The following is a 114,701-nucleotide window of genomic DNA, read 5'->3' on the forward strand; positions in this document are numbered from 1 at the left end:
CCCCTGGAGCTTCCTGAGCCCGAAGGGCTGCTCAGGGCGTTCTACGATGCCGTTGCCGACACCCTGCCGCGCACCCCGGCCGCTCCGCACGCGGCCGGGACCGCCTACGCCGCCCGCGCACCGCAGCGGCTGCCGGGGCTGCGCGAGTGGGCGGCCGAGGTGGCGGCCGGGGCGGACGCTGGCGTACAGGTCTCGCTCCGGCTCGACCTCTCCGGTTACGAGCTGTTCGACCGGGCCGACGACGTGGCCGCTCCTGCGGACAGTTCCCCTGCGGACCGTGCCCCAGCGGACAGTTCCCGTGCGGACGGCGCCGTCGGTGACACCGGAGCGGCCGGTCATGCCGCGGCACAGGAGCGGCGGGCCGCTGCGGCTGTCGTCCAGGTGCACAGCCTCGCCGACCCGACGCTGGTGGCCGACGCGGGACGGCTCTGGGCCGGTGACGGCGACGAGCACTTCGGGCCCCGGGTGCGGATCGACACCGTACTGGCGCTGCGGCGCGCGGCGCGGGTCTGGCCCCCGCTGGCCGGGCTCCTCGAGCGGCCCGTGCCCGACGTACTGCCGCTGTCCGAGGACGAGTTGTACGAGCTGCTCGGCCCGGCGGCCGCACGGCTCGCCGCGGCGGGCGTGGCCGTGCACTGGCCGCGTGACCTGGTCCGGTCGCTGTCCGCGGCGGCGGTCGTCAGACCGGCGCCCGGCTCGGCCACGGACGGCACTTCGTTCTTCGACGCGGAGCAGCTCTTCTCCTTCAGCTGGCAGCTGGCCATCGGTGACGACCGGCTGACCGAGTCGGAGATGGACATCCTGGCCGAGGCGCACCGCCCGATCGTGCGGCTGCGCGATCAGTGGGTCGTCATCGACCCGGCCCTCGTGCGGAAGGCACGCAAACGCGAACTGGGGATCCTCGCACCGGTGGACGCGCTGTCGGTGGCGCTGACCGGCAGCGCCGAGGTGGACGGCGAGCCGGTCGACGCGGTCCCGGTCGGCTCGCTCGCGGCCCTGCACTCCAGGCTCACATCGGACACGGCGCCGCTGCCGCAGCCCGCGGGCCTTGAGGCCACGCTCCGCGACTACCAGCTGCGCGGTCTCGGCTGGCTCGATCTGATGACCTCGCTCGGCCTCGGCGGCTGCCTCGCCGACGACATGGGCCTCGGTAAGACGATCACGCTCATCGCCCTCCATCTGCACCGCGCCCGGCCCGAACCCACGCTGGTGGTCTGCCCCGCCTCGCTGCTCGGCAACTGGCAGCGCGAGATCAACCGCTTCGCCCCGGGCGTGCCCGTCCGCCGCTTCCACGGCACGGAGCGCTCACTGACCGGCACCGGGGGCGGCTTCGTCCTGACGACGTACGGCACGATGCGCACCAGCGCCGCCGAACTGGCCGCGCACCCCTGGGGCATGGTCGTCGCCGACGAGGCACAGCACATCAAGAACCCCCACGCGGCGACGGCCAGGGCTCTGCGTACCATCCCGGCCCCGGCGCGGGTCGCACTCACCGGCACACCCGTGGAGAACAACCTCTCCGAACTGTGGGCGCTCCTCGACTGGACGACCCCCGGGCTCCTCGGCCCGCTCAAGACGTTCCGCGCCCGTCACGCGAGGATCGTCGAGAACGGCGAGGAGGACGGCGCGGTCGAACGGCTCGCCCGGCTCGTCAGGCCGTTCCTCCTGCGCCGTAAGAAGTCCGACCCCGGCATCGCCCCCGAGCTGCCGCCCAAGACGGAGACCGACCACCCCGTCCCGCTCACCAGGGAGCAGGCATCGCTCTACCAGGCGGTCGTCCGCGAGTCGATGGCGGTCATCGAAGCGGGCGAGGGCCTCGGCCGGCGCGCCCAGATCATGAAGCTGCTCACCGCGCTCAAGCAGATCTGCAATCACCCGGCGCAGTATCTGAAGGAGGGCCCGTCCCGCCTCGCCGGACGCTCGGGCAAGCTCGCCCTCCTCGACGAACTCCTGGACACCATCCTCGCGGAGGGCGGCTCCGGCGGTGCCGTCCTGGTCTTCACCCAGTACGTGGCGATGGCCCGGCTGCTCTCCGAACATCTCACCGCGCGCGGCATCCCCTCGCAACTCCTGCACGGCGCAACGCCCGTGGCGCGGCGCGAGGAGATGGTGGACCGCTTCCAGGCCGGCGAGTGCCCGGTCTTCCTGCTCTCCCTCAAGGCGGCCGGGACCGGGCTCAACCTCACCAGAGCCGGTCATGTCATCCACTACGACCGCTGGTGGAACCCGGCCGTCGAGGAACAGGCGACCGACCGCGCGTACCGCATCGGCCAGACCCAGCCCGTGCAGGTCCACCGGCTGATCACGGAAGGCACCGTGGAGGACCGGATCGCCGAGATGCTGACGGCCAAGCGCGCGCTGGCCGACGCGGTGCTCGGCTCCGGTGAGAGCGCCCTGACCGAGCTGGGCGACGCGGAACTCGCCGACCTGGTGTCCTTGCGGAGGCACTCATGAGCAGCTGGTGGGGGAATGCCTGGGTGGCCGCCCTGGAGGCGCTGTCGCTCGACGCGGGACGCCTCGAACGGGGCAGGAGCTATGCGGACGGTGGCCATGTCGCAGCGGTGAACGTCGCACCGGGCCGCATCCTCGCCTACGTGCACGGGAGCCGCCCGCGCCCCTACCGGGCGGAACTGCGGCTGCGTACGCTCTCCGGCGCCGACTGGGATCACTTCCTGGAAGCGGCCGCGGCCCAGCCGGGCCATATCGCCGCGCTGCTCGACAAGGACATGCCCCACTCGCTGGTCGACGCGGCGGCCGAGGCTGGTGTCGCCCTGCTCCCGGCGCCGGGCGATCTCGTTCCGTCCTGCACCTGCCCGGACAGCGGCCGCCCCTGCAAGCACGCCGCCGCCCTCTGCTACGAGACGGCGCGGCTCCTCGACGCCGACCCGTTCGTCCTGCTCCTGATGCGCGGCAGGGGCGAGCGCGAGCTCCTCGACGAACTGGCCCGGCGCAGCGCGGCCCACTCCGCACGGGAGCAGCCCCCCGCGCCACCCGCCCCCGGAGTCCCCGCGCGGGAGGCCCTCACCCCGCGGTTCCTGCCGCCCCTGCCGCCGCCGCTGCCCGTCGGGCCGTATCCCGGCCGTCCGCCTGCCTACCCCGAGGCACCCGGGGCTCCCGACCCGTCGGCCCTCGACGACCTCGCCACCGACGCCGCGGCGCGCGCCCACACGCTGCTCACCACCGGGGCCGACCCGGTCAGCGGCCTCACCCCCTGGCAGGACGCGGTCCGGCTGGCAGCGGCCCGCCCCACCGCCGGACTGACCGCCACCACTCGCACGCTCTACCGCGGGCTCGCGTCGGCCACCGGCCGTACCCCCACCGACCTGGCGCGGGCGGTGGCCGCCTGGCGGCAGGGCGGCGCCGAAGGCCTGGCCGTACTCGAAACGCCGTGGGACCCGCCCGCCGGCCCCTTCGACCGGGCCCGCCCCGCCCTGGCCGCCGCCGGGCTGCCGCGCTTCCAGCCCTCGCGCAACCGGCTGACCGTGCCCGGCGGCGCCCTCCAGCTGCGCTTCGGCCGGGACAGCCGCTGGTACGCGTACGAATCCGACCCGGGCCGGGACGACTGGTGGCCCCGCGACACCCCGCACCCCGACCCGGTGGAGGCGCTCCGCCGCTAATCTGGAGGAGCGGTACGCGAACAGGACGCACGATCCGACTCACAGGATCCGACTCACTGGATCCGAATCGCACGATCCGACTCACACGTTCCGAATCGCACGATCCGACTCAAGGGGGCACGGTGGACGCGGAGTTGACGGCGTTGGTGACGGCGGGGGCGACCACACTCGTACAGCAGATGGCGACCGACGCATGGGCGCGCACGCGTGACCGGGTGGCTGCGTTCCTGGCCCGCCGGAGCAGTGCGGATCCCGACGCGGTCGCCGCCGAACTGGACGCGGCCCGTGCGGAACTGGCGACGGCCCGGCAGGACGGCGACGAGCAGACCGCCGCTGATGTGCAGGGGGCATGGCGGCTGCGGATGCGCCGCGCCCTGCAGGACGACCCGGAAGCGGCAGCGGAACTGCGCACTCTGCTGGACGAGTTGGCACCGCAGGAGCCCGCCTGGCACATCGGGACGGTCAACAACAGCGTGACCGGCGGGTCCAGCCACGTGGTGATCCAGGCCGGGACGATCGGAAAGCAGAGCATCGGCCGGCAGGACTGAGAAGCCCCGTGCGCAGCGGCACCGGCGGGGACGGAGCCCCCGCCGGGCCCGGCCGTCAGCGCAGTTCGAGCACCTCGACCCCGTACGGCTCCAGAGTGACCTCCGGCGACTCCGTCCCGGTGCCGAGTCCGAAGAGCCTGCCCCCGCGCGGCCGGACGGTCAGCGTGTCCTGCGACTGGCTGACCAGCCAGACGAAACGCCGGCCGTCCTCGTGGACCAGCACATCGGCACTGACGTACGGGGTGTCCACCGTCACCGGGCGCGCCACCCCGGCGACCTCCGCCAGCGCCTCGTACAGCCGGTGCGTCTGCTCGGGGTTGACGCGCGCGGTGCGGGCGGCCATGTGCTCCAGCGGATAGGTGGCCAGCACCGTCCGGCCCGCCCCCGTCCCGTTCACCAGCAGCGCAGGCCGGCCGTGCGCGTCGGTCGCCACCACGCGCGCGCTCACCGGCACGACGGGCAGGTACGCGATGCTGTCCTCGTTCCCCGCGACCGGGAAGCGCAGCGTCTCACCGGCCTTCAGCGGGCCGAAGTCCTCGGTGAAGGTCAGGTCGAGGACCGTGTCCTCGACCGGCTCGGCGACGCCGTACGACAGCTGGTGTTCCACCCCGAAGAGCCCGTCCAGGTCGTGGAACCACGGCCCGCGGGTCGCCGGGTGCTCGCCCGAGCAGAACGACAGATAGACGGTCGCCCCCTCGCGGGCCCGCCGCTCCAGGTCCCGCCGGGTCCGGGTCGTCAACTGGCGGGTCGAGGGCAGCAGATACAGCTGGACGTCCTCGGCGAGCCCGTCCGCCTCCCGTACGAAACCGACCGGCAGATCCGCGCCGTGCGCCGCGACATACCCCTGCTGGAGCGAGGAGAAGATCAGCGGGCGGTCCGCCGGCCTGCTGTACGGGTAGCCGCGCTCCAGGAACGCCGGGACCACCAGCGCGGCCCCCGCGTCCGCCCGCCGGCACCGGGCGAAGTCGACCTGGCCGAGCACCGTGGCGAAGGCGGCGAGTTCCCGCAGCGGCTCCTTCGCACGGCCCTCGCTGTCCGTGATGCCGAAGTGCATCTCGAAGGGGTGGTGGTCGTACGGCGACTGGTCCCACAGGCCGTCGTAGTCGGTGTTGTTCCAGGCCATCCAGCCCGTCGCGCCGCCCAGCAGCGAATTGTGCAGCGTCTGGCGGTAGTACACCCCCGCGTTGCGCGCCGACACGGTGTCCGTGGACAGGCCGAACTCCTCAAGCACCACCGGCTGCCCCGTCACCGACGCGAGTTCGCACTCGAAGGCCGCCCGGTAGTGCTGGCGGACCATGTCGGTGTCCGAGCGGTAGACGTGCGGGCCGACGAAGTCGACGTACTCGGCGGTCTCGCGCAGCGAGAAGCCGTTGTCGCGCCCGGTCACCTCCTGGCCCCAGGCGCCGTCGCCGAGCGAGACAGGCTGAGTGCCGCCCGCCGCCCGCACCGCGTTGCACATCGACTGCGCCCACGCCGTCACCACATCCGACGACGGCGGGTCGACCTGGTGGATCCGCCCGTACCCCGGCATCTCATTGGTGATCAGCCACCCCGTGACGGCGGCGTGGTCCTTGAAGCGCCGGGTCATCTCGCTCGCGAACCAGGCCTGCCGGCCGACCATCCACACGTCCTCGTAGAGGTCGCGTCCCGCACGCCAGACCGGGTCCCAGTTCTCACCGGACATATGGCCGACGATGAAGGTGGGGACCGTGCCCATCCCGTACTCGCTGTGCGCGTCCAGGAAGTCCCGGAAGCGGTCGCACAGTTCCTCGTCGATCCGGTGCGGTTCGGGGTGGAAGTCCGGCCAGTAGAAGAACGAGCGGGTCATGTTGAGCCCGTGCTCACGCAGCACGGCGAGCTCCTCGCGCACCACACGGGGGTCGTAGTTCCGCCACATCAGGGGGCCGCCGGTGCGGGACCAGAAGTTGGCGCCGAGCCAGGGCAGAACGGCCGGGTCGTGGGCGAGCTGGGCGCTGTGGCGCTGCATGTGTAGTGCTCCAGAGAATCAGACGGGACCGGTCGACTCGCGTACGACGAGCCGGGGTTGTCCGGTGAGGGGTTCAGGGGGTACGTCCTCGCCGCACCGCGCGAGCAGCGCCCGGGCGGCAGCCGCGCCGGCCTGCTGGACGTACTGGTCGACCGTGGTCAGCCGGGGGTGGATCCAGCTGCCGACCGGCAGGTTGTCGTAGCCGACGACGGACAGTTCCGCGGGCACGGAGAGCCCCGCGCGCTGCGCCGTGCCGATGCCGCACACCGCCATCGAGTCATTGGCGAAGACGATGGCGGTGGGCCGCGGATCCAGGGCGAGCAGCTGCTCGGTGGCGGAAGTGGCCGCCGCTTCGGTGAAGTCCGTGTGGAGCACCGCGACGGGGGCCAGGCCCGCCCCGGCCAGGGTCTCCTCGAAGACCTGCTGCCGGAAGCGGGTGTGGAGCAGCCCGGTCGGCCCGGTCACATAGGCGATGCGCCGGTGCCCCAGGTCCAGCAGATGGCGGACCGCCTCGCTGACCCCGCTGCCGTGCGCCGAGCCCAGCAGGACCGCGGGCAGCCCGAGCCGTTCCAGCAGCGGCGGCCGCGGGTCGTCGGCCCGGTGCTCCGTCAGCACGGCCCCGTCGACCCGGCCCTCGGCGGCGAGCCGCTCGTACAGAGCGGTCTCCTCGCGCACATCGCCGGCCAGATGCAGCAGCAGCCCGTACCCGCGCGGCGACAGTTCGCTCTCCAGACCGGTGATCAGCTCGGAGAAGTGCAGATCGGTGCCGAGGACGTCGGTGGGGCGGCGTACGACCATCGCGACCGTGCGGGTACGGGCCCTGCGCAGCGCGCTCGCCGACGCGCTCGGCGACCAGCCGAGCCGCCCGGCCGTCTCCAGGACGCGGCGCCGGGTGGGCTCGGAGATCCGGCCGGTGTTGTTGAAGACCTTGGACACGGCCGCCGTGGAGACCCCGGCCTGCGCGGCGACGTCCTTGATCGTGGGCCGGGGGCGGGCCGCCGTACCCCGGCTCACATCTTCACCGCGCCGCTGACCAGGGCCTGTTGCATCCGCTTCTGCAGCAGCGTGTACATGATCCAGACCGGGACGAGGGTGAGGATCGTACCGGCCGTGAGGACGCCGTAGTCGGTGCCGATCTGCGATTTCAGGGTGGGCAGAGCGACCTGGATGGTCCGCAGGTCCGGGTCCGGGCCGATGATGATCAGCGAGTACAGGTACTCGTTCCAGAAGGTCAGGAAGTTCAGCAGCAGCACCGTCGCGATACCCGGCATACACATCGGGGTGTAGATGTGCCGCAGCACGCCGAAGGTCGACGCGCCGTCGATCCGGGCGGCCTCCTCCATCTCGGGCGGGATGGTCCGCATGAACTGGATGAGGATCACCACCGACAGCGGCATCGCGGTGGCCGGCAGGAACAGCACCATGAACAGCCGGGTGTGGAAGAGCCCGGTGGCCGCGGAGAGCAGGAAGGTGGGGAAGAGGGCGGCGAACGTGGGAATGAGGAAGCCGAGCGAGAAGATCCGCTCGATGACGGCGCCGGTCCGGCCCCGCGCGCGGGCCAGCGAGAACGCCGCGGGGATGGCGAGCCCCAGCGTCAGCGCCAGCGAGAACACCGTCACGATCCCGGAGTTGAGGATCGCCATCCCCAGATCGGCGCTCTCGAACGCGGTACGGAAGTTGCCGAACCCGAACGACGTCGGCGGCGCGAGCGGGTGGGCGAAGATGGCCTCGTTGGACTTGAACGCCGACGCCAGGAAGTAGTACAGCGGGACGGCGAGCAGGACGGCGTACGCCCACACCAGAAGGTGCGCGGGGAGCCAGGACTTTCTGAACTTCATGGTGGCCATGGGGTCGGGCTCCGATCAGTAGCTCTGGCGGAAGACGCGGCGGATGGCGAGCAGCCCGGCAAGACCCGCGAGGAAGAGGACCACACCGACGGCCTGGCTGTAGCCGAGGTCGCTCTCCATGAAGGCCTTCTCGTAGACGAGGAAGGACAGCGTGGTCGAGGAGTTGGCGGGTCCGCCCTGGGTCAGCAGCAGCACCTGCTGCGCGGAGCCGAAGAGCGTCCAGAGGAACTGGAGCATCGTGACGACACCGACGTACTCCTTGATGACCGGGAAGTGGATACGCCACATGGCGCGCCAGTGCCCGGCGCCGTCCAGCTGCGCCGCCTCGCCGATCTCCTCGGGCACGCTGTCGAGCCGCGCGGCGAAGAGGACCGCGGTGAACCCGATTCCGGCCCAGACGTCCAGGGCGATCAGGCAGTAGAGGGCCGTGTCGGGGTTGGCGAGCCAGGCGTCGGTCACCGATCCGAGACCCACGGACTTCAGTGCGCCGTTGACCAGGCCGTCCGGGGACAGGGCGGCGTAGAAGACCATGGCCTTGGCCGGGGTGGAGATGAGCCCGGGGACGAACAGCAGATAGCGGATCACCCGGTGGCCGGGCGGCTTCCGGGCGACGTAGTACCCGACCATGTAGGCGCAGACGATCATCACCGGGAGCGCGATGGCCATCTGCAGACCGGTGTTGCGCACGGCCTGCCAGAAGACCGGATCGTCGAAGAGGGCCCGGAAGTTGCCGGCCCCGGCGAACGACGTCGGCTGGAGCATGCCGGGCCAGTGCAGGGCGGCGATCACGAAGATCGCGACCATCGGTCCGACCATGAAGACCAGGTACCAGACGAGGGCGGGCAGCGCGAGGACCGTGGTGCGCGGACCGCGCCGTTCGCGCTGTACGGCGGGTGGGACGGCCTGCCGGGAGGCGGGCCTGACGGACGAGGTCATCGTCATGGGGTTGCCTCCTCAGGCGTTGCGGTACGCGCCCTGGAGCGCGGAGAGGATACGGCGGGAGCTGACGCCCGGGGTGAAGGCGGTGCTGGTGGCCTGGATCATCGGCTGGACGGCCGACGGCGGTACGTAGAGGTCGGGCAGCACAACCTGGCTGACGGTGCTGCCGAGTTGCTGCGCCTTGGCGACCAGCGGGAACCGGTCGCTGAGGGTGTCCGTCCGTACCGCCATGTCCCGGCCGCCCTCCGAGACGAACCGGCTGACGACCTCCGGCCGGTACATGAAGCGGACGAACTTCTCGACGGTCCCGATCTTCCTGGTGCCGTTGGGGCTGACCCAGAAGCCGTTGACGGTGAAGGTCCGCAGGATGGTCGGCTTGTCGTGCACAGCGCCGGGCGGCAGCGGCCAGCCGCCGACGTCCGTATGGCTGGCAACGTTGTCAGGAACGCGGGCGAGCGCGGAGGACATCGCCGACTGCATGGCGGCGGCGCCGGTGTTGAACTGCGTGGTCATCGAGTCGGTGGTGAGCCCCTGGGCCTTGTCGGTGAAGACACCGGCGTCCCGCAGCTCGGCGAAGTACTCGATGCCTTCCCGCGCCCCCTTGATCCCGCTGAAGTCACCGGTGGCATAGAGCTTCTTGGCCTGGTCGGCGGTGAGGAAGGACTGGATGATCTGGGCGAGGAGCTTCTGCCCGGTCCAGTCGTTGCCGCCGATGGTGACCGGGGCGGTGCCCTTCGCGCGGAGCTTCCTGGCCGCGGCGATCAGGGCGTCCCCGGTGAGCGGAATGTCCTCGACGCCGGCTGCGCGCAGCAGACCGCGGTTGAAGGCGACGGGCCAGTTGCTCGCGATGTACGGGAGGGCGCGCAGCCTGCCCTTCTCGTCGGTCCACTCGGCGAGCGCGGCGGGCAGGATGCGCTTGCGCAGGTCCCAGTCGTCGAGATAGCCGTTGACGGTCACCGTGGCGCCGAGTTCGGTCCAGGAGACGGTCTTGTCATAGAGGTTGACCATGACGACGTCGGCCTCTTTGTGCGCCAGCCGCGAGGTCTCGTACACCTGCCCCAGTTCGTCCCCGTTGATCAGGCTCTTGACCTTGAGCCCCGGGTTCTCCTTGCGGAACATGTCGAGAACGGCCCGGTAGGTCGCGGAGCCGGGCGCGGTGCCGCCCAGCGAACTGTGGACGACCAGGGTGTCGGGGTCGGATTCGTCCCCTCCGAGCATCCCGCACCCGGAAAGACCGGGCACGGCGACACCGGCGGCGACGGCCGCACCCGCCGAGATGAACCCACGGCGATTCAGCATGGAACGCACGGCTTGCGGCCTCCTACGGGGGAGCAGGGGAGTGGGGGTACCCGTAGGTGGTTAATCGATACACCCGCGAGGTGGGAGCACCGTACGAGGCGGCGGGAGCGGGGTCAACCCCCCGTTGCACATGGTGAATTCGGGGGGGGGTGGGGACGGGCGGAATCGGGTGTTCCCCCGGCCGGCACAAGGGGCCGGGCCGGGGTCAGGGGCTGGTGAGGACGACCAGTTGCCGGGTCGCCCGGGTCATCGCCACATAGCGGTCGACCGCTCCCTCGATGCCGTCGCCGAACGTCTCCGGGTCGATCAGGACGACCAGGTCGAATTCGAGCCCCTTCGACAGCTCAGGGGTCAGCCACCGCACGCGGGACGTCGCCCGGAACGCGGGTCCGCCGATGACGCAGGCGATCCCTTCGGCATGTGCGGCGAGCCAGGTATCGAGGACCGCGCTCAGATCCGCGGCGGATCCGTGTACGACGGGGGCCCCGGTGCTGCGGATGGAGGCCGGCACGTTGGCGTCCGGGAGCGCGGCCCTGATGACCGGCTCGGCTTCCGCCATGATTTCCTCCGGCGTCCGGTAGTTGACGCTCAGGGAGGCGAGGGTGATCCGGTCGAACCCGACCCGCTCCAGCCGTTCCTGCCACGGCTCCGTGAATCCGTGCCTGGCCTGCGCGCGGTCACCGACGACGGTGAAGCTCCGGGACGGGCACCGGAGCAGCAGCATCTGCCACTCCGCGTCCGTCAGCTCCTGCGCCTCGTCCACGACGATGTGCGCGAACGGGCCGGCGAGCAGGTCCGGTTCGGTGCCGGGCCGTGCGCTCTCGTCGACCAGGCTGTCCTTGATGTCCTGTCCGCGCAGCATCGTCAGCACACCCTCACCGTCGTCGTCCGCCTCCAGCAGGGTGTCGACTACCATGGCCATCTGTTCGCGTTCGGCGGCGAGAGCGGCGTGGTGCCGGCGCTTGCGCCGTGACGCCTCCGGGTCGCCGAGCCGCTGCCGTGCCGCGTCCAGGAGCGGCAGGTCGGACACCGTCCAGGCCTGGGCCTCGGCGCGCTGCAGCCGCCGAACGTCGTCGGGCCCGAGCCAGGGGGCGCACATCCGCAGGTAGGCGGGTACCGACCACAGGTCTCCGACCAGGTCGGCCGCTTCCAGCAGCGGCCATGCGCGGTCGAAGGCCGCCAGCAGTTCCCGGTCCTGCAGCAGCGACTTGCGGAGCAGGCCGGCCGGGACACCGGCGTCGTGCTGGTCCACCTTGTCCATCAGGATCGTGAGCAGTTCCTCCCGGACCTGGTCGCGCGCCTCGTTGTGCGGAGTACCGGGTTCTGCCGCTTCGAACGCCGCGGCCCAGTCGTCGGCGCTCAGCCAGACGTCGGACCAGTGGGTTGTGACCGTCATGCCCTCGGCGGGCGGCTCCTCGTAGAACCTGACGGCCGTCTCGACTGCCCTCACCAGGTCGGCGGACGACTTCAGGAGGGCCACGCCCGGATCGGTCTCGGTCACTGCCGCGGCTCCCTCCGTGACGAGGTCCCGCAGAGTGCAGGTCTGCACGCCCTCCTCTCCGAGGCTGGGGAGGACGTCGGCGACGTACCCCAGGTACGGCTGGTGCGGACCGACGAACAGCACGCCGCCCCGGTGGTGACCGAGGTGGGGGTCGGAGTAGAGGAGGTAGGCGGAGCGGTGCAGAGCGACGACGGTCTTTCCGGTGCCCGGACCGCCGTCGACGACGAGGGCGCCGCGGGATCCCGCGCGGATGATGGCGTCCTGGTCGGCCTGGATGGTGCTGAGCACGTCCCGCATCCGTGGCGACCGGTTGGCGCCCAGACCGGCGATGAAGGCGGACTGGTCGTCGAGCGCGGCATGCCCGGCGAACCCGTCCGAGGCGAACACCTCGTCCCAGTAGTCGCTGATCAGGCCATCCGTCCAGCGATATCTGCGGCGGCTCGCCAGGCCCATCGGGTTGGCGTGGGTGGCTCCGAAGAACGGCTCGGCGGCCGGGGAGCGCCAGTCGAGCAGCAGGCGGCGGCCCGCACTGTCCTTGAGGCCGAGGCGTCCGACGTACACGGGCTCGGGGCTGTCCGCGCCGACCATGTGACCCAGGCAGAGGTCCAGGCCGAAACGGCGCAGCGTACGCAGGCGTGCGGTCAGCCGGTGGATCTCCATGTCCCGGTCCATCGCCTGCCGGCCGATGCCGCCGGGCGCCCTGCGCTCGGCGTCGAGGCGGGCGGAGAGCTCGGCGATCGACTGGTCGAGGCATTCCGCGATGGCCGCGAAGTGCCGCTCGTCGCCGCCGATCAGCGCGGGGTCGGCCTTGGGGGAAAGGCGGTCGGGAAGGTCGAACGCTCTGGTGGCCAGAGGGTTCACGTCATTGGTTCCGATCTGAGGTCTCCTTTGTGGTTCCAGCCGACACCCGCACTCCGCGCCGGTGGGCACGCGACCGCGCCGCGGGCCCCCACCAGGGCTCCACCAGAGGCCCGACGGCCCCGGGCGACCCGTACGCCGACAACAGCGCACGCATATTTCGGGACTCGCGTTTCCGTGGATTCCGGCGTCGGCCGATGATTCTGCGGTACGACCGGGGCCTTGCCGCAAGCCCCCCAGTGCGCTATAAGTTAAGAGTGGCAAGGAGCGCGTATTCTCCTTGCCTTTTGTTTTGCCCTTTGTTTTGCCTTTTGTTGTCCTCACGGGACGGCATAAGACCGCGGACGGACCACCGCGGACGGACCGCTGCGGACAGTCAGCTCTGGACGCTCAACCTCCCGAGCGGGGCCCGGCCCCCGGTGTCACAACGACTTCGACCAGTTGGCCAGGCAGGTGAAGTCCCGCTCCCGCAAGCCGTGTCGGGGTGCGATCCGCAGGAGGAGCGACGGCGCGTCATGGTGGGTCGTGACATGAGCCGTGTCCAGGTCCGTGATCATGTCGTCCACCCAGGCGAAGGGGCGGCCCGCCGCCCACTCCAGGAGCGGGCGGGTCTTCCAGTAGAGGCCGTCGGGGTCCTTGGCGAAGAGCTCGGGCCATTCGATGACCGGAAGGGCGCGCGGCAGGCCGATGGCCGGGGCGATCATCTCGTTCGCCTGGTGCATCCAGGTGGTCGCCCACACGAGTTCGAAGGGGAGGGCGGTGAGGCGGGCGCCGTGCCCCGGATGGAGCCGGACGCACAGGCCGCGGCGGTGGGCCCGGGAGCCCGGTGTCTGGCGCGCGAGCCAGTTCGCGGGGTGGAAGCGGTGGGCCGTGTAACCGCGCAGGCGGGCGAGCCGGGCGGCGTACGGGTTGAGGGGGCCATCCACGTCGATGAGGAGCAGCGGGCGATCCGTCATGGCACATTACTTCCCGTGGTGAAGGCCCCCAATGTCGGTGAAGCGCCCCAATGTCAGTGGCTCTGCATAGAGTTGACACGTGGTCGATGAGACGCGGAACAGCGTGAGCGGGCAGGCCAGAGTGGGGACGGTCGTCCAGGCCGGAAGCGTGGGGGAGGTCCACTTTCACGAGAGTGCCGATACAGGTCCTGAGATCATCGCGTTCCAGCTGCCGCCCGGCGCGGCGCACTTCGTCGACCGGGACGCCGAACAGGCCTCTGTGGCCAGGGCGGTTCAAGAACGCAGAGGAGCCGGCAGAGGCGCTGCGGAGCGTCCGCTCGTCGTAGCGGTCCACGGACTGCGCGGAGTTGGCAAGACGGCGCTGGGGGTGCGGCTCGCGCGGGGGCTGGCCGAGGAATTTCCTGATGCCCTGCGCTTCGTCGACCTCGACGACCACCGCCGGGACGGTGGCGTCGAGACGGCCGAGGTCCTGGGGGAGCTGCTCCGCTCGCTCGGAGTGCGGCCGGACTGGGTGGAGCCGGCGTACGCCGGGCGCCGTCGGCAGTACTGGGCCCGCACCCAGGGCAGACGCCTGGTCGTGGTGGTCGACAACGTCCGGTTCGGTGTTGAGCTGGAGCAGCTGATGCCCGCGTCGGCGGACTCCGTCGTGATCGCCATCGGCCAGAGCCGGCTGGACGACCTGAAGGGCGGCGCCGACCTGGAGATCCCGCTGGGCCCGCTCGGCGACGAGCACGCCGCGCAGCTGCTGCGCGCCATCGCCGACGATCCACGCTTCTCCACCGAACCCGCGGCGGCCGAGGCCCTGGCCCGGGCATGCGGCGGACTGCCCGCCGCGCTGGAGGTCGCGGGAGAGTGGCTGCGCAAGCACCGCAGGAGGACTCTGCTGCGGCTGGTCGCTCAGCTGACCGACGAGCTGACGGAGAGGGGCCTCCCCATGGTCGAAGCCGTCTGGGACGCGGCATACGGAGACCTCGGGCCGGATGCCGCCCGGCTGTACCGGCTGCTCGCGGTGCACCCCGGCCCGTATCTCGTACCGGAGGCTGTCACCGCACTGTTCGGCGAAGGCGCGGATGCCGCTGAGGACGCCCTGGAGGAGCTGGAGCGGGCCAGTCTGCTGCTGCCGGGGCGGGGCGGCCGTCCGGCGATGCACGATCTGCTCCGGGCCCATGCGGTGCGCTGTGCCCGGCGGGACGGCGGCGAATCCGAGGCCGCTGAGGCGCGCGGGCGGGTGATCCGCTGGTATCTGCGCCAGGCCCAGCGGGCGGACGCGCTGGCTGCCGGGCCGCGCATGAAGTTCGCCGACGCGACGCCCGCTGTCGAGGGGGCACCGGATGTGGAGTTCGGGTCGGACAAGCAGCATGCCCTGCGGTGGCTGGAGAGCGAGCACCTCGCACTGTACGGATGTGTCCGCGCGGCCTACGGGTACGGGATGGACACCGAGGCCTGGGCACTCTGCGAACCGTTGTGGACGCACTTTCTCGACCACGCGCACTACGGCGAGGTGACCGAGGCCTTCCGCACGGGCCGGGACGCCGCTCAGAGAGCGGGGCACATCGCCGCCCTGGTGCGGATGCGCTGCCAACTGGCCCGCCCGCTGTGGGAACAGGAGCGGTACGAGGAGGCGGAGACCGAGGTGGGGCTCGCGGTGGGCGGCGCCCGGCTGCTCGGTGGAGCCCCGGCGCACGACGAGCTGAAACTGTGGGCGTCCGCGCTGGAGTTCCGTGGCCGGGTCCGTTCCGAACAGGGGGACTGGGCGAGCGCCGTACCGGACTTCGAGGAGTCCCGGCAGATCCACACCCGGATCAACAACGCGTACGGGGTGCTGCTCCAGACCCACCTGCTGGGCCAGGCCGCCGCGGCCCTGGGTGAACAGGACCGGGCGGCAACGCTGTTGGCCCATGCCCACGAGATGGCCCGGGAGCAGCAGCGCGAACGGATGACCGCCAGGACCGGCTTCGAGCTGGGCCGGGTGCTGCACGGGCTCGCCCGCCGGGCGGAGGCCGCCGCGCTGTACACCGCCGCCCTGGACGCGGCCCGGGAGCGTGGCTCCGGGCGGGACGAGGTACGGATCCTGGAGGCGCTCGCCTCGCTGGCGGCGGACTGCGGTGACGAGGCGGTGTCCTCGGCGCACCGGGCGTCGGCCCGGGCGATCCGCGAACGGGAGGGCGGCCTTCCGGAGGGCGGCCTTCCGGAGGGCGGCCTTCCGGAGGGTGGTGCGGGCGGACCGTCCTGAGGGGGCTGCCCCTGCCCTGCCCAGGTGTGGCAGGGCAGGCCCTCCAGGACGGCCCGCTACGCCGGGGCTACAGCTCGAACGCCGCCTCGTCGTCGCCGGCGGGAGCCAGCTGCGTGCGGTACGTCCGGCCCGCCACCTCGCAGTGCAGGGTGACCGGAGTGCCGGGGTACGGATGTTCGGTGAGCCAGGCGTGCACACCGGAGAGAACCGCGGCCGGATCGGTCCGTACGACCGTTCCTCCGTCGGCGGATCCCTCGATGCGGACGGTGAGCAGCGGAGTCTGAGCCCTGCGGAGCAGCCAGCGGGAGTCGGAGAGTTCGACTGCTGCGGTACGGCGCCCCGGGTGGTCGGCGAGCGTACGCGCGGTCCAGCCGCCTGCCGTCCAGGTGACCGAGTGCGGCGCGGCCCGGTCCGGCCGGGTACGGCGGCGGAAGAGCAGCGCCGCGCTCTGGGACAGGGGGACGGCGGCGCGTTCCGGCTCGGCCGCGAGGTGATGCGCCGGGAGTTCGGTGGGGGCGGGACGGCGTTCGATACGGATCTCCGTACCGTGGACGTCCGTTTGCACGGCGAAGGCCGTCGGGGCACCCGGGGCAGGAGCGGGCGCCGGAAGGGGGCGAGCGCTGATCCCGGCCGTTGGGGGAGCGATGGCGAGCAGTGCGTAGAGCTCGGTACGCAGCCGGTCCAGTGCCCTGCCCTGTTCGGCGAAGGCCGGTGCGGCCAGGGCGCGGACTGCTTGCGGCGAGTGTGCTGCCAGCGCCGGTTCCAGGTCTGCTGCCGTGTCCAGGACGCCTACCCGGGAGAGGAGTTCGGCCATGGGCGTGCCGGGGATGAGCTCGCTGCCGCCGTCGCACGCCGCTGCCATCGGGATGCCAAGAGCCGCCGCGTACAGCGCCGTCGAGCCGTGGTCGGTGATGACGCCGTCGGCCGCCACGAGAACCGACGCCCACTCCTCGTACGGCCGTGGCAGGAGCAGCCCTGACGCGAGCGCGGGGGAGAGAGCCTGCCGCAGGTCGTACGCGCCTGTCCTGCTGTGCTCGTTCGGATGCACGATCAGTGCCAACTGGTAGGTGTCGCAGTCGAGATGGGCGGCCAGCTCGGCGGGCAGGTCCGGCCGCCGCTCCAGCAGGGACTCCGGTCCCCAGGTCGAGGTGAGGGCGATGAGTCTGCGCCCTCCGGTCCCCAGGGCGGCGCGGTAGGCGTCCCGGCAAGGCAGCGAGGCGAGCATACGGTCCAGTACGGGGTCTCCGACCACGGTCGCGCGGGCGGCGGCGGCCGGGCAGCAGGCTGCGAGCCGTGCGACCTGGCCGGGGTGGGCGAGCCCGTGCAGATCGGCAAGGGGCCGGCCGTCGCGCAGCAGCCAGGCTGGGTCGAGCCCGGAGGCCGAATCGGCGGAGCCTTCCCCGGCGAGCGACTTGTTGAAGCCCGCTCCGTGCGGGAGCAGGGCGAGCGGTCCGGTGAGCAGATCCAGATCGCCCTTGGGACTGGCGGCGACGATCACGTCGTACGGCTGACGCAGGGCCTCCGCCCAGGGGACGATGCGCGCACCCGCTGCCTCTATCGCGGCGAGTGCGTCGACCCCGAAGTCCGAGCCGGGGACCAGGGTGAACCGGCGGCGGCCGATCCGGTTGTCACCGGCGAAGACCGGCGCTATGTCGAGGAGCCGGTGCAGGGCGGTTGCCGAACGCGCCGCGAACAGGACCGACTTCTGAGAGTGGTCTCCCGATCCGTCCGCTGCCCGCTGCCCGCTGCCCGCTGCCCGCTGCCCGCTGCCCGCTGCCCGCTATTGGATTGTTCATCCTAGTCCGCGACGCACTGCCGGGTATGGCGTTTTTGCCATTCTCTGGTGTATGCGATGGCTTGGGCAGAGGCATGTCGGGATCCTACCGGGAGAGTGCCGCCGCCTTTCCTCTCCCCTGAGCTCCGGCAGCAATAATCCCTGGATCCTGGGGAGTTGTCGCTGATACGTTCCATCCGTGGCGAAACTCAATCAGATCATCGCAGTCGAAAAGGGAATCAAGTCAAAGTCCCACCAGGACCTCACCGCGGCCCAGCAGGGGCTGCAGAAGCCGGTCCTGCTGTCGGGAATTTCCCGCACCTACCAGCCGAAGGATGAGGAGGGCGAGCAGTTGCCGCCCGAGTCCACGCGGGTACAGGTGCAGGCCGAGGATGTGCTGCGGGACACCGCCGCCACCCTGACCAGGCTCTTTGATGTCACTGCCACCAAGGACTGGGCGAACTGCTCCGCCCGCGCCGATGTGAAGGTCGACGGACGCGTTCTGCTCACCGCTGTGCCGGTCTCGTATCTGCTTTTCCTGGAGAAACAGCTCACCGATCTCCATTCCTTCGCGCGGAAACTGCCGATTCTCGACGCATCCGAATTCTGGGTTCAGGACCCCTCGACCGACGCCTGGAAGACCGAGCCGGTGCGCACGGTCCGTACGAGGAAAGTGCCCCGCAACCACGTCAAGGCCGAGGCCACCGAAAACCATCCGGCGCAGGTCGAGGTGTATTACGAGGATGTGCCGGTCGGATACTGGACCACAGTGAAGTTCTCCGGTGCACTGCCTGCCCGCAGGGTCAATGAGCTGGTGGGCCGGATCGAGAAGCTGCAGCAGGCGGTGAAGTTCGCACGGGAGGACGCGAACAGCGCCGACGTCACCGACGAGCATGTGGGCGATGCGGTATTCGGCTACCTCTTCGGGGATGGACAGGGGTAGCGTCAAAGACTCCCCGGCCGCCTCAGTGCGGCCGGGGTGCGCGAGGAGCGCAAGCTGAAACTGAAGTTCGTCGTGATGCAGCGGCATGAGCCGCGTTCCATCTCAGACTCTCGCTCCAGACTCAGCATTCGCCGCTCATCGCCGGTCCGACCGGGCGCGGGCTTGGTCGTCGGTTGCCGGTTCGACCCCGGCCCGCCCCTCTCCCTGGGGCGGTAGCTCAATGGCAGAGCGCGACGACGTAACAGCTGACCTGTGCCCTCAAGGGGGCCGGCGTGTGCAGTGGGGCGGCATCATCAGGGCCCGGGGGTTGGACATACCTTCGGGCCCGCTCCATGCCAGCGCGCTGCCCCCTCTCCCTGCTCGTCTTCCTGTACTCCTCTTCCTGCTCCTCTTCCCCCTGCCCTTCGGTCTGGTTCCGATAGTCGATCATGAGCGAGTCCACCCCCGCCCGCACGTCCACCACTCCGCGGCGAACTTCTGCGCGAATTCCAGATCCATCCGGCCGATCGCAGAGGCCGGTTCGGTGATGATGAACGGGTGCGACTCGAAGCGATCTCCTGGGAACGGCTGACCGACGCTCTGGCCCGGAGCGCCGACGAACTGAAGGCCGCGGACGGCGGTCCCTGGCCCAAGATCGCGGTGGACGGTGCACCCGCCGCCCCCACCGAAGAGCTGGCGGCCGCTGTCGCCGAGGGGCTGCGGACCCGCGGCCGGTCCGTCCATGTGGTCAGTACGCAGGGCTTCCTGCGCCCGGCCTCACTGCGGTACGAGTACGGGAAGCGTGACCCCGACGCGTACTACAGCGGTTGGTTCGACACCGGCGCGCTCTGGCGCGAGGTCTTCGGCCCACTGGAGGCGGGCGGCAGCGGACGCGTGCTGCCCGACCTCTGGGACCCGGTGACCGACCGCGCCACACGCAGCCCGTATCAGCGGCTGCCGGACGGCGCGGTGCTCATCGTGCAGGGGCCGTTGCTGTTCGGACACTGGTTTCCCTTCGACTTGAGCGTCCATCTGCGGCTTTCGCCGGGTGCCCTCAGCCGCCGCACCGGTACGGACGAGCAGTGGATGCTGTCCGCCTTCCAGCGTTACGAGGAAGAGGTCGCCCCCGCGGAGACCGCTGACGTTGTCGTACGGGCGGACCACCCCGGCCATCTCGCCTGGAGCGGACCACCGGCCTGATCCGGAAAGCCTCACCGGGTACGGAAATCTCTGAACACGAGGTCCTGGCTACGGAGTCCCTGGCTACGGAGTTCCTGGACATGAAGGTCCCTGGACATGAAGGTCCCTGGACACGCAGGTCCCTAGACCAGGCGCTTTATCTCGCCCCGCACCCGGTAGAAGCCGCCCGACGAGGAGTGCAGGGCGTCCACCACATAGCGCGCACCCGGCTGCCGTATCCCCCGGGGGAACTGCACGTGCCAGGTCGGCTCATAGCCGTCCGACACCACCTGGACCCGCAGCCGGCCCCCGACCTGGACACACTCCACGACGATCCCGGCGCCCGGGGCAGGGAGTGCGCTCACCGTCGCCACGTCCGCCATCGGCGTGTAGGTGGGCAGCGCCGCGGCCTGCTTGACATCCACGGCGACCGGCAGACTTCCGCCCTGCGCCGCGGTGATCGCCGCCTCGCTCGCGTCGATGCAGGCCAGCGAGCCGTCGGTGGTGACGACATAGAGCTTCTCGTCGTGGTACTGCATGGAGAGCGCCGAACCGCCGCCCGTTCCCAGCTTCCACAGCCGGGTGCCGTCCGAGGCGAAGCAGTAGACGGACGAGGCCAGGTCACCCGCGAAGACATACTCACCGTCGGCGGATGTCGCACACGAGTACACGGCCGCGTCGCACTGGTACCGCGCTTCGTTCCGGCCGGTCGCCTTGGAGAGCCGCTCGACCACCTGACGGCCGGTGCCCGCGTACACCGAAGTCTCCTCCTGCCAGCCGAAGAGCACGCCGCCGAAGGTGTCCGTGTGCCACAACTCGCCGCTGCCGTCCGCCGCGTATGCCGTCACGCCGCGCGTGTGCCCGTGGTAGACCGCGTGGTCGTCGGCCCGCACCATCCAGGCGTTGTTGCCCCTGGAACGGCGCGACCACTGGAACTCGTCCTCGTGGTCGATGACCGTGAGACCGCCGTTGCGGTCCGACACGTTCAGCACGCCCTCGTGGATGTCCAGCCAGAAGATGTCCACGTCCTCCGCGATCTCGTAGGCGGCGAACGGCACCTTGGACGACAGGTCGTACACCTTGCCGTCGTCGCAGCCCGCGTAGATCCAGAAGTCGTCGGCGACCAGGCACTTGACCCCGTCGGGCAGCGAGAAGCGGGCCAGCACCTCGCCGTCGTGGCCCAGCGTGTACACATCGCCGCGCTGGTTGCCCACCCAGCAGTGGTCCTCGTCGATATGGATCCCGAACGCCGAGGTGCCGGTACGGAAGCGCCAGAGGACAGGCGCCGTGGCCCGGGCCGTCGAGGGGGCGGACGTCACCTGACGACGGGTCACCGCCCGTGCCGCCCGCTGCCCCTGCACCGCGGGCGCGTACCCCTTCCGGACCTTCTCGCCCACCTTCTTCGCCGCGGCGGCCTGTGCCTTGGCCGCGGTGGGGAAGGCCGAGACCTGGCGCTGGCCGTCCGCGCCGATCCGGCCGTACCGCACGGCCACCGTCGTCCCGCTCACGGTCACTTCGTAGAATTTGTGCGCTCCGGCGCCCTCCTGGGACAGCTCCAGATACGTCGTCTTTCCCGACCCGCCAGCAGCCACAGCACACCCCTCCCCCAAGGACCGGCCCTTCCGGCCGGTCCAACTGACTCCAAGCTAGAGGCCACCACTGACAATCGGCTTCGAGCAGGCCGAGGGCTTCACGGAGACCGGCCGGCACGATCCCGTGGACACCGGATTCTTCCCGCCCGTCCTGGTCGCTAAGGTTGCCCGCCATGACGACAAGTGATCAGACAGCCCCCTCCTTCGCCGTGCACATACCGGATGCCGAGCTGGAGCCCGAACCGCTCGACCCCGCGCAGATCGTGTCCGGAGACCCCGTGGTCACCGGGAAGGTCCTGTGGGAGTCCGCGGACGGCACGCAGCTGCGCGGTATCTGGCAGATCACGCCCGGAGTGGTGACCGACACCGAGGCCAACGAACTGTTCGTGGTCGTCAGCGGGCGGGCGACCGTCGAGGTCGAGGGCGGCGAGACCCTGCGGATCGGCCCCGGCGACGCGTGTGTGGTGCGGGAGGGCGACCGTACGACCTGGACGGTCCACGAGACGCTGCGCAAGGCGTACCACATCAGCCTCTGAGGCCCTGAAGTCTCTGGCCACGGCCCGCCGGCCCGCCGGCCGCCATGGCGCTCAGCGTGCCGGGGCCGCGCGGGCGGCAGACGAGGGTCACTCAGAACAGAGGATCGCTCAGAACGGGGAAACGCTCAGAACAGGGGCTGCGGCAGCACGCCCTCCAGTGCCAGGAGCTGCCGCTTCGTCTCCGTGCCGCCGCCGAATCCGCCCAGACCGCCATCGCTCTCCACCACCCGGTGGCAGGGCACCACGACAGGCAGTGGGTTCGACGCCATCGCGACGCCCACTGCCTGCGCGGCCCCCGGCCGGCCCACCCGGCGGGCGAGATCGCCGTACCCCACGACCGACCCGTACGGCACGCCGTCCGCCAGTTCACGCAGCACCTGGCGGTTGAACCCGGCGGCCAGCGTCCAGTCCAGCGGCAGGGTGAAGGTGCGCAGGTCACCGTCGAAGTAGGCAGCCAGCTGGCGTATCGGCTCGGCCAGCCGCGGCGATTCCGGCGCTTCGACCGGCGCGGCGGCGAACCGTGCGGTGAGCTGCTCCAGCGCCCTGCGGCGCACCGCGGGAACGGCATGGAACACGACGCTCACCAGCCCTTTGCTGCTCACGGCCAGCAGCAGCGGACCGATGCCGCTGCCCACCGTGGTCCACTCGATCTCCACCGCGACCCCGGCCTCGACGGCCTGCGCTCCGTTGTCCACGCCCCCACCGTACGGCGGCCCACCGACAGCGCGGCCGGACGGCGGACGGACCCCGGTTGTCAGTGGGTGGTCGTACGGTGGTTGCATGCGGCCCGTTTCCAAGATCGAACGCACGGTGGCGCCTTTCGAGGTCGTCAGTCCCTACCAGCCCAGCGGTGACCAGCCGACGGCCATCGCTGACCTCGAAAAGCGTATCCGTGCAGGTGAGAAGGATGTCGTCCTGCTCGGTGCGACCGGCACAGGCAAGTCGGCGACCACCGCCTGGATGATCGAGAAGCTTCAGCGCCCCACGCTTGTGATGGCGCCGAACAAGACGCTCGCCGCCCAGCTGGCGAACGAGTTCCGCGAGCTGCTCCCGAACAACGCCGTCGAGTACTTCGTCTCGTACTACGACTACTACCAGCCCGAGGCATACGTACCGCAGTCCGATACGTACATCGAGAAGGACTCCTCGATCAACGAGGAGGTCGAGCGCCTGCGCCACTCCGCGACGAACTCGCTGCTGACCCGCCGCGACGTGGTCGTGGTCGCCTCGGTCTCCTGCATCTACGGCCTTGGCACGCCGCAGGAGTACGTGGACCGGATGGTGTCCCTCAAGGTCGGCGAGGAGCTGGACCGGGACGAGCTGCTGCGCCGGTTCGTCGACATTCAGTACACGCGCAATGACGTGGCGTTCACCCGTGGCACCTTCCGGGTGCGTGGCGACACCATCGAGATCTTCCCGGTGTACGAGGAGCTCGCCGTACGGATCGAGATGTTCGGCGACGAGATCGAGGCGCTCTCGACGCTGCACCCGCTCACCGGCGAGATCATCAGCGAGGACGAGTCCCTCTACATCTTCCCGGCGACCCACTACGTGGCGGGCCCGGAGCGCATGGAGAAGGCGGTCAACGGCATCGAGAAGGAGCTGGAGGAGCGGCTCGCGGAGCTGGACAAGCAGGGCAAGATGCTGGAGTCCCAGCGGCTGCGCATGCGCACCACCTACGACCTGGAGATGCTGCGCCAGATCGGCAGCTGCTCGGGTGTGGAAAACTACTCGATGCACTTCGACGGCCGCGACCCCGGCACGGCGCCCAACACCCTCATCGACTACTTCCCGGAGGACTTCCTCCTCGTCCTGGACGAGTCGCATGTCACGGTTCCGCAGATCGGCGCGATGTACGAGGGCGACGCCTCCCGCAAGCGCACCCTGGTCGACCACGGCTTCCGGCTGCCGTCCGCCCTGGACAACAGGCCGCTGAAGTGGGAGGAGTTCCAGAAGCGCATCGGGCAGACCGTCTACCTCTCCGCCACACCGGGGAAGTACGAACTCTCCCGGGGCGACGGCTTCGTGGAGCAGATCATCCGCCCCACCGGGCTCGTCGACCCCGAGGTCGTCGTCAAGCCCACCGAGGGCCAGATCGACGACCTGGTTCACGAGATCCGTACGCGTACGGAGAAGGACGAGCGGGTCCTGGTCACCACGCTCACCAAGAAGATGGCCGAGGACCTGACCGACTACTTCCTCAACCTGGGCATCCAGGTGCGCTATCTGCACAGTGACGTGGACACGCTGCGGCGTATCGAGCTGCTGCGCGAGCTGCGGGCCGGGGAGTACGACGTGCTGGTCGGCATCAACCTGCTGCGTGAGGGGCTCGACCTCCCCGAGGTGTCGCTGGTCGCCATCCTCGACGCCGACAAGGAAGGCTTCCTCCGGTCGGGCACGTCGCTGATCCAGACGATCGGCCGTGCGGCGCGCAACGTCTCCGGGCAGGTCCATATGTACGCGGACCGGATCACCCCGGCGATGGAGAAGGCCATCGAGGAGACCAACCGCCGTCGCGAGAAGCAGGTCGCTTACAACAAGGAACGCGGGCTCGACCCGCAGCCGCTGCGCAAGAAGATCAACGACATCGTCGCGACGATCGCGCGCGAGGAGGTCGACACCGAGCAACTGCTCGGCACGGGCTACCGCAAGGCGAAGGACGGGAAGCAGCCGCAGGCCCCGGTGCCCGCACTGGGCGGCGCGGCCGCGAAGGGCGGCAAGAGCGCGAAGGGGGCGAGGAAGGTCCCAACCGACCGCCCCGCCGAGGAACTGGCCGGAATCATCGAGGAGATGACCGAGCGGATGCGCGCCGCCGCCGCGGACCTGCAGTTCGAGGTGGCCGCCCGGCTCCGTGACGAAGTCGGTGAGCTGAAGAAGGAGTTGCGCCAGATGAAGGAGGGCGGGCTGGCCTGACCCTGCTGCAGGAGTGGCTGTTGTGAGAGGGCTGCTGCCAGAACGCCTGTCACAAGAACGACTGTTGCAAGAACGACACAAAAGCGCCCCGGCCCTCCTGCGGTGTCCGCGTGACTGCGTAGGGTGCGGGGAAACGTGGGGAAACAGGAAGAAGGGACAGCGCGTGACGGCCAATTTTGCCAAGGGCCCTGGCGTCAATCTGACCAAGGGGCAGGCCATCAGCCTGCAGAAGAACGACGGGGGCACCCTGACGGCGGTGCGGATGGGACTCGGCTGGCAGGCGGCGCCGCGCCGTGGGCTGTTCGGTTCCCGCACCCGGGAGATCGACCTCGACGCATCGGCGGTGCTGTTCGCCGACAAGCAGCCCGTGGACGTGGTGTTCTTCCGCCACCTCGTCAGCGACGACGGCTCGGTGAAGCACACCGGTGACAACCTGGTCGGCGGCGCGGGCCAGGGCGGCGACGACGAGGCGATCCTCGTCGACCTCGCCCGGGTCCCCGTCCACATCGACCAGATCGTCTTCACGGTGAACTCGTTCACAGGTCAGACGTTCCAGGAGGTGCAGAACGCCTTCTGCCGCATCGTCGACGAGACCAACGGTGAAGAGCTCGCCCGCTACACGCTCGACGGCGGCGGCCAGTTCACGGCGCAGATCATGGCGAAGGTGCACCGCTCGGGCGGTGGCTGGCAGATGACGGCCATCGGCAACCCTGCCAACGGCCGCACGTTCCAGGACCTGATGCCGGCGATCCTGCCGCACCTGTAGTCACCACAACCCGGCTGGGCACCACCATCCGGCGCCCCCGACGAGTGCGCGAGCAGTTCCCGGCGGCACAAGGCTGCCGGGAACTGGCTGTTCCGGCCGACGGAACCGCGAACCGACGACCAAGTGCAACGCGACGAGGGGACATGCGCGATGACGGCCGAGCTGGTCAGGGGGCAGAACCACCCCCTGCCCGTGGCCCGACTGGAAATCCGGGTGTCGGCCGGGAAGCCGGTCCTGGCCGGTGCGACGCTCAGCGACGAGCGGGGGCGGGTCCGCGGCGCGGAGTGGGTCGCTCATCCCGGATCCCCGCAGCTGCCCGGCCTCGAAGTGTCCCGGCAGGCGGCGGCGGACCACCGGCTCGCGGTCGACCTGGAGGCACTGCCGGAGGCCGTGCACCGGTTGAGTGTCCTGCTGGCTCTGCCCATCGGCACCGGCGGGCCCAGCTCGTTCGCCTCCGTCGCCGCACCCTTCACCGCTGTCACCGGGCCGGCCGGTGCGGAGGTCGTCAGTTACACCATCACCGGGCTGGCTGCCGAGTCCGCAGTCGTCGCCCTGGAGCTGTACCGCAGACAGGGGGCCTGGAAGGTCCGTGCCGTCGGCCAGGGGTACGCCGGTGGCCTCGCCGACCTGCTCGGTGACCAGGGGCTGCAGGGCGCCCGGGACCTCGCGGACGAGATCCAGGCTGCAGTCGTCGGCGGCGCGGCCCGCTCGGTGGCGCCGGCCCCACCGCGTACCGCACCGGGCGCCCGGGTCCGTCCCGGCCCGGGCGGCGGCGGCCCGCACGACGACGGGGCCGCAGCGCACGTGCCGCCGTCTTCGCGGCCCGTGCCGGACGGCGGACCGAGCGGTTCCGGCGCCGGCGGGCGCCCCGAGGGCGGCCCGGTCGACTACACGCATCCGCGCCGGCAGCGCACCGCGCCTCCGACGCCGTCCCCGGCTGTGCCCGGCCCCCGGCCCGGCGAGCAGCCCCGGCCCGTCGCGGGCGACGCCACCGGCTGGTCCATGGAGGAGCGCCTGTACAACCAGGTCTGGGGCATGTTCGAGGATCTGGCCCGCACGGCAGCCGCGTACCGCAGCGCTGCCGATTTCGCCGACTCGCGTCTGGAACGCGAGATCGACAGTGCGCTCTCCGACCCGCGCAGCCGTACCGGCTCCGCGGGCACCGAAGCCCGGCGGCAGGCGCAGGAGAAACGGGACGGGCTGGTGGCTCAGGCGCGGGAGGTGCTCGACCGGGACCTCGGCCGGCTCATCGCCGAGTCCGAGGTGGTCGAGCCCGCTCTGGCCCCGGCCTTCGCCCGCTGGGACCACCCGGTCTGGCACGGCTACCGCGTTCCGGCGGAGGCCCCGCTGGCACTCCGCGTCGGTGATCTGCACCTTCCGGTCCGTCCCGAGCTGCGCATCCCGATGCTGGTGCGGCTGCCGCTCGAACGTGGCTTCTGGGTCGACAGCGGCCGTCCCGGGTCCGGGGCCGGGCTGGATTCCGCCGCGTTGCGCACCCGCGCCGTGGACACCGCCGTCGCCCATGCCGCCCGCCTGCTCGCCGTCCACCCGGCGGGGGAGTTCACCGTGCAGGTGATCGATCCGGCGGGATCGGGTGCGGGACCGCTGGCTCCGCTGACCGCCTCCGGAGTGCTCGACGCGCCACCGGCGACCGGCGTGCAAGGGGTGGCTGCCGTACTGGCACGGCTGGTGCGGCGGGTGGATCTCGTGCAGATGGCGGTGCGCGGAGGTGCGGCCGACTCCCTCCCGCCGGATCTGGACACGGCCGAACAGCTGCTGATCGTCAACGACTTCCCGCACGGTTTCGACGACCGTGCCCTCACACACCTGCGCTACCTGGCCGACGAGGGGCCCGCCGTCGGTGTCCATCTGCTGATGGTCGCCGACCGGGAGGACGCGCGGGAGTACGGTCCGGTGCTCGACCCGCTGTGGCGTTCGCTTCTGCGCATCACTCCCGTCCCGGACGACCACCTCGCCGACCCCTGGGTCGGCCATGCCTGGACGTACGAGCCGTCGCTGCCGCCACCGGGCAGCGACGTGCTGCGGAATGTGCTGGCTCAGGTCGCCGCAGCCCGCCGGGCCTGACCCTGCCCGTTTCCGTAGCCCTCCCAGCTCTTCCGGACCGCCGACGTCTCCGTACGTCGCTGCGCCCTTGACCTGCGGTCTTGGATTATTCTTTGCCAAGTCCTTTACCTTTTCTTGGTGTTCCCTGTACTGTTCTCAGCACGGAGGGGAGTACTCCCCAAGTGCGGCGCACCCGTCAGTACGGACCTGTCAGGGTCCCGGGGCGCCGGCCCGAGGAGCCGGTCCGTCCGGCGCGGGTGGAAGAGACCTCCGGCAGCGACGACGCTGATCAAGTAGCCGTAGCAATCGCCGGAGGAGTGATGGACGTTTCACTGACCCTGTGGGCCCTGACCATTCTTGGCCTGGGCGCCCTGATCGCGGTCGACTTCGTGATCGGACGCAAGCCGCATGACGTATCGGTCAAGGAGGCCGGTGTCTGGACCGTCGTCTGGATCGCCTTGGCCGCGCTCTTCGGTCTCGGACTGCTGCTCTTCGGCGGTGGTCAGGCGTCCGGCGAGTTCTTCGCGGGCTTCATCACCGAGAAGTCGCTGAGCGTCGACAACCTCTTCGTCTTCATCCTGATCATGGCGAAGTTCTCGGTGCCGTCCCACCTGCAGCAGCGGGTGCTGCTGTTCGGCGTCCTGATAGCCCTGGTGCTGCGTGCAGTCTTCATCGCGGCGGGCGCGGCGATCATCGCCGGCTTCTCGTGGGTCTTCTTCCTCTTCGGCGCGTTCCTGATCTACACCGCCTGGAAGCTCATCAAGGAAGCGCGTTCAGGCGACGAGGAAGAGGAGTTCGAGGAGAACCGCCTCCTCAAGTCGGTCGAGCGGCGTCTCGGCGTGGCCGACCGCTACCACGGCACCAAGCTCTTCATCCAGCGGAACGGCAAGCGGATCATGACGCCGCTGATGGTCGTGATGCTCGCCATCGGCACCACCGACGTGCTGTTCGCGATGGACTCGATCCCCGCGATCTTCGGCCTCACCAAGGACCCGTACATCGTCTTCACGGCCAACGCCTTCGCCCTCATGGGGCTGCGCCAGCTGTACTTCCTCATAGGCGGCCTGCTGAAGAAGCTGGTGCACCTCAGCTACGGGCTGTCGGTCATCCTCGGCTTCATCGGCGTCAAGCTGCTGCTGCACGCGCTGCACGAGTCCGGGGTGCCCGTCCCGGAGATCTCCATCCCCGTCTCGCTGGCGGTCATCTGCGGCGTGCTGATCGTCACCACGGTCACCAGCCTCCTCGCCAATAGGAAGCAGGAGGCCGCGGAGGCAGCCGGGGCGTCCAGCAAGGACAGTGTCGACGCCTGACGGCCCGGCCGGCCCAGGGGGGGGAGGTGTACGGGGACGGGCGCGGCTCACCAGCCGCGGGCGCGCCACTCCGCGAGGTGCGGGCGCTCGTCGCCCAGCGTGGTGTCGTGACCGTGCCCCGGGTAGACCCAGCTCTCGTCGGAGAGCCGGTCGAAGAGCTTCTCCTCGACGCCGTCGAGCAGGCTCGTGAACGCCTTCGGGTCGCCGAAGGTGTTTCCGACCCCGCCGGGGAAGAGGCAGTCGCCGGTGAAGACATGCGGGTGGCCGTGCGGGTCGTCGTAGATGAGCACGATCGAGCCCGGGGTGTGGCCGATCAGCCGGCGGGCGTTCAGCTCGACCCGGCCCACCCGGATCGTGTCACCGTCCTCCACGGGGACGTCGGTGGCGACCGGGATGCCCCCGACGTCGTACCGCCCCGCGTAGGTGCGGGCACCCGTGGCGTCCACCACGTCCTGCAGGGACTGCCAGTGGTCGCCGTGGCGGTGCGTGGTGACCACGGAGGCGATGGAGTCGTCACCGATCAGCTGCAGCAGCGTCGCGGTGTCGTTGGCCGCGTCGATCAGCAGCTGCTCCCCGGACTCCCGGCAGCGCAGCAGATACGCGTTGTTGTTCATCGGACCCACCGCGACCTTGGAGATCATCAGAGCTGTCAGCTCGTGTACGTCCGCCGCGCCGCCGACCTTCACCACTCCGCTGTACGTCATGCTGCCGAGTCTAGATCGGCAGTCCGGCCCCAGGGCCCGGGGGCGTTCGGCACGAAGCGGGGGGAAGCGAAGTACTGGAGGAAGTACTAGAGCGACGGCAGGGCCGGCAGTGCGCCGCCGCCGGGGACCGTCAGCCCCTTGCCGTCGCCGCGGCCCGACAGCCAGCCCAGCAGCGCCGTGGCGGGTCCGCTGACACCGGCCACCGCGGGATCGCCGGAAAAGCGGTCCCGCAGGAAGTCGGTCTCCCGCTCGGTGAACTCCGCGGGAAGATCCTCCAGCTCGTAGCCGATGCCGAGATCGACGTGGTGCAGCTCGATCTCGGCCCAGCGCCGGAAGGGGACGCGGGCGGCCGTGTCCGTGACTCCGTTGCGGAGGGTCACGGTGCGGGACCAGTCCGCGGGAAGTGCCGTGCGCTCACGGAACCGGGCCGCGCTCTCGCGCAGATCGGTCAGCTGTACGTCGAGCGGGCGGTGCGCGTCGCGCTCGATGTCGGCGTCGCGGGCCTCTGCGGAGGCGTACATCGGCAGTCCGGTGAGAACATTTCCGATCGCGTCGGCGTTACGTGAGAGATGGGCGAGTACATGGCCTCGGGACCAGCCGGGGAGCCGTGACGGTTCCGCGGCGGCGGCGTTGTCCAGTCCGGCAACCGCGGCCAGGAGCCGTTCGGTCGCCTCGTCCACGGATTCCAGGTCGCGCGCGTGATCGATCATGCAGCTGACGATAGGCCCCTCCACTCCTTCGGGTGAAGCTGTTTACCGATGGCCGTAATTCGAATGCACGTGCTATAGGCTCGTGAGAGACATCCAACAAGCCATCTTCAGACATCGCTGAGGCGCCCCCCATACCCTGGGGAGGGGGCTCCGCCCCTGCTTCTTCTCTCAGAAAGGTGCGGACCGGCGTGGCCGACCGTCTCATCGTTCGTGGCGCTCGCGAGCACAACCTCAAAAACGTCTCGATCGACCTCCCGCGTGACTCCCTGATCGTCTTCACCGGGCTCTCCGGATCGGGTAAGTCCTCCCTCGCGTTCGACACGATCTTCGCCGAGGGGCAGCGTCGCTATGTCGAGTCGCTCTCCTCGTACGCCCGGCAGTTCCTCGGGCAGATGGACAAGCCCGATGTGGACTTCATCGAGGGTCTGTCCCCCGCTGTCTCCATCGACCAGAAGTCGACCTCGCGCAACCCGCGCTCGACGGTCGGCACCATCACCGAGGTCTACGACTACCTGCGGCTGCTCTTCGCGCGCATCGGCAAGCCGCACTGCCCCCAGTGCGGCCGGCCCATCTCGCGCCAGTCCCCGCAGGCCATCGTCGACAAGGTCCTCGAACTGCCGGAGGGCAGCCGCTTCCAGGTGCTCTCGCCGCTCGTGCGGGAGCGCAAGGGCGAATTCGTCGACCTCTTCTCCGACCTCCAGACCAAGGGGTACAGCCGGGCCCGGGTGGACGGCGAGACGATCCAGCTCTCCGAGCCGCCCAAGCTGAAGAAGCAGGAGAAGCACACCATCGAGGTGGTCATCGACCGCCTCACGGTGAAGGACAGCGCCAAACGCCGCCTCACCGACTCGGTGGAGACCGCGCTCGGGCTGGCCGGCGGCATGGTCATCCTGGACTTCGTCGATCTGCCCGCCGACGACCCCGAGCGTGAGCGGATGTACTCCGAGCACCTCTACTGCGCGTACGACGACCTGTCCTTCGAGGAGCTGGAGCCGCGCTCCTTCTCGTTCAACTCGCCCTTCGGTGCCTGCCCCGACTGCACCGGTATCGGGACGCGGATGGAGGTCGACCCCGAGCTGCTCGTCCCGGACGAGGACAAGTCCCTCGACGAGGGTGCGATCTCTCCGTGGTCGCACGGCCACACCAAGGAGTACTTCGCCCGGCTGGTCGGCGCCCTCTCCGAAGAGCTCGGATTCCGGACGGACATCCCCTGGGCCGGGCTGCCGCAGCGCGCCAAGAAGGCCCTGCTGCACGGCCACAAGACCCAGATCGAGGTCCGCTACCGCAACAGGTACGGGCGGGAGCGCGCCTACACCACCTCCTTCGAGGGCGTGGTGCCCTTCGTCAAGCGGCGGCACTCGGAGGCCGAGAGCGACTCCAGCAGGGAGCGCTTCGAGGGTTATATGCGCGAGGTGCCCTGCCCGACCTGTGAGGGCACCCGGCTGAAGCCGATCGTCCTCGCGGTCACCGTGATGGAGAAGTCCATCGCCGAGGTCGCCGCGATGTCGATCAGCGAGTGCGCGGACTTCCTGGGCCGGCTCAAGCTCAACGCCCGCGACAAGAAGATCGCCGAGCGGGTGCTCAAGGAAGTCAACGAACGGCTGAAGTTCCTGGTCGACGTCGGTCTCGACTACCTCTCGCTCAACCGCGCGGCGGGCACGCTCTCCGGCGGCGAGGCGCAGCGCATCAGGCTCGCCACGCAGATCGGTTCCGGTCTGGTCGGTGTGCTGTACGTGCTGGACGAGCCGTCCATCGGCCTGCACCAGCGCGACAACCACCGCCTCATCGAGACGCTCATCCGGCTGCGCGACATGGGCAACACCCTGATCGTCGTCGAACACGACGAGGACACCATCAAGGTCGCCGACTGGGTCGTGGACATCGGCCCCGGCGCGGGTGAGCACGGCGGCAAGGTCGTGCACTCCGGGTCGCTGAAGGACCTGCTCACCAACAAGGATTCCCTGACAGGCCAGTACCTGGTGGGCAAGAAGGCCATCCCGATCCCGGAGCTGCGCAGGCCCGTGGACCCGGGGAGGCGGCTGACGGTGCACGGCGCCCGGGAGAACAACCTCCAGGACATCGACGTGCCCTTCCCGCTGGGGGTGCTGACCGCGGTCACCGGTGTCTCCGGATCCGGCAAGTCGACGCTGGTCAACGACATTCTCTACACGCATCTGGCGCGCGAGCTCAACGGCGCGCGTACGGTGCCCGGCCGGCACACCCGGGTCGACGGCGACGACCTGGTCGACAAGGTCGTGCACGTCGACCAGTCGCCCATCGGCCGCACTCCCCGGTCCAACCCGGCGACGTACACCGGGGTCTTCGACCATGTGCGCAGGCTCTTCGCCGAGACGATGGAGGCCAAGGTCCGGGGCTATCTGCCGGGGCGCTTCTCCTTCAACGTCAAGGGCGGCCGCTGCGAGAACTGCTCGGGCGACGGCACGATCAAGATCGAGATGAACTTCCTGCCGGATGTGTACGTCCCGTGCGAGGTCTGCCACGGCGCGCGCTACAACCGGGAGACCCTTGAGGTCCACTACAAGGGCAAGTCCATCGCCGAGGTCCTGGACATGCCGATCGAGGAGGGCCTGGACTTCTTCGAGGCCGTCCCGACCATCGCGCGCCATCTGCGCACGCTCAACGAGGTGGGCCTCGGCTACGTCAGGCTCGGGCAGTCCGCGCCGACGCTGTCGGGCGGTGAGGCGCAGCGGGTGAAGCTGGCGAGCGAGCTCCAGAAGCGCTCCACCGGCCGCACCGTCTATGTCCTGGACGAGCCGACGACGGGTCTCCACTTCGAGGACATCAGCAAGCTGATCAACGTGCTGTCGGGCCTGGTCGACAAGGGCAACACGGTGATCGTCATCGAGCACAACCTGGATGTCGTCAAGACCGCGGACTGGGTCATCGACATGGGGCCCGAAGGCGGCAACGGCGGCGGCCTGGTCATCGCCGAGGGCACTCCGGAGCAGGTCGCAGGGGTCCCGGCCAGCCACACCGGGAAGTTCCTCCGGGACATCCTGGACGCCGACCGGATCAGCGACGCGACTCCGGTCAGCAAGGCGCCGGCGAAGAAGGCCGCAGTGAAGAAGACAGCGGCCAAGAAGATGCCAGCGGAGAAGGCAGCGCCGAAGAAGGCAACCGCGAAGAAGGCAACTGCGAAGAAGGCGACGCGTACCCGCCGCGCTTCCTGACCGGGCTTCCGAGCTGTGCGCCACGGCCCCGCCACCGCCTGTGACTCCGGCGGTGACGGGGCCGTGGTGCGCTGACGGACCGGGGGCGTGGCGCCCCGACTTCGTCCGCGCGTTCCACCGGGGCCCGGGGGGTGAGTGAACGGGAACTCCGGCAGGCCCCGAAGCGAGCCCCTAAGCCAGCTCCCGCGCGTACGGCGGCTGGGCCCCCGTACGTGAGCAGGTCACCGCGGCCGCCCGCGCCGCGAAGCCCAGCACCTGGGCCCAGTCGTCGCCGGACAGCGCGCCCGTCGCCGCCCCCGACAGCGCGTCCCGCTCCGCGAGGCCGTGCAGCAGCGCCGCGTTGACCGTGTCACCCGCGCCGATCGTGTCCACCACGTCGACCGCCGCGCCGGGGACCGCGTACTCGCCGCCCGCCCTGGTCCGTACGGTCAGGCCGTCGCCGCCGTGTGTCACCACCACCGCCTGCGGCCCCGCGGCCAGCCACTCCTCCGGGGTGCCGCCGAGCCACCGGGCGTCCTCCTCCGACAGCTTCAGGAGGGTGACATCGGGCAGCCAGCCCCGGAACCGCTTCCGGTAGGCGTCCGCGTCCGGGATCAGCCCCGCCCTGATGTTCGGGTCGAGCAGGGTGAACACCCCGCGCGCCGATTCCCGCCGCAGCAGCGCCTCGTACGCACTCGCACCCGGTTCGAGGACCAGCGAACAGGTACCCAGCGACAACGCCCGCACCTCGGAAGGCAGTTGCTCCGGGAGTTCGAAGAGCCGGTCCGCGCTGCCCTCGGCGTAGAAGCCGTATCCGGCGGAACCGTCGTCGCTCAGCGCCGCCACCGCGAGCGTCGTCGGCTCCGGGCCGCGCTGCACCAGGGAGAGGTCCACCCCGGCCGCCCGCAGCCCGCCGAGCAGCGCCTCGCCGAAGCCGTCGGTGGACACCCGCGAGCAGAAGCCCACCCGGGCCCCGAGCCGCCCCAGGGCGACAGCCGTGTTGTACGGCCCGCCGCCCAGTCGCGGCAGCAGTGCGGGCAGCGGTTCACCGGGCGCGGCGGCGTTCTGCGGCACCAGGTCGATCAGGGACTCTCCGGCGACGGTGATCACAGATCCCGAACGTAGCCGAAGTTCCCGGGCCCGTAAACGCTGCAAACACCCCCTGCGATGGCGGAGATCTCCACCGGTATGGTCGGTTCCGTCGCTGATGCCTGTTGAACAGTGGAGCCTCCCATGACCGGTCTGCCCCCCGCCCGTCGTTCCGTCCTCATGGGAGCCGCCCTGGCGGGTGCGGCGGGGCTCGGGCTCACCGCCTGTTCCGGCGGGGGCGGTGGCACCTCGTCGGGGCCGGACAAGCCCGTCGACCTCGGCGCGGCGGACGCCGTACCGGTCGGCGGGGTCAAGTACTACCGGGACCAGTTCCTGATCGTGAGCCGGCCGAGCGCCGACGAGTACAAGGCGCTCTGGTCGCGGTGTACCCACCAGAACTGCCCCCTGCAGAAGATCGAGGGCAAGGTCGGCATCTGCCCCTGCCACGGCAGCCGCTTCGACGTCACCAGCGGCAAGGTGCTGCAGGGCCCCGCCGGCCGCCCGCTCGCGGACGTGCCGGTCAAGGTGGTGGGCGGGAAGCTGATCGCGGGCCCCGACAAGAAGGCCTGACGCCGCCCGCGGCGACTCCGCGCTGTCAGTCACCGCCAGTAGGGTGGGAGACATGGCAGACCCCTCCAGTTACCGCCCCAAGCCGGGACAGATCCCCGACTCCCCGGGGGTCTACAAATTCCGCGACGAGCACCACCGGGTGATCTACGTCGGGAAGGCGAAGAGCCTGCGCCCACGCCTGTCCTCGTACTTCCAGGACCTGGCCAATCTCCACCCGCGCACCCGCACGATGGTCACCACCGCCGCCTCCGTGGAGTGGACGGTGGTCTCCACCGAGGTCGAGGCGCTTCAGCTCGAATACTCCTGGATCAAGGAATTCGACCCCCGTTTCAACGTCAAGTACCGCGACGACAAGAGCTATCCGTCCCTCGCGGTGACGATGAACGAGGAGTTCCCCCGGGTGCAGGTGATGCGCGGTCCCAAGAAGAAGGGCGTGCGCTACTTCGGCCCCTACGGCCACGCCTGGGCCATCCGCGAGACCGTCGACCTGATGCTCCGCGTCTTCCCCGTACGCACCTGCTCCGCCGGGGTGTTCAAACGCTCCGCGCAGATCGGCCGCCCCTGCCTTCTCGGCTACATCGGCAAGTGCTCGGCGCCCTGCGTCGGCCGCGTCACCCCCGAGGAGCACCGCGAACTCGCCGAGGAGTTCTGCGACTTCATGGCCGGCCGTACCGGCACGTACATACGCCGTATCGAGCAGGAGATGCGGGACGCGGCCGAGGAGATGGAGTACGAGAAGGCGGCCAGGCTCCGCGACGACATAGAGGCGCTCAAGCGCGCCCTGGAGAAGAACGCGGTCGTGTTCAACGACGACACGGACGCCGACCTGATCGCGGTCGCCGAGGACGAGCTGGAGGCCGCCGTCCAGATCTTCCACGTCCGGGGCGGCCGGGTCCGCGGCCAGCGCGGCTGGGTGACCGACAAGGTCGAGGCCGTGGAGACCTCCGGCCTCGTCGGGCACGCGCTCCAGCAGCTGTACGGCGAGGAGAAGGGCGAGGGCGTGCCCAAGGAGGTGCTGGTACCGGCCCTCCCGGAGCAGCCCGACGCCGTCACCCAGTGGCTCGCGCACCGCCGCGGTTCGCATGTCTCGCTGCGTATCCCGCAGCGCGGCGACAAGAAGGACCTGATGGAGACCGTCCAGCGCAATGCCCAGCAGGCGCTGGTGCTGCACAAGACGAAGCGCGCCTCGGACCTCACCACCCGCTCCCGGGCCCTGGAGGAGATCGCCGCCGCGCTCGGTCTCGACAGCGCGCCGCTGCGGATCGAGTGCTACGACATCTCGCACCTCCAGGGCGACGACGTGGTGGCGTCGATGGTGGTCTTCGAGGACGGACTGGTCCGCAAGGGGGAGTACCGCCGCTTCCAGATCAAGGGGTTCGAGGGCCAGGACGACGTCCGGTCCATGCACGAGGTGATCACCCGGCGCTTCCGGCGGTACCTCCAGGAGAAGGAGCGGACGGGGGAGTGGACCGAGGAGCAGGCCGCCGGGGCCGTCGAGGAGGACGGCCGTCCCAAGCGGTTCGCGTACCCGCCCCAGCTGGTGGTGGTCGACGGCGGCCAGCCCCAGGTGGCGGCCGCGAAGCGCGCGCTCGACGAGCTGGGTATCGACGACGTCGCGGTCTGCGGTCTCGCCAAGCGGCTTGAGGAGGTCTGGCTGCCCGATGACGACGACCCGGTGGTCCTGCCCCGGTCCAGCGAGGGGCTCTACCTCCTCCAGCGGGTGCGTGACGAAGCCCACCGCTTCGCCATCACCTACCAGCGCGCCAAGCGGGCCAAGCGCTTCAAGGCGGGGCCGCTCGATTCCGTCGCCGGCCTGGGCGAAACCAGGAAACAGGCCCTGCTCAAGCACTTCGGCTCCGTCAAGAAGCTGAAACAGGCCACAATCGACCAGATCTGCGAAGTGCCCGGGATAGGCCGCAGGACGGCCGAGTCGGTGGCGGCGGCGCTCGCACAGGCGGCCCCGGCCGCCCCTGCCGTGAACACGGCAACAGGAGAGATCATTGAAGACGACGGGGAAGACGACGGGGGCGACACACATGAGTGACGAGCAGGAACGGGACGGAGCAGACGTGAGTACGGGCAGTGCGGGCACGGGCACACCGGCCGAGACCACGGAAGCAGCCATTCCGGAGCTGGTGATCATCTCCGGGATGTCCGGCGCCGGACGCTCCACCGCGGCGAAGTGCCTGGAGGACCTGGGCTGGTTCGTCGTCGACAACCTCCCGCCCGCGCTGATCCCCACCATGGTGGAGCTCGGCGCCCGCTCACAGGGCAATGTGGCCCGTATCGCCGTGGTCGTCGACGTACGCGGCCGCCGGTTCTTCGACAACCTGCGCCAGTCCCTCGCGGACCTGGCCGCCAAGCAGGTCACCCGGCGGATCGTCTTCCTGGAGTCGTCCGACGACGCGCTGGTGCGCCGGTTCGAATCGGTCCGCAGACCGCACCCGCTCCAGGGGGACGGCCGGATCACCGACGGCATCGCCGCCGAGCGCGACCTGCTGCGCGAGCTGCGCGGCGACGCCGACCTGGTGATCGACACCTCCAGCCTCAACGTGCACGAACTGCGGGCCAAGATGGACGCCCAGTTCGCCGGCGACGAGGAGCCCGAACTGCGGGCGACCGTGATGTCCTTCGGCTACAAGTACGGGCTCCCGGTCGACGCGGACCTCGTCGTCGACTGCCGGTTCCTGCCCAACCCGCACTGGGTCCCCGAGCTGCGCCCCTTCACCGGCCTCAACGAGGAGGTGTCCGCGTATGTCTTCAACCAGCCGGGCGCCAAGGAGTTCCTCAACCAGTACAGCGAGCTGCTCCAGATCATCGCCACCGGCTACCGGCGCGAGGGCAAGCGGTACGTGACCATCGCCGTCGGCTGTACCGGCGGCAAGCACCGCTCGGTGGCGATGTCCGAGAAGCTCGCAGCCCGGCTGGCGTCGGAAGGGATCGAGACGGTGCTCGTCCACCGAGACATGGGGCGCGAGTGACAGGCCGCAGTACCGCCAAGCTGCGGCGCGTACGACTGGTGCCGGGCCGGATCAGGCGCGGCACCCAGCCGAAGGTCGTCGCACTGGGCGGCGGAATGGGGCTCTCCGCCTCGCTCGCCGCGCTGCGCCGTATCACCGGGGACCTGACCGCCGTGGTCACCGTCGCCGACGACGGCGGCTCCAGCGGCCGGCTCCGCGAGGAGCTGGGCGTGCTGCCGCCCGGCGATCTGCGCAAGGCGCTCGCCGCGCTCTGCGGGGACGACGACTGGGGGCAGACCTGGGCCCGCGTGATCCAGCACCGCTTCCAGTCCAAGGGCGATCTGCACGAGCACGCGGTCGGCAATCTGCTGATCGTCGCCCTGTGGGAGCAGCTCGGCGACCATGTGCAGGCCCTGGACCTGGTCGGCAGGCTGCTCGGCGCACACGGCAGGGTGCTGCCGATGTCCGCGGTGCCGCTGGAGCTCCAGGCGCTGGTCCGCGGCCACGACCCGGCCCGCCCGGACGACGTCGACACGGTCCGTGGCCAGGCCACGGTGGCCCTCACTCCGGGCGAGGTGCAGTCCGTGCACCTGGTGCCGAACGACCCGCCGGCCGTCCCGGAGGCCGTCGCCGCGGTCCTCGACGCGGACTGGGTGGTGCTCGGCCCCGGCTCCTGGTTCTCCTCCGTGATCCCGCACCTGCTGGTGCCCGAACTGCTCGACGCACTGGTCGAGACGAAGGCCCGCAAGGTGCTCTCGCTCAATCTCGCGCCGCAACCCGGTGAAACCGATGGCTTCTCACCGCAGCGTCATTTGGAGGTTTTGGCCCGACACGCCCCTAAACTCGCCCTGGACGTGGTGCTTGCCGACGAGGCCGCCGTGCCCGACCGCGCGAGTCTCGCCGAAGCCGCCAAAGGGCTCGGCGCAGCGGTCGAGCTGGCACCCGTGGCCTCGCCCGACGGCTCCCCTACCCACGACAGGGAGCTGCTGGCCGCCGCGTACGACCGTATTTTTCGGATGCATGGAAGGATCGGCCCATGGCGATGACGGCAGCGGTGAAGGACGAAGTCTCCCGGCTCCCCGTCACCCGGACCTGCTGCAGGAAGGCGGAGGTTTCGGCGATTCTTCGGTTCGCCGGCGGGCTGCACCTGGTGAGCGGGCGGATTGTGATCGAGGCGGAGCTGGACACCGCCATGGCGGCGCGCAGGCTCAAGCGGGACATCCTGGAGATCTTCGGGCACAACTCCGAACTGATCGTGATGGCCCCCGGCGGGCTGCGCAGAGGCAGCCGCTACGTCGTACGGGTCGTGGCGGGCGGCGATCAGCTGGCACGCCAGACCGGCCTGGTGGACGGCCGCGGCCGCCCCATCCGCGGGCTGCCCCCGCAGGTGGTCTCCGGGGCCACCTGTGACGCCGAGGCGGCCTGGCGCGGCGCCTTCCTGGCGCACGGCTCACTCACCGAGCCCGGCCGCTCCTCCTCCCTCGAGGTGACCTGCCCCGGGCCCGAGGCGGCGCTGGCCCTGGTGGGCGCGGCGCGCAGGCTGCAGATCGCCTCCAAGGCCCGTGAGGTCCGCGGTGTGGACCGGGTCGTCGTCCGGGACGGGGACGCGATCGGCGCCCTGCTCACCCGGCTCGGCGCGCACGAGTCCGTCCTGGCGTGGGAGGAGCGGCGGATGCGCCGCGAGGTCCGCGCCACGGCCAACCGCCTCGCCAACTTCGACGACGCCAACCTCCGCCGCTCGGCACGGGCCGCGGTCGCCGCCGGGGCCCGGGTGGGCCGCGCGCTGGAGATCCTCGCCGACGAGGTGCCCGAGCACCTCGCGGCGGCCGGCCGGCTGCGGATGGAGCACAAGCAGGCGTCGCTGGAGGAGCTCGGCGCGCTCGCCGACCCGCCGCTGACCAAGGATGCGGTCGCGGGCCGGATCCGCCGGCTGCTCGCCATGGCCGACAAGCGGGCGCAGGATCTGGGCATTCCCGGTACGGAGTCCACGCTGTCCGAGGAGATGGACGACAGCCTGGTCGGCTGAACCGCCCGGCCCGGCGGAAGCTCCGCCGTATGCCCGCGCTCCGGAAGTGATTCCGGAAGCATCCGGTCCGAAGCGTCCGGCCCGCAGCGTCCGGTCCAGCGGCCGACCCCGTCGGTGCCGGTGCCCATATGGGTACCGGCACCGACGTATGAGCCGGTGAATGTACTGGTGGGTAGGGGTGTCGGTGCCAGATGTCAAATTCCGTACGGTCCTGTTCGATATGACCCTGGGGGCTTTCGAGAGGTAGGGTCGGAGGCGGTCGGGGACATCCCATACATCTCGCCGTGGCGTCGAAACCCGGCGTACCAACGAGGAGATCGAGTTCGTGACGATCCGCGTAGGCATCAACGGCTTTGGCCGCATCGGTCGTAACTACTTCCGCGCGCTGCTGGAGCAGGGTGCTGACATCGAGATCGTGGCTGTCAACGACCTGGGTGACACCGCGACCACCGCGCATCTGCTGAAGTACGACACGATTCTGGGCCGTCTCAAGGCCGAGGTCACGCACACCGCAGACACCATCACCGTTGACGGTCACACCATCAAGGTGCTGTCCGAGCGCAACCCGGCTGAGATCCCCTGGGGTCAGCTGGGCGTCGACATCGTGATCGAGTCGACCGGCTTCTTCACGAAGAAGGCCGACGCCGAGAAGCACATCGCCGGCGGCGCCAAGAAGGTCCTCATCTCGGCTCCGGCCAAGGGCGAGGACATCACCATCGTGATGGGCGTCAACCAGGACAAGTACGACGCGGCGAAGCACAACGTCATCTCCAACGCCTCCTGCACCACCAACTGTGTGGCGCCGATGGCCAAGGTTCTCCTGGAGAACTTCGGCATCGTCAAGGGCATGATGACGACGGTCCACGCGTACACCAATGACCAGCGCATCCTGGACTACCCGCACTCGGACCTGCGCCGCGCCCGCGCCGCAGCCGAGAACATCATTCCGACCACCACGGGTGCCGCCAAGGCCACCGCGCTGGTCATCCCGGAGCTCGAGGGCAAGCTCGACGGCATCGCGATGCGCGTCCCGGTCCCGACCGGCTCCGTGACCGACCTGGTCGTCGAGCTGGAGCGCGAGGTCACCAAGGACGAGGTCAACGCCGCGTTCCAGAAGGCCTCCGAGGGCCAGCTCAAGGGCCTCCTCGACTACACCGAGGACCCGATCGTCTCCTCGGACATCGTCAACTGGCCGGCGTCCTGCACCTTCGACTCCTCCCTGACCATGGTCCAGGGCAAGAGCGTCAAGGTCATCGGCTGGTACGACAACGAGTGGGGCTACTCCAACCGCCTGGTCGACCTGACCGTCTTTGTCGGCAACCAGCTCTGAGCACGGGCCGGTAGGCAACTCGATGTGAGCACGGGGCCCGGACTGCGCGACGTAGCGCGGTCCGGGCCCCGTGGCCTGTCCAGATCGTCCAAGGAGTCCAGGAACCCATGAAGACCATCGACGAACTTCTCGCCGAAGGGGTCGCGGGCAAGCGGGTATTCGTCCGTGCCGACCTCAATGTGCCGCTCTCCGGCACCACCATCACCGACGACGGCCGGATCCGTGCCGTCCAGCCGACGGTGGCCAAGCTCGCGGAGGCCGGCGCGCGCGTCGTCGTCGCCTCGCACCTGGGCCGCCCGAAGGGGGCTCCGGACCCGGCGTTCTCGCTCGCGCCCGCCGCGGCACGCCTCGGTGAACTCCTCGGCGCCGACGTCGCGTTCGCGACCGACACGGTCGGCGAGTCCGCCAGGGCCACGGTCGCCGCCCTCACCGACGGCCAGGTCGCCGTCATCGAGAACCTCCGCTTCAACGCCGGTGAGACCTCGAAGGACGACGCCGAGCGCGGCGCCTTCGCCGACCAACTCGCCGAGCTGGCCGATGTCTACGTCGGCGACGGCTTCGGCGCCGTGCACCGCAAGCACGCCTCGGTCTACGACCTCCCGGCCCGCCTGCCGCACGCCGCCGGCTATCTCATCGCCGCCGAGGTCGGCGTCCTGAAGAAGCTGACGTCCGACGTCAAGCGCCCGTACGCCGTGGTCCTCGGCGGCGCCAAGGTCTCCGACAAGCTCGGTGTCATCGACCACCTGCTGGAGCGGGCCGACCGCATCCTCATCGGCGGCGGCATGGCGTACACCTTCCTCAAGGCCCAGGGCCACGAGGTCGGCAGCTCTCTTCTCCAGGAGGACCAGATCCCGGTGGTCCGCGAATACCTGGAGCGCGCCAAGGCCAAGGGCGTGGAGTTCGTGCTCCCGGTCGACGTCGTGGTCTCCGCGGAGTTCCCCGACCTCAAGGCCAAGGCCCCGACGCACCCCGAGACGGTCCCCGCGGACGCGATCCCGGCCGGGCGGATGGGCCTGGACAACGGCCCCGAGACCAACAAGCTCTACGCATCGAAGCTCGCCGACGCGGCCACCGTCTTCTGGAACGGCCCGATGGGCGTCTTCGAGCACCCCGACTACGCCGACGGCACCCGCGCCGTCGCGCAGGCACTCCTCGACAGCTCGGCCTTCACGGTCGTCGGCGGCGGAGACTCCGCCGCCGCGGTCCGCATCCTGGGCTTCGACGAGAACAAGTTCGGACACATCTCGACCGGTGGCGGCGCCAGCCTCGAATACCTTGAGGGCAAGACGCTTCCCGGCCTCGCCGCACTGGAGAACTGACAAACCTCATGACAAATCTGAGCAGCCGCACCCCGCTGATGGCGGGCAACTGGAAGATGAACCTCAACCACCTCGAGGCCATCGCACACGTCCAGAAACTCTCCTTCGCGATCGCCGACAAGGACTACGACGCCGTCGAGGTGGCGGTCCTGCCGCCCTTCGTGGATCTGCGCTCCGTCCAGACTCTCGTCGACGGCGACAAGATGAAGATCAAGTACGGCGCCCAGGACATCTCGGCGCACGACTCCGGCGCGTACACCGGTGAGATCTCCGGGCCGATGCTGGCCAAGCTGAAGTGCTCCTACGTGGCCGTCGGGCACAGCGAGCGCCGCCAGTACCACGCCGAGACCGACGAGATCTGCAACGCCAAGGTCAAGGCCGCCTACAGGCACGGCATCACCCCGATCCTCTGCGTCGGCGAGGGCCTGGACGTCCGCAAGGCCGGCCAGCAGGTCGAGTACACGCTCAACCAGCTCGACGGCGGGCTCAAGGACATCCCCGCCGACGAGGCCGAGTCGATCGTGATCGCGTACGAGCCGGTCTGGGCCATCGGCACCGGCGAGGTCGCCACCCCCGAGGACGCCCAGGAGGTCTGCGGGGCGATCCGCGGCCGGCTGGCCGAGCTGTACTCGCAGGAGCTGGCCGACAAGGTCCGCATCCAGTACGGCGGCTCCGTCAAGTCCGGCAACGTGGCCGCGATCATGGCGCAGCCCGATGTGGACGGTGCGCTGATCGGCGGCGCCGCCCTCGACGCCGACGAGTTCGTCAAGATCGTCCGGTTCCGCGACCAGTGAGTATGCGCTAGCGCGGATCCGTCGTACCCTTGCGGGGCCGAGACGGCTGGCAGCAGCCGTCCGGCCCCTTCGTCCGTTTTGAGTTCCGAGGAAGTTGGTCCAGCCGTGATTCTGGGGTTCTCGATCGCCCTGATCGTCTTCAGCCTGCTGCTGATGCTGCTGGTGCTGATGCACAAGGGGAAGGGCGGCGGCCTCTCCGACATGTTCGGTGGCGGCATGCAGTCGTCCGTCGGCGGCTCCTCGGTCGCCGAGCGCAACCTCGACCGCATCACCGTCGTGCTCGCCCTGCTCTGGTTCGCGTGCATCGTCGTGCTCGGCCTGCTGATGAAGCTGAAGAACTGACCGTCGGTAAATCCGCGTTCTCTCCGCGTGTTGCCCGCTTCGGTGCGGGGGTGTAACTCCATTCACTGGACGCGCGTTGGGCCTTACGTAGACTGGGGCATCTTCGAGCACCATCACGCAGGGAGTTACGACCGTGGCAAGTGGCAACGCGATCCGGGGAAGCCGGGTCGGAGCGGGGCCGATGGGGGAGGCCGAGCGGGGCGAGTCCGCACCGCGCGCCCGCATCTCCTTCTGGTGCTCGAACGGGCACGAGACGCAGCCGAGCTTCGCCCACGACGCGCAGGTTCCGGAGACCTGGGACTGCCCGCGCTGTGGGTTCCCGGCCGGTCAGGACAGCGACAACCCCCCGGACCCACCGCGCACCGAGCCGTACAAGACGCACCTCGCCTACGTACGCGAGCGGCGCAGCGACGAGGACGGCGAAGCGATCCTCGCCGAGGCCCTCGCGAAACTGCGGGGCGAGATCTGACAGCGTGAATGCCGGCCGGAACCCACTCGGGTGTCCGGCCGGACTGCGTAGGAGCCGTCGTTGGGCCGTGGCGGGGGCGCTCCATGGGCCGGGAGCGATGGTCGCGGCGCTCGTGCGTCTGATCAATTAGGTTGGACGGAGCGGGGCAGGTACGCAGGTACGAGAAGAATGGACTGATGTCCGAGATGAACGCAGAAGGCCGTACCAGGCTCAACCAGATGCCCGAGTGGACAGCTCTGGGCAAGCACCGGGCGCAGCTGGGCGACACGCGTCTGCGGGAGCTGTTCGACAGGGATCCGGAGCGCGGGCGCACGTACACCCTCCGGGCGGGCGACCTGTATCTCGACTACTCCAAGCACCTGGTGACCGGCGAGACGCTCGGCCTGCTCCGTGAGCTGGCCGCCGCCGCCGGGGTGGCAGGGCTACGTGACGCGATGTTCCGTGGCGAGAAGATCAACACCACTGAGGACCGCGCGGTGCTGCACACCGCGCTCCGCGCCCCGCGCGGAGCGGTCGTCGAGGTGGACGGCGAGAACGTCGTGCCCGCCGTGCACGCCGTGCTCGACAAGATGGCCGCCTTCTCCGACAAGGTCAGGTCGGGGGAGTGGACCGGCCACACCGGCAAGCGCATCAGGACCGTCGTCAACATCGGCATCGGCGGCTCGGACCTGGGCCCGGCGATGGCGTACGAGGCGCTGCGCTCGTTCACCGACCGCGGGCTCCAGTTCCGCTTCGTCTCGAACGTCGACGGGGCGGATCTGCACGAGGCCGTAAGGGACTTGGACCCGGCGGAGACGCTTTTCATCATCGCCTCCAAGACCTTCACCACCATCGAGACCATCACCAACGCGACCTCCGCGCGCAACTGGCTGCAGACGAATCTGCGGGCCGGCCAGGACGCGGTGGCCAAGCACTTCGTGGCGCTGTCGACGAACGCGGAGAAGGTCGCGGACTTCGGCATCGACACGGCCAATATGTTCGAGTTCTGGGACTGGGTCGGCGGACGGTACTCCTACGACTCGGCGATCGGCCTCTCGCTGATGATCGCGATCGGCCCGGAGCGCTTCCGGGAGATGCTCGACGGTTTCCACCAGGTCGACGAGCACTTCCGCACCGCGCCGCCCGAGGAGAACATCCCGCTCCTGCTCGGCCTGCTGGGCGTCTGGTACGGCGCGTTCTTCGACGCCCAGTCGCACGCGGTCCTGCCGTACTCGCACTATCTCTCCAAGTTCACCGCGTACCTCCAGCAGCTGGACATGGAGTCCAACGGCAAGTCCGTGGACCGTGACGGCAATCCGGTCGACTGGCAGACGGGGCCCGTGGTCTGGGGGACGCCGGGCACCAACGGCCAGCACGCGTACTACCAGTTGCTGCACCAGGGCACCAAGGTCGTCCCGGCGGACTTCATCGGGTTCGCCAAGCCCGTCGATGACCTGACGGCGGGTCTGGCGGGCCAGCACGACCTCCTGATGGCGAACTTCTTCGCCCAGACCCAGGCCCTCGCGTTCGGCAAGACGCCCGAGGAGGTACGGGCCGAGGGCGTCGCCGATGAGCTGGTCCCGCACAAGACGTTCCGCGGCAACCACCCGACGTCCACGATCCTCGCCGACGCGCTCACCCCGTCCGTCCTGGGCCAGCTGATCGCGCTCTACGAGCACAAGGTCTTCGTCCAGGGCGCCATCTGGAACATCGACTCCTTCGACCAGTGGGGCGTCGAGCTGGGCAAGGTGCTCGCGAAGAAGGTCGAGTCCGTCATCACCGGCGGCAGGGGCGGCGCGGACCTGGACAGCTCCACCGCCACGCTGGTCGACACCTACCGCGCGCTGCGGGCCAAGGAGTAGCGGCACAGAGACAGAAGAGGACCGGCCCGCACTCCCTCGGCAGGGAGTGCGGGCCGGTCCTGTTCCGTACGGTGCCGGGCCGGTGTCAGGCGGTGGCCGGCGCGTAGAGCTGCGGCGGCAGCTGCGAAGCGGCCGCCGTGTCGAGCAGCCACAGCGTCCTGCTGCGGCCCCGGGCGCCCGCTGCCGGGGCCTGGACCTCGCCGGCCCCGGAGAGGGCGAGAGCCGCGGCCCCCGCCTTGTCCTCGCCCGCCGCGAGCAGCCACACCTCGCGTGCGGCCCGGATCGCGGGCAGGGTCAGCGACAGCCGGACGGGCGGTGGCTTGGGCGCACCGTGCACCCCGACGACGGTGCGTACGGACTCCCGTACGGCCGGCAGCTCGGGGAAGAGCGAGGCCACATGCGCGTCCGGGCCCACGCCCAGCATCAGCACGTCGAACGACGGCACATCGGCGTGGTCCTCGGGGCCCGCGGCGGCGGCCAGCTCCGCCGCGTATGCCGCGGCGGCCGCCTCCACGTCGCTCCCGTACGGGCCGTCCGAAGCGGCCATGGCGTGCACCCGCTCGGGGGCCACGCCCACCGAGTCGAGCAGCGCGGCCCGCGCCTGCGTGACGTTCCGCTCGGGATCGCCCTCCGGCAGGAAGCGCTCGTCGCCCCACCACAGGTCGATCCGCGACCAGTCCACGGCGTCCCGCGCGGGCGCCTCGGCGAGGGCCGCGAGCAGCCCGTTGCCGTTGCGCCCGCCGGTGAGCACCACCGATGCGGAGCCGCGGGCGGCCTGGGCGTCCACGATCTTCGTGATCAGCCGGGCCGCCGCGGCCTGGGCCATCAGCTCCTTGTCGCGGTGGACGACGAGCTGCGGCGCGCTCACTTCGACGCCGCCTTCTTTGCGGGTGCCTTCTTCGCGGCAGCGGCCTTCTCAGGCTTGTCCGAGCCCTCCGCCGCGTCCCCGGGTCCGCCGGCGGACCCGTTGCCCTCCTGCTTCTGCGCGGGTGTGACCAGCCGCTCCACGCCGTACTTCAGCGAGGCCGCGTAGGTGTCGTCCGGGTCCAGCCTGCGCAGCTCCTCGGCGAGCAGCTCCGAGGTCTCCCGGCGCTTCAGCGCCACCGCGCGGTCCGGCTGGCCCTCCATGCAGAGCGTGGCCAGCGAACCGTCGGGGCGGTCCAGGACGATGTCTCCGTGGTCCGTCTGCATCCGTACGGCCGTGAGACCGGGCCCCGACGAGATGGAACGGGTCACTGGTACGTCGAGCCGGTCGGCGAGCCACATCGCGAGCAGCTCACAGCTCGGATTGAACTCCTCGCCCTCCACCTCGGCGCCCTTCACCCGGCTCGGCACCTGGTCCAGCGCCGCGGCGAGCATCGAACGCCAGGGGGTGATGCGCGACCACGACAGATCGGTGTCGCCCGGGGTGTAGGCGGCGGCCCGGCCCGAGAGCTCCGCGATGGGCTGCTCGGCCGCGTACGAGTCGGTGACACGGCGCTGGCCCAGCGCACCGAGCGGGTCCTTCGCCGGGTCGAGCGGTGCGTTCACCGGCCACCAGACCACCACGGGGGCGTCCGGCAGCAGCAGCGGCAGCACCACCGACTGGGCGTGGTGCAGCACCTCGCCGTACATCCGCAGGACGACGGTCTCGCCGCTGCCCGCGTCCGTACCGACCCGGATCTCCGCGTCGAGCCGCGCCGCGGCCCGGTCGCGCGGGGAGCGGGAGACCCGCTTGACGACCACGAGGGTGCGCGAGGGGTGCTCGCGCGAGGCCTCGTTGGCCGCCTTGAGCGCGTCGTAGGCGTTCTCCTCGTCGGTCACGATGACGAGGGTCAGCACCATGCCGACCGCGGGGGTGCCGACGGCGCGGCGCCCCTCCACCAGTGCCTTGTTGACCTTGCTGGCTGTGGTTTCCGTCAGATCGATTTTCATGGCCGGCGCCAGCTCCGTCCTTCGCGTGCGAGCATTTCGTCCGCCTCGGCCGGTCCCCAGGTGCCCGACTCGTACTGCGCGGGCTTTCCGTGGGTGTCCCAGTACTGCTCGATCGGGTCGAGGATCCGCCAGGACTGCTCGACCTCCTCCAGGCGCGGGAAGAGGTTCGAGTCGCCGAGCAGCACATCGAGGATGAGCCGCTCGTACGCCTCCGGGCTGGACTCGGTGAAGGACTCGCCGTACGCGAAGTCCATCGACACGTCCCGGATCTCCATCGAGGTGCCGGGCACTTTGGAGCCGAAGCGCATGGTGATGCCCTCGTCGGGCTGGACGCGGATGACGATCGCGTTCTGGCCCAGCTCCTCGGTCGCCGTGTGGTCGAACGGGGAGTGCGGGGCGCGCTGGAAGACCACGGCGATCTCGGTGACGCGGCGGCCCAGGCGCTTGCCGGTGCGGAGGTAGAAGGGGACGCCCGCCCAGCGGCGGTTGTCGATCTCCAGCCGCACCGCGGCATAGGTGTCGGTCGTCGACTTGGGGTCGATGCCGTCTTCCTGGAGATAGCCGACGGCCTGCTCGCCGCCCTGCCAGCCCGCGGCGTACTGGCCGCGCACGGTCTCCTTGCCGAGGTCCTTCGGCAGCCTGACGGCGCCCAGCACCTTGGTCTTCTCTGCCACCAGCGCATGGGCGTCGAAGGAGGCGGGCTCCTCCATCGCGGTCAGCGCGAGCAGCTGGAGCAGGTGGTTCTGGATGACGTCACGGGCGGCGCCGATGCCGTCGTAGTACCCGGCCCGGCCGCCGATGCCGATGTCCTCGGCCATGGTGATCTGGATGTGGTCGACGTACGACCGGTTCCAGATCGGCTCGAAGAGGGTGTTGGCGAAGCGGAGCGCCAGGATGTTCTGGACGGTCTCCTTGCCGAGGTAGTGGTCGATCCGGAAGACCTCGTGCGGCGGGAAGACCTCGTGCACGACCTTGTTGAGCTCCTGTGCGCTCTCCAGGTCGTGGCCGAACGGCTTCTCGATGACGGCGCGGCGCCAGGAGCCGTTCCGCTGGTCGGCGAGCCCGTGCTTCTTGAGCTGCTGGACGACCTTGGGGAAGAACTTGGGCGGGACCGACAGGTAGAAGGCGAAGTTGCCTCCGGTGCCCTGCTGCTTGTCCAGCTCCTCGATCGTCGACTTGAGGGTGGCGAACGCCGCGTCGTCGTCGAAGTCGCCCTGGACGAAGCGCATCCCCTGGATGAGCTGCTGCCAGACCTCCTCACGGAACGGCGTCCTGGCGTGTTCCTTGACCGAGTCGTGGACCACCTGGGCGAAGTCCTCGTCCTCCCAGTCGCGGCGTGCGAACCCGATGAGCGAGAAGCCCGGCGGGAGCAGGCCGCGATTGGCCAGGTCGTAGACAGCGGGCATCAGCTTTTTACGGGACAAATCACCCGTGACGCCAAAAATGACCAGGCCCGACGGCCCCGCGATACGCGGGAGCCGTCGGTCCGCAGCGTCACGCAGCGGATTGCTGCTTGACAAGGTTTCAGCCCTTCGAAGGGGCGAGGCGCTGGAGCTCTGCCTCAGTGGACTTGAGCAGGTCGTTCCAGGAGGTCGCGAACTTCTCGACGCCCTCGTCCTCCAGGACCTGTACGACATCGTCGTACGAGATCCCGAGCTTCTCCACGGCATCGAGCTCGGCGCGGGCCTGCTCGTAGGTGCCGGAAACCGCGTTGCCGGTGATCTCGCCATGGTCGGCGGTGGCGTCGAGCGTCGCCTCCGGCATGGTGTTCACCGTGTTGGGCGCGACCAGGTCCACGACATACATCGTGTCGCGGTACGCCGGGTCCTTGACGCCGGTCGACGCCCACAGCGGACGCTGCTTGTTGGCGTGCGCCTTGTCGAGGGCGGCCCAGCGGTCGGAGGCGAAGACCTCCTCGTACGCCTGGTAGGCGAGCCGCGCGTTGGCCACGGCGGCTTTGCCCTTGAGGGCCTTGGCCTCGTCGGTGCCCAGGGCGTCCAGCCGCTTGTCGATCTCGGTGTCCACACGGGACACGAAGAAGGACGCGACCGAGTGGATCTTGGAGAGGTCCAGGCCGGCGGCCTTGGCCTTCTCCAGGCCCGCCAGGTAGGCGTCCATGACCGCGAGGTAGCGCTCCAGCGAGAAGATCAGCGTGACGTTGACGCTGATGCCCCGGCCGATGGTCTCGGTGATGGCCGGCAGGCCGGCCTTGGTCGCCGGGATCTTGATGAGCGTGTTGGGGCGGTCCACCAGCCAGGCGAGCTGCTTGGCCTCGGCGACCGTGGCCGTCGTGTGGTGGGCGAGACGCGGGTCGACCTCGATGGAGACCCGGCCGTCCTGGCCGTCCGTCGCGTCGAAGACCGGGCGCAGGATGTCGGCGGCGTCACGGACGTCCGCCGTCGTGATCATGCGGATGGCCTCCTCGACGGTGACCTTCCGGGCCGCGAGGTCGGTGAGCTGCTGGTCGTAGCCGTCGCCCTGCGAGATCGCCTTCTGGAAGATCGACGGGTTGGTGGTGACACCCACCACGTGCTGCTGGTCGATCAGCTCGGCGAGGTTGCCGGATGTGATGCGCTTGCGCGAAAGGTCGTCGAGCCAGATCGCGACGCCTTCGTCGGAGAGGCGCTTGAGTGCGTCTGTCATGGGAATTGCATCTCCTACTTGTTCGTATATAAGCGTCAGCGCGCTGCGGCTTCGAGCGATTCCCTGGCGGCGGCGGTGACGGCCTCGGGGGTGAAGCCGAACTCGCGGAAGAGGACCTTGCCGTCGGCGGACGCGCCGTAGTGCTCGAGCGACACGATCCGGCCCGCGTCACCGACGAAGCGGTGCCAGGTCAGACCGATACCGGCCTCGACGGCCACCCGCGCCTTGACGGCCGGCGGCAGCACCGAGTCGCGGTACGCCTGGTCCTGCTCCTCGAACCACTCGACGCACGGCATCGAGACCACCCGGGTCGGAACGCCCGCGGCCTGGAGCTGCTCACGCGCCTCCACGGCCAGCTGGACCTCGGAGCCGGTGCCGATCAGGACGACCTCGGGCGCACCGCCCTCGGCGTCGAACAGTACGTAGCCGCCCTTGGCCACGTCGTCGTTCGCCTCGTACACCGGCACACCCTGGCGGGTCAGCGCGAAGCCGTGCGGGGCTCCCTTGCCGAACACCTTGGTGTAGCGCTGCAGGACCTCACGCCAGGCGATGACCGTCTCGTTGGCGTCCGCCGGACGGATCAGGTTCAGGCCCGGGATGGCGCGCAGGGCGGCCAGGTGCTCCACCGGCTGGTGGGTCGGGCCGTCCTCGCCGACGCCGACCGAGTCATGCGTCCATACGTAGGTGACCGGCAGGTGCATCAGCGCGGAGAGCCGTACGGCGTTGCGCATGTAGTCGGAGAACACCAGGAAGGTGCCGCCGTAGATGCGGGTGTTGCCGTGCAGCGCGATGCCGTTCATCTCCGCGGCCATGGCGTGCTCGCGGATCCCGAAGTGGACCGTGCGGCCGTACGGGTCGGCGCCCGGCAGCGGGTTGCCCTCGGGCAGGAACGACGACGTCTTGTCGATCGTCGTGTTGTTCGACCCGGCGAGGTCGGCCGAGCCGCCCCACAGCTCCGGGATGACAGCGCCCAGCGCTTCGAGCGCCTTGCCGGAAGCGGCGCGGGTGGCGATGGAGGCGCCGGTCTCGAAGACGGGAAGTTCCTTCGTCCAGCCCTCGGGCAGCTCGCCCGCCCTGACCCGGTCGAAGCGGGCGGCGTGCTCCGGGTTGGCGGTGCGCCAGGCGGCGAAGCCCTTCTCCCAGACGGCCTTGGCCTCACGGCCGCGGTCCAGCAGGGCGCGGGTGTGCGCCAGGACCTCGTCCGACACCTCGAAGGACTTCTCGGGGTCGAAGCCGAGGATCTTCTTGGTCGCGGCGACCTCTTCGTCGCCGAGCGCCGAGCCGTGCGCGGCGCCGGTGTTCTGGGCGTGCGGGGCAGGCCAGGCGATGATCGAGCGCATCGCGATGAACGACGGGCGCCCGGTCTCGGCCTTGGCGGCCTGGAGCGCCGCGTACAGGGCGGCCGGGTCGAGGTCGCCGTTCGCCTTCGGCGCCACACGCTGGACGTGCCAGCCGTACGCCTCGTAGCGCGCGCAGGTGTCCTCGGAGACCGCGGTCTCGGTGTCGCCCTCGATCGAGATGTGGTTGTCGTCCCACAGCAGCACGAGGTTGCCGAGCTTCTGGTGGCCCGCGAGCGACGACGCCTCGGACGAGATGCCCTCCTGGAGGCAGCCGTCGCCGGCGATCGCGTAGATGAAGTGGTCGAACGGGGAGGTGCCGGGGGCCGCCTCCGGGTCGAAGAGACCGCGCTCGTAGCGGGCGGCCATGGCCATGCCCACCGCGTTGGCGACACCCTGGCCCAGCGGCCCTGTGGTGGTCTCGACGCCGGTGGTGTGCCCGTACTCCGGGTGACCCGGGGTCTTCGAGCCCCAGGTGCGGAACGCCTCCAGGTCTGCCAGCTCCAGGCCGAAGCCGGCCAGGTAGAGCTGGGTGTAGAGGGTCAGCGACGAGTGGCCGGCCGAGAGGACGAACCGGTCACGACCGGTCCAGTCCGGGTCCGCCGGGTCGTGGCGCATCACCTTCTGGAAGAGGGTGTACGCGGCCGGGGCCAGGCTCATGGCCGTACCGGGATGGCCGTTGCCGACCTTCTGTACGGCGTCCGCGGCCAGCACGCGGGCGGTGTCGACGGCCCGCTGGTCCAATTCGGTCCACGCGAGTTCAGTGGTGGTCGGCTTGGTACTCACCCTGGGTCAGGGCTCCTCTCCACATATGTAATCCCGGTTACGTTCGGTGCACCGGGCGTTGTCGAGCCTACCCCCGTGGCACCGCCCCTCTTTTCGAGTTCCCGCCGGTGGCAGACAGACACTTCCCAGGGTGCGTGCGCGGGTGCTGATTCGCGCGTCGAAGAGCGCCCCTCCGCTCGGAAGAGCCCGCCGTTCAGGCCGGAACCGTCCCGGAATGACGGGCCCAACACGACCGCACCCCCGGGGATGGCGACGTATGGGCAACGTCTAGAGTGGCGTGGTACGCGCAAGTCTTTACCGGCCCTTCACGGTCGGAACTTGCTGGGAAATTCTCTGTCAGGGGTGTACGTGACGGCCGTCGAGTCCCGACCCGCAGGGGTCGTCCTGACTCCCAGCCCGGGGGCCCATCGGCCATTCGGGGCCCGTGTCAAGGCTTTTGTGGCGCTGACCAAGCCGCGGATCATCGAACTGCTGCTGATCACCACCGTTCCGGTGATGTTCCTCGCCAAGCAGGGCGTGCCCAATCTGTGGCTGGTCCTGGCGACCTGCTTCGGCGGTTATCTCTCCGCCGGCGGCGCCAACGCGTTCAACATGTACATCGACCGCGACATCGACGCGCTGATGGACCGCACGTCGCAGCGTCCGCTGGTCACCGGCATGGTGTCGCCGCGAGAGTGCCTGGTCTTCGCCTTCGCGCTGGCCACGTTCTCCACCCTCTGGTTCGGGCTGCTCATCAACTGGTTCTCGGCGGCGCTCTCGCTGGGCGCGCTCCTCTTCTATGTCGTCGTCTACACGATGATCCTCAAGCGCCGTACCTCGCAGAACATCGTCTGGGGCGGCATCGCGGGCTGTATGCCGGTGCTCATCGGCTGGTCCTCGGTCACGGACTCCATGTCATGGGCCCCGGTCATCCTCTTCCTGGTGATGTTCTTCTGGACGCCGCCCCACTACTGGCCGCTGTCGATGCGGGTCAAGGACGACTACGCCCGCGTCGGGGTCCCGATGCTGCCGGTGATCGCCACCAACCAGGTCGTGGCCAGGCAGATCGTCATCTACAGCTGGGCGATGGTCGTTGTGTCGCTGCTGCTGACCCCGCTCGGTTACACGGGCTGGTTCTACACGGTGGTGGCGGTGCTGGCCGGCGCCTTCTGGCTGCGGGAGGCGCACGCGCTGCGGAGCCGGGCCAAGAACGGGGTGACGGGCCCCAAGCTCAAGGAGATGCGGCTCTTCCACTGGTCCATCACCTATGTGTCGCTGCTCTTCGTGGCGGTCGCGGTGGACCCCTTCCTGCGGTAGGGCCCGCATTCCCCTGCGGCTGGGCTCCCGTCCGGATCCGCGCCAGTACTTCCCGCCATGGGCAGGTGCAGTGGTTCACGCCACTGGGCCTGCCCATCGCGCGCTCCACTACCCGCTAGTAGCATAACGGCCATGGCAGACACGCAGGTTGACGAGAAGCGGGACGCCCGAGCCGACCGGAAGACGGCCAGGCTCGCCCGGCAGATCCAGGCCTTCGGCCGGGAGCACGGCGGCGCGGAGGCGCAGCTCGCGTACATCGGTGAGCGCGGCGCCCGCATCGTGCTGGTGGGCGAGGACGGCGGCTGGGGAGACCTGGTGGCACCGTCGTACGCCATGGCGCAGAGCGCGACCGAGCAGGCGGGGGTCACCGTCCACGAGTCCTTCGACGGCGATCTCGCGGCCAAGGTCCGCACCGGCCCGTACGAGTGGAAGCGGATGGCCGGTATCCAGCTCGGCGGCTCCCGGGCCGGTGCCGACGGCTGAGGGCAACACCTGGGGGCGGGTTTCCGCGTTAGGGAGGAGAACAGCCCGAAGCGGAGGCCCGGATGATCGAGACACCCTGCCTGGTGGACCAGTACTGCCACGGCGTGCTCCGCACCGAGCTCGGTCTCGGGACCTTCGAGGCGCATCTCGGCGGCACCCCCGGGCCGCCCGCCCCCGGCACCACCTTCTTCGACACCCAGACCGGCTTCGCCGTACGCCGCTGGTGTCCGCCGCTGCTCGGTCTGGAACCGCACTGCGCCCCCGCGCGCTACCTCGCCCGCCGCAGGGAACTCGGCGTGCCGGAGGTGGGCAGACGGCTGCTGCGCTCCAGCGGGATCACCACCTTCCTGGTGGACACCGGGCTGCCCGGCGACCTCACGGGCCCCACCGAGATGGCCTCGGCCGGTGACGCCGACGCCCACGAGATCGTCCGCCTCGAACTCCTCGCCGAGCAGGTCGCCGACACCTCGGGCACCGTCGACTCCTTCCTCGCGAACCTGGCCGAGGCGGTGCACGGAGCGGCCGGCTCCGCCGTGGCCTTCAGCTCGGTCGCCCCGGTACGGCACGGACTCGGCCTGGCGCCCGATCCGCCGGGCGCCGGCGAGGTGCGCGGCGCAGCGGGCCGCTGGCTCGCGGACCGCCAGGTCGGCGGCAGCCTGACCGATCCGGTGCTGCTGCGCCATGTGCTGTGGAACGCCGTCGCGTCCGGCCGCCCGCTCCAGCTGCACATCGGGGCGGGCGATCCGCTGCTGCTGACGGACTTCATCGCTGCCGCGACCGGACTCGGCACCGATCTGGTGCTGCTGCACGGCCATCCGTACCACCGGCAGGCCGCGCAGCTGGCGAGCGTCCACCCGCATGTGTACGCCGATCTGGGCCCGGCCCTGGCGCACACGGGGGCGCGGGCCGCCGTCGTGCTCGCGGAGATCCTGGAGCTGGCGCCGTTCGGGAAGCTGCTGTTCTCCAGCGGCGCCCGTGGGCTGCCCGAGCTGCATGTGGTGCGTGCGCGGGTGTTCCGCGAAGCGCTGGCCCGGACGCTGGGCGGCTGGGTCGAGGACGGCGCCTGGTCGCACACGGACGCGACGAGGGTCGCCGGAATGATCGCGGCAGGCAACGCCCGCCGCGTCTACGGCCTCGAAGGGGCGGGCAGCCAGTGAAGCGGCACTTTGACGACCGGCCCTAGACGGCGGTGAGTGCCGTGTCCTCCGACTGTGCGGGGATCTCCGCATCGGTCGTCGGGCGCTCGCGGAGCGAGAGCAGCACCCGCAGTACACCGATCCACATCAGTGACGCGCCGAGCATGTGCAGCCCGACCAGGATCTCGGGGGTGTGGGTGAAGTACTGGACGTAGCCGATCACGCCCTGGGCCATCAGGATCAGGAAGAGATCACGGGCCCGGTGCAGCGGTCCGGTGGGCGCGTCCACCGCCTTCAGCACGAACCAGAGCGCCGCGGTGAGCGCCACCACGACCCAGGCGAGGTCGGCGTGCAGCTGCGCGATCATCGTCCAGTCGACCGGGATGCGCTCCACCTCGCTGGTGTCGCCCGCGTGCCGGCCCGCTCCCGAGACGACCGTACCGACCGCGATCAGCCCGGCCGACGCCACGACGAGCAGCCAGGTCAGCTGGACGACCGCCTTGCCCACCAGGGGACGCGGCGCGCCGTCGCCCTCGCGGGTGCGCTGCCAGGTCAGTACGGCGACCGTGAGCAGCGCGGTGGCCAGCAGGAAGTGCAGGGCCACCGTGTACGGGTTCAGGCCCACCAGCACCACGATGCCGCCCAGCACGGCGTTGCCCATGACCACCCAGAACTGGGCCCAGCCGAGCCGGGTCACCGAGCGCCGCCACGGCTTCTCCGAGCGGGCGGCGATGATCGTCCAGCCGACCGCCGCGCACAGGACGTACGTCAGCATCCGGTTGGAGAACTCGATGGCGCCGTGGACGCCCATCGCGCTGGTCGTGGTGAGGCTCTGGTCGGTGCACTTGGGCCAGGTCGGGCAGCCGAGGCCGGAACCGGTGAGCCGCACTGCCCCGCCGGCGACGATGATGACCACAGCCAGTACGACGGCCGAGAGCGCCGCGCGCTGGACGGTCCGGGGGCCCGGAGTCCAGCGGTCGGCGATGAAGGCGAGTGGATTGCGCACGGCGCCAACGGCTTCGGCGCGGGTCAGTTTCGGCACGGGGACATCGTAGGCCGGGCGCTTGTGCGTACTTTCACGAGGGGGCGCTTTCCACCCCCATCGCGCTTTCTGCTCCCATCGGAAGTCTTTCTACTCCCATCGGAAGTACCGGGCGGCCGCGCCCAGTCCGAGCACCGCCCACACCGCGACGATCCCCAGATCGCCCCACGGCATCGAGGCGCCGTGCTGCAGGACGTCCCGCAGCCCGTCCGAGAGCGCCGAGACCGGCAGCAGCTCCAGTACGGACCTGACGCCGCCGGGGAACTTGTCCATCGGCACGATCACCCCGCCGCCGACGAGCAGCAGCAGGAAGACCAGGTTGGCCGCGGCCAGCGTGGCCTCCGCCTTGAGCGTCCCCGCCATCAGCAGGCCCAGGCCCGAGAAGGCGGCCGTACCGAGGACGAGCAGCAGCAGGACGGCGAACGGGTTGCCCTGCGGCGACCAGCCGAGCAGTAGCGCGATCACGGTCAGCAGGACGATCTGCAGGACCTCGGTGACGATCACGGCCAGGGTCTTGGAGGTCATCAGCGCCCAGCGGGGGAGCGGTGAGGCACCGAGCCGCTTGAGCACCCCGTACCGGCGCTCGAAGCCGGTGGCGATGGCCTGCCCGGTGAAGGCCGTGGACATCACGGCGAGCGCCAGGATGCCCGGGGCCAGGAAGTCCACCGACCTGCCCGCTCCGGTGTCGACGATGTCGACCGCGGAGAAGAGGACGAGCAGCAGCGAGGGGATGATCACGGTCAGCAGCAGCTGCTCACCGTTGCGCAGCAGCATCTTCGTCTCGAAGGCGGTCTGCGCGGCGATCATGCGGGACAGCGGGGCCGCCCCCGGCTGCGGGGTGTACGTACCGGCGCTCATGCGCGCAGCTCCTTGCCGGTCAGTTCCAGGAAGACGTCTTCGAGGGTGTGGCGCTCGACCGAGATGCGGTCGGGCAGCACCCCGTGCTGGGCGCACCAGGAGGTGACGGTGGCGAGCAGCTGGGGGTCGACCGTACCGGTGATCCGGTAGCTGCCCGGGGTCAGCTCGGTGGCCGCCGAGCCGTCCGGGAGCGCCTTCAGCAGCGAGCCGACATCGAGCCCGGGCCGGCCGCCGAAACGCAGGGTGTTCTCGGCGCCGCCGCGGCAGAGCTCCTCGGGGGTGCCGTGCGCGACGGCCCGGCCCGCGTCGATGATCGCCACCTCGTCGGCGAGCTGCTCGGCCTCGTCCATGAAGTGGGTGGTGAGTACCGTCGTCACCCCGTCCGCGCGCAGCTCCCGCACGAGATCCCAGGTGGACCTGCGGGCCTGCGGGTCCAGGCCGGCGGTCGGTTCGTCCAGGAAGACCAGCTCGGGGCGGCCCACGACGGCCATCGCGAGGGCGAGCCGCTGCTGCTGTCCGCCGGAGAGCCTGCGGTACGCGGTGCGGCCGCAGCTCTCCAGGCCGAGCCGCTCGATGAGGGTGTCGACATCGAGGGGGTGCGCGTGCAGTTTCGCCATGTGGCGGAGCATCTCGTCGGCGCGGGCGCCGGAGTAGACGCCGCCGGACTGGAGCATCACCCCGATCCGGGGGCGCAGCCGGGCCGCGTCGGCCACCGGGTCGAGACCCAGGACCCGGACGGTGCCGGCGTCGGCGCGGCGGTAGCCCTCGCAGGTCTCGACGGTGGTGGTCTTGCCTGCGCCGTTGGGCCCGAGTACGGCGGTGACGGTGCCCGCGCCGACCGTGAGGTCCAGGCCGTCCACAGCGGTCTTGGCGCCGTACCGCTTGACGAGGCCGCGGACCTCAACGGCGGGATCTGTACTCATACGGGGGAGTCTACGAAGCGGGCGGGGCGCGGATCGTACAGGGGGCGGAGGCCATGGGGGAACAGGCATCCCGCCCTGTTTAGGTAGCCCTAAGTGATCGAAGCCACCGCTTGAGTCCCCGATCTTCACTTGTCGCGCGCCGGGGAATTACGCAACAATGGCGTTGTGAAAAACGTCGGCGAGGCTCCAGTCGGTACGACTGCGCAGGAGGAACTCGCGACCGGTGAGCGGTCCACCCGCAACCGCGTCGCGCGCTCCATCCTGGACCACGGCCCGTCCACCGTCACCGAGCTCGCGGGACGTCTGGGGCTCACCCCGGCGGCGGTCCGCCGCCATCTCGATGCCCTGGTCACCGACGATGTGGTCGCCGCCCGCGAGCAGCGGGTGTACGGCGCCAGGACCCGGGGCCGTCCCGCCAAGGTCTTCGCGCTCACCGACTGCGGCCGCGACGCCTTCGACCAGTCCTACGACCAGCTCGCCGCCGACGCACTGCGCTGGATCGCCCAGCGCTCCGGTGACGACGAGGTCATGGCGTTCGCCCGCGACCGGCTCGAATCCCAGGCGGCGGCGTACCGCGAGGCCATCGACGCCGCGGCGCCGGAGAACCGCGCCGAGGCTCTGGCCAAGGCGTTGACCGCCGACGGGTACGCTGCCACGGCGCGAAACGCCCCGGTCGGCGAGCAGCTCTGCCAGCACCACTGCCCGGTGGCTCATGTCGCCGAGCAGTTCCCTCAGCTCTGCGAGGCGGAGACCGAGGTCTTCTCCCGCTTGCTCGGGACCCATGTGCAGCGTCTGGCCACCATCGCCCACGGTGACGGTGTGTGCACGACGTTCATTCCCAACACCGCCCATCAAGCAACTGATTCAGCATCCGCCAGCACGGCCGGGAGGAACCCCGCATGACTCTCCCCACGGAGACTGCCCACCCCGAACTCGAGGGCCTGGGTACGTACGAATTCGGCTGGGCCGACTCCGACGTGGCAGGTGCCGCAGCCAAGCGCGGCCTGTCCGAAGCTGTCGTCCGCGACATCTCGGCGAAGAAGAACGAGCCCGAGTGGATGCTGAAGCTGCGTCTCAAGGGCCTCAAGCTCTTCGGCAAGAAGCCCATGCCCAGCTGGGGCTCCGACCTCTCGGGCATCGACTTCGAGAACATCAAGTACTTCGTGCGGTCCACCGAGAAGCAGGCGGAGTCCTGGGAGGACCTGCCGGAGGACATCAAGAAGACGTACGACAAGCTCGGCATCCCGGAGGCGGAGAAGCAGCGCCTCGTCGCGGGTGTCGCCGCCCAGTACGAGTCCGAGGTCGTGTACCACCAGATCAACGAGGAGCTGGAGGCGCAGGGTGTCATCTTCATGGACACCGACACCGCGCTGAAGGAGCACCCGGAGCTCTTCCAGGAGTACTTCGGCACGGTGATCCCGGTCGGCGACAACAAGTTCGCCTCGCTGAACTCGGCCGTGTGGTCCGGTGGTTCCTTCATCTACGTGCCGAAGGGCGTGCACGTCGAGATCCCGCTGCAGGCCTACTTCCGTATCAACACGGAGAACATGGGCCAGTTCGAGCGGACGCTGATCATCGTCGACGAGGACGCCTACGTCCACTACGTCGAGGGCTGCACCGCCCCGATCTACTCCTCCGACTCGCTGCACAGCGCCGTCGTCGAGATCATCGTGAAGAAGGGCGGCCGCTGCCGCTACACGACGATCCAGAACTGGTCGAACAACGTCTACAACCTCGTCACCAAGCGTGCCGTGGCGTACGAGGGCGCGACCATGGAGTGGGTCGACGGCAACATCGGCTCCAAGGTGACCATGAAGTACCCGGCCGTCTACCTGATGGGCGAGCACGCCAAGGGCGAGACCCTGTCGATCGCCTTCGCGGGCGAGGGCCAGCACCAGGACGCCGGCGCCAAGATGGTCCACATGGCCCCGAACACCTCCTCCAACATCGTCTCCAAGTCGGTGGCGCGAGGCGGCGGCCGTACCTCCTACCGCGGTCTGATCGAGATCGGCGAGGGCGCCGAGGGCTCCAAGTCCAACGTCCTGTGCGACGCCCTGCTCGTCGACACGGTCTCCCGTTCGGACACATACCCCTATGTGGACGTCCGCGAGGACGACGTGTCCATGGGCCACGAGGCGACCGTCTCCAAGGTCTCCGACGACCAGCTCTTCTACCTGATGAGCCGCGGTATGACGGAGTTCGAGGCGATGGCCATGATCGTGCGCGGTTTCGTCGAGCCGATCGCCAAGGAGCTCCCCATGGAGTACGCCCTGGAGCTCAACCGGCTGATCGAGCTGCAGATGGAGGGTTCAGTCGGCTAGCAGCCGCCCGCCCCGCTCATCGCCCGACCCCGACGTATCCATCAGAAAGCGAGCACGACGACAGCCATGGCTGAGGCTCAAAATATTCCAGCGGGTTCCACCACTGCCGGGTCCATCGCGGTGGCTGCCGAGTCCACCGTCGCCACCCGTATGAGCGCGCCGCCGTCCTTCGACGTGGCGGACTTCCCGGTCCCGCACGGCCGTGAGGAGGAGTGGCGGTTCACTCCGCTGGAGCGGCTCAAGGGGCTGCACGACGGCACCGCCGTCGCGACCGGCGCCGGTATCGAGGTCGAGGTGTCCGCCCCCGAGGGCGTCCACGTCGAGACCGTCGGCCGCGACGACGCCCGCATCGGGCGGGCCGGCACCCCGGTGGACCGGGTCGCCGCCCAGGCGTACACCTCCTTCGAGAAGGCCTCGGTCGTCTCGGTGCCCAAGGAGACCGTGCTCAGCGAGCCGATCCGGATCGCCGTGCGCGGCGTCGGCGGCGTCGCCTACGGCCACCAGGTCATCGAGCTGGGCGCCTTCGCCGAAGCCCTCGTGGTCATCGACCACACCGGTGACGCGGTGCTCGCCGCCAACGTCGACTACATCCTGGGCGACGGCGCGAAGCTGACCGTCGTCTCCGTCCAGGACTGGGAGCCCGGCGCCGTCCACGTGGCGCAGCACAACGCGCTGGTGGGCAGGGACGCCTCGCTCAAGTCGGTCGTGGTCACCTTCGGCGGCGACGTCGTACGCCTTCACCCGCGCGTGCAGTACGCGGGCCCCGGCGGCGACGCCGAGCTCCTCGGGCTCTACTTCACCGACCACGGCCAGCACCAGGAGCACCGCCTCCTCGTCGACCACAACGCGCCGCACTGCCGGTCGAACGTGGCCTACAAGGGTGCGCTCCAGGGCCAGGACGCGCACGCGGTCTGGATCGGCGACGTCCTGATCAGGGCCGCGGCCGAGGGCACCGACTCGTACGAGCTGAACCGCAACCTCGTCCTCACCGACGGCGCGCGGGTCGACTCGGTCCCGAACCTGGAGATCGAGACCGGCGAGATCGCCGGAGCGGGCCACGCCTCGGCCACCGGCCGCTTCGACGACTCGCAGCTCTTCTACCTCCAGTCCCGGGGCATCCCGGAGGCCGAGGCCCGCCGTCTGGTGGTCCGCGGCTTCTTCGCCGAACTGGTCCAGCAGATCGGTCTGCCGGACGTCGAGGAGCGCCTGCTCGACAAGATCGACGCCGAGCTGCAGGCAGCCGTCTGATGGCCGCCTTCGTCAGGGCCTGCGCGCTGAGCGAGCTGGAGGACGACACCCCGAAGCGGGTGGAGCTCGACGGCACGCCGGTGTCCGTGGTCCGCACGGAAGGGGAGGTGTTCGCGATCAACGACATCTGCTCGCACGCGAACGTCTCCCTCTCCGAGGGGGAGGTCGAGAACTGCACCATCGAGTGCTGGCTGCACGGTTCCAGTTTCGACCTCCGCACCGGCAAGCCGTCCGGCCTTCCCGCGACGCGCCCCGTCCCCGTTTACCCCGTAAAGATCGAAGGGGACGATGTGCTCGTCTCCGTATCCCAGGAGTCCTGAGTCACCCATGGCAACGCTTGAAATCCGCGACCTGCACGTCTCCGTCGAAACCGAGAACGGTACGAAGGAGATCCTCAAGGGCGTCGACCTGACCGTGAAGCAGGGCGAGACCCACGCCATCATGGGCCCGAACGGCTCCGGCAAGTCGACGCTGGCGTACTCCCTCGCGGGGCACCCCAAGTACACGATCACCAGCGGCACCGTCACCCTCGACGGGGAGGACGTGCTGGAGATGACCGTCGACGAGCGGGCCCGCGCCGGCGTCTTCCTCGCCATGCAGTACCCGGTCGAGGTCCCCGGCGTCTCCGTCTCCAACTTCCTGCGTACGTCGGCCACCGCCATCCGCGGCGAGGCGCCGAAGCTCCGTACCTGGGTGAAGGAGGTCAAGACGGCCATGGAGACCCTCCAGATGGACCCGGCCTTCGCCGAGCGCAACGTCAACGAGGGCTTCTCCGGCGGTGAGAAGAAGCGCCACGAGATCCTCCAGCTGGAGCTGCTCAAGCCGAAGATCGCGATCCTCGACGAGACGGACTCCGGTCTGGACGTCGACGCGCTGCGCCAGGTCTCCGACGGCGTCAACCGCGTCCGTGAGGGCGGCGAGGTCGGCACCCTGCTGATCACCCACTACACGCGCATCCTGCGCTACATCAAGCCCGACTTCGTGCACGTCTTCGCGAACGGCCGGATCGCCGAGTCCGGCGGCCCCGAGCTCGCGGACAAGCTGGAGAACGAGGGCTACGAGGCATACACGAAGGGTGCCCCCGTGAGCGGAGCGAACCCGGAGGAGGACGTCGCGTGACACAGCTGCCGGGCCTCCTGGACACCGACGCGATCCGCAAGGACTTCCCCCTGCTGGATCGTGTGGTCCACGACGGGAAGAAGATCGTTTACCTGGACAACGCGGCGACCTCGCAGAAGCCGCGCCAGGTACTCGACGCGCTGAACGAGTACTACGAGCAGCACAACGCCAACGTCCACCGTGGCGTGCACGTGCTCGCGGAGGAGGCCACGGCGCTGTACGAGGGCGCCCGCGACAAGGTCGCCGCCTTCATCAACGCGCCGAGCCGCGACGAGGTGATCTTCACCAAGAACGCCTCCGAGTCGCTCAACCTCGTGGCCAACATGCTCGGCTGGGCCGACGAGCCGTACCGCGTCGACCACGAGACCGAGATCGTCATCACGGAGATGGAGCACCACTCCAACATCGTGCCGTGGCAGCTGCTCTCGCAGCGCACCGGCGCGAAGCTGAAGTGGTTCGGCCTCACCGACGACGGCCGCCTCGACCTGTCCAACGTCGAGGAGATCATCACCGAGAAGACGAAGATCGTCTCCTTCACGCTGGTCTCCAACCTGATGGGCACGGTCAACCCGGTCGAGGCGATCATCCGGCGCGCCCAGGAGGTCGGTGCGCTCGTCTGCATCGACGCTTCCCAGGCCGCACCGCACATGGTGCTCGACGTGCAGGCGCTGCAGGCCGACTTCGTGGCCTTCACCGGCCACAAGATGGTCGGCCCGACCGGGATCGGCGTCCTCTGGGGCCGTCAGGAGCTCCTTGAGGACCTCCCGCCGTTCCTCGGTGGCGGCGAGATGATCGAGACAGTGTCGATGCACTCCTCGACCTACGCCCCCGCGCCGCACAAGTTCGAGGCGGGTACGCCCCCGATCGCCCAGGCCGTCGGCCTGGGAGCGGCCGTGGACTATCTTTCGTCGATCGGCATGGACAAGATCGCCGCGCATGAGCACGCGCTCACCGAGTACGCGATGAAGCGTCTCGGCGAAATCCCGGACCTGCGGTTCATCGGACCGTCCACGGCCCTGGACCGCGGCGCGACGATCTCCTTCACGCTCGGCGACATCCACCCGCACGACGTGGGCCAGGTCCTCGACGAGCAGGGCATCGCGGTCCGGGTCGGCCACCACTGCGCACGGCCGGTCTGCCTGCGGTACGGAATTCCTGCGACCACGCGAGCGTCGTTCTATCTGTACTCCACGCCCGATGAGGTCGACGCGCTGGCGGACGGGCTGGAGCACGTACGGAACTTCTTCGGCTAGACGGACGACGACACCGGGTAGGGACTGGATCGTGAAGCTGGATTCGATGTACCAGGAAGTGATCCTGGACCACTACAAGCACCCGCACGGGCGCGGTCTCCGTGACGGCGACGCCGAGGTGCACCACGTCAATCCGACGTGCGGTGACGAGATCACACTGCGTGTGCGGTACGAGGGCGACCGCATCGCGGACGTCTCGTACGAGGGCCAGGGCTGCTCCATCAGCCAGGCCAGCGCGTCCGTGATGAACGAACTGCTGGTCGGCAAGGAGCTGGGCGACGCCCAGAAGATCCAGTCGACCTTCCTGGAGCTGATGCAGTCCAGGGGGCAGATCGAGCCGGACGACGCGATGGAGGAGGTGCTGGAGGACGCCGTCGCGTTCGCCGGTGTCTCGAAGTACCCGGCGCGCGTCAAGTGCGCGCTGCTGAGCTGGATGGCGTGGAAGGACGCGACGGCGCAGGCGCTGTCCGAAGGGAAGACCGCATGAGCGAGAACGAGACCGCCACGATGAAGCCGGCCTCCGAGGAGGAGGTCCGCGAGGCGCTGTACGACGTCGTCGACCCCGAGCTGGGGATCGACGTGGTCAACCTGGGCCTGATCTACGGCATCCACGTGGACGACGCCAACATCGCCACACTGGACATGACACTGACGTCCGCGGCCTGCCCGCTGACCGATGTCATCGAGGACCAGGCGAAGTCGGCCACCGAGGGCATCGTCAACGAGCTGAAGATCAACTGGGTGTGGATGCCGCCGTGGGGCCCGGACAAGATCACTGACGACGGCCGCGAGCAGCTGCGCGCGCTCGGCTTCAACGTCTGACGGTCCCGCCGCCGCCCAACTGCCCTCCCCGTACTGCCGATACGGCCCCGGTGCTCCGCGCACCGGGGCCGTATTGTGCTGTTCGCCTTCCGTACGTACGGTGTGCGCGCCCCGTTGGCGCGGAGACCGGAGCCTTCTCGTCGACGACACCCCACCGCCATCCCCCACGACGAGAGGGTTCCCGTGCAGATCTCTGCCACCCCGTTCCGCCGCTCCTTCCGTCCGAGGACCGGTATAGCCGTCGCCGCAGCGAGCGGACTGTTCTCCCTGGTGCTCACCGGCGCCAACGCCCCCGCGCACGCGGCGGGTTACGGAACGCCCACGGTCTCCCTCTCGGCCGCCTACCTCTCCGGCGCGGTCGGCGCCACCGGTGACCCCGCCGTCACCGTCACCGTGGGGCAGAGCGGTGCGGACGCCTCGGCGCTCACCGTGGCCGCGTCGGCCAGTTCCAAGTCCTCCGTCGCCGGGACCGGCGACGTCTCCGTCACGGGCAGCGGCGCCACCCGCCGGGTCACGGTCGGCGCCCGCGCACAGGGCTACACCGACCTCACCCTCAAGGTCACCGGTCTCGGCGGCAAGACCGCCACCAAGACCCTGCACTACGCCGCGTCCGCCGCGGTCCAGCACAGCGCGGACACCCGCTACTTCACCGGATCCTCCGACGCCTCTGCCGCCGTCTCCGTCGGCGGTGGCTATGTGGTGGTGGCCGACGACGAGTCCAACACCCTGCGGCTCTACGACGGTTCGGTCTCCGGGGCGCCGGTGCGGACCTGGGACTTCAGCGACGAGCTCGGTGTCAGCAAGGAGGTCGACATCGAGGCCGCGGCCCGGGTCGGCGACACGGTCTACTGGACGGGCTCGCTGGGCAACAACAAGGACGGCGAGTACAAGCCCGACCGCAACCGGATCTTCACCACGAAGGTCACCGGCTCGGGCGCCGACACCCAGCTGTCCTTCGGCGGCTCGTACGCCAAGCTCCGTGACGACCTGGTCGCCTGGGACAAGGCCAACGGCGACCGCTACGGATTCGCCGCGGGCACCGCGGACGGCCAGGTCCCCAAGCAGATCGACGGATTCAACGTCGAGGGGCTGGAGTTCGCGCCCGGTTCGTCCACCACGGCCTACGTCGGCTTCCGCGCCCCGCTGGTGCCGCCGGAGAACGGCGGAAAGGCGCTCATCGTGCCGGTCACCAACATCGACAAGGTGGTCACCGGCAAGAAGGCCGTCTTCGGCACACCGATCGAGCTGGACCTCGGAGGGCTCGCCATCCGGGACATCCGCAAGAACGCGGCCGGCCAGTATCTGATCGTCGCCGGTTCATGGGCCGCCGACGACAACTCGGACCCGTACGCCCTCTACTCCTGGGACGGTGTCGCCGGGCACGCCCCCGTGAAGCGGGCCGATCTGCCGACCAGCGACCCGGGCGGCTGGGAGGCCGTGGTGGACGTACCCGACCTGAACGCGGCCGGGGCGCGCGCCCAGCTGATCACCGACGACGGTTCGGCCGACCTCTACGGGGACGGCACGGAGGCGAAGGACCTCACCCACGACGAGTGGAAGAAGTCCCGCGCCACCTGGTTCACCGTGGGGAAGTGACGTTCGGCGGGTGCTGCCCGGCGGGCTCTCCGGCCGCCGCCTCGATGAGCACCGGTCCCAGTTCCTCCCGGCGTATCCGGTGGTCGACGTAGAGCAGTCCCGTCACCAGCTGCGGGAAGGTCACCGACACGATCCGGCTGAGCGTCTGGCCCAGCAGGGTGACCGCCAGATAGCTGGTGACACCCGCCAGCACCTGGGCCGCGCTCGGGTCGGACGCGGTGTCCAGGGGGAGCCGCAGGCTGTGGAACATCCCCAGCATGGTGAAGGGGAGCTGGACGAAGGAGCCGGCCGTGGTGCCGAGTACCAGGGCCAGGAGCGAGATGCCGCAGACCCGCCACCAGGCGCCCCGCACCAGCCGGGCCGACCGGCGCAGTGCGCCGACCGGCCCCTGGCGCTCGAACACCGCGGCGGCCGGGGCCAGGCTGAAGAGCACCCAGAGCCATGCGGCCAGCGGCAGCAGGACCAGCCCGCCGAGCCCGCCCACCACCAGCGCCACGGCGCCGCTGTGCATGGTGACCGCCGCGACGACGACAGCGACCGTCGCCCCCGCGATCAGCAGCAGCGGCACCATGATGATCAGCCCGCTCAGCAGTACGGTGCCGGTCACCGGAAGCACCCGTGACCAGGCCCGCCGCCAGACGGCCCGGAAGGACGTCGGCCGGCCGAGCACCGCCTCCTGCAGCACGGTCGCGCAGGTCGCGTAGACCATGGCCGAGCAGACCATGTTCAGCAGTACGGCGCCGATCAGCACCCCGGAGAACCCCAGCACCACGGGACCGGCCTGGCTCCAGGTGATGTTGGACGTCTCGGGTGCGTGGACGATGCCGTGGATCCGGCCGGAGAGCGACGCGTAGAGGACCGCGAGCGCCGCGGCGATGACCGCGGCGGCGCCGACGTACACCACAGCCGCCACGCCGAGCAGTTGCTTCCAGTACCGGCCCACCGTGGATATCGCGCCGTTGAGGATGTCGCTGAGCTGGAGCGGCTGCAGGGGTATCACGCCCGGCTTGGCCGCCTGGGGAGGCAGCGGGGCGCCCCATCCCGGCGGGCCCCACCCCGCAGGCCCCCCGTGCGGCGTACTTCCGTACGCTCCTGCCCACCCCGAGTCCTGTGCCACTGCCCGCTCCGTTCCTCGTGCGTCGTCCGTCCGGATTTCCGTACCGGATTCCTGTCGGACGGCATACCGTAGCCCGTGACTGATGTGTACGGTCGTACGCATGCCCTATGTACTGCTTGCCGCGGCCATCGCCGCAGAGGTCGGCGGGACCACCGCCATGAAGTACAGCGACGGATTCAGCCGGCTGTGGCCCTCGCTGGCGACGGCGGCCGGCTATGTGCTCGCCTTCGTCCTGCTCGCCCAGGTGCTCAAGTCCCTTTCGGTGGGGACCGCTTACGCGATCTGGGCCGGCACCGGCACCGCCGCCATCGCGGCCATCGGCATGGTCTTCCTGGGGGAGTCGCTGAGCGTGGCGAAGCTCGCCGGTATCGCCCTGGTCATCGGTGGGGTCGTCCTGCTCAATCTGGGCGGCTCGCACTGATGGCCCGGCGCTACGACCCGGACCGCCGGGACCGGATCATCGACGCCGCGATCCGGGTCGTCGGCGACCAGGGCATCGCAGGGCTGAGCCACCGCTCGGTCGCGGCGGAGGCCGATGTGCCGCTCGGCTCGACGACGTACCACTTCGCCACGCTCGACGAACTGCTGGTCGCCGCGTTGCGGAAGGTCAGTGACGAGCCGCGGACGGGCGTCGAGGGGTGGGCGCGGGCGCTCGCCGAACCGGGCGAAGGGCTGGCCGGCCGGCTCACCGCGCTGCTCGGGCGGCTCGTCAGCGGGGACCGGAGCCGGGTGCGGCTGGAGTACGAGCTGTATCTCGCCGCACTGCGCCGTGAGGCCCTGCGGCCCGTCGCTGCGGAGTGGCTGGACGCCTCCGTGGAGGTCGTCCGGGCCCATGTCGGCGGTGACGCCGCCACGGCCCGTGCAGTGGTGGCTCTGGTCGACGGGCTGCTGATCCAACTCCTGGTGACAGGGCGGGCGTTCGATCCGGACGAGGTGCGGGAGGCGCTGGTCCGGATCATCGGGGGCCGGGATGATCCGGCCTCCGGTGACGCAGGCCCCGCAGCGCCCGCAGGCCCCGCAGCGCCCGGGCCCCCCGCGGATCCCACCCTCAGCGGCTGACCGCGGCGAGCGCCGCCCGCACGCTGTCCTCGATGTCCGTGACCGGGTACAGCGCCTCGCGGACGGTCCGGTCCCGGTCCACCACCAGGGTCAGCCGCTTCAGCCTGCTGACCCCCGCCGTGCGGAAGGTCGGCAGCCGCAGTGCGGCCGCCAGCTCCAGGTCCGCGTCGGAGAACAGCGGGAAGCGCAGCTTCTCCTTCTCGGCGAACGCCCGCTGCTCGTCCGGGCGCTGGGTGGAGACCCCGTGCACGGCCGCCCCGGCGGCGGTGAACTCCGCCAGCCGGTCGCGGTACGTGCACGACTCCAGGGTGCAGCCGGAGGCCCCCGGAATCCCGGCCCAGCCGGGCGGGTAGGAGGCCCGGTCGGCGTACGCGGCGGGGAAGCAGTACAGGACGGTGTGCGCGGCGGCCGGGTCGACCGGGTCCAGCGGGCGCCCGTCCGGGCCGGTGAGCCGCAGCTCGGGGACGCGCGTGCCGATCAGGCCGCGCACCCGCTCGGCCTCCTTCGATGTCTCACCGGCCGTCGCCATCGTCGCTCCCTCTCCCAGGATCCAGGTGTCCCCCCAGTCTTGGAGGGCGATCAGCACCGGAAGCAGCGCGCTGCCCCGCGGGGTGAGCAGGTACTCGTACCTGACCGGACGGTCCTGGTACGGCTCGCGCCTCAGCACCCCCGCGTCCACCAGTAGACGCAGCCGCTCCGTCAGTACCTTGCGGGACATCCCCAGTTCCCGCTGGAGCGCGTCGAAGCGGTGCACCCCGCGCGCGGTGTCCCGCACGATCAGCAGCGTCCACCAGTCGCCCACGACATCGAGGGCCTGGGCGATCGCGCAGTCGGCGTCGTCCAGGCGAGTGCGCTGAGTCATGGCCGCTCCGTCCCGGTCCCGTCGTCCCGGTACCCGGTTGTCCGTCCCCGTTCGTGCCCCCTGTGCGGGCTCATGGTGCCACAGTGAGTTCCCGGCGGGAACTCGGTGGATACGGCCGACCGCTGAGACCGGTTCGCCCGTGCGGCGCCCGGCCGGTTAGGTTTTGGTCATGACCGACACGCTCTCGCAGACCCCTGCCCGCTCCACCGGCGCCGTGGCCGCCGGACTTGCCACGATCGCCGCCGACGGCACTGTTCTCGACACCTGGTTCCCCGCGCCCGGACTCGCCGCCGAGCCCGGCCCCGCGGGCACCGAGCGGCTCTCCGCCGAGCGCGCGGCGGAGCTGCTGGGCGAGGCCGCCCCGAAGGCCGTGGGCCCCGACCCGCGCCGCGGCGTCGAGGTCGTCGCCGTCCGTACGGTCATCGCCTCGCTCGACGACAAGCCGCTGGACACGCACGACTTGTATCTTCGGCTGCACCTGCTCTCGCACCGGCTGGTCCAGCCGCACGGCCAGAGCCTGGACGGGATGTTCGGCCTGCTCGCCAACGTCGCCTGGACCTCGCTCGGCCCGGTCGCCGTGGACGACATCGAGAAGGTGCGGCTGAACGCCCGCGCCGAGGGCCTGCACCTCCAGGTCACCTCGGTCGACAAGTTCCCGCGGATGACGGACTACGTGGCGCCCAAGGGCGTCCGGATCGCCGACGCCGACCGGGTCCGCCTCGGCGCGCACCTCGCCGAGGGCACGACCGTCATGCACGAGGGCTTCGTCAACTTCAACGCGGGCACGCTCGGCACCTCCATGGTCGAGGGCCGGATCTCCGCGGGCGTCGTGGTCGGCAACGGCTCCGACGTCGGCGGCGGCGCCTCCACCATGGGCACCCTCTCCGGGGGTGGCAACGTCCGGATCACCATCGGAGAGCGCTGCCTGGTCGGCGCGGAGGCGGGCGTCGGGATCGCGCTCGGCGACGAGTGCGTCGTCGAGGCCGGGCTCTACGTCACCGCGGGGACCCGGATCACGATGCCCGACGGGCAGGTCGTCAAGGCCCGTGAGCTGTCCGGCGCCTCGAACATCCTCTTCCGCCGCAACTCGGTCACCGGCACGGTGGAGGCCCGCCCGAACAACGCGGTCTGGGGCGGCCTCAACGAGATCCTGCACAGCCACAACTGAGGCTGTCCCCGCCGCCGTCCGGTGCCGGTCTCATCCGGCGGCGGGCAGCTCCGCGTACGCCCTGCGCAGCCCGTCGACCGCATCGCGGCCGGCGGGCTGCAGTGGTTCACGTACCGGTCCGGCCGGCAGCCCGGCCGTGCCGAGCAGGGTCTTCGCGGTCACCGTGCCCGGCAGGCCGGACGCCATCATCAGTTCCACCAGCGGGGTGTTGAGCCGGTTGAGCCGTGCGGCCTCGGCGGGGTCCGGCTCGTCGTACGCGTCGAGCACCGCCCGCAGCTGTCGCGGGGCCACGTTCGCGACCGTACTGACGAAGCCCGATCCGCCCACCGCGTACAGCGGGAGGTTCAGCTCCTCGCAGCCGGAGTAGTAGGCAAGACCGGTACGGGAGATGACCTTGGTGGAGCCCAGCAGGTCGTACGCGCAGTCCTTCACCGCCGCGATGCGCGGGTGCCCGGACAGCCTCAGCAGCGCCCCGGTCCCGATCCGGGTACCGGTGCGGCCGGGGATGTCGTAGAGCATCACCGGCAGGCCGGTGGCGTCGGCGACCGTGCGGAAGTGGGCTTCGACGGCGTCCTGCGGAGGGCGGCTGTAGTACGGCGTCACCACCAGCAGGCCGTCCGCGCCCGCGCCCTCGGCCGACCGCGCCAGCTCGACGGTGTGCCGGGTCGAGGCGCTGCCCACTCCCGCCACGATGTGCGCCCGGTCGCCGACGGCCTCGGCGACCGCCCGTACCAGCGCGGTCTTCTCGGCATCGGTTGTGGTCGGGGACTCTCCGGTGGTGCCGCTGAGGACGAGCCCGTCACACCCCGCACCGACCAGATGCGCGGCGAGCCGCTGCGCGCCCTCCAGGTCGAGCTCACCGGCAGCGGTGAACGGCGTGATCATTGCGCAGAGTGCACGCCCGAAGGGCTGCGAAGGGGTCATGACGGCAGTCTCGCCTCAGCGGAGAGTGAAGGTCCACTTAGTTCTGCTTCGAGTGAGCGCGAAGCAGAACTGAACAGTGGTGGCGGTGCCCGAGCCTGCGCACCGGATCGTGCGCGGGATCAGCGGCGGATCAGTAGCCCGAGCCGCTGCTGGCGCTGCTCGACGGGCTGGCGCTGCTCGAAGGCGAGCTGCTGGACTTCGCCTGGGTGGTGATCTTCTTGCCGTCGGGGCCGATGACGAACCACTTGGCGCCGAACTGGGTGAGGCCCTGGCCGTTCATCTGGCCGGGCGTGCGGTCGCCCAGGAAGGTGTAGAGCGGGTGGCCCTTGTAGGTGACCTGCTTGCCGCCCCCGCTCCGGACCGAGGTGCTGAGCAGCTTGTCCTGCACCCCGCTCGCCGCGGTCGGCTTGTTGGTGACCAGCAGCGGCGGCCACGCCTTGGCGCAGGAACCCGAGCAGGTCGACGTGCTGGTCTTGTCCGCCTCGAAGACGTAGAGCGTCCGGCCCTTCCCGGTGACGAGGATCTTGCCCAGCGAGGTGTCCTTGACCATGATCGTCCGCAGCCCGGTCGAGGTCGTCGGGCTGCTCGACGCCGTCATGCTGCTGGTCGGCGAGGATCCGGCCCCGGGGTCCTGGGACTTCGATCCGCTCGGGCTGGAACAACCGCTCACCGCCGCGGCGAAAAGGCCAACCGCAGCTACGGCGGCCGCTGTACTGATGCTGCTCCTCATTGGAGGCTCCTCCGGTCGGCCGCCGGGCGGCGGCGCTGGTGGCCGGCCCCGAGCGGGCCGCCGGATCCACTCGACCGCGAGTCCCGGCGGCGGGCCACCTGGACAGAGCCGTCCGGAGTACAGAGCCGGAATGCGAGGCGGCCGCCGCCGACCCCTACGAGGCGTCCGGAGCGCCCGCCCGGCGGGTCTGCTGCGGGGCGCGCCTGCGCCTGCGCCAGAGCACCAGCGGCACGGCGCCCAGCAGGCCGGCCGCCGCGGGGGCCGAGGTCGCGGCGGCGCTGAGGCCCGACTGGCCGAAGGTGGCGGGGACCGGCAGATTGTTCAGCCGGTTGAGCGGCCAGGCGATGACCTCGGCGCGCCCCACGACGTCCTTCACCGGGACGGAGCCGCCGCCCTTCTTGTCCTGGTGGTAGCGGGAGTCGGCCGAGTACTGCCGGTGGTCGCCCATGACCCAGATGTGGTCCTTGGGCACCTTGATCTTGAACTGGCCCTGCGGGTCCGTACTGCACGCGGTGTTGCCTGGGAAGACGTACGGCTCCTTCAGAGCCTTGCCGTTCACCTTCACCGGGCCCGTGCCCTTGCACTCCACGGTGTCGCCGCCGACCCCGATGACCCGCTTGATCAGATCCTTCTCGTTGGCGGACGGCATCAGCCCGATGTAGCTCAGCCCCTTCTGGACCGGGTTGGGCTTGCTGACCGGCTCGTCCGCCAGCCAGCCGTCCGGGTCGTGGAAGACGACGACCTCGCCGCGGTGCGGCTCCGCGCCGAACCACGGGGTCAGCTTGTCCACCAGCACGCGGTCGCCGGTCTGCAGCGTGTTCTGCATGGAGTCCGACGGGATGGAGAACGCCTGCAGCAGGAACGTCTTGATCAGCAGCGCGAGCACCAGCGCGATGACGACGAGCAGCGGCAGCTCCTTCCAGAAGGAACGCTGCGTGCTCCTGGTGGTCCTGCCGCGCCCCGAGTCCCGCGCGTCCGACGCGTCGCTCTCCTGGCCTGACTCCGTGCCGACCGTCACATCCCCCACCCTCACTGCGTCCGGGAGCTGGATAATTCCACCCAGATCTTCGCACGCATCCCGTTCCACCCGGCTCACGTCCTTATCCCGGGCACATCCAGGACCGGCGGGCGGGGCGGCCCGGAACAGAGCCGGGGCTCCGGGCGGAGGTGGGGTACGGCACCCCCCCGGAGCCCCGGCCGGTCGCGCTACGGACGGAAGCGCAGCACGCTCGGGTCGTGGTCGCTGTTCTGGTCGGCGAACTCGGCGTTGATGTGGACGATGTCCAGCTGGTACTTCCGTACCGACGGGCTCACCAGGATCTGGTCGAGGATCTGCGAGTTGCCCTCGTACACATAGGAGTACCGCTCGTTCGCGGGCAGCGAGTACGCGGTCGCCGACAGCGCCTTCCCGTCGGTGAGGATCTTCGCGGTGTCGGAGAACTCGAAGTCGTTGAGGTCGCCGAGCACCACGACCTCGGCGTCCGGCTGCACCGAACGGATCTTCTTCACGAACGTGTTCACGGCCTTGGCCTGTTCGTGCCGGGCCGTCTCCGAGCTGCGCGCCGGGGGCTGGTACTGCGAGTCGATGGCCTGGTCGCCGCCCTTCGACGCGAAGTGGTTGGCGACCAGGAAGACCTTCCGACCGCGGAACGTGAACTCCCCGGCGAGCGGCTTGCGGCTGTTCTTCCAGGCGGGGTTGGCCGGGTCGACGCGGCCGGGGGAGTAGGTCAGCGTGGCCTTGCCGCCCTGGGACACGACAACGGTGGCGCTGGTGGCCGTACCGCCCGCGCGGTCGGTGAAGCCGACGCGGTCCGGGTTGTAGAGGAAGCCCTGGCGGATGTTGCCGCCGGGCTCGCCGCCGTCCGCCAGGTCCACCGGATCGATGGAGCGCCACTGGTAGCGCGGGCCGCCCGCCGCGACGATCGCGTCGATGAACTTGCCGACCGTGACATCGGATGCCACCACGCCGTCGTTCTTGGCGCCGTCGTTGTCCTGGATCTCCTCGATGGCCACGATGTCGGGCGACGAGAGATGGTCCACGACCCCGGCCGCCAGCTTGTCGAACTTGCTCTGCGGGTCCGTCGGGTCCAGGTTCTCCACGTTGTACGTGGCGACGGCCAGCTCGTCCTTCTTCTGCTTGCGGGTGACCTCCGGCTTGGTCCGGCCCGCTCTGACGGTGCCGAGCTGCCGGGCGGCCACGGTGTACGTACCGGCGAACTGGTTGTAGTCCAGCGGGCCTTCGGTCGTACCGGTCAGCGAGTCACCGACATTCGCCACCGGGAACGCCCCGGCGGTGGCGGGGGCCAGTGACTGGACCATCAGCCGTCCGGTGTTCTGCGAGGTGTATCCGTTGTAGAGGGTGCCGCCGCGCGGGGTCGGGCGCTCGCCCGGCTTCACGGTGACCCACAGCTCCCGGTAGGCGTCGGTCGCGCCGGTGACCCGTGAGGTGCCGATCCGGACGTTCATGCCCTCCAGGGACTCGTAGCGGTCGAGGGCGTACTTGTCCGGACGCAGGGTGAGGCCGTTGATGCTGCCGCCGGCCGCCTTGTCGCCCGCCGGGGCGAAAGTGCCGGGCACGTCATGGGAGTTGATGACGGTCGCGGCGGGCAGCGGGTTGCCCGAGGAGACGACGGTCACGGCCGGCTTGCCTATCTCGGTGACCGACTGGTTCCCGGAGGACGCGCCGCCGGGTATGTACTCGTCGACCGTGCCGGAGACCGTGACCGCGTCGCCCACGGCGACGGTCGGCGCGGAGCCGGTGAAGACGAAGACGCCCTCGCTGGTCGCGGGGTCGGCGTCCGGGTGCGGGTCCTGGAACCAGAAGCCCCTGGAACCGGACGTCCGCACACCGGTCACGATTCCGGGCACATCGGTGACCGCCTTCCCGGCCAGCGGGGAGAGGCGGGTGCTGCCCTGGATGTCGTGGATCCTGACCCCGGCCGCACCGGCCGACGCGGGGGTGACGGCGAGCAGACCGGCGGCCAGCGCGGCCGTGACCACGGCGGTGACGGCGGCCGGCTTTGCGAGCGGGAAAGCGGGAAGAGCGCGCATCTACAGAACTCCGGAGGTGAGGGTGGAGTGGACCGTGGGGCTACGTTCTGCGTTCTACGCGCGTCAATCTCTTGTGTGGGACGGGGAGTTGTCAAGGGTCCACTGGTGGACGGAGGCTGACGGGTACATGAACCAGGTTGCATGCGTCGAAATGCGTCTACGCTGGGTCGCTCGAACCGTATGCCCGAAGACCGTGCCCTCTCGCCGGCCGGTTTCAGCCCCGAGGAGAACCACCGATGTCCGGAGACCGCCCCACCCTGCCGCCGGTGCGGCTGAACTCCGAAGCGGAACTCGCACGTGACGCGCTGGCCGCACCCCTCCTCACCCGGGCGGTCCGGCTGGCGCGCTGGGCCGGGCCCGATACGCGCGTCGGCGCGGGCGGCGAGCTGGTCGACGAGCAGCTGCCCGCGGCCGCCGCGGAGCTGGGGCTCGGCGCGGACGAGGACGGCGCGGCCCTCGCGAGCGAGGCGTGGCGGCTCGCCGTCGACACCGGGCTCGTCGACGTCATGGATGCCGAGGACGCAGAGGACGGAGAGGGCAGCGAGGACGGCGAGGACGCCGAGGGCACGGCGGCCCCCGGCGAGAACCTGGCGCTGATCACCTCGGGCAGCCCCCAGGAGATCCTGGCGCTCTGGCTGGACGGTCTGGAGACCGTGCATGCCGACGCCATCGCCCCGCAGTTCGACGACTTCGCCGACCTGGTGGGCGACGACGGCGAGATCGACTTCGGGAAGCTGGAGTGGGACCCCGAGGCGGAGGCCGAGTTCCTCGACGGCGTGCTGGGCAACCTCTATCTGCTCACCGTGACGGAGACCGGGGCCCAGGACGCCCCGGTGCCGCTCCCCGCGCTGGCCGCCTCGATGATCGTCCCCGACGACATGGGCGAGCCGACGGACGACGTACTGGAGCAGGTGTCGGAGGCGATGATGCGCCTGGACGACCAGTTCAGCCTGCTCGAACCGATCGGCCTGGTCGAGTACCACCCGGTCGACGAGGCCCTGATGGCCGAAGAGGCGGAGTACGCGGAGGGGCAGGGAGGCCCGGAGCGGCCGGTGGACGACGAGGACGTCTCCCGGTACGGCATGGTGCGGCTCACCCCGCTCGGTCTGTACGGGATCCGGGCCCGGATGCTGGACGCGGGCATCGACGCGCCCGCCGTCGGCGAGCTCGCGGACAAGGACGCGGGCGCCCTGCTCGACGCCCTCGTGAACTACCCGGAGGGAGCCGCCCGCGCCGAGACCGTGCTCTGGCTCAACGGCCGCGAACCGGCCGCCGCATCGAAGGAGTTGCTGTCCGCCGCACGGGGCGTGGACCGGGGCGCGCCGCTGCGCAGGCTGCACTGCCAGCAGGCGCTCTCGCTGGTGGCCGACGACGCGGCGGAGCACGAGGTCCGCGAGGTGCTCGACGACGCGCAGCTCGGTGGGCTCGCCCGGGTCTGGCTCGCCGAGCGGGGCGCGGCGGACGTGCCCGCGCCTCCGGAGTCGATGATCTTCTGGCTGGCGATCGACACGCTGGCCGCGCAGCTGGACGCGGACGGCGAGGTCGAGGAGCTGCAGGGGCTCGTGGAGGGGCTGACCGGACAGCACAGCGGCTTCTTCGATGCGGCCTGGCGCGTGGAGCACCCGGCGACGGCCGAGGTGCTGGAGGCGATGGGGCGGCTGCACCCCGACCGCAAGGCGGCGAAGGACGCCCGCAAGGCGGCTTTCAAGGCCAGGTCGCGGGCCTGAGCCCCGGCTTCGACCGGCCGGCCGGCCGCCTAAGTCCGCAGGTACGATGCCCCGTTGAGGTCGAGCACCGTACCCGACGACCACTCCGCGGCCGGTGAGGCCAGCCACAGCACCGCGGCCGCGATCTCGTCGGGCGACGCCACCCGGCCGAACGGCGACTGTGCCCGGATCGCCTCGCCCTCGGCGCCGCTCAGCCGGTCCGCCACCCGCTCCGTCTCGAAGAAACCGGGGGCGACCGACGCGACCCCGATTCCGTACGGGGCGAGCGAGACGGCCAGCGACTGGCCGAGCGCGTGTACGGCCGCCTTGGTCGCGCCGTACGCCGGGTGGTCGGGCTCGCCGCGGAACGCCCCCCGCGAGCCGATGTTGACGATTCGGCCGCCGTTCCCCGCGTCGATCATGCGGCGTCCGGCGAGATGGCTGACCTGCGCGGTGGCGAGCAGATTGACGGCGACATGCTGCTGCCAGACGGCCACCCACTCCTCGTACGGAGTCCCGGGCAGCGAGTGGGGGCCGCGCATCACGGCGGCGTTGTTCACCAGTACGTCGATGCCGCCGAGCCCGTCGGCCGCGCGCCCGGTGACTTCCGCGGCCACCGCCGGGTCCGACAGGTCGCCGCCGACCAGGACATGGCCGGAGCCCGGAAGCGCCGCGAGCGTGTGCCGGGCGTCGTCCTCCCTGGTCCCGTAGTGCACCGCCACCCGGTCCCCGTTGGCGGCGAAAGCGTGGGCGGCGGCGCGGCCGAGGCCGCGTGAGGCACCGGTGATGAGCACACGACGGCCGGTTGCTGGGAATTCCATCCCCTGATCATCGCAGGCAAAATCCTTGCGCGGAATCCGTGCCCCAGGGCCGTGCGGCGGGACAGACATGGCGTGAGGAGGTCTCGCGGGCGCATACTGAAGGCAATGACTAAGTCAGCCGGATCCCGGCGCCACCTGCCCTCCAGTCCCTTCAACCGCCCGGCCCAAGCCGCCGCACCCATCGAGATCTTCGATGTCGGCGACCGTGTTTCGCATGATCAGTTCGGGCTCGGAAGAGTCATCGGAATCGAGGGCGACAATGACGCTGTGCTCATCGACTTCTCCGGGCGTCAGGGGAGGATTCTCAGCCCTTACGCCAAGCTGACCAAGCTCTGAGTCCGGCGAGGACAGGTCAGCCAGGTCGGTCAGGGAACGGCCGCCGGCCCCCGGGTACGAGGGCGGCGTGAGGTGACCCGGTGAGATGCCGGGTCACCGTTCCGTATGGGGCCACCGGGACGGAGCGCTCCGGTGTGGCGGGCGACATTGACGCCGGTCCCGGCGATCGCGACCATGAAGCAGGCAGTGGCGATCGCAAGGAGCATCTGATGCCGAAGCCGATGCGGGCCGATGCGCGCCGCAATTACGAACGTCTCCTGAAGGAGGCGGCCCTGGCTTTCGCCGAGCGCGGGGTGGACGCATCGCTGGACGACATCGCGAAGCGCGCGGGCGTCGGCTCGGGCACGCTCTACCGCCACTTCCCCACACGGCAGGACCTCCTCGAAGGGGTCTATGTCGACAGCATCGACGAACTCGCGGAACAAGCGGTCGAGTTCGGCGCGTCGGCGCGAGCGCCGGGCGAGGCGCTGGCCGACTGGCTGCAGAAGCTGGCGGAGCAGATGATCCACCTTCGCGGCCTCAAGACGCTGCTCGGTGCGGCGATGGCCGACGGCAGTACGCCGGTGATCTCGGACTGCAGCGGCCGGCTCATGGACGCGGCGGCCGACCTGCTCACGGCCGCGCAGAAGGCCGGTGCGGCGCGCGCCGACCTGGAGACCGCGGAGATGCTGCGGCTCACGCACGCGGTGGCCACGGCGGCCGAGCTCGGTGCGGGCGGACCGCCCGATGTGCGCCGCTATCTGTCGCTGATGATCGAGGGGATCGGCGGCGGGGACCCGCGGGTGATGTCCCGGTGAGCCGGATCGGCCCCATGGGCGGGGAAGCGCCCGGGGCGCCGCCGGAACTGCCCGGGGTCACGGACGGAGCGGGTGAGGGGCCGGGGACGGCGGACGGGGCCGGATCGGAGGGCCGGACAGTGCTGTGCCGGATGTGCGGCAGGCCACTGACGGGTCTGGCCTCACGGCGCACCGGGCTCGGTCCGGCCTGTGACGCGAAACTGCATCCGGCGGGGCCGGACATCCGGACCCGTCGGCACGGGGTCGATCAGGATCCGATTCCAGGCCTGGACCGGGGCACCGGTCTGTCCGCCTGAGTGGCTGGACCTGAGTCGTTGGACCTGAGTCGTTGGGCCTGGGGGAGGCTGGACCAGCGGCTCTAGGCCGCGGGCTCGATGCCGCCCTGTATCGCGGCGGCCCACTCCAGCAGCAGGACCTCGTAGTCCTCCGAAGGCCACTCGCCGTCCGTCTTCTGGGCATCGACGAACCTGCGGATGGCGTCGTTGGCCTGGGAGGCAGAAGGGGTGGTGGGCATACGAACAAGGCTACGGCCTGCCACTGACAGTTAACCCTCATCTGCGCGTGGTATCGGTCACGTGTTCCGGGAAAGGGCGTGTTGTCCGTCACTGGTACCGGCCAGTAGGGTGTTCGGCGGCCTTAACGCGCCTTTATGGGGACGGAGTTCGGACCTGCGGGGTTGCCTCCTGGTGGTGCGACGCGGGTCACTTCTGGGCCTCCGCGGGCGCCCCGGCCGGTGCCCCGTGCGGCGCGCCGTGCAGTGTTCCGTGTTGCGCTCCGTGCGGCAGGGTTTCGAGCTGCGCGCGGCCGTCCCGGATCGCGTGGCCGAGCGGGAGGCTGCCGTCGGCGACGGCGATACAGGTATCGGCGTCCAGGGTGAGCCGGGCATCGGGGCGCTCGGCGGGGCCGTCGCCGTAGAGCGGCTCGCCGCCGTCGGTGCGGACGTGGAAGACACCCTCGTCCATCCGGACCTCGACCACGCCGGGGCCGAGCCCCGCCAGGTGCCGGGCCAGCGGAATGGCGAACCAGTGCGCGCGCAGGGCGTCCGTCGGCCGCCGCTCGGCCAGCGCGGGGATGCCCCAGTCGGCCAGCGCGGTGAGAACGGGCAGCAGCGCGGCCCCCCGCGCGGTGAGCTCGTACACGGACGCGGGTGCGGGCGGCGGCAGCCTGCGCCGGGTCGCCAGTCCCTCGCGCTCCATGTCCTTGAGCCGTGAGGCGAGCACGTCGGTGCTGACGCCCGGCAGGTCGGCGTGAAGGTCGGTGTAGCGGCGCGGGCCCGCCAGGAGTTCGCGGACGATCAGCAGGGTCCAGCGGTCTCCGACGGCGTCGAGCGCGCGGGCGGCGGCGCAGTACTGGTCGTAACTTCGGCGTGGCATGCACCGCAGTCTAGACAGAAAGTTGGACTTTCCAAGCTGCTACTTGGTAAAACCAAGTGAAGCAAGTGAGACCTGGGAGGGCCACGGCATGGAGTTCCGCCAGTCGAACAAGTTGAGTGAGGTCTGCTACGAGATCCGGGGCCCGGTGATCGACCAGGCCAACGCGCTGGAGGAGGCCGGGCACAGTGTGCTGCGCCTGAACACCGGTAACCCGGCGCTCTTCGGTTTCGAGGCGCCCGAGGAGATCGTCCAGGACATGATCAGGATGCTGCCCCGGGCGCACGGCTACACGGACTCGCGCGGCATCCTCTCCGCGCGGCGCGCCGTGGCCCAGCGCTACCAGGCACTCGGGCTGCCGGATGTCACCGTCGACGACGTCTTCCTCGGCAACGGGGTCTCCGAACTCATCTCGATGGCGGTCCAGGCACTCCTGGAGGACGGGGACGAGATCCTCATCCCGGCGCCCGACTTCCCGCTCTGGACGGCCGTCACCACGCTGGCCGGCGGGCGGGCGGTGCACTATCTGTGCGACGAGTCGGCGGACTGGTACCCGGACCTCGACGACATGGCCTCGAAGATCACCGACCGCACCAAGGCCGTGGTGATCATCAACCCCAACAACCCCACCGGCGCGGTGTATCCGCGCGAGCTCGTCGAGGGCATCCTCGATCTCGCCCGCCGCCACGGCCTGATGGTCTTCGCCGACGAGATCTACGACCAGATCGTCTACGACGACGCCGTCCACCACACGGCCGCCGCCCTCGCACCCGACCTGGTCGTCCTCACCTTCAGTGGTCTGTCCAAGTCGTACCGCGTCGCGGGCTTCCGGTCCGGCTGGCTGGTCGTCACCGGGCCCAAACAGCACGCGAAGAGCTATCTGGAGGGGCTGATGATGCTCGCCTCCATGCGGCTGTGCGCCAATGCCCCCGCCCAGTACGCCATCCAGGCCGCACTGGGCGGCCGCCAGTCCATCAGGGATCTGACGGCGCCGGGCGGCCGCCTGCACGAGCAGCGCGACAGGGCGTGGGAGAAGCTCAACGAGATCCCGGGCGTCTCCTGTGTGAAGCCGAAGGGCGCGCTCTACGCGTTCCCCCGGCTCGACCCGAAGGTCCACCGGATCCACGACGACGAGAAGTTCGTCCTTGACCTGCTGCTCCGCGAGAAGATCCAGGTGGTGCAGGGCACCGGCTTCAACTGGCCGCGTCCCGACCACTTCCGGATCCTGACGCTGCCGCACGCCGACGACCTGGACGCGGCGATCAGCCGGATCGGCCGCTTCCTGGCCGGATACCGCCAGTGACGACAGGCCTCACAGGGCCTTGGCCGCCGGCTTGACCATGCCCCGGACGGTACGGGACTTCACGAAGTCGCCCACCGCCGTCATCTCCCACTCGCCCGAGAACTGCCTGATCAGCTTGGCCATCAGCACCCCGGTCTGCGGCTCGGCGCCGGTCAGGTCGAACCGCACCAGTTCCTCCCCGCTCGCCGCGTCGATCAGCCGGCAGTACGCCTTGGCCACCTCGGTGAACTTCTGGCCGGTGAAGGAGTTGACCGTGAAGAACAGGGCGGTGGCCTCGGCGGGGATCCGGCCGAGGTCGACCACGATCACCTCGTCGTCGCCCGCGCCCTCGCCCGTGAGGTTGTCGCCGGAGTGCTTGACCGCGCCGTCGAGGATCGAGAGCTTGCCGAAGTAGCAGCTGTCGATGTGGTTGCGCTGCGGGCCGAAGGCCATGACCGAGGCGTCGAGGTCGATGTCCTTGCCACGGAAGGCGGGCTCCCAGCCGAGGCCCATCTTCACCCGGGACAGCAGCGGCTTGCCGCCCTTGACCAGCGAGACCGTCTGGTTCTTCTGGAGGCTGACCCGGCCCTTGTCCAGGTTGATCCGTCCGGTGCCGACGGGCGGGGCGGCGGGCGGGGCCGGCGGTGCGGCGGGGGGCGCCGCGGGAGCCGCGACGGCGACCCGGGGGTCCACCGGCGGCGCGGCCGGCATCGGCGGGGCCGCCACCGGGGCTGCGGCGGGGACAGTCGCGGCCGCGGGTGCGGCCGGCTCCTCGACCGACACGCCGAAGTCCGTCGCGATACCGGCCAGGCCGTTCGCGTACCCCTGGCCCACGGCACGCACCTTCCACGCGCCGTTGCGGAGGTAGATCTCCACGATCACCAGCGCGGTCTCGGTGCCGAGCCGGGGCGGGGTGAAGGACGCCAGCACGCTGCCGTCGTCCGTGGAGCGGACGGTGGCCGTCGGCTCGATGCCCTGGAACGTCTGGCCCGCCGCGTCCGGGCTCGCGGTGATCACGATCTTCTCGATGCCCGCGGGGACGGCGGCCGTGTTCACCACGATCGCGTCCGGCGCCGAGCCCCCGCCGGAGCGGTGGCTGACGCCGGGGCCCGACGGCTGGTTGTAGAAGATGAAGTCGTCGTCCGAGCGCACCTTGCCGCCGGCGGTGAGCAGCAGGCCCGACACGTCGAGCCGCACCGGAGCTGACACGTCCACCGCGACGCGGGAGATCGGAAGCGGGATATTCGAGCCTGGGGTCATTGCGGTCATGTCCGGAGGAACGAGCGGCAGGGCTTTACGGTTCCTTGAATCTTTTCCCGGCTCCTCACAGGTTCTCCGCCGGCCTTCCCCGGCTCCCGGACGCCCCTCCGGCCGGTCCCGCCACTCCCTTATGCTGCTGCTTCCCCGGGCGCCGAGTCACTTCCCCGGCAGCACCACGATCTTCCGGCCGATGCCCGCCTTGAAGCGGTCCAGCGCCGCCGGATAGCTCTCCAGCGGGAGCCGGTCGCTGATGAAGACAGACGGGTCGAGCGCCCCGGCGGCGAACAGCTCGGCCGCCCGCTCGTAGCTGTGCAGCACCGCCATCGAACCGGTGATCGTGATCTCCTGGTTGTAGATCCGGTACGGGTCGATCGTCGCCCGGGTCGCGTAGTCGGCGACACCGAACTGCAGATACGTCCCGGCCTTCGCCACCCGCCCCAGACCGTCCTGGATCGCGGCCGCGTTGCCGGTCGCGTCGATGACCACGTCCCAGCCCCGCCCGGCCCGGTCCAGCTCGTCCGCACCGCCGGCCGCGGCCGAGCAGCCCAGAGCGCGGGCGGTGGTGAGCCGTTCCTCGTTGATGTCGACCATGTCCACGCTGGCCGCGCCGGTCCGCTTGGCGAGCTCCAGCATCATCAGCCCCATCGTCCCCGAGCCGTAGATCAGCACATGCGAGCCGAGCCGGCTGTTCAGCACGTCGTAGCCGCGTACCGCGCAGGACAGCGGTTCGATCAGGGCCGCGTCCTCGGTCCGTACCTGGTCGGGCAGCTTCACGCAGTTGGCGGCGGGCGCCACCGCGTACTCGGCGGCGCCGCCCGCGGTGGTCACCCCGATCGCGGCCCACTTCTCGCACATGTTGTTGTGGCCGAGACGGCAGTAGCGGCACTCGAAGCAGTACAGGGACGGGTCGACGGCCACCCGGTCGCCCGCGGCCAGCGAGGTGACATCGGAGCCCAGCGCCACGACCGTGCCCGCGAACTCATGGCCTGGCACCACCGGAAGGGTGGGCGCGAACTCGCCCTGGAGGATGTGCAGATCGGTGCCGCACAGCCCGCACGCGGCCACTTCGACGATCACGTCGCGGGGCCCGGGGGTGGGGTCCGGCACCTCCCCGTACCCGACCTTGCCGACGGCTTCGATGATGGCGGCCTTCATTTCACGGCTCCCAGCGAAAGGCCCTGGACCAGCTTGTCCTGGGCGGCGAACCCCGCGGCGAGCACCGGCAGGGAGACGACGAGCGACGCGGCGCACACCTTCGCCAGGAACAGGCCCTGGCTGGTGATGAAGCCGGTCAGGAAGACGGGCGCGGTCTCGGCGACGACACCCGTGAGCACCCGGGCGAAGAGCAGTTCGTTCCAGCTGAAGATGAAGCAGATCAGCGCGGTGGCGGCGATTCCGGGCGCGGAGATCGGGGCGACGATCCGGGTGAGGATCACCGGCAGCCTGGCGCCGTCCACCCGCGCCGCCTCGATGACCGCCACCGGTACCTCGGCCAGGAAGGACTGCATCATCCACACCGCGATCGGCAGGTTCATCGAGGTGTAGAGGATGACCAGCATCCAGATGTTGTCGAGCATCCCGGTGTTCTTGGCGAACAGATAGACCGGCAGCAGCCCGGCGACCACCGGGAGCATCTTCGTGGAGAGGAAGAAGAACAGGACGTCCGTCCACTTCTTCACCGGCCGGATGGAGAGCGCGTACGCGGCGGGCAGCGCCAGCACCAGCACACACAGCGTCGAGACGACCGATGCCACGGCCGAGTTGGCGAGCGCGGGCCAGGGGCTCGCACCGCCGCCCGCACCGAAGAAGTCGCGGTAGCCGTCCAGGGTGAGCGAGGCGGCGAGCGACGGCGGGTTGGTGGCCGCGTCGGTCTCCGCGTGGAAGGAGGTAAGCGCCATCCACGCGATCGGCAGGAAGAAGAGGATCCCGGCCAGCCAGGCCGTCAGGCCGAGCAGCGCACCCCCGGTACGGGCGGCGCTCCGGGGCGCCGCCGTGTCCGCGGACTTCGTGAATACGGACTTCATGCGCGTGATGCCTCCTCGCTGAAGAGGGACGAGACCACGCGGAGCGCGAAGGTCGCGATGATGATCGTGCCGATGACGACCAGGACCCCGGCGGCGGACGCGAGACCGTTCTCGTGCGCCTGGTAGAAGGCCTGGTAGACGGTGTACGGAAGGTTCGCGGTGCCCAGGCCGCCCGAGGTGATGGTGAAGACGGCGTCGAAGTTCTGCACGATGTAGATCGAGCCGAGCAGTGCGCCGAGTTCCAGATAGCGCCGCAGATGGGGCAGCGTCAGATGGCGGAAGATCTGCCAGCTGCCCGCCCCGTCGATCCGCGCCGCCTCGATCAGCTCCGGTGAGCGGCTCTGCAGGCCGGCCAGCAGGATCAGCATCATGAACGGCGTCCACTGCCAGATCAGCGCCGCCTCGACCGCGAGCAGCGGGGTGTTCGACACCCAGTCGGGCTGCGGCGCGCTCCCGCCGCCCACCCAGTGCAGCAGCCCGTTGAAGAGCCCGTACTCCGGGTTGTAGAGCACATGCTTCCAGAGCAGCGCGGCCGCCACCGGGACCAGCAGGAACGGCGCGATCAGCAGCGTACGGACGAACCCCCGGCCCTTGAAGCGGCGGTCGAGCAGCAGCGCGAGGACGAGTCCGAGCACCAGGCTGACGAGCACTACAGCGACCGTCAGCAGCACCGTGGTGAGGACCGACTTGCGCAGGTCCGGGTCGGTGAGTACATCGGAGTAGTTGGCGAAACCGGTGAAGTGCCGGGCCTTCGGATAGAGCGCGTTCCAGTTGAAGAAGGAGATCACCACGGTTGCCACGAAGGGCAGTTGGGTGACCACGATCATGAAGATCAGAGCCGGCAGCAGCGGGGCCCGGGTGGCCCAGGCGCGCAGCCGGCTGCCCGGTGGCGCGGTGGGACTGTGCGGGGACGCCGCGCGGGGCGCGGCCGGAGCAGTGGTCGCTGTCATCGTCCCTCGTACTCCTTCGCGATCTTCGCGGCGAGCCGCTGGGATGCGGCGATGGCCGAATCGACGGACTTGCGCCCGGCGATGGCGGCGCTGATCTCCTGGGAGACCTTGGTGCCGAGGTCGGTGAACTCGGGGATGCCGACGAACTGGATACCGGGCGCGGGCCGCGGCTGCACCCCCGGGTTGCCGGGCTTGGCACTCCGGATGGCGTTGAGCGTGACGTCCCCGAAGGCGGCGGACGCCTTGCGGTAGGACGGGTCGGCGTAGGTGGACGCGCGCTTCCCGGCCGGCGCGTCGGACCAGCCGGTCTCCTTGCCGACGAGTTGCTCGTACTGCTTGCCCGACGCCCAGGAGATGAACTTCCAGGCCTTGTCGGGGTTGCGGGAGGTCTTCTGGATGCCCCAGGCCCAGGTGTAGAGCCACCCGGAGTTGTCCGTCTTCTCGACCGGTGCGGGTGCGTAGCCGATCTTGCCCTTGACCGGGGACTTGGCCGACTCCAGTGACCCGGCGGCGGAGGTCGCGTCGTACCACATGGCGGTCTTGGACTGGGTGAGGTCGTTGAGGCACTCGGCGAACCCGGACTGCGCGGCCCCGGACTCGCCGTGCTCACGGACCAGCTCGACGTAGAAGTTGACGGCCTGTTTGAAGGCGGGGGAGTCGAGTCTGGCCTTCCAGTTCTTGTCGAACCAGGTGCCGCCGAAGGTGTTGACCACCGTGGTCAGCGGTGCGATCAGCTCGCCCCAGCCGGGCAGGCCGCGCAGGCAGATGCCCTTCATCCCCGGCTTCGCGCCGTCCGCCGCGGCGGCGAGCGCGGCGACCTGCTGCCAGGTGGGGTGGGCCGGCATGGTCAGATGCTTCTGCGCGAAGACGTCCTTGCGGTACATCAGCATGGACGACTCGCCGTAGAAGGGCTCGCCGTAGAGCTTCTTGTCGTCCCCGGTGAGTGACTCGCGCAGCGCGGGCAGGATGTCCTTCTGGTCGAACGCGGTGTCCTTGGCCGTGTACGGACCGAGATCGTGCAGCCAGCCGTTCCTGGCGTAGATCGGGATCTCGTAGTTGGACAGCGTCGCGACGTCGTACTGGCCCGCCTGGTTGGCGAAGTCCTGGCTGATCTTGTCGCGTACGTCGTTCTCGGGCAGCACGGTGAAGTTCACCCTGATGCCCGTCTGACGGGTGAAGTGGGCCGCGGTGAGCTTCTGCAACTCCGTCATCTGCGGGTTGTTGACCATCAGCACATTGATCGAGTCCCCGCCGGACCCGCTTCCTCCGGCGCCGGTCCAGCAGCCGGACAGGCTGATGAGCAGCGCCCCCGATGCGGCCTGCGCGAGCAGTGCGCGCGGCCTCCGTCGGCTCGGGCTTCGCATGGATCGCTCCTCGGGTGGGGTTGGGGGCTCGGACCGGCCGGCCGTGGGGAGAGGAGGGCTCAGACCCGGATGACCTGCGGTCCCAGCAGGGAGTAGCGGTGCGCCTCGGGTGCGGGCAGCAGGGTGCTGGTGACGATGGTTTCGAAGTCGGTCACCTGGGCGAACCGGCAGAAGCTCGACGCACCGAACTTGGTGTGGTTCCCGGCGAACACCCGGCGCCTGGCGGCCCTGACCGCCTGCGCCTTGACCTCGCCGACCGCCGGGTCGGGGGTGGTCAGACCGTGTTCGCGGGAGATCCCGTTGGCACCGATGAAGGCCAGGTCGATGACGAACCCGGACAGCATCCGGGTCGTCCAGTGGTCGACGGTGGCCAGGGTGCCCGAGCGCAGCCGGCCGCCGAGCAGCAGCACCGTCGTCCGCTCGGCGAGCGCCAGTGCCCCCGCCGTCACCAGGGAAGCGGTGACCACGGTCAGCGGGCGGTCGTGCGGCAGGCACTCGGCGATCAGCTGCGGAGTGAACCCCTCGTCGATGAAGACCGTTTCGGCGTCGCCGAGCAGCTGGGCCGCCGCCTCGGCGATCCGCCGCTTCTCCGGTACGTGCATCGTCGTCCGGAAGTCCAGCGTGGTCTCGAAGCCGGCGCTCTCCACCGGGTAGGCGCCGCCGTGCGTACGCCGGACCAGTCCGTGGTCCTCCAGCGCGCGCAGATCGCGGCGCACGGTCTCCTTGGCCACGCCGAGCCGCGCGGACAGCTCGGTGACATCGACCGAGCCCGCTTGCCGGGCGGACCGGATGATCTCCCTCCGGCGCTGCTCCGCGCTCACTGACACTGGGCCTCCTCGGATTCCACTTGCTGTGTGGAGAGTTGTACAGCCGCCCGGATGGTGTGAACAGGGCAGGAACGGGCTTGATCATGCCCGTTTCTGCCCGTTTCCGGGGACGGCGGCACCGCCCCCACCTGGGGCGGTGTGCCCGTCCGGGCATGGCAAAGGCCCGTCCGGCGTGCCGGACGGGCCCGTTCGCTGCCCGGATGCGGGCGCCCGATGTGCGGTGGGCCGGTGCGGGCCGGTCAGCGCGGCCAGATCGGCGGGTCGGTGAGGAACGGTCCGCCGAGGTGGGAGTGGGCCGGGTTCGCCGGGTCGAGCTCGCCCTGTTCGGCGATGAGCTTGGCCGCGTACGGCTCGGAGTCGTCCTGCGGCTCGTACCCCAGCGCCCGCGCCGACGAGAGGTCCCACCAGATACGGGTGTTGGCCGAAGAGCCGTAGACCACCGAGTGTCCGACCCCGTCGGCGGTCAGGGCCGCGTGGAAGAGCCGTGCGCCGTCCCGCGGGCTCATCCAGACCGAGAGCATCCGTACGGACGTCGGCTCGGCGAAGCAGGAACCGATCCGTACGGACACGGTCTGCTGGCCGAACTTGTCCCAGTACAGCTGGGCCAGATCCTCCCCGAAGCACTTGGAGAGGCCGTAGTACGTGTCCGGCCTGCGCGGGGTGTCGATCGGGATCAACGTGCCCGGGGCAGCCGGGACTTGGGCCCCCGGGCTCGGGGTGTAGCCCACCGCGTGGTTGGACGAGGCGAAGACGATCCGTCCGGTGCCCGCCTCGCGGGCCGCCTCGTAGAGGTTGTACGTGCCCTCGATGTTGGCCCGGAGGATCTTGTCGAAGGACGACTCCAGGGAGATGCCGGCGAGATGGATGACGGCGTCGACTCCCCGCACCGCCTCGCGCAGCGCCTCCTTGTCGGCCAGGTCCGCGGTGATCGCCGCGGGTTCGCCCTCGACCGGCACGGCGTCGAGGAGGCGCAGCTCATAGCCGTACGCGGGCAGCAGGCCCCGCATCAGGGTGCCGAGGCCTCCGGCGGCTCCGGTGAGCAGGATGGTGCGGGGAGCGGGCATGAGCGGGTCTCTCCTCGGTGAATCGGAGCCGGCCGGCCGCGATGACGGGACGGACCGGCCGACCGCGACGACACACATGGTGCGCGTGTCTCTCGCGTGTCCATGGATGGATGACATTCACATGTATGGACAAGCTAAGGAGCCCCGCGAGCCCCGTCAAGTGTCGCGCGGGGCTGCGGATTCTGCTTCTGTGGTGGCGTTTCTCGTCTTGACCGGCCCGGCTGTGCTGGCTTAGCGTGGCGATGTTCAGAAATATAGACACTGATCAGAATTGTGCACGAACGGAACTGTGCACGACTGGATGCCCAGGGAGCGCCCGTGTCCTCAGCCCCGCTCGCCGGCCGACTTGATGGTCTGCTGTTCTTCCCCGTGACCGCGTACGGGCCGGACGGCGCCGTCGATCTCGATGCCTTCCGCGCGCATGTGCGCAGCGGCATCGACTCCGGCGCGGCCGCGGTCTTCGCCTGCTGCGGCACGGGCGAGTTCCACGCGCTCGGCCCTGAGGAGTTCGGCGCGGTCGTCGCCGCCGCGGTCGAGGTGAGCGCGGGCCGGGTGCCCGTCGTCGCCGGCGCGGGATACGGCACCGCGCTCGCTGTCCAGTTCGCGAGGACCGCGCAGGAGGCGGGCGCCGACGGGCTCCTCGCCATGCCGCCGTACCTCGTCACGGCAGGCCAGGACGGTCTGATCCGCCACTACACGGCGCTCGCGGCGGCGACCGCGCTCGACGTCATCGTCTACCAGCGCGACAACGCGGTGTTCACGCCCGAGACGGTCGTGGCCCTCGCCCAGGTCGACGGGATCATCGGGCTCAAGGACGGGTACGGCGACCTCGATCTGATGCAGCGCATCATCAGCGCGGTCCGCACCGAGCTGCCCGGCCGGGACTTCCTCTACTTCAACGGGCTGCCCACCGCCGAACTCACCGCGCTCTCCTACCGCGCCATCGGTGTCACGCTCTACTCGTCGGCGGTCTTCTGCTTCGCCCCGGACATCGCGCTCGCCTTCTACCGCGCACTGCGCTCCGGCGACGACGCGACAGCGAACCGGCTCCTCGACGCCTTCTACCGGCCGCTCGTCGAACTGCGCAACCAGCGGCGCGGGTACGCGGTGTCGCTGATCAAGGCCGGCGTACGGCTCGCCGGCCTTGACGTCGGCGAGGTCCGTCCGCCGCTCGGTGAGCCGTCCCCCGAGCACATCGCACAGCTCGCCGCCATCACCGAGCGGGGCCGCGGGGCACTGGCCGCCCCGGCGGGTCCGGGGGAGCCGGCGTGAAGACCTCGGCCTTCCTCTACCCCTGGGACGTCGTCGGCGACCCGGAAGCCCCGGCGCGCATCGCGGACCTCGGCGTCCAGCAGGTCACCCTCGCCTCCGCCTACCACTCGACCCGCGCCCTGACACCGCGTCACCCCCGGCACCGGATCGTCACCGCGGGGCACGCGTCCGTCCTCTATCCGCCGTCCCCGGAGCGGTGGGCCGGGCGGGAGCTGCGCCCGTACCCCGCGGGGTCCTGGGCCCCCACCCCCGATCCGTACGGAGAGGCCGCAGCCGCCCTGGCCGCCGCAGGCCTGGAGGTCCACACCTGGGTGGTCCTGGCGCACAACTCCCGTCTGGGCACCGAGCACCCCGGCACTTCGGTGGTCAACGCGTACGGGGACCGCTACCCCTGGGCACCCTGCATCGCCCAGCCCGCCACCCGCGCCTACCTCACCGAGCTGGCCGCGGAGGCCGCGGTGCGCCCCGGGGCGCTCGGCACCGAACTGGAATCGCTCGGCTGGTACGGACTCGCCCATCTGCACGCCCACGACAAGATCGCCGGAGTGGGGCTCGGCGACGCGGGCCAGTACCTGATGTCGCTCTGCTTCTGCCCGGCCTGCGCGGAGGGGTACGGCGGACTCGGCCTGGACGCCGATGAGTTGAGCGCATCCGTACGCCGGGCGCTGGAGCCGGGGTGGTCCACCGGATCCTCCGACGCGGGCAGCTCCGCGATCGGGAAGCTGCTCGGGGCCGGTACCGCGGCCGCCGTGCTCCAGTGGCGTACCCGGACCGCCCGGACGCTCCAGGAGCAGGTGGTCGCCGCGGTACGGGCCGCGGCGCCTCCGGGCTTCCAGGTGCTGCTGCACGCCGACCCGGCCGCCCACCACTGCGGGGCGAACGCGGGCGTCGACCCCGAGCACATCCTCGGCGTCGCCGACGGGGTGGTCGTGCCCTGCACCGGCGGCCCCGCCCTGCTGGCCCCCTTCGCCGTGCACCGCACCGACCGCACGGTGCTCGCGGCCAACCTCACCGTCGTCTCCGGCATGGGCGGCAGCCCGGCCACCCTGGCGGAGGACGCGGCCCGCGCCGCCGGGCTCGGCGCGACCGAACTGCGGCTGTACCACGCGGGGCTGGCGTCCGACGCCGATCTCACGCTCGTACGGGCCGCGCTGTCCTGACCTCCGGGACGGCCGGCCGGACCGCCGGACGGGGTCGACAAACGGGGTCGACGGACGGGCCGACAAAACGGTTCGGAAGCACAGGAGTTGGCAGGCGGCGCGGGATGGGCGGGCGCCCGGCGGCTCCGTAGCCCAGGGGTATCGGCCGGGCACCGCGCGCGAGCAACCCCACAGGCCCCACCAGCCTCCTGCGCAACATCTCCACAGAGGTGAACCTCGTTACCGGGCTATGACAAAGACAGCTTGACAGTCGCTGACAGTACGCAAGTAGGTTCGATATGCACTGATGTTTCTCCTACATACCGGCGTCCCCACGCCGGAAGAAGGGACGCCCATGGGTTCCCACGCCCGCCCCAACCGGATCCACCGCACCGGGGTCCGGATCGCGATGGTCGCACTGGTCGGAGCCGCGTTGCCGCTCGCCGCCGGCGGTCTGGCCGAGGCGGCCACCCCCGGTGCCACGCACTCCGCCGACGACAACGGCGCGCAGGGCAGCGAGGCCACCACCACTCCGGCCGGCCAGAACCAGAACGCTCAGACGCAGCAGCCCCAGGCCGCCGATGCCCAGCACGCTGTCAGGGCCCAGTCCGGTCCCCAGATCAGCGCCGATCACGCCTTCCTGCTGGATGCCCGCGACGGCAGCCAGGAGCGGGAGATGTGGGCGGGGTCGAAGGCTGACGAGAGTGTGCCGATGGCCAGCACCACCAAGATCATGACGGCGCTGGTGGTGCTCAGGCACCCGGAGTGGCTGAACCACCAGATCACGGTGAAGCAGGACTACCGGGACTACGTCCAGAAGGTCGGCGGGAGCACCGCTGACCTCCAGACCGGTGACACGCTGACCGTCGAGCAGTTGCTGCACGCCATGCTGGTCCCGTCCGGTGACGACGCGGCAATGGCTCTGGCCGACAACCTCGGCGTCGGGGCCACCCAGGACGCACGGATCGCGGACTTCGTGAGCCAGATGAACGCCCAGGCGCAGGAAATGGGCCTGACCGGCACGCACTTCGACACCTTCGACGGTGTCTCGCACGGCAACAACCACAGCACCGCCCGCGACCTGGCCAAGCTCGGCCAGCGTGCCATGCTGCAGCCGGTGTTCGTCAATGTGGTGAAGGACAAGCAGTTCAAGACGGAGGCCCCGGCGGCCAACGGTCACACCCGGTACTACACCTGGAACACCACCAACGAGCTGCTGGGCACGTACGACGGTGCTCTGGGTGTCAAGACGGGCAGCGGCCCGGAGGACGGCTACTGCCTCGTCTTCGCGGCCAAGCGGGACAACCGCACCCTGGTCGGCGCGATCCTCAAGGACGACACCGACAAGGCCCGGTTCGACGACGCCACCAAGATGCTCGACTGGGGCTTCGCCCACTGAGCAGGCAGCGCCCCCGCCACTGAACGTGCACCGCGTGCACCATGCGGGATGCCTCCAGGCCCCCGCCCCCGCCCCCTTCGGCGGATGAGCGGGGGCCTTCCGTGTTCCGTACGGCGGGGTCTGTCGCGGCGGGCCGCCGACCGCCGCACCCCGGCCGGGCGGGCCGGACCCCGCGGGCCGGACCAAGGGCCGCTACCGGCGGCGGCGCAGCCTCGCGTCCTCGATCGCGGGGGGTGCGGCCGCGTAGTTGTCCGCCGGGTCGAGGTCGGTTCCCGGCGGGACGATCTCGTCGATCCGGTCGAGGATCCCGTCCGGCAACTCGATGTCCGACAGCTCGGTACCGGGGTGCCGGGTCCCGGCACCGTGGAGAAGCCCGTCCAGCTGTTCCTGAGTGCGGGGACCGATCAGTACGGTGGAGACCGCCGGATGCGCGCGTACGAAGGCGATCGCGAGCTGCGGCAGCGTCAGCCCCGCCTCCTCCGCGAGCACCGTGAGCCGGGCGAGCGCGGCGGCCTTCAGCGCACCGGTCGGAGTGGACGTGTCGTAGTGCGACGGGAAGACGGACGACATCAGCCTGGCCCGGTGAGTCGACGGGAGGTCCGCCCGCCCGGAGAGCCAGCCGCTGTTCAGCGGACTGAAGGTGAGCACACCCAGTCCGTGGCGTTGCGCCGTCGGGAGCACGGCGGCCTCCGGCCCACGGGTGAAGAGGGAGTACATGGGCTGCTCGGTCAGGAACCGGTGGGAGCCGCGCCGCTCCGCCGTCCACTGGGCCTCGACCGTCATCTCCGCCGCGAACATGGACGATCCGAACGCCCTGATCTTGCCTGCCTGTACGAGGTCGGTCAGCGCGGAGAGCGTCTCGCCGATCTCGGTCCCGTGGTCGGGCCGGTGGATCTGGTACAGGTCGATCCAGTCGGTGCCGAGCCTGCGGAGGCTGTCCTCGACCGCGCGTACGATCCACCGCCGTGAGCCGCCCCGCTGGTTGGGGTCCTCGCCCATGGGCCGCCCGAACTTCGTCGCGATGACCAGGCCGTCCCGGCGGCCCTTGACGGCTTTGCCGACGATCTCCTCGGACTCGCCCCTGGAGTAGACGTCGGCGGTGTCGATGACATTGATCCCGGCGTCGAGCGCGCTGTGGATGATACGGATCGCGTCCTCGTGGTCCGCGTTGCCCAGGCTCCCGAACATCATCGCGCCGAGTGCGATCTCGCTGACGGATATTCCGGTCGACCCGAGGGTCCTGCGCTTCATTACGTCGTGCCTCCGGTGCTTCGTGCTGCAGATTCCTGCCAGCTCACCACGCCGGCCCGCTCGCCCGGTAGACAGATCCTGCCGCCCGCTTGCACGATCCTGCCGACCTTGCTCCAATGCCGCCATGACAGACGCGGCAGCACCACCCGGGCCGGCGGCGCGGGCGGCGGAACTCCTCGGCGAACTGCGCACGCTGATCGTGCGCCACGCGGGCGGCGGCCCGCAGCTGAAGACGGAGATCCTGGACGGCGTGGCCATCACCTGCGCGCACCGGCCCACCCTCCCGGTGAGCGCGATGGCGGAGCCGTCGCTCGCGATCGTCGGCCAGGGCGTCAAGCGCACGATCCTGAACGGCGTGCCCTACGACTACCGGGCGGGGCAGTACCTCGTCGTGTCGGTCGACCTGCCGGTGGCCGGCCAGGCACTCGAAGCCCGCGAGGACGAACCCTTCGCCGTCTTCAGCATGAAGCTGGACCCGGCGGCGATCGCACCGCTGCTCCTGGAGACCGGCGACACCACGAAGCCGCCCGGCTTCTCCGGCCTCGCGGTCAGCGACGCGACGCCCGAGCTGCTCGATCCGGTCGTCCGGCTGCTGCGCCTGCTGGGCCGCCCGGACGACCTCCGGGTGCTCGCACCCGGCATCGAACGGGAGATCCTGTGGCGGCTCATCACCGGTGACCAGGGCGCGCTGGTCCGCCAGATCGGCCTGGCCAACAGCAGCATCGCGCACATCTCCCGCACGATCCGCTGGATCCGCCGGCACTACGACGAACCGCTGCGCATCGTGGACCTCGCCGAGCTGGCCGGCATGAGCCCGTCGGCCTTCCACCGGCACTTCCGCTCCGCGACCTCGATGACCCCGATCCAGTTCCAGAAGCAGATCCGGCTGCGGGAGGCGCGCGCCCTGCTCCTGACGGGACCGGTGGACGTGGCGGACATCGGCCACCGCGTGGGCTACGGCAGCCCGTCCCAGTTCAGCCGCGAGTACCGCAAGGCGTTCGGCGCCCCGCCCGGCCGGGACGCGGCCCGGCACACGGAAAACGGCCCACGACGGGACGCGGCGAGCCCGGCGTGATCCAGACGAGAGACCCTAGCCGCGCGCCCCGTACACATGGGGAGTCGTGGTGGTGAGCGCGGCGAAGCCCAGCCGCTGGAGGATCGGGCGGCTGTCGTCGGACGCGTCGACCTGGAGGAGACGGACGCCGCGTGCGGCCGCGATCCCCGCGCGGTGGGCGACCAGGGCGCGGTAGATGCCGCGACCGCGCCAGGCCGGGGCCGTGCCACCGCCCCAGAGACTGGCGAAGCCGGTGCCCGGATGGAACTCCATCCGCGCCGCGCAGACCGGTTCGTCGCCGGCCATCGCCACCATCGCGGCCACCGAGTCCGGGTCCTCGGTCAGCCGGTTCAGCACCTGGTGGTAGATCCGCGAGCCGTCGTCGCCGAACGCCGCCTCGTGCGCGCGGGTCATGAGAGCCACCCCGGCCGCATCGGTCACGGGACGCAGCTCCACCCCTGCGGGCAGCCGTACCCCGGTCGGCAGCGTCCGGACCTCGGCGACCATCAGGGTCTCCGGCGGCTCGGGCGTGAACCCGGCCGCCACGAGCCGGTCCGCCAGGTCGGCCGGGCGGTCGTGGGCGTACAGCTTCCACTCGAACTCGCGGTTCAGCGCGGTGAAATGCCGGACCTCCCCGGCGATCGCCGCATCGGCGGTGGCCGTGTCAAGGCCCGACCAGACGACGCCGTTCCAGCTGTCGGCGTCCGGGCCGGTCTGGCGTACGACTTCGCCGACACGTTCGACCACGCTGCCGGGGCTTTCCGGGGGCGCGTCCCGCCGCATGCGAAGGTCGAACTCCGCCCGTACCGCTTCGAGATCCATCCGGTCACTCAACAACCCGGCTCCGCGGGCCGCAACCGGGTTTCTCCGCAACAGATCCGCAAAGTGCCTTGTGCACTCCATGTGATGCGCGTAGACAACCAGTGACCTGCAGTTCGTCACCAACAGAACCGGAGCAGACGCGTATGCCATCCAGACTTGCCAGGATCTCCGCCTGTACGGTCGCCCTCGCCGCGGCCGGCAGCGCCCTCTACGGAATCGGCGTCGCCACCGCCGACAATTCCGTGCCGCGGACGGACCGGGAGATCCCCAACGTCACCAAGGTCGAAGACAGCATCAACGCCTACTACGGCGGCACGGCGGACGCTTCGGGCGCCTACCAGGCCTCGCCCAGGAGCAACTACGCCAAGCAGGTCGCAGGCATCGAGGCGCGGGCGAAGCGGCAGATAGCCGAGGCCGTCCACCGCACAGGACACGGCCGCAAGCCCGCCATCGTGCTGGACGTCGACGACACGACGCTGCTCACCTACGACTGGGAGAAGAAGAACGGCTTCGCCTACAACGCGGCCTCCTTCAACGACTACGTCCAGAGCGCCCGGTCGATCGCGGTCTTCGGGATGCCCGACGTCGTCAACTACGCCGCGAAGAAGGGCGTCACGGTCTTCTTCCTGACCGGACGTGACGAGACGCAGCGCAACGCTTCGGCGGCCAACCTCACCAGGGCCGGTTACCAGGTGCCGGTGGACAGGTCCCACTTCTACCTCAAGGACCCGACCGCCGCCCCGTCCTACCTGAGCTGCGGAACGCCGAAGTGGACGTGCACCACCGTCCAGTTCAAGGCCGGGACCAGGAAGCACATCGAGTCACTGGGTTACGACATCGTCGCCAACTTCGGGGACCAGTACTCCGACCTCAGCGGTGGCTACGCCGACAAGACGTACAAGATCCCGAACCCGATGTACTTCCTGCCGTGACCGGACCGCTTCCGCGCTGACCTTCCGCCGGGGGAGGGGGCCGCCCCGCCGCCCGCTCCTCCGGCGGCGGGGAACGCCGCCCCGCGTCCCCGCCACATACGGCCCAGGGCCGAACTCACCGCTACAGTGCGGTCGTCGGGGCTGGAGCCGAGCGCCGCGCCCTGACCGTCTCGTACCGCAGTGCCACACCCGTCACGACCGCGCCGGTCCCCTCCCACAGCCCCACGCCCAGGAACCCGGACGGCGCGCGGCCGGACACGACGGCCGTGGTGAAGACCGCGAAGGTCAGCAGCCGGAACGGCACCGTCCAGCGGAAGAAGGCCCGCCAGTCGGCGGCGGCCGCCAGCACGTAGTACACCCCCATGTTCACCGCGGCCATCGAGGAGGCCGTGATGAAGGTCCGGGTGTAGTCGGACGCCGGGCGCCCGGAGGCGGGGGCGGCGAAGCCCATGGCCTTCAGCAGCGCGTCGGGGGAGATCAGGCCCACGGCTCCCAGTACGGCGGCGAGCACGCCGAAGACGGCCATGGTCCAGCCGGACGGGGAACGGGGCAGTCGTATGACCATGGCGGCACCCTACGGCCTGGAGCGCCCGCCGGGTGCCGTGATGGATCACCGGCCGGCTACTTCAGCGCCGCCGCCATCATCTTCTGGGCGACAGGCCCCGCGAGGCCGTTGCCGCTCACCTCCGCGCGGGCCGCGTCCGAGTCCTCGACGAGCACCGCGACAGCCACCTCCTTGCCGGTCGACTTGTCCTTCGCGTACGACGTGAACCAGGCGTACGGCGCCTTGTCGTTGTTCACACCGTGCTGGGCCGTACCGGTCTTGCCGCCCACCACCGCGCCGGGGACCTTCGCGCTCGAACCCGTGCCCTGCTCGACGACCGTCTGCATCGCGCTCTGGAGCTGGGACGCGGTGGACGACGAGACGATCCGCTTGCCCGAGTCCTTCCCGTAGGACTGGAGGGTGTTGCCGTCGCCGTCCGTCACCTTGGAGACCATGTGCGGGTCGGCCATCACTCCGTCGTTCGCCAGGGCGGACGTCACCATCGCCATCTGGAGCGGGGTGGCCGTCACGTCGAACTGGCCGATGCCGCTCAGCGCCGTCTGCGCCTTGTCCATGTGCGAGGGGTAGTTGCTCGGCCAGGTGCGCACCGGCACATCCCGCTTGGTGTCGTTGAAGCCGAACTTCTCCGCCATCGCCCGCACCTTGTCCTGGCCCAGGTCGTCGGCCACCTTGGCGAAGACGGTGTTGCAGGAGTATTCGAGGGCGGTGCGGAGCGACGCGTTCTTGCAGGGGTCGGACGCGCTCTCGTTCCCGAGGTCCCTGGTCGTGCCGGGAAGCCGGTACGGGTCGGGGCTGTCGGTCTTCTCGTCGATCGAGGAGAACATCCCGTCCTCCAGCGCGGCCGACGCGACCACCAGCTTGAAGGTCGACCCCGGGGGCAGCGGCTGGCGCAGTGCCCGGTTGAGCATCGGCTGGTCCTTGTCGGTGGTCAGCTGCTTCCAGGCGTCGCCGTCCGTCGTACCGCTGATCTTCGACGGGTCGTACGACGGCGTGGAGACCATCCCCAGGATCTCGCCGGTCTTGGGATCGATGGCGACGGCGGCGCCCTTCTTGCTGCCGAGCGCTTCGTACCCCGCCTTCTGCACGGCCGGACTGATCGTCGTCAGGACGTCACCGGGGGCGGTCTGCTTGCCGGTGAGCGCGTCGACCGGGTTCTTCAGCCGGGAGTCCGTCCCGTCGAGGACGTCGGTGTAGATCCCTTCGAGCTGCGTCGACCCGTACGCCTGCGAGCTGTACCCGGTCACGGCCGAGTACAGGTCTCCGTCGGTGTACGTACGCCGGTAGGCGAGGTCGCCGCTGTCCGTACGCTTCGATCCGGTGACCGACCTGCCTCCCACGATGATGTCGCCCAGCGGCTGCGCGTACTGCGCGATCGCGGTCCGCCGGTTGTTCTTGTTGTCTGCGAGGGCCTTGCTCTCGTACCCCTGCACCCAGGTCGCCCGCCCGAGCAGAGCGAGGACCAGCAGCAGACAGAAGACCGAGGCGCGCCTGATTGTCTTGTTCATCCCGTAGGAGGACGAGCGGGGCGGGCGGAGCCGTTCCTGTACGGCGGTTTTCTCAGCGATCTCTCATCTGGGTGAGAGCCGGATCACCGCTGCTCAGAGCCGCCGGGTGGCGAGGGTCAGCCGGTCGCGGGCGTCGAAGAGCGCGTCCTTGACCATCTGCTCATGGGCCGGGGTGAGCCGGGCCACCGGCACCGAGCAGCTGATCGCGTCGCGGGCCGGGGTCCGGTACGGGATGGCCACGCCGAAGCAGCGCAGCCCCAGCGTGTTCTCCTCGCGGTCCACGGCGTACCCCTGCTCGCGGACGAGGTGCAGCTCCTCGATGAGCTTCTCGCGGTCGGTGATGGTGTGCTCGGTCAGCTGCGGCATGGTCTCCGGCAGCATCTTGCGGACCTGCTCGTCACTGTGGGTGGCGAGCAGCGCCTTGCCCAGCGAGGTGGAGTGCGCGGGCAGCCTGCGGCCGACCCGGGTGAACGGGCGCAGGTAGTGCTGCGACTGGCGGGTGGCCAGATAGACGACGTTGGTCCCGTCGAGGCGGGCGAGGTGGATGGTCTCCGTCGTGTCGTCGGAGAGCCGGTCCAGGGTGGCGCGGGCCGCCGCGACGACCTCGTCGCCGTCGATGTACGACGTACCGACGAGCAGGGCGCGTACGCCGATGCCGTACCGCGTGCCGGTCGCGTCGGTCTCCACCCAGCCCAGCTCCACCAGCGTGCGCAGCAGCATGTAGAGACTGGACTTGGGGTACCCGACCGCCTCCTGCACGGCCGCGAGCGAGTGCATACCGGGGCGCCCGGCGAAGTACTCCAGCAACTCGACGGTCCGCACCGCGGACTTGACCTGCGCCCCACCTGCTGTCTCGGCAGTCGACATTCGACCCTGCCCCTCTTGTCAATGCTGAACGCGCGTTATTAGAGTTCCAGGAGATATTCACCATCAGGAACCGTGTTCAGAATACCGAACAACTTTACCGAACAACTCGTTGTGCGGCAGTGGTTTGCGGCAGTGGATCTGGAAGGACGATCGCGGTGGCAGCAACACCAGTCTGGAGTGTCGACCCCCGAACCGGGAAGCAGCGCGAGCAGGTCGCGCTGGAGGCCACGACGGGCGAAGTGGACCAAGTGGTCCGCGCCGCCCACGCCGCGTGGGCCTCGCTCGCCGACCGTAGGGTACGGGCAGCCCTGCTGCGCACCGCCGCCGACCTGCTCGACGAGGCCGGCCCCCATGTCATCGAGGCCGCCGACGCCGAGACCGCTCTCGGTCCCGGCCGGCTCACCGGTGAACTCGCCCGTACCACCGCGCAGTTCCGGGCGTTCGCCGATGTGATCGACGAGGGTTCCTTCCTCGACGTCCGCATAGACCACCCGGACGCCGCCGCCACCCCGCCCCGACCGGATCTGCGCCGGTACAAGCTGCCGCTCGGCGTCGTCGCGGTGTACGCGGCGAGCAACTTCCCGCTGGCCTTCTCGGTGCCGGGCGGCGACACCGCGAGCGCACTCGCGGCCGGCTGTCCGGTCGTGGTCAAGGCGCACCCCGACCACCCCGCCACGTCCGAGCTCTGCGCCGCCGTGCTGCACCGGGCCGCCGAGCAGGTCGGCCTCGACCCCGCGGTGGTCTCCGTGGTGCACGGCTTCGACGCCGGAGTGGCGCTCGTCAAGCACCCGCTGGTCGCCGCCGCCGGGTTCACCGGCTCGCTGCGCGGCGGCCGCGCCCTCTTCGACGCGGCTGCCGCCCGGCCGGTCCCGATCCCCTTCCACGGCGAGCTGGGCTCGCTCAACCCGGTCGTGGTCACGGAGGCCGCGGCCGCCGAGCGCGCCGAGGAGATCGGTGCGGGGCTGGCGGGCTCCGTCACACTCGGCACCGGCCAGTTCTGTGTGAAGCCCGGCTTCGTGCTCGCACCCACCGGGGCCGGTGGTGACGCCCTGGTCAAGGCGCTGACCGTCGCCGTCAGCGACAGCGAGGCCGGTGTCCTGCTCGACCACCGGATGCGCGACAACTTCCTGGCGGGCGTACGTGAACGGGCCGCCCTGACCGGGGTCGACGCCCCGGTCACGCCCGGGGCGGGCGGCGAGCACACCGTCAGCGCAGGCTTCCTGACGCTGCCTGCCGCGCTGCTCGCGGCGGACGGCGAGCACGATCTGCTCCTGGAGGAGTGCTTCGGCCCGGTCACGGTCGTCGCACGCTACGGATCCACCGATGAGATCACCGCGGTGCTCTCCCGGCTGCCGGGCAATCTGACGGCGACCCTCCAGGTCTCCGCAGCCGAGGCCGCGGGCGAGGGCACAGCCGCCGCCCTGCTCGACGAGCTCACCCCGCTCGCCGGGCGGGTCCTGGTCAACGGCTGGCCCACCGGGGTCGCGGTCGCCCCCGCCCAGCACCACGGCGGCCCCTACCCGGCCGCCACCTCCACCTCCACCTCGGTCGGTGGCACCGCCATCGAGCGCTGGCTGCGCCCGGTCGCGTACCAGAGCACGCCCGACGCGCTGCTCCCGCCCGAGCTGCGCGAGGCCAACCCGCTGGGGCTGCCCCGCCGCATCAACGGCCTGCCCGAATGACCCGGCTGCCCGAGCTGCCCTTCCCGCTGCTTCCGGAGGGCCCGCAGGCCCCCTGGTCGTACGAGGAGGGGGCGCTCTCGGTGCGCGCCGGAGCGCGCGAGGACCTGTTCGTGCCCCCGGCGGGCGACTCGCTCGACCCGGCGTCGGACGCGCCCAGGCTGCTCGGCACGCCACCGCCCGGCGACTTCCAGCTGATCGCCAGGGTGGCGGTCGGCTTCGTCGGCGCGGGGGACGCGGGCGCGCTGTACCTGGAGACCGGCGAACGGGAGTGGGCCAAGCTCTGCTTCGAACTCTCCCCTGACACCCCCACCGTCTGCTCGGTCGTGACCAGGGGGTACTCCGACGACGTCAACTCGTCGGTGGTGGAGGGCGACAGCGTCTGGCTGCGGATCAGCAGGACCGGGAAGGCATTCGCCTTCCACGCGTCGGCCGACGGCGAACGCTGGACCTTCGTACGGGTCTTCGCACTCGGCGACGGAGCGGCGGCGGCCGGCGCCCGGATCGGCTTCCTGGCCCAGTGCCCCACCGCGGACGGCTGCGCGGTGACCTTCGACTCCCTCGTCTACCGGGACCGCGCGCCCCGGGGGCTGCGCGACGGCAGTTGACGGCGGGGCAGGGCGGGGACCGCGTGCGGCTCCCGCCCTGCCCGCCGTGCTCACGCCGTGGGCGCCGCGGGCTCCTCCGCGGACCCGGCAGCAGTGGGCTGTATGGTCACCCGCGTCGGTCGCAGCCGTGCTGTGGCCAGCGCGGAGAGCGCCAGCAGACCCGCGCTGACCAGCAGCGACGTCCGCATCCCGGCGGCGAAGCCACCACCGGCGACCAGTCCGCCGAAGACCGCGACCGCCAGGCCGCCGGAGATCTGCCGCGCGGCGTTGAGCACCCCCGCCGCCAGTCCGGCCCGCTCTCCGGGCACCGCCTCCAGCATGGTGGCCGTGAGCGGCGGCACGGTCAGAGCCGTCCCCAGAGCGAGCGGCATCAGGGCGGCCGCCACCAGGACGTCCGGAGTACGCCGCGAGACCATCAGCATCAGAAGTGACCCCGCCGCCGCGATCAGTTGGCCGGCCAGCATCGGCACCCGCGGCCCGAAGCGGTCCGCCAGCCGCCCCGCGACGATGTTGACCAGCGGGATCAGCGCCGTCATCGGCAGGAACATCAGCCCCGCGCTCATCGCCGACTGCCCCCGCACCTGCTGGAAGAACAGGCTCAGCACGAAGATGAGGCCGTAGAAGGCGATGCTGTTCGCCGCGCCCGCGCCCAGCGAGACCGAGACCGCCCGGTTCCGGAACAGCCCCAGTGGCACCACCGGATGAGGGTGCCGGGACTCGACACGGAGGAATACGGCCAGCATGACCAGGGCCACCCCGCCCGCGACGATCCCCGCGGTGCCGCCCTCGATCACCGCGAAGGTGACCGATGCCAGCATCACCACGGCCGTCAGCTGACCCGCCAGGTCCAGCGGTGCAGGCCTGCGTTGCGAGCGCGGGGTGAGGGACAGGAGCAGCAGCGCTGTCGCGCATACCGGCACATTGATGAAGAAGATCCCGCGCCAGCTCCACGCGGAGGTCAGTGCTCCACCCGCGACGGGCCCCAGCGCCACCGCGACCGAACCGCCCGCCGCCCAGAGCGACACCGCGCGGGCCCGCCGCGCCGGTTCCGGGTACGCCTGGCGCACGAGCGCGAGCGACGCGGGCAGCAGTACCGCGGCCGCGACACCCTGAAGCACCCGTGAACCGATCAGCACGGGCAGGCCCGGGGCCAGACCGCAGGCGGCGGACGCGAGAGTGAAGAGGGTGATTCCGCTTGCGTACGCCCGGCGTGCGCCGATCCGGTCGGAGAGCGCGCCCGTGGAGAGCATCAGCGCGGCGAAGGCCAGGGTGTAGCCGTCCACCACCCACTGGAGCCCGGCGAGCCCGCCGCCCAGATCGCTGCTGACCGCAGGCAGCGCCACGGTGACGACGGTCGCGTCAAGGGTGATCAGGAAGAAGCCGAACAGCGCGGCGAAGAGCGCGATACCGGGCGAAGGGGCCCGGCCCCGGTGGTTCGTCGCGGGCCGGGCGGAGGTGCCGTGGACGGCGCTTGCGGTTGTCATGCGGTGAGTCTGGCGAAGGCGACGGCCGTACAGTAGTGGCCTGAATGCCATACATCCGGAGGTTCTGGCCATGCCCCGTCCGTACCGCGTAGCCGTGATCGCCACTCCGCCCGTCTCGATGTTCAATCTGGCCGTCCCGGAGATGATCTTCGAGAAGGCTGAGGTGGACGGCGTACCTGGGTATGAGACCACTATCTGCGCGCCCGAGCCCGGCCCGGTCGCGACCACCGGAGGGCTGGACATCGAGGTGCGCCACGGTCTCGAAGCCGTCGAGCGGGCCGACACGGTGATCGTCGCGGGCGCCGGCCTGCGCCAGGAGTTCGACCCGCGCACGCTCGACGCGATCCGCACCGCGGCCGCCGGGGGCAAGCGGATCGCCGCCATCTGCTCGGGCGCGTTCCTGCTGGCCGAGGCCGGTCTGCTCGACGGGCGCCCGGTGACCACCTACTGGCAGAACGGCGAGGAGCTGACCCGCCGCTACCCGTCGGTCAGCCTCCAGAGCGACGTCCTCTACGTCCAGGACGACCGGATCCTGACGGCTTCCGGCTATGCGGCCGGCATCGACCTCTGCCTGCATATCGTCCGTACCGACCACGGTGCGGCCATCGCCAACGAGGTGGCCAGACGTGCCCTGGTCGCACCCGTACGACCGGGCGGGCAGGCGCAGTTCACCGACACCCCGCTGCCGCTCGAACGCGGTGTCTCCTTCGCCGAGACTCGCGCCTGGACCATGCAGCACCTGGACGAGCCCCTGACCCTCTCCGATCTCGCCCGGCACGCGGGCGTCTCCATCCGTACGCTCTCCCGCCGGTTTCTGGCGGAGACCGGGGTGAGCCCCCTCCAGTGGCTGCTGCACCAGCGGATCGAACGGGCCCGTGAACTCCTGGAGACCACGAAGCTCCCGATGGACCAGGTCGCCGCCGCCAGCGGTCTGGGCACGGCCGACTCACTGCGCCAGCACCTCTCCCGGCGGACCGGCCTCACCCCCAGCGCATACCGGGCCTCATTCAGCCGTCTTGCAACCGCGCGGTGAGCAGCCGGCGTCCTCTCCGCCATGACGTCCGTTGCTCTGATTCGCCCGGCACGCCCGGAAGACATCGACACCATCGCCGCACTCCACGCGGCGGCCCGTGCCACGTACTACGAAGGCCGGATACCGGTCGAGGAGTACGCGAGCCCCGCGGTGCACGCGCAGGTGCGGGAGGGCTGGGTCGGCGCGATCGGCCGGCAGAACGGCGGGGTGCTCTGCGCCGAGGTGGCGGGCATCGTCGCCGGGGTCACGTCGTTCCGGGTCTTCAACGGGCACATGACCCTCATGCAGTTCCACGTCGACCCGGCCCGCTGGAGCCGGGGGATCGGGGGCGCCATGCACGACGCGGTCGTGACCGCCTGGCAGCGGGACGCGGTGCCCGAGGCACGGCTCGAAGTGTACGAACACAATCTGCGCGCCCAGCGGTTCTACGCCCGCCACGGGTGGCTGCCGGACGAACGGGCGGTCAGCGACCCCGACAGCGCACACATCTCGCTGCGGCTGGAGATCCCCGCCGTCCTGGCCCGGAGCTAGTGTTCTGAGTCGGGCGCCCCTCCTGGTGGTTCCCGGGTGGCGCCCGGTGGCTCCTGGCGGTGGGGGCGGTGCTACGTCATGCCTCTTCGCCCCGGGCCGTCCCCTGCTGCCCCGGCCGGTGGATGTCGAGGTGCGCGGGGGTCCCGGTCATCGGCAGTTTGTGCACGAACGCACGTCGCAGCGCGTGGTACGGCGCGTCCGGATCACCGAAGGTGCGGGCCATCCGCGCCAGTTCGTCCTCCCGGTAGGCCGCCAGCGGCCTGACCGCCTCCTCGCGCTCCAGCTCCGCCTTCTTGGCCGCGGCCCGCGACTGCGCACCGGAGGACGACGCGAGGAGCGCCGCGAGCCGGGCGACCGCGGCCGGGAAGTCCTGCGGGCCGCACTCGACGATCCGGTCCAACAGGCCGATGCGCTGCCCGGCGGCCGCGCTGACCGGCAGCGCCCGCCGCATCAGTTCCCCGGCGACGTCCGCGCCCGCCCGGCGCGGCAGGGTGCGGGTCCAGTACTCGGATCCGTACAGGCCCATCAGCCGGTAGTGCGGGTTCAGCACCGCGCCCGCCCTGCACCAGACCTCGTCCGCCGCCAGGGCCAGCATCGCTCCTCCCGCGGCGGCGTTGCCGCCCACCGCGGAGACCACGAGGCGGTCGGTGGTCGTCAGAACGGCCTCCACCAGGTCGTCCATGGCGCTGATGTTGGCCCAGGACTCCGCCGCCGGATCGTCGGCCGCCTCGATCACGTTGAGATGGATGCCGTTACTGAAGAAGTCCCGGCCGCCGCCCAGCACCAGGACCGAGGTGGGCCGGGCGGCGGCGGTCCGGTACGCGGCGAGCAGCCGCTCGCACTGCGCCGTACTCATCGCGCCGCCGGGGAAGGCGAATGTCAGGAACCCCGCCTGGCCCTCCTCCCGGTACCGGATGTCGCTCCAGGTGCGGCAGTTCCCGTCCGGCCGCAGGGGCGCCGGGAGTTCGGGCAGTTCCGGGAGCCGGTCGCCGAGCGCGCTGACGGCGGGCAGTTTGTACGTGGGCGGCTGCCCGGACCTGCGCCGGGGCCGCAGCTCCGGGATCCACACCGCCCCGTCGGCCGTCGCCCGGCAGACGGCGCCCGCCCGGCTGGCCAGCAGCTCTCCCGGCCGGCCGCGCAGCCCGTCCTCCGGGTGGCCGCCGTGCAGGAACCACTCGCCGCCGAGCAGTTCGTCCCGTACCCCGGGGTTCGAGTCGGCGGCGCGAAGCTTGCGTACCACCACCGCGGTGGAATCCGCCCGCCAGTCGATCCGCCGCTGCTCCTGCCGCATGAAGGGCCGGGTGCCGATGCTGCCCTGCTGAACCCGCTGAGCGGGCTCGGGCCGGCGCTGTTCCGGCTGCTGCGGTTCGGGGGAGTACGTGCCCGACGCGAAGCGCTCCACGGCCAGCAGCACGGCCCGCAGCGCCGCGTCGGAGATCTCGTTGCGGTAGAGATCGCTCTTGCCCACCGGGGGCACCGGGCACTCGGCGGTGGCCCAGACGTCACCGGCGTCCATGACCGCGCCGGCCTGCAGGACCGTGACACCCCACCGGGTCACCCCCTCGTGGATGGCCCAGTCCAGGGAGGAGGGGCCCCGGTCGCCGACGGGCCCCGGATGCACGATGAGGCAGGTGTGCGCCGTCCAGATGTCCTGCGGGACGGCCGTCTTCAGCAGTGGGGCGACGATCAGTTCGGGCCGGTGCCGGCGGACGGCCTCCCGGAGCGCCGCGTCGTGCAGGCCGGGGTCGGGCAGCGCGATGGCGACGGCCACCGTGTGGCCGTGGTCCCGCAGCTCGGCGTGCACCCGCTGGGTCAGGCTGTTGAAGGCACTCGCGACGAGCAGGATGTGCACGGCGGTCTCCCGGGGATCGGCGCTCCACGGCCGGGGGCGGGGCCGGCCGCCTGCGATCGTCGGGCACCGGGACGGCGAGGGGCGGGCGCCGGGCTGAGGTGTCGCCCGAAAGCGGAGCACCCTGGGCCATCTGCGGCGTCCTGCCGGGCCGATTCGGCCGGCCCCTGCCGTCCCTGCCGTCCCCGCCGTCCCAAGAGGGGCGACTACTCGTCGACGCGCACCGCGCCCGACGGGCAGAGCATCCCGGCCTCACGCGCCGCGGCGCGGTCCTTGTCGCTGGGCTCGCCGGCCAGCACCGTCACGACACCGTCGTCGTCCTGGTCGAAGACCTCGGGCGCCGTCAGCGCGCACAGGCCCGCTCCCACGCAGACCTCCCGGTCGGCCGTCACACGCATGGCTGCTCCTTCCGCCGCGGTCACCAGGTGACCGGAAGTTCGTTGACGCCCTGGATCGTCGTACCCGGACGCAGTGTCAACCGGTCCACCGGTACCGCGAGCCGCAGGTTCGGCAGCCGGTCGAACAACGCCGTGAGGATGACCTCCAGTTCGAGGCGGGCCAGGTTCTGGCCGAGGCACTGGTGCACCCCGTAGCCGAAGGCCAGATGGTGGCGGGCTTCGCGCCGCACGTCGAAGGCGTCCGGGTCGGCGAAGACCGAACTGTCGCGATTGGCAATGGAGTTGGTGACGATGACGCCCTCGCCCGCCCGGATGCACTGCCCGTCGACATCGATGTCGGCGGTCGCGATGCGCGCCCCGGCGATGTCCGCGATGGCCAGATAGCGCAGCAGCTCCTCCACCGCGCCCGGCACCAGCGACGGGTCGGAGCGCAACGCGGCGAACTGGTCGGGGTGTTCGAGCAGGGTGATGACGCTGAGCGAGGTCATCGACGCCGTCGTCTCGTGGCCCGCCACCAGCAGCAGGATGGCGGTCGACACCAGCTCCTCGCGGTCGATCGTGCCCTTCTCCAGCTGCTCCGTGACCAGAGTGCTCAGCAGGCCCGGCCGGGGCTTGCCGCGCAGGGAGTCCACCAGGCCGCCCAGATAGCTCTCCAGCTCGTCCCGGGCGGCATTCGTCCCGGCCGCGTCCGGGGACTGGATCAGCCGCCTGCTGGCGTCCTGGAAGAAGTCGTGCTCGGCGTAGGGCACGCCGAGCAGCCGGCAGATCACCATGGACGGCACGGGCAGCGCGAACTGGCTGACGAGGTCGGCGGGCGGCCCGGAGGCGATCATCTCGTCCAGGAAGCCGTGCACGATCTGCTCGACCTCGGCCCGCATGCCCTTGATGCGCCGGACGGTGAACTCGCTGATGGTCATGCGGCGCTTCGGCCCGTGCTCGGGCGGGTCCAGGCCGATGAAGGCCGGCCGGCGGTCCCGGAAGCTCGTGACGCGCTCGGAGGTCGCGGGGAAGGCGTCATGGGTCCGGTCGGACGACAGACGGGGGTCGGCCAGCAGCTTCCGCGCCGTCTCGTACCTGGTCACCAGCCAGGCCTGCCGGCCGTCGTAGAGGGTGACCCGCTGCAGCGCCCCCTCCCGTCCGCGGAGGTCGTCGTACTGGTCGGGCAGTTGGTAGGGACAGGTGCGGTCGCTGGGATAGGCGGGGGCGCCTGATGAGGGCGTGGTAACGGTCTCGGTCATCGTTCCCCTCGGTGTGCTCGCACTTAAAGAACGGTCAGTTCTCTAATAGGAGGCTAGGCTGACGCCCTCGGGGTTCACAACGGGTGTTTGATAAATGGCTGGGAGTCATGCCTCCAACCAACGGGGACGCGCCGGACCGGTCGGCCGGTGACCATCGCAGAAACCCTCGCCGCCGGGGCGAGGAGCTGGAGAACGCCATCCTGACGGCGGTCCTCGACGAACTCGCCGAGGTCGGTTACGCCGGACTGACGATGGAGCGCGTGGCCGTAAGGGCACGCACCGGCAAGGCCGCCCTGTACCGCCGTTGGCCCGGCCGCGCCGAACTCGTCATCGACGCCTGCGCGGCCCGCCGCCTGACCGAAGCCGATCTGCCCGATACCGGCGCCCTGCGCAGCGACGTGGTCGCCGTACTGCGGCAACTCTCCGCCAAGCTGGCCTCCTCGCACGGGGACATCCTCCGGGGCCTGCTCACGGAGGCCATGCACGATCCCGAGTTCGCCCGGCTGGTCCGTGAGCGGGTCGGCCCCGCGGGCCCGGGACCGATCCGGGCGCTGCTGCTGCGCGCCGTCGCACGTGGCGAGATCGAGCCGTGGGTGCCCACCTCGCGGCGCGCGACCGTGGCGGTCGACCTGCTCCGCAACCACTATCTGCTCTACGGGGCCCCGGTCCCGGAGGACGTCATCGCCGAGATCGTCGACGACGTCTACCTCCCCCTCCTCCTGGCCCCGCCGGGCGCCCCGGAAGCTCTCGGTGAACGACCGTGAGGACGTGCCGGGGGGATCAGTCGCGGCCCGTCTCGCCAGGGCCGGAGCCGGGCGCCGGGAATGGGCTGGTCCGTGTGCATGTTCACCAGGGGGCACGGGGCTTCCTGTGCCGTACGACCCTGGAGAGATGAAGAACATGCGCGTCGAGATCTGGAGCGACATCGCCTGCCCCTGGTGCTATGTGGGCAAGGCCCGGTTCGAGAAGGCCCTCGCCGGTTTCCCGCACCGTGACCAGGTCGAGGTGGTGCACCGTTCCTTCGAGCTCGACCCGGGACGGGCGAAGGGCGACGCCGCGCCCGTCCTGGAGATGCTCAGCAAGAAGTACGGGATGAGCATCGAGCAGGCGCAGGAGGCCGAGAACAACATCGCCGCCAACGCCGGTGCCGAGGGGCTCGGCTACCGCACGCAGGGCCGTGACCACGGGAACACCTTCGACATGCACCGGCTGCTGCACTTCGCCAAGGAGCAGGGCCGCCAGGACGAGCTGATCGGGCTGCTCTACCGGGCGAACTTCGCCGACGAGCGGTCCGTCTTCGACGGGGACGCGTATCTGGTGGAGCTGGCCGTGGAGGCCGGGCTCGACGCCGACGCGGTCCGCGCGGTGCTCGCCGACCCCGCCGCCTACGCCGACGAGGTACGGGCCGACGAGCGCGAGGCGGCTGAACTCGGCGCGAACGGCGTGCCGTTCTTCGTCCTCGACCGGGCGTTCGGCGTGTCCGGCGCCCAGCCCGCCGAGGTCTTCACACAGGCGCTCGGCCAGGCCTGGGACGCCAAGCCCCGGCTGGCGGCGGTCGGCGGGGACGGCGAGGTCTGCGGCCCGGACGGCTGCGAGGTCCCGGCGACAGGCGACCGGGACTGACCGTCCTGCGGGCAGGTCCGACCGTACGATGACCGCTCTGACCGCACGGTGACCGGCCTGACCGCACGGTGACCGCCCTGACCGTACGGTGACCGACCGGTCCTGACCGTACGGCGGCCAGGCCTGGAGGCCTGGTGGCCCGTCCCGGCTCGGCTGCCCTCCGGTCACCCGCCCCCGGTCACGCCCCGTCGAGTGTGTGCGCCGCGTCGTGGAAGGCGCGGCGCACCGCTGTGATGCCGTCCCCGTCCCGGCTGGGATGCACCCGGTTGGTGAGCAGTACCGCGTACCGTCCGGCCGCCGGATCGACCCACAGGCTCGTGCCCGTGAAGCCCGTGTGCCCGTACGAGGCGGGCCCGAAGGAGTCGCCGACGGGGGAGCCGACCGGGTCCTGGCCCTGCCAGGCGAGCCCTCTGCGCTGTGCGAGACCGTCCGTGTGGCCCGCTGTCATCAGCGCGAACGTCGCGGGGCGCAGCAGTTCCCGGCCGCCGCCCGCCAGTGACCTGCCCAGCCGTTCCATGTCGCCCAGGGTGGCGAACAGCCCGGCGTGGGCGGCCACCCCGCCGAGCACCGCGGCGTTCTCGTCGTGCACCTCGCCGGTCACCATCCGGCCGCGCCACGGGCAGTCCTCGGTGGCCACCGCGCGCGCCCGGCCCGCCGCGTCCGGGGTGAAACCGGTGTCCGCCATCCCCAGGGGCGCGCAGACCAGTTCCGTCACCAGCCGGTCCAGCGGGCGCCCGGTGGCGGCCTCCGCGATCAGCCCGAGCAGGATGAACCCCTGCGACGAGTACTGGACGCGGGTGCCCGGGGGAGCGGTCGGCGGCAGCTTCCGTACCGCGTCCAGTAGCGCCGTACGCGTCGGGTTCTCCCGATAGAGCGGCACCTGCCCGGGCAACCCCGAGGTGTGCGCCAGCAGTTGATGGAGCGTCAGATGTGCCTTGTCGCCGCCCCGGTATTCCGGCAGATGCGTGCCGACGGTGTCGGTGAGCGCGAGGGTGCCCGCATCGATCAGGGCCATCACTGCGAGGCCCGCGACGGGTTTCGTCACCGATGCGAGATCCCACAGCTCGCTGCCGTCGAGCCCGGGACCCGTCCAGCTCCTGGTGCCGGTCCAGCCCCGGTCCAGCGGGCCGTCGGCGGTGCCGACCGACCAGGCGGCCGCCGAGTACACCCGGCGCTCCCGCCCGGCGGCGAGCAGCCCGGCCGGCCGGCCGGCTTCTTCTGTATCCCCCGCTGGGCCCGTGCCCGTCGAGTCCATGTCCGCCGCGCTCATGTCCGGCCACCGTCCCGTGGCGTCCTGCCTCCGACGACACCCAGCGCGGGGCCGCTGCTGCCGAGGCCGGCCGAGACCGTGCGGGCCGCCGCGCGCACCATCGGGCCGAACAGTCCGGCGCTCTCCGGATCCAGGGTGAACGTCAGCCCCGAGATGCCGATCGCGCCCACCACCCGCCCGTCCCCGTCCGTCACCGGCGCGGCCACGGCGCGGACGTCCTGCTCGTGGTACTCGTCGTCGACCGCGTAACCGCGCTCCGCCGTACGGCGCAACTCGGCCCGGATCGCGCCGGGTTCGGTGAGCGTACGGGAGGTGCGCGCGGTGGGCGGGGTCTCTTCGAGTACCGCCGCCACCTCCGGCTCCGGCAGCGCGGAGAGCATCGCCAGACCCGCCGCGGTGCAGTACAGCGGGGTCTCGCCGCCGGGCCGGGTGCCCATCCGGTAGCCGCGCACCGGTTCCGACTGCTCCAGGTGCACGGCGGTGGCCCGGTGCCGTACCGCGTAGTACGCGAGCTGGCCGGTGCGGGTGCGCAGATCGGCCAGCGCCGGGCGGACCAGCCGGAGGTCGTCCCCGGTGTCCAGCGCGGCCGCGGCCAGGCCGAGCAGCCGGGGCCCCGCGCGGTAACTGCCGCCCTCCGCCGGCTCGGCGAAGCCGTACTCGGCCATCGTCCGCAGATGGCGGTGGACCGTCGGTTTGGTGAGACCGGTGCGCCGCGCGAGCTCGCCCAGCCGGTGCGGGCCGCCCGCCTCTACCAGTGCCTCCAGTACCTCCATCGCTTTGTCGACGGGGCCCTTCCCGGGCTCCTGCTCGCTCGATCGGGTGTTGACGGTATTCGGCATGACGCCTAGCTTAACCGCATCGCATTCCATCTTCCGGAACGGAAGTGTTGTTCAATGGAACGAATACGTCAGAGGTGGGCCGTGGACCGCAAACACCCGTCCCGCCGCGACGTGGTGCGGCTCGGCGGTCTGCTCATCCCGGCCGTCGCCGCCCCGGCTCTTCTGACGGGGTGTGGTGCCAACCCCGCCAGCGGCGCCGGCAATGTCCTGCGGGTTTCGCAGCCCGGCGACGCCACGACCATGGACCCGCAGAAACAGGGCGACATGGTGTCGATGAACGCCCTGATCAACATGTTCGACACGCTCACCACCCGGGGCAGCGACAACAAGCTGCACCCGCGACTGGCGCTCTCCTGGACGGCCCGCTCCGCGCGGACCTGGCGGTTCCGGCTGCGCCCCGGTGTGGCGTTCCACAACGGTGAGCCCTGCGACGCCGCCGCCGTGAAGTTCAGCATCGAGCGGCTGCTCGACCCGGCGACCAAGTCGCCTATCGTCGAGCTGCGTTACGTGAAGAGCGTGAGTGTCGTCGACCGGCTCACCGTGGATGTGCACACCACGCTGCACGACCCGATCCTGCCCGACAAGCTCTCCCTGTTCGGCGGTGTGGTCGTCCCGCCGGGCTATATCGCCAAGGTCGGGGACGAGGGGTTCGCCGGCCACCCTGTCGGCACCGGTCCGTTCACCTTCGTCAGCTGGCAGCGCGACCACCAGCTGCGGATGCGGGCCAACCCCAGGCACTGGCAGGGCAGGCCGAGCGTGGACGAGCTGGTCTTCAGCCCGGCGCCCAACCCCTCCTCCTCGCTCGCGGCCCTGCAGAGCGGCGGCGTCGACCTCGTCGCCGGGCTGACCCCCGACGCCGCCCAGCAGCTGGACGGATACACCGGGGTCACGCTGGACAGCTACCCCGGCATCCGCACGTCGTACCTCTCGCTGAACACCCTGGACGGCGGCCCGCTGGGCGACCACCGGGTGCGGCAGGCGCTCAACCACGCGATCGACGTCCCACTGCTGATCAAGGCGGTGCTCGGCGGCAAGGCCCGTGAGGTCCCCGCGATGATCCCGCGCGGCGCCTTCGGCTTCGATCCGTCCGTGAAGCCCTTCGCCCGCTCGGCGGCGAAGGCCCGCGCTCTGCTCGCCGAAGCCGGATACCCGCACGGCTTCTCCACCACGCTCACCGCGTCCAACGTCGACTCCAATGTCGCCGAGGCGCTGTCCGGACTCCTCGCCCGGGCCGGGGTGCACGCCCGCGTGTCCCTCCTCGACCCCGGTACGTACGCGGCCCGGCTCACCTCCGACGACCACAGCGCGCTCGGCCCGATGTACCTGGCGGCGAGCACCGTCTGGACCCTGGACGGCGAGAGCATGCTCCAGTCCGTCGTGCGCAGCGACCGCAGGCAGAGCCGGTGGCACTCCAAGGAGGCCGACCGGCTCATCGACGCCGAGGAGCTCTCGGTCGACCCCGCCGAACGCGCCCGCGCCTTCTCCGACCTCCAGCGGCTGATGCGTGAGCAGGCACCCTTCGTCTTCCTCTACCAGCTCGACAACATCCTCGCCCGCAACGCACGGCCCCGGTGGAAACCGGGCGTCGTGGGCTCGCTGGCCATGCAGAACGCGGAGGTCACGGTATGAGCGACCTGTCCCTCCGGGAACCGGACGTACGAACGCCCGGCCCGGCCCGCCGCACCACCC

At 70.5% G+C, this 114,701-nt stretch carries 104 protein-coding genes (2 of these 104 only partly in view); 56 read left to right on the top strand and 48 right to left on the bottom strand.

All coding sequences use genetic code 11. From position 1 onward, the window contains the following. The 3 genes from OG210_RS25080 to OG210_RS25090 all read left to right on the top strand — a co-directional run. A protein-coding gene (locus OG210_RS25080; RefSeq protein WP_328325502.1) for a DEAD/DEAH box helicase crosses the window boundary here: on the top strand, positions 1-2,454 show its 3' portion. It extends 480 nt beyond the left edge of the window; 2,454 of the gene's 2,934 nt are visible here — the last part of the coding sequence; its start codon lies beyond the left edge, outside the window; its stop codon occupies positions 2,452-2,454. After that, positions 2,451-3,617: an SWIM zinc finger family protein gene (locus tag OG210_RS25085; protein ID WP_328325501.1), complete on the top strand. Its 1,167-nt coding sequence runs from the start codon at positions 2,451-2,453 to the stop codon at positions 3,615-3,617. The genes OG210_RS25080 and OG210_RS25085 overlap by 4 nt, the downstream gene beginning before the upstream one ends. Positions 3,618-3,739: 122 nt before the next feature. Then, on the top strand, positions 3,740-4,165 hold the full coding sequence (locus OG210_RS25090; RefSeq protein ID WP_328325500.1) for a hypothetical protein: 426 nt from the start codon (positions 3,740-3,742) through the stop codon (positions 4,163-4,165). 55 nt (positions 4,166-4,220) lie between these two features. On the opposite strand, the gene OG210_RS25095 is transcribed toward OG210_RS25090, so the two are convergent. From OG210_RS25095 to OG210_RS25125, 7 genes are all read right to left on the bottom strand, one after another. Then, positions 4,221-6,152: a cellulase family glycosylhydrolase gene (locus OG210_RS25095; RefSeq protein WP_328325499.1), complete on the bottom strand. Its 1,932-nt coding sequence runs from the start codon at positions 6,150-6,152 to the stop codon at positions 4,221-4,223. Positions 6,153-6,170: 18 nt separating this feature from the next. Then, positions 6,171-7,166, bottom strand: a complete 996-nt coding sequence (locus OG210_RS25100) for a LacI family DNA-binding transcriptional regulator (RefSeq protein WP_328325498.1) — start codon at positions 7,164-7,166, stop codon at positions 6,171-6,173. Then, a complete protein-coding gene (locus OG210_RS25105) occupies positions 7,163-7,990 on the bottom strand; it encodes a carbohydrate ABC transporter permease (protein WP_328325497.1) in 828 nt (275 codons plus the stop codon). Before OG210_RS25105 ends, OG210_RS25100 begins: the two co-directional genes overlap by 4 nt. Positions 7,991-8,014: 24 nt before the next feature. Continuing rightward, positions 8,015-8,941, bottom strand: coding sequence for a sugar ABC transporter permease (locus OG210_RS25110; protein ID WP_328325496.1), 927 nt, complete (start codon positions 8,939-8,941; stop codon positions 8,015-8,017). A 12-nt stretch (positions 8,942-8,953) separates the two neighbouring features. Beyond that, complete coding sequence (locus OG210_RS25115; RefSeq protein WP_328325495.1) at positions 8,954-10,246, bottom strand: ABC transporter substrate-binding protein; 1,293 nt, start codon at positions 10,244-10,246, stop codon at positions 8,954-8,956. 196 nt (positions 10,247-10,442) lie between these two features. After that, positions 10,443-12,599 (bottom strand): RNA polymerase recycling motor ATPase HelR, encoded by a 2,157-nt coding sequence (gene helR, locus OG210_RS25120; RefSeq protein ID WP_328325494.1) that lies wholly within the window; start codon positions 12,597-12,599, stop codon positions 10,443-10,445. A gap of 419 nt (positions 12,600-13,018) precedes the next feature. Beyond that, entirely contained in the window at positions 13,019-13,552 is a 534-nt protein-coding gene (locus OG210_RS25125; RefSeq protein WP_328325493.1) for a hypothetical protein, read from the bottom strand. A gap of 79 nt (positions 13,553-13,631) precedes the next feature. Between OG210_RS25125 and OG210_RS25130 the strand changes: the two genes are divergently transcribed. Next, positions 13,632-15,785: an NB-ARC domain-containing protein gene (locus OG210_RS25130; protein ID WP_328325492.1), complete on the top strand. Its 2,154-nt coding sequence runs from the start codon at positions 13,632-13,634 to the stop codon at positions 15,783-15,785. 67 nt (positions 15,786-15,852) lie between these two features. Here OG210_RS25130 and OG210_RS25135 read toward each other — a convergent pair whose 3' ends face one another. Further along, positions 15,853-17,454 carry a translation initiation factor 2 gene (locus OG210_RS25135; protein WP_371540477.1) on the bottom strand — a complete coding sequence of 534 codons (1,602 nt, stop codon included), beginning with the start codon at positions 17,452-17,454 and terminating at the stop codon, positions 15,853-15,855. A gap of 304 nt (positions 17,455-17,758) precedes the next feature. Between OG210_RS25135 and OG210_RS25140 the strand changes: the two genes are divergently transcribed. Together OG210_RS25140 and OG210_RS25145 are read left to right on the top strand one after the other, a co-directional pair. Next, entirely contained in the window at positions 17,759-18,502 is a 744-nt protein-coding gene (locus OG210_RS25140; RefSeq protein ID WP_328325490.1) for a hypothetical protein, read from the top strand. Between the two features lie 537 nt (positions 18,503-19,039). Next, positions 19,040-19,681 (top strand): uridine kinase, encoded by a 642-nt coding sequence (locus OG210_RS25145; protein ID WP_328325489.1) that lies wholly within the window; start codon positions 19,040-19,042, stop codon positions 19,679-19,681. A gap of 122 nt (positions 19,682-19,803) precedes the next feature. On the opposite strand, the gene OG210_RS25150 is transcribed toward OG210_RS25145, so the two are convergent. Continuing rightward, entirely contained in the window at positions 19,804-21,252 is a 1,449-nt protein-coding gene (locus OG210_RS25150) for a WGR domain-containing protein (protein ID WP_328325488.1), read from the bottom strand. Between the two features lie 173 nt (positions 21,253-21,425). On the opposite strand from OG210_RS25150, the gene OG210_RS25155 reads away from it, so the two are divergent. After that, the gene (locus OG210_RS25155; RefSeq protein WP_328325487.1) at positions 21,426-21,788 is read left to right on the top strand and encodes a cupin domain-containing protein; all 363 of its coding nucleotides are present in this window, start codon (positions 21,426-21,428) and stop codon (positions 21,786-21,788) included. A 125-nt stretch (positions 21,789-21,913) separates the two neighbouring features. Here OG210_RS25155 and OG210_RS25160 read toward each other — a convergent pair whose 3' ends face one another. Next, positions 21,914-22,483, bottom strand: coding sequence for a methylated-DNA--[protein]-cysteine S-methyltransferase (locus OG210_RS25160; protein WP_328325486.1), 570 nt, complete (start codon positions 22,481-22,483; stop codon positions 21,914-21,916). Between the two features lie 85 nt (positions 22,484-22,568). Between OG210_RS25160 and uvrB the strand changes: the two genes are divergently transcribed. The 4 genes from uvrB (at position 22,569) to OG210_RS25180 (ending at position 28,841) form a co-directional block, all read left to right on the top strand. Further along, positions 22,569-24,701, top strand: coding sequence for an excinuclease ABC subunit UvrB (uvrB, locus tag OG210_RS25165; protein WP_328325485.1), 2,133 nt, complete (start codon positions 22,569-22,571; stop codon positions 24,699-24,701). A 199-nt stretch (positions 24,702-24,900) separates the two neighbouring features. Next, positions 24,901-25,467 carry a TerD family protein gene (locus OG210_RS25170; protein ID WP_266861166.1) on the top strand — a complete coding sequence of 189 codons (567 nt, stop codon included), beginning with the start codon at positions 24,901-24,903 and terminating at the stop codon, positions 25,465-25,467. Positions 25,468-25,617: 150 nt separating this feature from the next. Continuing rightward, positions 25,618-27,552, top strand: coding sequence for a TerD family protein (locus OG210_RS25175; RefSeq protein ID WP_328325484.1), 1,935 nt, complete (start codon positions 25,618-25,620; stop codon positions 27,550-27,552). A gap of 299 nt (positions 27,553-27,851) precedes the next feature. Then, positions 27,852-28,841, top strand: a complete 990-nt coding sequence (locus tag OG210_RS25180; RefSeq protein WP_328325483.1) for a TerC/Alx family metal homeostasis membrane protein — start codon at positions 27,852-27,854, stop codon at positions 28,839-28,841. A gap of 47 nt (positions 28,842-28,888) precedes the next feature. On the opposite strand, the gene OG210_RS25185 is transcribed toward OG210_RS25180, so the two are convergent. Together OG210_RS25185 and OG210_RS25190 are read right to left on the bottom strand one after the other, a co-directional pair. Continuing rightward, on the bottom strand, positions 28,889-29,545 hold the full coding sequence (locus OG210_RS25185; RefSeq protein WP_328325482.1) for an MBL fold metallo-hydrolase: 657 nt from the start codon (positions 29,543-29,545) through the stop codon (positions 28,889-28,891). Positions 29,546-29,631: 86 nt separating this feature from the next. Beyond that, positions 29,632-30,255 carry a maleylpyruvate isomerase family mycothiol-dependent enzyme gene (locus tag OG210_RS25190; RefSeq protein ID WP_328325481.1) on the bottom strand — a complete coding sequence of 208 codons (624 nt, stop codon included), beginning with the start codon at positions 30,253-30,255 and terminating at the stop codon, positions 29,632-29,634. A gap of 188 nt (positions 30,256-30,443) precedes the next feature. Here OG210_RS25190 and uvrA point away from each other — a divergent pair, with 188 nt between their 5' ends. Beyond that, on the top strand, positions 30,444-33,446 hold the full coding sequence (uvrA, locus tag OG210_RS25195; protein WP_328325480.1) for an excinuclease ABC subunit UvrA: 3,003 nt from the start codon (positions 30,444-30,446) through the stop codon (positions 33,444-33,446). Positions 33,447-33,617: 171 nt separating this feature from the next. Here uvrA and OG210_RS25200 read toward each other — a convergent pair whose 3' ends face one another. Beyond that, entirely contained in the window at positions 33,618-34,535 is a 918-nt protein-coding gene (locus OG210_RS25200) for a carbohydrate kinase (protein WP_328325479.1), read from the bottom strand. Positions 34,536-34,658: 123 nt separating this feature from the next. On the opposite strand from OG210_RS25200, the gene OG210_RS25205 reads away from it, so the two are divergent. The 11 genes from OG210_RS25205 (at position 34,659) to pgi (ending at position 46,165) form a co-directional block, all read left to right on the top strand. Beyond that, positions 34,659-35,084 (top strand): Rieske (2Fe-2S) protein, encoded by a 426-nt coding sequence (locus tag OG210_RS25205; RefSeq protein WP_328325478.1) that lies wholly within the window; start codon positions 34,659-34,661, stop codon positions 35,082-35,084. Positions 35,085-35,136: 52 nt separating this feature from the next. Then, positions 35,137-37,128: an excinuclease ABC subunit UvrC gene (gene uvrC, locus OG210_RS25210; protein WP_328325477.1), complete on the top strand. Its 1,992-nt coding sequence runs from the start codon at positions 35,137-35,139 to the stop codon at positions 37,126-37,128. After that, positions 37,121-38,065 (top strand): RNase adapter RapZ, encoded by a 945-nt coding sequence (rapZ, locus tag OG210_RS25215; protein ID WP_328325476.1) that lies wholly within the window; start codon positions 37,121-37,123, stop codon positions 38,063-38,065. Before uvrC ends, rapZ begins: the two co-directional genes overlap by 8 nt. After that, positions 38,062-39,090, top strand: a complete 1,029-nt coding sequence (yvcK, locus tag OG210_RS25220) for a uridine diphosphate-N-acetylglucosamine-binding protein YvcK (protein ID WP_328325475.1) — start codon at positions 38,062-38,064, stop codon at positions 39,088-39,090. Before rapZ ends, yvcK begins: the two co-directional genes overlap by 4 nt. After that, a complete protein-coding gene (gene whiA, locus OG210_RS25225; RefSeq protein WP_266858127.1) occupies positions 39,081-40,070 on the top strand; it encodes a DNA-binding protein WhiA in 990 nt (329 codons plus the stop codon). Before yvcK ends, whiA begins: the two co-directional genes overlap by 10 nt. A gap of 325 nt (positions 40,071-40,395) precedes the next feature. Further along, positions 40,396-41,400 (top strand): type I glyceraldehyde-3-phosphate dehydrogenase, encoded by a 1,005-nt coding sequence (gene gap, locus OG210_RS25230; protein WP_328325474.1) that lies wholly within the window; start codon positions 40,396-40,398, stop codon positions 41,398-41,400. A gap of 107 nt (positions 41,401-41,507) precedes the next feature. Next, positions 41,508-42,719: a phosphoglycerate kinase gene (gene pgk / locus OG210_RS25235; RefSeq protein ID WP_328325473.1), complete on the top strand. Its 1,212-nt coding sequence runs from the start codon at positions 41,508-41,510 to the stop codon at positions 42,717-42,719. A gap of 17 nt (positions 42,720-42,736) precedes the next feature. After that, positions 42,737-43,513 carry a triose-phosphate isomerase gene (tpiA, locus tag OG210_RS25240; protein ID WP_328335374.1) on the top strand — a complete coding sequence of 259 codons (777 nt, stop codon included), beginning with the start codon at positions 42,737-42,739 and terminating at the stop codon, positions 43,511-43,513. A gap of 105 nt (positions 43,514-43,618) precedes the next feature. Beyond that, the gene (gene secG, locus OG210_RS25245; RefSeq protein WP_266858131.1) at positions 43,619-43,855 is read left to right on the top strand and encodes a preprotein translocase subunit SecG; all 237 of its coding nucleotides are present in this window, start codon (positions 43,619-43,621) and stop codon (positions 43,853-43,855) included. Positions 43,856-43,988: 133 nt separating this feature from the next. Continuing rightward, a complete protein-coding gene (locus OG210_RS25250; RefSeq protein ID WP_328325472.1) occupies positions 43,989-44,324 on the top strand; it encodes an RNA polymerase-binding protein RbpA in 336 nt (111 codons plus the stop codon). 185 nt (positions 44,325-44,509) lie between these two features. Continuing rightward, positions 44,510-46,165: a glucose-6-phosphate isomerase gene (pgi, locus tag OG210_RS25255; protein WP_328335373.1), complete on the top strand. Its 1,656-nt coding sequence runs from the start codon at positions 44,510-44,512 to the stop codon at positions 46,163-46,165. A gap of 85 nt (positions 46,166-46,250) precedes the next feature. On the opposite strand, the gene pgl is transcribed toward pgi, so the two are convergent. Genes pgl through tkt form a run of 5 tightly spaced genes read right to left on the bottom strand, consistent with a single transcriptional unit; the run spans position 46,251 to position 52,845 of the window. Further along, complete coding sequence (gene pgl, locus OG210_RS25260; protein WP_328325471.1) at positions 46,251-47,033, bottom strand: 6-phosphogluconolactonase; 783 nt, start codon at positions 47,031-47,033, stop codon at positions 46,251-46,253. Beyond that, positions 47,030-48,079: a glucose-6-phosphate dehydrogenase assembly protein OpcA gene (gene opcA, locus OG210_RS25265; RefSeq protein ID WP_328325470.1), complete on the bottom strand. Its 1,050-nt coding sequence runs from the start codon at positions 48,077-48,079 to the stop codon at positions 47,030-47,032. The genes pgl and opcA overlap by 4 nt, the downstream gene beginning before the upstream one ends. After that, positions 48,076-49,599, bottom strand: a complete 1,524-nt coding sequence (zwf, locus tag OG210_RS25270) for a glucose-6-phosphate dehydrogenase (protein ID WP_328325469.1) — start codon at positions 49,597-49,599, stop codon at positions 48,076-48,078. The genes opcA and zwf overlap by 4 nt, the downstream gene beginning before the upstream one ends. 4 nt (positions 49,600-49,603) lie before the next feature. Further along, on the bottom strand, positions 49,604-50,722 hold the full coding sequence (gene tal, locus OG210_RS25275) for a transaldolase (protein WP_328325468.1): 1,119 nt from the start codon (positions 50,720-50,722) through the stop codon (positions 49,604-49,606). A 35-nt stretch (positions 50,723-50,757) separates the two neighbouring features. Next, positions 50,758-52,845 carry a transketolase gene (gene tkt / locus OG210_RS25280; protein ID WP_328325467.1) on the bottom strand — a complete coding sequence of 696 codons (2,088 nt, stop codon included), beginning with the start codon at positions 52,843-52,845 and terminating at the stop codon, positions 50,758-50,760. 342 nt (positions 52,846-53,187) lie between these two features. Here tkt and OG210_RS25285 point away from each other — a divergent pair, with 342 nt between their 5' ends. From OG210_RS25285 to OG210_RS25295, 3 genes are all read left to right on the top strand, one after another. Beyond that, positions 53,188-54,141 (top strand): heme o synthase, encoded by a 954-nt coding sequence (locus OG210_RS25285; protein ID WP_371540480.1) that lies wholly within the window; start codon positions 53,188-53,190, stop codon positions 54,139-54,141. Positions 54,142-54,273: 132 nt separating this feature from the next. Continuing rightward, positions 54,274-54,624, top strand: coding sequence for a hypothetical protein (locus OG210_RS25290; RefSeq protein ID WP_328325465.1), 351 nt, complete (start codon positions 54,274-54,276; stop codon positions 54,622-54,624). Positions 54,625-54,686: 62 nt separating this feature from the next. Next, positions 54,687-55,781, top strand: coding sequence for an amidohydrolase family protein (locus tag OG210_RS25295; protein ID WP_328325464.1), 1,095 nt, complete (start codon positions 54,687-54,689; stop codon positions 55,779-55,781). Between the two features lie 22 nt (positions 55,782-55,803). Here OG210_RS25295 and OG210_RS25300 read toward each other — a convergent pair whose 3' ends face one another. From OG210_RS25300 to OG210_RS25310, 3 genes are all read right to left on the bottom strand, one after another. After that, complete coding sequence (locus OG210_RS25300) at positions 55,804-56,802, bottom strand: COX15/CtaA family protein (RefSeq protein ID WP_328325463.1); 999 nt, start codon at positions 56,800-56,802, stop codon at positions 55,804-55,806. A 90-nt stretch (positions 56,803-56,892) separates the two neighbouring features. Further along, complete coding sequence (locus OG210_RS25305) at positions 56,893-57,660, bottom strand: ABC transporter permease (protein WP_328325461.1); 768 nt, start codon at positions 57,658-57,660, stop codon at positions 56,893-56,895. Then, positions 57,657-58,583 carry an ABC transporter ATP-binding protein gene (locus OG210_RS25310; protein WP_328325459.1) on the bottom strand — a complete coding sequence of 309 codons (927 nt, stop codon included), beginning with the start codon at positions 58,581-58,583 and terminating at the stop codon, positions 57,657-57,659. Before OG210_RS25310 ends, OG210_RS25305 begins: the two co-directional genes overlap by 4 nt. 165 nt (positions 58,584-58,748) lie before the next feature. Between OG210_RS25310 and OG210_RS25315 the strand changes: the two genes are divergently transcribed. The 9 genes from OG210_RS25315 to OG210_RS25355 all read left to right on the top strand — a co-directional run bounded on the left by OG210_RS25315 (position 58,749) and on the right by OG210_RS25355 (position 66,942). Next, on the top strand, positions 58,749-59,486 hold the full coding sequence (locus tag OG210_RS25315; RefSeq protein WP_328325457.1) for a metalloregulator ArsR/SmtB family transcription factor: 738 nt from the start codon (positions 58,749-58,751) through the stop codon (positions 59,484-59,486). Then, on the top strand, positions 59,483-60,904 hold the full coding sequence (gene sufB / locus OG210_RS25320) for a Fe-S cluster assembly protein SufB (protein ID WP_164263422.1): 1,422 nt from the start codon (positions 59,483-59,485) through the stop codon (positions 60,902-60,904). The genes OG210_RS25315 and sufB overlap by 4 nt, the downstream gene beginning before the upstream one ends. 66 nt (positions 60,905-60,970) lie before the next feature. Then, complete coding sequence (sufD, locus tag OG210_RS25325) at positions 60,971-62,152, top strand: Fe-S cluster assembly protein SufD (RefSeq protein ID WP_328325454.1); 1,182 nt, start codon at positions 60,971-60,973, stop codon at positions 62,150-62,152. Beyond that, positions 62,152-62,472, top strand: a complete 321-nt coding sequence (locus OG210_RS25330; RefSeq protein WP_328325452.1) for a bifunctional 3-phenylpropionate/cinnamic acid dioxygenase ferredoxin subunit — start codon at positions 62,152-62,154, stop codon at positions 62,470-62,472. The genes sufD and OG210_RS25330 overlap by 1 nt, the downstream gene beginning before the upstream one ends. A 7-nt stretch (positions 62,473-62,479) precedes the next feature. Continuing rightward, the gene (gene sufC / locus OG210_RS25335; RefSeq protein ID WP_327298281.1) at positions 62,480-63,271 is read left to right on the top strand and encodes a Fe-S cluster assembly ATPase SufC; all 792 of its coding nucleotides are present in this window, start codon (positions 62,480-62,482) and stop codon (positions 63,269-63,271) included. Continuing rightward, positions 63,268-64,524 carry a cysteine desulfurase gene (locus OG210_RS25340; RefSeq protein WP_328325450.1) on the top strand — a complete coding sequence of 419 codons (1,257 nt, stop codon included), beginning with the start codon at positions 63,268-63,270 and terminating at the stop codon, positions 64,522-64,524. The genes sufC and OG210_RS25340 overlap by 4 nt, the downstream gene beginning before the upstream one ends. 31 nt (positions 64,525-64,555) lie before the next feature. Further along, positions 64,556-65,011 carry a Fe-S cluster assembly sulfur transfer protein SufU gene (sufU, locus tag OG210_RS25345; protein ID WP_266858166.1) on the top strand — a complete coding sequence of 152 codons (456 nt, stop codon included), beginning with the start codon at positions 64,556-64,558 and terminating at the stop codon, positions 65,009-65,011. Beyond that, positions 65,008-65,346, top strand: a complete 339-nt coding sequence (locus tag OG210_RS25350; RefSeq protein WP_327298283.1) for a metal-sulfur cluster assembly factor — start codon at positions 65,008-65,010, stop codon at positions 65,344-65,346. Before sufU ends, OG210_RS25350 begins: the two co-directional genes overlap by 4 nt. A 258-nt stretch (positions 65,347-65,604) precedes the next feature. Further along, positions 65,605-66,942, top strand: a complete 1,338-nt coding sequence (locus OG210_RS25355) for a hypothetical protein (protein ID WP_328335372.1) — start codon at positions 65,605-65,607, stop codon at positions 66,940-66,942. Here the strand turns inward: OG210_RS25355 and OG210_RS25360 are convergent. After that, a complete protein-coding gene (locus OG210_RS25360; protein ID WP_328325448.1) occupies positions 66,926-67,942 on the bottom strand; it encodes a hypothetical protein in 1,017 nt (338 codons plus the stop codon). The genes OG210_RS25355 and OG210_RS25360 overlap by 17 nt on opposite strands. A 217-nt stretch (positions 67,943-68,159) precedes the next feature. Here OG210_RS25360 and OG210_RS25365 point away from each other — a divergent pair, with 217 nt between their 5' ends. Beyond that, a complete protein-coding gene (locus OG210_RS25365; RefSeq protein WP_328325447.1) occupies positions 68,160-68,480 on the top strand; it encodes a multidrug efflux SMR transporter in 321 nt (106 codons plus the stop codon). Continuing rightward, on the top strand, positions 68,480-69,118 hold the full coding sequence (locus OG210_RS25370) for a TetR/AcrR family transcriptional regulator (RefSeq protein ID WP_371538807.1): 639 nt from the start codon (positions 68,480-68,482) through the stop codon (positions 69,116-69,118). Before OG210_RS25365 ends, OG210_RS25370 begins: the two co-directional genes overlap by 1 nt. On the opposite strand, the gene OG210_RS25375 is transcribed toward OG210_RS25370, so the two are convergent. Further along, on the bottom strand, positions 69,108-69,980 hold the full coding sequence (locus OG210_RS25375; protein WP_328325443.1) for a winged helix-turn-helix transcriptional regulator: 873 nt from the start codon (positions 69,978-69,980) through the stop codon (positions 69,108-69,110). The genes OG210_RS25370 and OG210_RS25375 overlap by 11 nt on opposite strands. 169 nt (positions 69,981-70,149) lie before the next feature. Here OG210_RS25375 and dapD point away from each other — a divergent pair, with 169 nt between their 5' ends. Further along, complete coding sequence (gene dapD, locus OG210_RS25380) at positions 70,150-71,148, top strand: 2,3,4,5-tetrahydropyridine-2,6-dicarboxylate N-succinyltransferase (RefSeq protein WP_328325441.1); 999 nt, start codon at positions 70,150-70,152, stop codon at positions 71,146-71,148. 30 nt (positions 71,149-71,178) lie between these two features. Here dapD and dapA read toward each other — a convergent pair whose 3' ends face one another. The 4 genes from dapA to OG210_RS25400 form a co-directional block, all read right to left on the bottom strand. Beyond that, positions 71,179-72,072 carry a 4-hydroxy-tetrahydrodipicolinate synthase gene (gene dapA / locus OG210_RS25385; RefSeq protein ID WP_328325439.1) on the bottom strand — a complete coding sequence of 298 codons (894 nt, stop codon included), beginning with the start codon at positions 72,070-72,072 and terminating at the stop codon, positions 71,179-71,181. Between the two features lie 130 nt (positions 72,073-72,202). Further along, complete coding sequence (locus OG210_RS25390; protein ID WP_328325437.1) at positions 72,203-72,802, bottom strand: hypothetical protein; 600 nt, start codon at positions 72,800-72,802, stop codon at positions 72,203-72,205. Positions 72,803-72,956: 154 nt separating this feature from the next. Beyond that, the gene (gene lepB, locus OG210_RS25395; protein ID WP_371540484.1) at positions 72,957-73,853 is read right to left on the bottom strand and encodes a signal peptidase I; all 897 of its coding nucleotides are present in this window, start codon (positions 73,851-73,853) and stop codon (positions 72,957-72,959) included. 155 nt (positions 73,854-74,008) lie between these two features. Beyond that, positions 74,009-75,853, bottom strand: a complete 1,845-nt coding sequence (locus OG210_RS25400; protein WP_328325433.1) for an endonuclease/exonuclease/phosphatase family protein — start codon at positions 75,851-75,853, stop codon at positions 74,009-74,011. Between the two features lie 236 nt (positions 75,854-76,089). On the opposite strand from OG210_RS25400, the gene OG210_RS25405 reads away from it, so the two are divergent. Continuing rightward, positions 76,090-77,580 (top strand): hypothetical protein, encoded by a 1,491-nt coding sequence (locus OG210_RS25405; RefSeq protein ID WP_328325431.1) that lies wholly within the window; start codon positions 76,090-76,092, stop codon positions 77,578-77,580. Between the two features lie 29 nt (positions 77,581-77,609). Here OG210_RS25405 and OG210_RS25410 read toward each other — a convergent pair whose 3' ends face one another. Beyond that, positions 77,610-78,380 (bottom strand): SDR family oxidoreductase, encoded by a 771-nt coding sequence (locus OG210_RS25410; protein ID WP_328325429.1) that lies wholly within the window; start codon positions 78,378-78,380, stop codon positions 77,610-77,612. A 105-nt stretch (positions 78,381-78,485) separates the two neighbouring features. Here OG210_RS25410 and OG210_RS25415 point away from each other — a divergent pair, with 105 nt between their 5' ends. The 3 genes from OG210_RS25415 (at position 78,486) to OG210_RS25425 (ending at position 79,809) form a co-directional block, all read left to right on the top strand. After that, positions 78,486-78,716, top strand: a complete 231-nt coding sequence (locus OG210_RS25415) for a CarD family transcriptional regulator (protein WP_164267523.1) — start codon at positions 78,486-78,488, stop codon at positions 78,714-78,716. Between the two features lie 209 nt (positions 78,717-78,925). Beyond that, positions 78,926-79,513, top strand: a complete 588-nt coding sequence (locus OG210_RS25420; protein ID WP_328325427.1) for a helix-turn-helix domain-containing protein — start codon at positions 78,926-78,928, stop codon at positions 79,511-79,513. Between the two features lie 14 nt (positions 79,514-79,527). After that, a complete protein-coding gene (locus tag OG210_RS25425; RefSeq protein ID WP_328335371.1) occupies positions 79,528-79,809 on the top strand; it encodes a DUF6011 domain-containing protein in 282 nt (93 codons plus the stop codon). A gap of 62 nt (positions 79,810-79,871) precedes the next feature. On the opposite strand, the gene OG210_RS25430 is transcribed toward OG210_RS25425, so the two are convergent. Together OG210_RS25430 and OG210_RS25435 are read right to left on the bottom strand one after the other, a co-directional pair. Continuing rightward, complete coding sequence (locus OG210_RS25430; protein ID WP_328325425.1) at positions 79,872-80,027, bottom strand: hypothetical protein; 156 nt, start codon at positions 80,025-80,027, stop codon at positions 79,872-79,874. Positions 80,028-80,214: 187 nt separating this feature from the next. Further along, positions 80,215-80,886, bottom strand: a complete 672-nt coding sequence (locus OG210_RS25435) for a helix-turn-helix domain-containing protein (protein WP_328325423.1) — start codon at positions 80,884-80,886, stop codon at positions 80,215-80,217. Between the two features lie 88 nt (positions 80,887-80,974). Between OG210_RS25435 and OG210_RS25440 the strand changes: the two genes are divergently transcribed. After that, a complete protein-coding gene (locus OG210_RS25440) occupies positions 80,975-82,186 on the top strand; it encodes a pyridoxal phosphate-dependent aminotransferase (protein ID WP_328325421.1) in 1,212 nt (403 codons plus the stop codon). A gap of 9 nt (positions 82,187-82,195) precedes the next feature. Here OG210_RS25440 and OG210_RS25445 read toward each other — a convergent pair whose 3' ends face one another. The 7 genes from OG210_RS25445 to OG210_RS25475 all read right to left on the bottom strand — a co-directional run bounded on the left by OG210_RS25445 (position 82,196) and on the right by OG210_RS25475 (position 89,654). Further along, entirely contained in the window at positions 82,196-83,434 is a 1,239-nt protein-coding gene (locus tag OG210_RS25445) for a TerD family protein (RefSeq protein ID WP_328325419.1), read from the bottom strand. Positions 83,435-83,581: 147 nt separating this feature from the next. Further along, on the bottom strand, positions 83,582-84,580 hold the full coding sequence (locus OG210_RS25450; RefSeq protein ID WP_328325417.1) for a zinc-dependent alcohol dehydrogenase family protein: 999 nt from the start codon (positions 84,578-84,580) through the stop codon (positions 83,582-83,584). Further along, the gene (locus tag OG210_RS25455; protein WP_328325415.1) at positions 84,577-85,449 is read right to left on the bottom strand and encodes a carbohydrate ABC transporter permease; all 873 of its coding nucleotides are present in this window, start codon (positions 85,447-85,449) and stop codon (positions 84,577-84,579) included. The genes OG210_RS25450 and OG210_RS25455 overlap by 4 nt, the downstream gene beginning before the upstream one ends. Further along, entirely contained in the window at positions 85,446-86,399 is a 954-nt protein-coding gene (locus tag OG210_RS25460) for a sugar ABC transporter permease (RefSeq protein ID WP_328325413.1), read from the bottom strand. The genes OG210_RS25455 and OG210_RS25460 overlap by 4 nt, the downstream gene beginning before the upstream one ends. After that, positions 86,396-87,763 carry a sugar ABC transporter substrate-binding protein gene (locus OG210_RS25465; RefSeq protein ID WP_328325411.1) on the bottom strand — a complete coding sequence of 456 codons (1,368 nt, stop codon included), beginning with the start codon at positions 87,761-87,763 and terminating at the stop codon, positions 86,396-86,398. Before OG210_RS25465 ends, OG210_RS25460 begins: the two co-directional genes overlap by 4 nt. Before the next feature lie 59 nt (positions 87,764-87,822). Next, entirely contained in the window at positions 87,823-88,584 is a 762-nt protein-coding gene (locus OG210_RS25470; RefSeq protein WP_328335370.1) for a DeoR/GlpR family DNA-binding transcription regulator, read from the bottom strand. A gap of 245 nt (positions 88,585-88,829) precedes the next feature. Continuing rightward, positions 88,830-89,654 (bottom strand): NAD(P)-dependent oxidoreductase, encoded by an 825-nt coding sequence (locus OG210_RS25475; RefSeq protein ID WP_328325409.1) that lies wholly within the window; start codon positions 89,652-89,654, stop codon positions 88,830-88,832. Between the two features lie 318 nt (positions 89,655-89,972). Here OG210_RS25475 and OG210_RS25480 point away from each other — a divergent pair, with 318 nt between their 5' ends. The 3 genes from OG210_RS25480 (at position 89,973) to OG210_RS25490 (ending at position 93,464) form a co-directional block, all read left to right on the top strand. Beyond that, complete coding sequence (locus OG210_RS25480; protein ID WP_371538817.1) at positions 89,973-90,926, top strand: 5-dehydro-4-deoxyglucarate dehydratase; 954 nt, start codon at positions 89,973-89,975, stop codon at positions 90,924-90,926. Then, on the top strand, positions 90,923-92,086 hold the full coding sequence (locus OG210_RS25485; protein WP_371538820.1) for a hypothetical protein: 1,164 nt from the start codon (positions 90,923-90,925) through the stop codon (positions 92,084-92,086). Before OG210_RS25480 ends, OG210_RS25485 begins: the two co-directional genes overlap by 4 nt. A gap of 334 nt (positions 92,087-92,420) precedes the next feature. Beyond that, positions 92,421-93,464, top strand: a complete 1,044-nt coding sequence (locus tag OG210_RS25490; RefSeq protein WP_328325403.1) for a serine hydrolase — start codon at positions 92,421-92,423, stop codon at positions 93,462-93,464. 192 nt (positions 93,465-93,656) lie between these two features. Here the strand turns inward: OG210_RS25490 and OG210_RS25495 are convergent, their stop codons facing one another. Next, positions 93,657-94,715 carry an aldo/keto reductase gene (locus OG210_RS25495; RefSeq protein WP_328325401.1) on the bottom strand — a complete coding sequence of 353 codons (1,059 nt, stop codon included), beginning with the start codon at positions 94,713-94,715 and terminating at the stop codon, positions 93,657-93,659. Between the two features lie 124 nt (positions 94,716-94,839). Here OG210_RS25495 and OG210_RS25500 point away from each other — a divergent pair, with 124 nt between their 5' ends. Further along, positions 94,840-95,790 (top strand): AraC family transcriptional regulator, encoded by a 951-nt coding sequence (locus tag OG210_RS25500; protein ID WP_328325398.1) that lies wholly within the window; start codon positions 94,840-94,842, stop codon positions 95,788-95,790. Between the two features lie 15 nt (positions 95,791-95,805). On the opposite strand, the gene OG210_RS25505 is transcribed toward OG210_RS25500, so the two are convergent. Beyond that, entirely contained in the window at positions 95,806-96,591 is a 786-nt protein-coding gene (locus OG210_RS25505; RefSeq protein ID WP_328325395.1) for a GNAT family N-acetyltransferase, read from the bottom strand. Positions 96,592-96,734: 143 nt separating this feature from the next. Here OG210_RS25505 and OG210_RS25510 point away from each other — a divergent pair, with 143 nt between their 5' ends. Continuing rightward, positions 96,735-97,523 carry an HAD family acid phosphatase gene (locus OG210_RS25510; protein WP_328325394.1) on the top strand — a complete coding sequence of 263 codons (789 nt, stop codon included), beginning with the start codon at positions 96,735-96,737 and terminating at the stop codon, positions 97,521-97,523. Between the two features lie 121 nt (positions 97,524-97,644). On the opposite strand, the gene OG210_RS25515 is transcribed toward OG210_RS25510, so the two are convergent. From OG210_RS25515 to OG210_RS25525, 3 genes are all read right to left on the bottom strand, one after another. After that, a complete protein-coding gene (locus OG210_RS25515; RefSeq protein ID WP_328325393.1) occupies positions 97,645-98,088 on the bottom strand; it encodes a hypothetical protein in 444 nt (147 codons plus the stop codon). A 56-nt stretch (positions 98,089-98,144) separates the two neighbouring features. Next, positions 98,145-99,593 (bottom strand): peptidoglycan D,D-transpeptidase FtsI family protein, encoded by a 1,449-nt coding sequence (locus OG210_RS25520; protein ID WP_371538825.1) that lies wholly within the window; start codon positions 99,591-99,593, stop codon positions 98,145-98,147. 93 nt (positions 99,594-99,686) lie between these two features. Next, the gene (locus tag OG210_RS25525; protein ID WP_328325390.1) at positions 99,687-100,460 is read right to left on the bottom strand and encodes an IclR family transcriptional regulator; all 774 of its coding nucleotides are present in this window, start codon (positions 100,458-100,460) and stop codon (positions 99,687-99,689) included. Between the two features lie 155 nt (positions 100,461-100,615). Between OG210_RS25525 and OG210_RS25530 the strand changes: the two genes are divergently transcribed. Together OG210_RS25530 and OG210_RS25535 are read left to right on the top strand one after the other, a co-directional pair. Beyond that, complete coding sequence (locus OG210_RS25530; protein WP_328325388.1) at positions 100,616-102,142, top strand: aldehyde dehydrogenase (NADP(+)); 1,527 nt, start codon at positions 100,616-100,618, stop codon at positions 102,140-102,142. Continuing rightward, a complete protein-coding gene (locus tag OG210_RS25535) occupies positions 102,139-102,747 on the top strand; it encodes a DUF1349 domain-containing protein (RefSeq protein ID WP_328325386.1) in 609 nt (202 codons plus the stop codon). The genes OG210_RS25530 and OG210_RS25535 overlap by 4 nt, the downstream gene beginning before the upstream one ends. A gap of 50 nt (positions 102,748-102,797) precedes the next feature. Here OG210_RS25535 and OG210_RS25540 read toward each other — a convergent pair whose 3' ends face one another. Next, positions 102,798-104,231, bottom strand: coding sequence for an MFS transporter (locus OG210_RS25540; RefSeq protein ID WP_328325384.1), 1,434 nt, complete (start codon positions 104,229-104,231; stop codon positions 102,798-102,800). 70 nt (positions 104,232-104,301) lie between these two features. Between OG210_RS25540 and OG210_RS25545 the strand changes: the two genes are divergently transcribed. Both OG210_RS25545 and OG210_RS25550 read left to right on the top strand, forming a co-directional pair. Beyond that, entirely contained in the window at positions 104,302-105,264 is a 963-nt protein-coding gene (locus tag OG210_RS25545) for a helix-turn-helix domain-containing protein (protein ID WP_328325382.1), read from the top strand. A gap of 21 nt (positions 105,265-105,285) precedes the next feature. After that, on the top strand, positions 105,286-105,795 hold the full coding sequence (locus OG210_RS25550) for a GNAT family N-acetyltransferase (RefSeq protein ID WP_328325380.1): 510 nt from the start codon (positions 105,286-105,288) through the stop codon (positions 105,793-105,795). A 76-nt stretch (positions 105,796-105,871) separates the two neighbouring features. Here OG210_RS25550 and OG210_RS25555 read toward each other — a convergent pair whose 3' ends face one another. The 3 genes from OG210_RS25555 to OG210_RS25565 form a co-directional block, all read right to left on the bottom strand. Continuing rightward, on the bottom strand, positions 105,872-107,647 hold the full coding sequence (locus OG210_RS25555) for a hydrogenase maturation protein (protein ID WP_328325377.1): 1,776 nt from the start codon (positions 107,645-107,647) through the stop codon (positions 105,872-105,874). Between the two features lie 203 nt (positions 107,648-107,850). After that, complete coding sequence (locus OG210_RS25560) at positions 107,851-108,042, bottom strand: ferredoxin (protein ID WP_371538831.1); 192 nt, start codon at positions 108,040-108,042, stop codon at positions 107,851-107,853. A gap of 20 nt (positions 108,043-108,062) precedes the next feature. Further along, on the bottom strand, positions 108,063-109,280 hold the full coding sequence (locus OG210_RS25565; RefSeq protein ID WP_328325375.1) for a cytochrome P450: 1,218 nt from the start codon (positions 109,278-109,280) through the stop codon (positions 108,063-108,065). Between the two features lie 107 nt (positions 109,281-109,387). Here OG210_RS25565 and OG210_RS25570 point away from each other — a divergent pair, with 107 nt between their 5' ends. Both OG210_RS25570 and OG210_RS25575 read left to right on the top strand, forming a co-directional pair. Continuing rightward, positions 109,388-110,044 (top strand): TetR/AcrR family transcriptional regulator, encoded by a 657-nt coding sequence (locus tag OG210_RS25570; protein ID WP_328325373.1) that lies wholly within the window; start codon positions 109,388-109,390, stop codon positions 110,042-110,044. 136 nt (positions 110,045-110,180) lie between these two features. Beyond that, on the top strand, positions 110,181-110,903 hold the full coding sequence (locus OG210_RS25575; protein WP_328335369.1) for a DsbA family oxidoreductase: 723 nt from the start codon (positions 110,181-110,183) through the stop codon (positions 110,901-110,903). Positions 110,904-111,081: 178 nt separating this feature from the next. Here the strand turns inward: OG210_RS25575 and OG210_RS25580 are convergent, their stop codons facing one another. After that, on the bottom strand, positions 111,082-112,158 hold the full coding sequence (locus OG210_RS25580) for a serine hydrolase domain-containing protein (protein WP_328335368.1): 1,077 nt from the start codon (positions 112,156-112,158) through the stop codon (positions 111,082-111,084). A gap of 11 nt (positions 112,159-112,169) precedes the next feature. After that, on the bottom strand, positions 112,170-113,012 hold the full coding sequence (locus OG210_RS25585; protein ID WP_328325371.1) for an IclR family transcriptional regulator: 843 nt from the start codon (positions 113,010-113,012) through the stop codon (positions 112,170-112,172). A gap of 54 nt (positions 113,013-113,066) precedes the next feature. Here OG210_RS25585 and OG210_RS25590 point away from each other — a divergent pair, with 54 nt between their 5' ends. Both OG210_RS25590 and OG210_RS25595 read left to right on the top strand, forming a co-directional pair. Continuing rightward, entirely contained in the window at positions 113,067-114,641 is a 1,575-nt protein-coding gene (locus tag OG210_RS25590; protein WP_328325369.1) for an ABC transporter substrate-binding protein, read from the top strand. Further along, positions 114,638-114,701, top strand: the 5' end (the start) of a protein-coding gene (locus OG210_RS25595) for an ABC transporter permease (protein ID WP_328325366.1). Its footprint extends 935 nt past the window's final position; the window shows 64 of its 999 coding nt (coding positions 1-64); its start codon is at positions 114,638-114,640; its stop codon lies off the right edge, out of view. Before OG210_RS25590 ends, OG210_RS25595 begins: the two co-directional genes overlap by 4 nt.

This window comes from Streptomyces sp. NBC_00466 (assembly GCF_041433995.1).
Classification (GTDB): domain Bacteria; phylum Actinomycetota; class Actinomycetes; order Streptomycetales; family Streptomycetaceae; genus Streptomyces.

Excerpts from the sequence above, each read along its gene's own strand:
- OG210_RS25565 (WP_328325375.1), bottom strand. The coding sequence starts at position 109,280 with ATGACCGAGACCGTTACCACGCCCTCATCAGGCGCCCCCGCCTATCCC.
- OG210_RS25460 (WP_328325413.1), bottom strand. The coding sequence starts at position 86,399 with ATGACAGCGACCACTGCTCCGGCCGCGCCCCGCGCGGCGTCCCCGCAC.
- OG210_RS25580 (WP_328335368.1), bottom strand. The coding sequence starts at position 112,158 with ATGGACTCGACGGGCACGGGCCCAGCGGGGGATACAGAAGAAGCCGGC.
- OG210_RS25550 (WP_328325380.1), top strand. The coding sequence starts at position 105,286 with ATGACGTCCGTTGCTCTGATTCGCCCGGCACGCCCGGAAGACATCGAC.
- OG210_RS25330 (WP_328325452.1), top strand. The coding sequence starts at position 62,152 with ATGGCCGCCTTCGTCAGGGCCTGCGCGCTGAGCGAGCTGGAGGACGAC.
- OG210_RS25295 (WP_328325464.1), top strand. The coding sequence starts at position 54,687 with ATGATCGAGACACCCTGCCTGGTGGACCAGTACTGCCACGGCGTGCTC.
- OG210_RS25105 (WP_328325497.1), bottom strand. The coding sequence starts at position 7,990 with ATGAAGTTCAGAAAGTCCTGGCTCCCCGCGCACCTTCTGGTGTGGGCG.
- OG210_RS25405 (WP_328325431.1), top strand. The coding sequence starts at position 76,090 with ATGTCCGGAGACCGCCCCACCCTGCCGCCGGTGCGGCTGAACTCCGAA.
- OG210_RS25510 (WP_328325394.1), top strand. The coding sequence starts at position 96,735 with ATGCCATCCAGACTTGCCAGGATCTCCGCCTGTACGGTCGCCCTCGCC.
- OG210_RS25515 (WP_328325393.1), bottom strand. The coding sequence starts at position 98,088 with ATGGTCATACGACTGCCCCGTTCCCCGTCCGGCTGGACCATGGCCGTC.
- OG210_RS25375 (WP_328325443.1), bottom strand. The coding sequence starts at position 69,980 with ATGACTCAGCGCACTCGCCTGGACGACGCCGACTGCGCGATCGCCCAG.
- OG210_RS25310 (WP_328325459.1), bottom strand. The coding sequence starts at position 58,583 with ATGAGTACAGATCCCGCCGTTGAGGTCCGCGGCCTCGTCAAGCGGTAC.
- rapZ (WP_328325476.1), top strand. The coding sequence starts at position 37,121 with ATGAGTGACGAGCAGGAACGGGACGGAGCAGACGTGAGTACGGGCAGT.
- pgi (WP_328335373.1), top strand. The coding sequence starts at position 44,510 with ATGAACGCAGAAGGCCGTACCAGGCTCAACCAGATGCCCGAGTGGACA.
- OG210_RS25545 (WP_328325382.1), top strand. The coding sequence starts at position 104,302 with ATGCCCCGTCCGTACCGCGTAGCCGTGATCGCCACTCCGCCCGTCTCG.
- OG210_RS25500 (WP_328325398.1), top strand. The coding sequence starts at position 94,840 with ATGACAGACGCGGCAGCACCACCCGGGCCGGCGGCGCGGGCGGCGGAA.
- OG210_RS25290 (WP_328325465.1), top strand. The coding sequence starts at position 54,274 with ATGGCAGACACGCAGGTTGACGAGAAGCGGGACGCCCGAGCCGACCGG.
- OG210_RS25435 (WP_328325423.1), bottom strand. The coding sequence starts at position 80,886 with ATGCCACGCCGAAGTTACGACCAGTACTGCGCCGCCGCCCGCGCGCTC.
- OG210_RS25095 (WP_328325499.1), bottom strand. The coding sequence starts at position 6,152 with ATGCAGCGCCACAGCGCCCAGCTCGCCCACGACCCGGCCGTTCTGCCC.
- OG210_RS25155 (WP_328325487.1), top strand. The coding sequence starts at position 21,426 with ATGACGACAAGTGATCAGACAGCCCCCTCCTTCGCCGTGCACATACCG.
- OG210_RS25125 (WP_328325493.1), bottom strand. The coding sequence starts at position 13,552 with ATGACGGATCGCCCGCTGCTCCTCATCGACGTGGATGGCCCCCTCAAC.
- OG210_RS25415 (WP_164267523.1), top strand. The coding sequence starts at position 78,486 with ATGACTAAGTCAGCCGGATCCCGGCGCCACCTGCCCTCCAGTCCCTTC.
- dapA (WP_328325439.1), bottom strand. The coding sequence starts at position 72,072 with ATGACCCCTTCGCAGCCCTTCGGGCGTGCACTCTGCGCAATGATCACG.
- OG210_RS25180 (WP_328325483.1), top strand. The coding sequence starts at position 27,852 with ATGGACGTTTCACTGACCCTGTGGGCCCTGACCATTCTTGGCCTGGGC.
- OG210_RS25490 (WP_328325403.1), top strand. The coding sequence starts at position 92,421 with ATGGGTTCCCACGCCCGCCCCAACCGGATCCACCGCACCGGGGTCCGG.
- whiA (WP_266858127.1), top strand. The coding sequence starts at position 39,081 with ATGGCGATGACGGCAGCGGTGAAGGACGAAGTCTCCCGGCTCCCCGTC.
- OG210_RS25190 (WP_328325481.1), bottom strand. The coding sequence starts at position 30,255 with ATGATCGATCACGCGCGCGACCTGGAATCCGTGGACGAGGCGACCGAA.
- sufC (WP_327298281.1), top strand. The coding sequence starts at position 62,480 with ATGGCAACGCTTGAAATCCGCGACCTGCACGTCTCCGTCGAAACCGAG.
- OG210_RS25560 (WP_371538831.1), bottom strand. The coding sequence starts at position 108,042 with ATGCGTGTGACGGCCGACCGGGAGGTCTGCGTGGGAGCGGGCCTGTGC.
- OG210_RS25205 (WP_328325478.1), top strand. The coding sequence starts at position 34,659 with ATGACCGGTCTGCCCCCCGCCCGTCGTTCCGTCCTCATGGGAGCCGCC.
- OG210_RS25085 (WP_328325501.1), top strand. The coding sequence starts at position 2,451 with ATGAGCAGCTGGTGGGGGAATGCCTGGGTGGCCGCCCTGGAGGCGCTG.
- OG210_RS25370 (WP_371538807.1), top strand. The coding sequence starts at position 68,480 with ATGGCCCGGCGCTACGACCCGGACCGCCGGGACCGGATCATCGACGCC.
- OG210_RS25495 (WP_328325401.1), bottom strand. The coding sequence starts at position 94,715 with ATGAAGCGCAGGACCCTCGGGTCGACCGGAATATCCGTCAGCGAGATC.
- OG210_RS25575 (WP_328335369.1), top strand. The coding sequence starts at position 110,181 with ATGCGCGTCGAGATCTGGAGCGACATCGCCTGCCCCTGGTGCTATGTG.
- OG210_RS25540 (WP_328325384.1), bottom strand. The coding sequence starts at position 104,231 with ATGACAACCGCAAGCGCCGTCCACGGCACCTCCGCCCGGCCCGCGACG.
- dapD (WP_328325441.1), top strand. The coding sequence starts at position 70,150 with ATGACCGACACGCTCTCGCAGACCCCTGCCCGCTCCACCGGCGCCGTG.
- OG210_RS25505 (WP_328325395.1), bottom strand. The coding sequence starts at position 96,591 with ATGGATCTCGAAGCGGTACGGGCGGAGTTCGACCTTCGCATGCGGCGG.
- pgk (WP_328325473.1), top strand. The coding sequence starts at position 41,508 with ATGAAGACCATCGACGAACTTCTCGCCGAAGGGGTCGCGGGCAAGCGG.
- OG210_RS25440 (WP_328325421.1), top strand. The coding sequence starts at position 80,975 with ATGGAGTTCCGCCAGTCGAACAAGTTGAGTGAGGTCTGCTACGAGATC.
- OG210_RS25465 (WP_328325411.1), bottom strand. The coding sequence starts at position 87,763 with ATGCGAAGCCCGAGCCGACGGAGGCCGCGCGCACTGCTCGCGCAGGCC.
- sufB (WP_164263422.1), top strand. The coding sequence starts at position 59,483 with ATGACTCTCCCCACGGAGACTGCCCACCCCGAACTCGAGGGCCTGGGT.
- uvrB (WP_328325485.1), top strand. The coding sequence starts at position 22,569 with ATGCGGCCCGTTTCCAAGATCGAACGCACGGTGGCGCCTTTCGAGGTC.
- OG210_RS25185 (WP_328325482.1), bottom strand. The coding sequence starts at position 29,545 with ATGACGTACAGCGGAGTGGTGAAGGTCGGCGGCGCGGCGGACGTACAC.
- OG210_RS25305 (WP_328325461.1), bottom strand. The coding sequence starts at position 57,660 with ATGAGCGCCGGTACGTACACCCCGCAGCCGGGGGCGGCCCCGCTGTCC.
- OG210_RS25535 (WP_328325386.1), top strand. The coding sequence starts at position 102,139 with ATGACCCGGCTGCCCGAGCTGCCCTTCCCGCTGCTTCCGGAGGGCCCG.
- OG210_RS25425 (WP_328335371.1), top strand. The coding sequence starts at position 79,528 with ATGGGCGGGGAAGCGCCCGGGGCGCCGCCGGAACTGCCCGGGGTCACG.
- OG210_RS25410 (WP_328325429.1), bottom strand. The coding sequence starts at position 78,380 with ATGGAATTCCCAGCAACCGGCCGTCGTGTGCTCATCACCGGTGCCTCA.
- OG210_RS25520 (WP_371538825.1), bottom strand. The coding sequence starts at position 99,593 with ATGAACAAGACAATCAGGCGCGCCTCGGTCTTCTGTCTGCTGCTGGTC.
- OG210_RS25475 (WP_328325409.1), bottom strand. The coding sequence starts at position 89,654 with ATGCCCGCTCCCCGCACCATCCTGCTCACCGGAGCCGCCGGAGGCCTC.
- OG210_RS25400 (WP_328325433.1), bottom strand. The coding sequence starts at position 75,853 with ATGCGCGCTCTTCCCGCTTTCCCGCTCGCAAAGCCGGCCGCCGTCACC.
- OG210_RS25525 (WP_328325390.1), bottom strand. The coding sequence starts at position 100,460 with ATGTCGACTGCCGAGACAGCAGGTGGGGCGCAGGTCAAGTCCGCGGTG.
- OG210_RS25110 (WP_328325496.1), bottom strand. The coding sequence starts at position 8,941 with ATGACGATGACCTCGTCCGTCAGGCCCGCCTCCCGGCAGGCCGTCCCA.
- OG210_RS25585 (WP_328325371.1), bottom strand. The coding sequence starts at position 113,012 with ATGCCGAATACCGTCAACACCCGATCGAGCGAGCAGGAGCCCGGGAAG.
- OG210_RS25590 (WP_328325369.1), top strand. The coding sequence starts at position 113,067 with ATGGAACGAATACGTCAGAGGTGGGCCGTGGACCGCAAACACCCGTCC.
- OG210_RS25420 (WP_328325427.1), top strand. The coding sequence starts at position 78,926 with ATGCCGAAGCCGATGCGGGCCGATGCGCGCCGCAATTACGAACGTCTC.
- OG210_RS25350 (WP_327298283.1), top strand. The coding sequence starts at position 65,008 with ATGAGCGAGAACGAGACCGCCACGATGAAGCCGGCCTCCGAGGAGGAG.
- OG210_RS25455 (WP_328325415.1), bottom strand. The coding sequence starts at position 85,449 with ATGAAGTCCGTATTCACGAAGTCCGCGGACACGGCGGCGCCCCGGAGC.
- OG210_RS25365 (WP_328325447.1), top strand. The coding sequence starts at position 68,160 with ATGCCCTATGTACTGCTTGCCGCGGCCATCGCCGCAGAGGTCGGCGGG.
- sufD (WP_328325454.1), top strand. The coding sequence starts at position 60,971 with ATGGCTGAGGCTCAAAATATTCCAGCGGGTTCCACCACTGCCGGGTCC.
- opcA (WP_328325470.1), bottom strand. The coding sequence starts at position 48,079 with ATGAAAATCGATCTGACGGAAACCACAGCCAGCAAGGTCAACAAGGCA.
- OG210_RS25175 (WP_328325484.1), top strand. The coding sequence starts at position 25,618 with ATGACGGCCGAGCTGGTCAGGGGGCAGAACCACCCCCTGCCCGTGGCC.
- uvrC (WP_328325477.1), top strand. The coding sequence starts at position 35,137 with ATGGCAGACCCCTCCAGTTACCGCCCCAAGCCGGGACAGATCCCCGAC.
- OG210_RS25390 (WP_328325437.1), bottom strand. The coding sequence starts at position 72,802 with ATGAGGAGCAGCATCAGTACAGCGGCCGCCGTAGCTGCGGTTGGCCTT.
- OG210_RS25430 (WP_328325425.1), bottom strand. The coding sequence starts at position 80,027 with ATGCCCACCACCCCTTCTGCCTCCCAGGCCAACGACGCCATCCGCAGG.
- OG210_RS25570 (WP_328325373.1), top strand. The coding sequence starts at position 109,388 with ATGCCTCCAACCAACGGGGACGCGCCGGACCGGTCGGCCGGTGACCAT.
- tal (WP_328325468.1), bottom strand. The coding sequence starts at position 50,722 with ATGACAGACGCACTCAAGCGCCTCTCCGACGAAGGCGTCGCGATCTGG.
- OG210_RS25445 (WP_328325419.1), bottom strand. The coding sequence starts at position 83,434 with ATGACCGCAATGACCCCAGGCTCGAATATCCCGCTTCCGATCTCCCGC.
- OG210_RS25450 (WP_328325417.1), bottom strand. The coding sequence starts at position 84,580 with ATGAAGGCCGCCATCATCGAAGCCGTCGGCAAGGTCGGGTACGGGGAG.